100 protein-coding genes and 2 pseudogenes (1 of these 102 running past the window's edge) are annotated in these 115,343 nt (G+C 64.8%); 41 read left to right on the top strand and 61 right to left on the bottom strand.

What is annotated here, in order from left to right:
* The 3 genes in view from GA566_RS00505 to GA566_RS00495 are tightly spaced (at most 45 nt apart) and all read right to left on the bottom strand, a layout consistent with a single transcriptional unit that may run on beyond the window.
* On the bottom strand, positions 1–533 hold the 5' portion of the coding sequence (locus GA566_RS00505; RefSeq protein WP_160471159.1) for an SPOR domain-containing protein. It extends 244 nt beyond the left edge of the window; the window shows 533 of its 777 coding nt (coding positions 1–533); it begins with the start codon at positions 531–533; its stop codon lies beyond the left edge, outside the window.
* Between the two features lie 45 nt (positions 534–578).
* Complete coding sequence (locus GA566_RS00500) at positions 579–1,427, bottom strand: type III pantothenate kinase (RefSeq protein WP_160471157.1); 849 nt, start codon at positions 1,425–1,427, stop codon at positions 579–581.
* Entirely contained in the window at positions 1,424–2,302 is an 879-nt protein-coding gene (locus tag GA566_RS00495; RefSeq protein ID WP_160471155.1) for a biotin--[acetyl-CoA-carboxylase] ligase, read from the bottom strand. The genes GA566_RS00500 and GA566_RS00495 overlap by 4 nt, the downstream gene beginning before the upstream one ends.
* A gap of 138 nt (positions 2,303–2,440) precedes the next feature.
* Between GA566_RS00495 and GA566_RS00490 the strand changes: the two genes are divergently transcribed.
* From GA566_RS00490 to GA566_RS00470, 5 genes are read left to right on the top strand one after another with little or no spacing between them, the layout of a single operon-like run.
* A complete protein-coding gene (locus tag GA566_RS00490; RefSeq protein ID WP_160471153.1) occupies positions 2,441–3,571 on the top strand; it encodes an ABC transporter permease in 1,131 nt (376 codons plus the stop codon).
* Positions 3,572–3,579: 8 nt separating this feature from the next.
* Positions 3,580–4,419 (top strand): ABC transporter ATP-binding protein, encoded by an 840-nt coding sequence (locus GA566_RS00485; protein ID WP_137923670.1) that lies wholly within the window; start codon positions 3,580–3,582, stop codon positions 4,417–4,419.
* A complete protein-coding gene (locus GA566_RS00480; protein ID WP_171020316.1) occupies positions 4,419–5,360 on the top strand; it encodes an MlaD family protein in 942 nt (313 codons plus the stop codon). The genes GA566_RS00485 and GA566_RS00480 overlap by 1 nt, the downstream gene beginning before the upstream one ends.
* 44 nt (positions 5,361–5,404) lie before the next feature.
* Positions 5,405–6,118 (top strand): ABC-type transport auxiliary lipoprotein family protein, encoded by a 714-nt coding sequence (locus GA566_RS00475; RefSeq protein WP_237379994.1) that lies wholly within the window; start codon positions 5,405–5,407, stop codon positions 6,116–6,118.
* A gap of 41 nt (positions 6,119–6,159) precedes the next feature.
* On the top strand, positions 6,160–7,446 hold the full coding sequence (locus GA566_RS00470) for a VanZ family protein (protein WP_137923632.1): 1,287 nt from the start codon (positions 6,160–6,162) through the stop codon (positions 7,444–7,446).
* A 21-nt stretch (positions 7,447–7,467) separates the two neighbouring features.
* Here the strand turns inward: GA566_RS00470 and pcp are convergent, their stop codons facing one another.
* The 9 genes from pcp to GA566_RS00425 form a co-directional block, all read right to left on the bottom strand.
* Positions 7,468–8,118, bottom strand: coding sequence for a pyroglutamyl-peptidase I (pcp, locus tag GA566_RS00465; RefSeq protein WP_137923633.1), 651 nt, complete (start codon positions 8,116–8,118; stop codon positions 7,468–7,470).
* Positions 8,119–8,128: 10 nt separating this feature from the next.
* The gene (locus GA566_RS00460; RefSeq protein WP_160471149.1) at positions 8,129–9,079 is read right to left on the bottom strand and encodes a DUF979 domain-containing protein; all 951 of its coding nucleotides are present in this window, start codon (positions 9,077–9,079) and stop codon (positions 8,129–8,131) included.
* A 3-nt stretch (positions 9,080–9,082) separates the two neighbouring features.
* Positions 9,083–9,817, bottom strand: coding sequence for a DUF969 domain-containing protein (locus GA566_RS00455; RefSeq protein ID WP_137923635.1), 735 nt, complete (start codon positions 9,815–9,817; stop codon positions 9,083–9,085).
* Between the two features lie 77 nt (positions 9,818–9,894).
* Positions 9,895–10,635, bottom strand: a complete 741-nt coding sequence (gene pxpA / locus GA566_RS00450) for a 5-oxoprolinase subunit PxpA (RefSeq protein ID WP_160471147.1) — start codon at positions 10,633–10,635, stop codon at positions 9,895–9,897.
* A 57-nt stretch (positions 10,636–10,692) separates the two neighbouring features.
* Positions 10,693–11,712 (bottom strand): biotin-dependent carboxyltransferase family protein, encoded by a 1,020-nt coding sequence (locus GA566_RS00445; protein WP_137923637.1) that lies wholly within the window; start codon positions 11,710–11,712, stop codon positions 10,693–10,695.
* Positions 11,709–12,359 (bottom strand): 5-oxoprolinase subunit PxpB, encoded by a 651-nt coding sequence (pxpB, locus tag GA566_RS00440; protein ID WP_137923638.1) that lies wholly within the window; start codon positions 12,357–12,359, stop codon positions 11,709–11,711. The genes GA566_RS00445 and pxpB overlap by 4 nt, the downstream gene beginning before the upstream one ends.
* Before the next feature lie 354 nt (positions 12,360–12,713).
* Positions 12,714–13,706 carry a lipoyl synthase gene (lipA, locus tag GA566_RS00435; RefSeq protein ID WP_160471145.1) on the bottom strand — a complete coding sequence of 331 codons (993 nt, stop codon included), beginning with the start codon at positions 13,704–13,706 and terminating at the stop codon, positions 12,714–12,716.
* Between the two features lie 63 nt (positions 13,707–13,769).
* The gene (gene lipB / locus GA566_RS00430) at positions 13,770–14,495 is read right to left on the bottom strand and encodes a lipoyl(octanoyl) transferase LipB (RefSeq protein ID WP_160471143.1); all 726 of its coding nucleotides are present in this window, start codon (positions 14,493–14,495) and stop codon (positions 13,770–13,772) included.
* A gap of 63 nt (positions 14,496–14,558) precedes the next feature.
* Complete coding sequence (locus GA566_RS00425) at positions 14,559–14,924, bottom strand: DUF2917 domain-containing protein (RefSeq protein ID WP_137923641.1); 366 nt, start codon at positions 14,922–14,924, stop codon at positions 14,559–14,561.
* 198 nt (positions 14,925–15,122) lie between these two features.
* Between GA566_RS00425 and GA566_RS00420 the strand changes: the two genes are divergently transcribed.
* Positions 15,123–16,049 (top strand): transcriptional regulator GcvA, encoded by a 927-nt coding sequence (locus tag GA566_RS00420; protein WP_160471141.1) that lies wholly within the window; start codon positions 15,123–15,125, stop codon positions 16,047–16,049.
* Between the two features lie 7 nt (positions 16,050–16,056).
* Here the strand turns inward: GA566_RS00420 and xerC are convergent, their stop codons facing one another.
* The 7 genes from xerC to GA566_RS00385 form a co-directional block, all read right to left on the bottom strand.
* Entirely contained in the window at positions 16,057–17,130 is a 1,074-nt protein-coding gene (gene xerC, locus GA566_RS00415) for a tyrosine recombinase XerC (RefSeq protein WP_160471140.1), read from the bottom strand.
* 10 nt (positions 17,131–17,140) lie between these two features.
* Complete coding sequence (locus GA566_RS00410) at positions 17,141–17,812, bottom strand: DUF484 family protein (protein WP_137923644.1); 672 nt, start codon at positions 17,810–17,812, stop codon at positions 17,141–17,143.
* A 62-nt stretch (positions 17,813–17,874) separates the two neighbouring features.
* Positions 17,875–19,017 carry a rod shape-determining protein RodA gene (rodA, locus tag GA566_RS00405; protein WP_137923645.1) on the bottom strand — a complete coding sequence of 381 codons (1,143 nt, stop codon included), beginning with the start codon at positions 19,015–19,017 and terminating at the stop codon, positions 17,875–17,877.
* Positions 19,018–19,029: 12 nt separating this feature from the next.
* Positions 19,030–21,393, bottom strand: a complete 2,364-nt coding sequence (mrdA, locus tag GA566_RS00400; protein ID WP_160471138.1) for a penicillin-binding protein 2 — start codon at positions 21,391–21,393, stop codon at positions 19,030–19,032.
* A gap of 44 nt (positions 21,394–21,437) precedes the next feature.
* Positions 21,438–21,950 (bottom strand): rod shape-determining protein MreD, encoded by a 513-nt coding sequence (gene mreD / locus GA566_RS00395; RefSeq protein ID WP_137923647.1) that lies wholly within the window; start codon positions 21,948–21,950, stop codon positions 21,438–21,440.
* Positions 21,947–22,927 (bottom strand): rod shape-determining protein MreC, encoded by a 981-nt coding sequence (gene mreC / locus GA566_RS00390; protein ID WP_137923648.1) that lies wholly within the window; start codon positions 22,925–22,927, stop codon positions 21,947–21,949. The genes mreD and mreC overlap by 4 nt, the downstream gene beginning before the upstream one ends.
* Before the next feature lie 143 nt (positions 22,928–23,070).
* Positions 23,071–24,114, bottom strand: a complete 1,044-nt coding sequence (locus GA566_RS00385; RefSeq protein ID WP_019450345.1) for a rod shape-determining protein — start codon at positions 24,112–24,114, stop codon at positions 23,071–23,073.
* Between the two features lie 868 nt (positions 24,115–24,982).
* On the opposite strand from GA566_RS00385, the gene gatC reads away from it, so the two are divergent.
* The 6 genes from gatC (at position 24,983) to GA566_RS33530 (ending at position 31,482) form a co-directional block, all read left to right on the top strand.
* The gene (gene gatC / locus GA566_RS00380; protein WP_137923649.1) at positions 24,983–25,282 is read left to right on the top strand and encodes an Asp-tRNA(Asn)/Glu-tRNA(Gln) amidotransferase subunit GatC; all 300 of its coding nucleotides are present in this window, start codon (positions 24,983–24,985) and stop codon (positions 25,280–25,282) included.
* A 50-nt stretch (positions 25,283–25,332) separates the two neighbouring features.
* Positions 25,333–26,832: an Asp-tRNA(Asn)/Glu-tRNA(Gln) amidotransferase subunit GatA gene (gatA, locus tag GA566_RS00375; protein WP_160471136.1), complete on the top strand. Its 1,500-nt coding sequence runs from the start codon at positions 25,333–25,335 to the stop codon at positions 26,830–26,832.
* A gap of 19 nt (positions 26,833–26,851) precedes the next feature.
* Positions 26,852–27,334: a hypothetical protein gene (locus GA566_RS00370; RefSeq protein WP_160471134.1), complete on the top strand. Its 483-nt coding sequence runs from the start codon at positions 26,852–26,854 to the stop codon at positions 27,332–27,334.
* 27 nt (positions 27,335–27,361) lie between these two features.
* Entirely contained in the window at positions 27,362–28,435 is a 1,074-nt protein-coding gene (locus GA566_RS00365; protein ID WP_160471132.1) for a dienelactone hydrolase family protein, read from the top strand.
* Positions 28,436–28,506: 71 nt separating this feature from the next.
* On the top strand, positions 28,507–29,961 hold the full coding sequence (gene gatB, locus GA566_RS00360) for an Asp-tRNA(Asn)/Glu-tRNA(Gln) amidotransferase subunit GatB (protein WP_160471131.1): 1,455 nt from the start codon (positions 28,507–28,509) through the stop codon (positions 29,959–29,961).
* 309 nt (positions 29,962–30,270) lie between these two features.
* On the top strand, positions 30,271–31,482 hold the full coding sequence (locus tag GA566_RS33530; RefSeq protein ID WP_304523572.1) for a hypothetical protein: 1,212 nt from the start codon (positions 30,271–30,273) through the stop codon (positions 31,480–31,482).
* Positions 31,483–31,602: 120 nt separating this feature from the next.
* Here GA566_RS33530 and GA566_RS00350 read toward each other — a convergent pair whose 3' ends face one another.
* The 13 genes from GA566_RS00350 to GA566_RS00295 all read right to left on the bottom strand — a co-directional run bounded on the left by GA566_RS00350 (position 31,603) and on the right by GA566_RS00295 (position 50,300).
* Positions 31,603–32,163: a hypothetical protein gene (locus GA566_RS00350; RefSeq protein WP_160471128.1), complete on the bottom strand. Its 561-nt coding sequence runs from the start codon at positions 32,161–32,163 to the stop codon at positions 31,603–31,605.
* A 141-nt stretch (positions 32,164–32,304) separates the two neighbouring features.
* Entirely contained in the window at positions 32,305–33,297 is a 993-nt protein-coding gene (locus tag GA566_RS00345; RefSeq protein WP_160471126.1) for a transglutaminase family protein, read from the bottom strand.
* Positions 33,294–35,936 carry a circularly permuted type 2 ATP-grasp protein gene (locus tag GA566_RS00340; RefSeq protein ID WP_160471124.1) on the bottom strand — a complete coding sequence of 881 codons (2,643 nt, stop codon included), beginning with the start codon at positions 35,934–35,936 and terminating at the stop codon, positions 33,294–33,296. The genes GA566_RS00345 and GA566_RS00340 overlap by 4 nt, the downstream gene beginning before the upstream one ends.
* Before the next feature lie 53 nt (positions 35,937–35,989).
* Positions 35,990–39,424 (bottom strand): transglutaminase family protein, encoded by a 3,435-nt coding sequence (locus GA566_RS00335; RefSeq protein WP_160471122.1) that lies wholly within the window; start codon positions 39,422–39,424, stop codon positions 35,990–35,992.
* A 103-nt stretch (positions 39,425–39,527) separates the two neighbouring features.
* Positions 39,528–40,217 carry a tetratricopeptide repeat protein gene (locus GA566_RS00330; protein ID WP_160471120.1) on the bottom strand — a complete coding sequence of 230 codons (690 nt, stop codon included), beginning with the start codon at positions 40,215–40,217 and terminating at the stop codon, positions 39,528–39,530.
* A 141-nt stretch (positions 40,218–40,358) separates the two neighbouring features.
* Positions 40,359–41,054, bottom strand: a complete 696-nt coding sequence (gene kdpE / locus GA566_RS00325) for a two-component system response regulator KdpE (RefSeq protein WP_137923660.1) — start codon at positions 41,052–41,054, stop codon at positions 40,359–40,361.
* 1 nt (position 41,055) lies between these two features.
* Positions 41,056–43,920: a sensor histidine kinase KdpD gene (locus tag GA566_RS00320; protein WP_137923661.1), complete on the bottom strand. Its 2,865-nt coding sequence runs from the start codon at positions 43,918–43,920 to the stop codon at positions 41,056–41,058.
* A gap of 249 nt (positions 43,921–44,169) precedes the next feature.
* On the bottom strand, positions 44,170–44,784 hold the full coding sequence (kdpC, locus tag GA566_RS00315) for a potassium-transporting ATPase subunit KdpC (RefSeq protein WP_202126638.1): 615 nt from the start codon (positions 44,782–44,784) through the stop codon (positions 44,170–44,172).
* A 16-nt stretch (positions 44,785–44,800) separates the two neighbouring features.
* Positions 44,801–47,029 (bottom strand): potassium-transporting ATPase subunit KdpB, encoded by a 2,229-nt coding sequence (gene kdpB, locus GA566_RS00310; protein ID WP_137923662.1) that lies wholly within the window; start codon positions 47,027–47,029, stop codon positions 44,801–44,803.
* Positions 47,030–47,045: 16 nt separating this feature from the next.
* Positions 47,046–48,878, bottom strand: coding sequence for a potassium-transporting ATPase subunit KdpA (kdpA, locus tag GA566_RS00305; protein WP_137923663.1), 1,833 nt, complete (start codon positions 48,876–48,878; stop codon positions 47,046–47,048).
* Positions 48,878–48,967 carry a K(+)-transporting ATPase subunit F gene (gene kdpF / locus GA566_RS00300; protein ID WP_109582419.1) on the bottom strand — a complete coding sequence of 30 codons (90 nt, stop codon included), beginning with the start codon at positions 48,965–48,967 and terminating at the stop codon, positions 48,878–48,880. Before kdpF ends, kdpA begins: the two co-directional genes overlap by 1 nt.
* A complete protein-coding gene (locus tag GA566_RS32835; RefSeq protein ID WP_171020317.1) occupies positions 48,967–49,125 on the bottom strand; it encodes a hypothetical protein in 159 nt (52 codons plus the stop codon). The genes kdpF and GA566_RS32835 overlap by 1 nt, the downstream gene beginning before the upstream one ends.
* Before the next feature lie 203 nt (positions 49,126–49,328).
* Complete coding sequence (locus tag GA566_RS00295) at positions 49,329–50,300, bottom strand: magnesium and cobalt transport protein CorA (protein ID WP_137925867.1); 972 nt, start codon at positions 50,298–50,300, stop codon at positions 49,329–49,331.
* Between the two features lie 186 nt (positions 50,301–50,486).
* Between GA566_RS00295 and minC the strand changes: the two genes are divergently transcribed.
* The 4 genes from minC (at position 50,487) to GA566_RS00275 (ending at position 53,981) form a co-directional block, all read left to right on the top strand.
* Positions 50,487–51,329 (top strand): septum site-determining protein MinC, encoded by an 843-nt coding sequence (minC, locus tag GA566_RS00290; RefSeq protein ID WP_137925819.1) that lies wholly within the window; start codon positions 50,487–50,489, stop codon positions 51,327–51,329.
* A gap of 48 nt (positions 51,330–51,377) precedes the next feature.
* Positions 51,378–52,190, top strand: a complete 813-nt coding sequence (gene minD / locus GA566_RS00285) for a septum site-determining protein MinD (RefSeq protein WP_137925820.1) — start codon at positions 51,378–51,380, stop codon at positions 52,188–52,190.
* Positions 52,191–52,205: 15 nt separating this feature from the next.
* Positions 52,206–52,460 (top strand): cell division topological specificity factor MinE, encoded by a 255-nt coding sequence (gene minE / locus GA566_RS00280; RefSeq protein WP_061959726.1) that lies wholly within the window; start codon positions 52,206–52,208, stop codon positions 52,458–52,460.
* Between the two features lie 432 nt (positions 52,461–52,892).
* Entirely contained in the window at positions 52,893–53,981 is a 1,089-nt protein-coding gene (locus GA566_RS00275; RefSeq protein ID WP_137925821.1) for a porin, read from the top strand.
* Between the two features lie 72 nt (positions 53,982–54,053).
* Here the strand turns inward: GA566_RS00275 and GA566_RS00270 are convergent, their stop codons facing one another.
* Positions 54,054–54,818 (bottom strand): response regulator transcription factor, encoded by a 765-nt coding sequence (locus GA566_RS00270; protein ID WP_137925822.1) that lies wholly within the window; start codon positions 54,816–54,818, stop codon positions 54,054–54,056.
* 200 nt (positions 54,819–55,018) lie between these two features.
* Here GA566_RS00270 and GA566_RS00265 point away from each other — a divergent pair, with 200 nt between their 5' ends.
* On the top strand, positions 55,019–55,741 hold the full coding sequence (locus tag GA566_RS00265) for a response regulator transcription factor (RefSeq protein ID WP_137925823.1): 723 nt from the start codon (positions 55,019–55,021) through the stop codon (positions 55,739–55,741).
* 37 nt (positions 55,742–55,778) lie between these two features.
* On the opposite strand, the gene GA566_RS00260 is transcribed toward GA566_RS00265, so the two are convergent.
* The 3 genes from GA566_RS00260 to GA566_RS00250 all read right to left on the bottom strand — a co-directional run bounded on the left by GA566_RS00260 (position 55,779) and on the right by GA566_RS00250 (position 58,420).
* Positions 55,779–56,762 carry a tripartite tricarboxylate transporter substrate binding protein gene (locus tag GA566_RS00260; RefSeq protein WP_160471118.1) on the bottom strand — a complete coding sequence of 328 codons (984 nt, stop codon included), beginning with the start codon at positions 56,760–56,762 and terminating at the stop codon, positions 55,779–55,781.
* Between the two features lie 71 nt (positions 56,763–56,833).
* Positions 56,834–57,118 (bottom strand): hypothetical protein, encoded by a 285-nt coding sequence (locus tag GA566_RS00255; protein ID WP_137925825.1) that lies wholly within the window; start codon positions 57,116–57,118, stop codon positions 56,834–56,836.
* Positions 57,119–57,190: 72 nt separating this feature from the next.
* Entirely contained in the window at positions 57,191–58,420 is a 1,230-nt protein-coding gene (locus GA566_RS00250; protein WP_137925826.1) for an MFS transporter, read from the bottom strand.
* A gap of 127 nt (positions 58,421–58,547) precedes the next feature.
* On the opposite strand from GA566_RS00250, the gene GA566_RS00245 reads away from it, so the two are divergent.
* The gene (locus GA566_RS00245; RefSeq protein ID WP_137925827.1) at positions 58,548–59,447 is read left to right on the top strand and encodes a helix-turn-helix domain-containing protein; all 900 of its coding nucleotides are present in this window, start codon (positions 58,548–58,550) and stop codon (positions 59,445–59,447) included.
* 22 nt (positions 59,448–59,469) lie between these two features.
* Here GA566_RS00245 and GA566_RS00240 read toward each other — a convergent pair whose 3' ends face one another.
* The 13 genes and pseudogenes from GA566_RS00240 to dnaA all read right to left on the bottom strand — a co-directional run bounded on the left by GA566_RS00240 (position 59,470) and on the right by dnaA (position 75,812).
* The gene (locus GA566_RS00240; protein WP_160471116.1) at positions 59,470–60,717 is read right to left on the bottom strand and encodes a M20 aminoacylase family protein; all 1,248 of its coding nucleotides are present in this window, start codon (positions 60,715–60,717) and stop codon (positions 59,470–59,472) included.
* 251 nt (positions 60,718–60,968) lie between these two features.
* Positions 60,969–61,817: a fumarylacetoacetate hydrolase family protein gene (locus GA566_RS00235; RefSeq protein ID WP_160471114.1), complete on the bottom strand. Its 849-nt coding sequence runs from the start codon at positions 61,815–61,817 to the stop codon at positions 60,969–60,971.
* A gap of 48 nt (positions 61,818–61,865) precedes the next feature.
* On the bottom strand, positions 61,866–62,528 hold the full coding sequence (locus GA566_RS00230; RefSeq protein ID WP_370459250.1) for a glutathione peroxidase: 663 nt from the start codon (positions 62,526–62,528) through the stop codon (positions 61,866–61,868).
* 103 nt (positions 62,529–62,631) lie between these two features.
* Positions 62,632–63,414, bottom strand: a complete 783-nt coding sequence (locus GA566_RS00225) for an MBL fold metallo-hydrolase (protein WP_137925830.1) — start codon at positions 63,412–63,414, stop codon at positions 62,632–62,634.
* 108 nt (positions 63,415–63,522) lie between these two features.
* On the bottom strand, positions 63,523–65,013 hold the full coding sequence (locus GA566_RS00220; protein WP_137925869.1) for an MDR family MFS transporter: 1,491 nt from the start codon (positions 65,011–65,013) through the stop codon (positions 63,523–63,525).
* A gap of 283 nt (positions 65,014–65,296) precedes the next feature.
* Positions 65,297–65,737, bottom strand: coding sequence for a CBS domain-containing protein (locus tag GA566_RS00215; RefSeq protein ID WP_137925831.1), 441 nt, complete (start codon positions 65,735–65,737; stop codon positions 65,297–65,299).
* Between the two features lie 179 nt (positions 65,738–65,916).
* Positions 65,917–66,633, bottom strand: a complete 717-nt coding sequence (locus GA566_RS00210) for a DEAD/DEAH box helicase (RefSeq protein WP_160471113.1) — start codon at positions 66,631–66,633, stop codon at positions 65,917–65,919.
* Between the two features lie 225 nt (positions 66,634–66,858).
* Positions 66,859–67,689 (bottom strand): annotated as a pseudogene (locus tag GA566_RS00205) (DUF72 domain-containing protein); the annotation flags it as partial.
* 123 nt (positions 67,690–67,812) lie between these two features.
* Positions 67,813–68,157: a nucleotide pyrophosphohydrolase gene (locus tag GA566_RS00200; protein WP_160471110.1), complete on the bottom strand. Its 345-nt coding sequence runs from the start codon at positions 68,155–68,157 to the stop codon at positions 67,813–67,815.
* Between the two features lie 73 nt (positions 68,158–68,230).
* On the bottom strand, positions 68,231–69,493 hold the full coding sequence (locus tag GA566_RS00195; RefSeq protein WP_370459249.1) for a hypothetical protein: 1,263 nt from the start codon (positions 69,491–69,493) through the stop codon (positions 68,231–68,233).
* A gap of 444 nt (positions 69,494–69,937) precedes the next feature.
* Positions 69,938–72,463: a DNA topoisomerase (ATP-hydrolyzing) subunit B gene (gene gyrB / locus GA566_RS00190; RefSeq protein WP_160471108.1), complete on the bottom strand. Its 2,526-nt coding sequence runs from the start codon at positions 72,461–72,463 to the stop codon at positions 69,938–69,940.
* A 185-nt stretch (positions 72,464–72,648) separates the two neighbouring features.
* Entirely contained in the window at positions 72,649–73,764 is a 1,116-nt protein-coding gene (gene dnaN / locus GA566_RS00185; protein ID WP_137925865.1) for a DNA polymerase III subunit beta, read from the bottom strand.
* A 371-nt stretch (positions 73,765–74,135) separates the two neighbouring features.
* Positions 74,136–75,812, bottom strand: a complete 1,677-nt coding sequence (gene dnaA, locus GA566_RS00180) for a chromosomal replication initiator protein DnaA (protein ID WP_137925866.1) — start codon at positions 75,810–75,812, stop codon at positions 74,136–74,138.
* A gap of 864 nt (positions 75,813–76,676) precedes the next feature.
* Between dnaA and rpmH the strand changes: the two genes are divergently transcribed.
* The 12 genes from rpmH (at position 76,677) to GA566_RS00120 (ending at position 86,407) form a co-directional block, all read left to right on the top strand.
* The gene (gene rpmH / locus GA566_RS00175; RefSeq protein WP_008650850.1) at positions 76,677–76,811 is read left to right on the top strand and encodes a 50S ribosomal protein L34; all 135 of its coding nucleotides are present in this window, start codon (positions 76,677–76,679) and stop codon (positions 76,809–76,811) included.
* Between the two features lie 136 nt (positions 76,812–76,947).
* Entirely contained in the window at positions 76,948–77,385 is a 438-nt protein-coding gene (rnpA, locus tag GA566_RS00170) for a ribonuclease P protein component (RefSeq protein ID WP_160473184.1), read from the top strand.
* Between the two features lie 8 nt (positions 77,386–77,393).
* Positions 77,394–77,693, top strand: coding sequence for a membrane protein insertion efficiency factor YidD (gene yidD, locus GA566_RS00165; RefSeq protein ID WP_160471106.1), 300 nt, complete (start codon positions 77,394–77,396; stop codon positions 77,691–77,693).
* A gap of 22 nt (positions 77,694–77,715) precedes the next feature.
* Positions 77,716–79,392 carry a membrane protein insertase YidC gene (yidC, locus tag GA566_RS00160; protein ID WP_160471104.1) on the top strand — a complete coding sequence of 559 codons (1,677 nt, stop codon included), beginning with the start codon at positions 77,716–77,718 and terminating at the stop codon, positions 79,390–79,392.
* A gap of 157 nt (positions 79,393–79,549) precedes the next feature.
* Positions 79,550–80,320: a trans-aconitate 2-methyltransferase gene (tam, locus tag GA566_RS00155; RefSeq protein WP_160471102.1), complete on the top strand. Its 771-nt coding sequence runs from the start codon at positions 79,550–79,552 to the stop codon at positions 80,318–80,320.
* A gap of 111 nt (positions 80,321–80,431) precedes the next feature.
* A complete protein-coding gene (locus tag GA566_RS00150) occupies positions 80,432–81,235 on the top strand; it encodes a CHAD domain-containing protein (RefSeq protein ID WP_160471100.1) in 804 nt (267 codons plus the stop codon).
* 5 nt (positions 81,236–81,240) lie between these two features.
* Positions 81,241–82,674, top strand: a complete 1,434-nt coding sequence (gene mnmE / locus GA566_RS00145; RefSeq protein WP_137928269.1) for a tRNA uridine-5-carboxymethylaminomethyl(34) synthesis GTPase MnmE — start codon at positions 81,241–81,243, stop codon at positions 82,672–82,674.
* A gap of 26 nt (positions 82,675–82,700) precedes the next feature.
* On the top strand, positions 82,701–83,672 hold the full coding sequence (dinD, locus tag GA566_RS00140; RefSeq protein WP_370459248.1) for a DNA damage-inducible protein D: 972 nt from the start codon (positions 82,701–82,703) through the stop codon (positions 83,670–83,672).
* 62 nt (positions 83,673–83,734) lie between these two features.
* A complete protein-coding gene (locus GA566_RS00135; protein WP_237379991.1) occupies positions 83,735–84,214 on the top strand; it encodes a hypothetical protein in 480 nt (159 codons plus the stop codon).
* 163 nt (positions 84,215–84,377) lie between these two features.
* Positions 84,378–84,974 (top strand): TetR/AcrR family transcriptional regulator, encoded by a 597-nt coding sequence (locus GA566_RS00130; protein WP_160471097.1) that lies wholly within the window; start codon positions 84,378–84,380, stop codon positions 84,972–84,974.
* A 66-nt stretch (positions 84,975–85,040) separates the two neighbouring features.
* Positions 85,041–85,622, top strand: a complete 582-nt coding sequence (locus tag GA566_RS00125; RefSeq protein WP_160471095.1) for a hypothetical protein — start codon at positions 85,041–85,043, stop codon at positions 85,620–85,622.
* 194 nt (positions 85,623–85,816) lie between these two features.
* Complete coding sequence (locus GA566_RS00120) at positions 85,817–86,407, top strand: Sbal_3080 family lipoprotein (RefSeq protein ID WP_370459247.1); 591 nt, start codon at positions 85,817–85,819, stop codon at positions 86,405–86,407.
* Positions 86,408–86,436: 29 nt separating this feature from the next.
* Here GA566_RS00120 and GA566_RS00115 read toward each other — a convergent pair whose 3' ends face one another.
* The 4 genes from GA566_RS00115 to GA566_RS00100 form a co-directional block, all read right to left on the bottom strand.
* On the bottom strand, positions 86,437–88,449 hold the full coding sequence (locus tag GA566_RS00115; protein WP_237379988.1) for a Cache 3/Cache 2 fusion domain-containing protein: 2,013 nt from the start codon (positions 88,447–88,449) through the stop codon (positions 86,437–86,439).
* A 171-nt stretch (positions 88,450–88,620) separates the two neighbouring features.
* Positions 88,621–89,595, bottom strand: coding sequence for a M14 family metallopeptidase (locus GA566_RS00110; RefSeq protein ID WP_137928265.1), 975 nt, complete (start codon positions 89,593–89,595; stop codon positions 88,621–88,623).
* A gap of 33 nt (positions 89,596–89,628) precedes the next feature.
* A complete protein-coding gene (locus GA566_RS00105) occupies positions 89,629–90,600 on the bottom strand; it encodes a tripartite tricarboxylate transporter substrate binding protein (protein WP_160471093.1) in 972 nt (323 codons plus the stop codon).
* A gap of 308 nt (positions 90,601–90,908) precedes the next feature.
* Positions 90,909–91,826 carry a LysR family transcriptional regulator gene (locus tag GA566_RS00100; RefSeq protein WP_160471092.1) on the bottom strand — a complete coding sequence of 306 codons (918 nt, stop codon included), beginning with the start codon at positions 91,824–91,826 and terminating at the stop codon, positions 90,909–90,911.
* 112 nt (positions 91,827–91,938) lie between these two features.
* On the opposite strand from GA566_RS00100, the gene GA566_RS00095 reads away from it, so the two are divergent.
* Positions 91,939–92,724: a MerR family transcriptional regulator gene (locus GA566_RS00095; protein ID WP_237380217.1), complete on the top strand. Its 786-nt coding sequence runs from the start codon at positions 91,939–91,941 to the stop codon at positions 92,722–92,724.
* A 78-nt stretch (positions 92,725–92,802) separates the two neighbouring features.
* Here GA566_RS00095 and GA566_RS00090 read toward each other — a convergent pair whose 3' ends face one another.
* Genes GA566_RS00090 through GA566_RS00075 form a run of 4 tightly spaced genes read right to left on the bottom strand, consistent with a single transcriptional unit; the run spans position 92,803 to position 97,194 of the window.
* Entirely contained in the window at positions 92,803–93,675 is an 873-nt protein-coding gene (locus GA566_RS00090) for a metal-dependent hydrolase (RefSeq protein WP_160471088.1), read from the bottom strand.
* The gene (locus GA566_RS00085; protein ID WP_160471087.1) at positions 93,672–94,673 is read right to left on the bottom strand and encodes an alpha/beta fold hydrolase; all 1,002 of its coding nucleotides are present in this window, start codon (positions 94,671–94,673) and stop codon (positions 93,672–93,674) included. The genes GA566_RS00090 and GA566_RS00085 overlap by 4 nt, the downstream gene beginning before the upstream one ends.
* Positions 94,670–95,563 carry an SDR family oxidoreductase gene (locus GA566_RS00080; protein ID WP_160471086.1) on the bottom strand — a complete coding sequence of 298 codons (894 nt, stop codon included), beginning with the start codon at positions 95,561–95,563 and terminating at the stop codon, positions 94,670–94,672. Before GA566_RS00080 ends, GA566_RS00085 begins: the two co-directional genes overlap by 4 nt.
* Before the next feature lie 50 nt (positions 95,564–95,613).
* Entirely contained in the window at positions 95,614–97,194 is a 1,581-nt protein-coding gene (locus GA566_RS00075; protein WP_160471085.1) for an NAD(P)/FAD-dependent oxidoreductase, read from the bottom strand.
* Positions 97,195–97,524: 330 nt separating this feature from the next.
* On the opposite strand from GA566_RS00075, the gene GA566_RS00070 reads away from it, so the two are divergent.
* The 7 genes and pseudogenes from GA566_RS00070 (at position 97,525) to GA566_RS00040 (ending at position 105,837) form a co-directional block, all read left to right on the top strand.
* Positions 97,525–98,121 (top strand): hypothetical protein, encoded by a 597-nt coding sequence (locus tag GA566_RS00070; RefSeq protein ID WP_160471084.1) that lies wholly within the window; start codon positions 97,525–97,527, stop codon positions 98,119–98,121.
* Between the two features lie 14 nt (positions 98,122–98,135).
* Positions 98,136–99,731, top strand: a complete 1,596-nt coding sequence (locus GA566_RS00065; RefSeq protein ID WP_160471083.1) for a GMC family oxidoreductase — start codon at positions 98,136–98,138, stop codon at positions 99,729–99,731.
* 208 nt (positions 99,732–99,939) lie between these two features.
* A complete protein-coding gene (locus GA566_RS00060) occupies positions 99,940–100,878 on the top strand; it encodes a TetR/AcrR family transcriptional regulator (protein WP_137927947.1) in 939 nt (312 codons plus the stop codon).
* A gap of 211 nt (positions 100,879–101,089) precedes the next feature.
* Complete coding sequence (locus GA566_RS00055; protein ID WP_137927946.1) at positions 101,090–101,983, top strand: DUF1571 domain-containing protein; 894 nt, start codon at positions 101,090–101,092, stop codon at positions 101,981–101,983.
* A gap of 245 nt (positions 101,984–102,228) precedes the next feature.
* Positions 102,229–103,596, top strand: coding sequence for a DUF2957 domain-containing protein (locus tag GA566_RS00050; protein WP_160471082.1), 1,368 nt, complete (start codon positions 102,229–102,231; stop codon positions 103,594–103,596).
* 71 nt (positions 103,597–103,667) lie between these two features.
* A pseudogene (locus tag GA566_RS00045) lies at positions 103,668–104,961 on the top strand (DUF2957 domain-containing protein).
* Positions 104,962–104,982: 21 nt separating this feature from the next.
* Entirely contained in the window at positions 104,983–105,837 is an 855-nt protein-coding gene (locus GA566_RS00040) for an OmpW family protein (protein WP_137927944.1), read from the top strand.
* 151 nt (positions 105,838–105,988) lie between these two features.
* Here GA566_RS00040 and GA566_RS00035 read toward each other — a convergent pair whose 3' ends face one another.
* Genes GA566_RS00035 through GA566_RS00025 form a run of 3 tightly spaced genes read right to left on the bottom strand, consistent with a single transcriptional unit; the run spans position 105,989 to position 111,914 of the window.
* On the bottom strand, positions 105,989–107,458 hold the full coding sequence (locus tag GA566_RS00035; RefSeq protein ID WP_160473181.1) for an efflux transporter outer membrane subunit: 1,470 nt from the start codon (positions 107,456–107,458) through the stop codon (positions 105,989–105,991).
* Positions 107,459–107,472: 14 nt separating this feature from the next.
* On the bottom strand, positions 107,473–110,622 hold the full coding sequence (locus tag GA566_RS00030) for an efflux RND transporter permease subunit (protein WP_160471081.1): 3,150 nt from the start codon (positions 110,620–110,622) through the stop codon (positions 107,473–107,475).
* Positions 110,623–110,672: 50 nt separating this feature from the next.
* Positions 110,673–111,914 carry an efflux RND transporter periplasmic adaptor subunit gene (locus GA566_RS00025; RefSeq protein ID WP_137927942.1) on the bottom strand — a complete coding sequence of 414 codons (1,242 nt, stop codon included), beginning with the start codon at positions 111,912–111,914 and terminating at the stop codon, positions 110,673–110,675.
* Positions 111,915–112,353: 439 nt separating this feature from the next.
* Here GA566_RS00025 and GA566_RS00020 point away from each other — a divergent pair, with 439 nt between their 5' ends.
* Positions 112,354–113,082, top strand: coding sequence for a TetR family transcriptional regulator (locus tag GA566_RS00020; protein WP_137927941.1), 729 nt, complete (start codon positions 112,354–112,356; stop codon positions 113,080–113,082).
* Positions 113,083–113,094: 12 nt separating this feature from the next.
* On the opposite strand, the gene GA566_RS00015 is transcribed toward GA566_RS00020, so the two are convergent.
* Positions 113,095–114,234, bottom strand: coding sequence for an ABC transporter substrate-binding protein (locus GA566_RS00015; protein WP_171020509.1), 1,140 nt, complete (start codon positions 114,232–114,234; stop codon positions 113,095–113,097).
* 134 nt (positions 114,235–114,368) lie between these two features.
* Between GA566_RS00015 and GA566_RS00010 the strand changes: the two genes are divergently transcribed.
* Both GA566_RS00010 and GA566_RS00005 read left to right on the top strand, forming a co-directional pair.
* The gene (locus GA566_RS00010; protein ID WP_160471080.1) at positions 114,369–115,067 is read left to right on the top strand and encodes a response regulator; all 699 of its coding nucleotides are present in this window, start codon (positions 114,369–114,371) and stop codon (positions 115,065–115,067) included.
* The coding region (locus tag GA566_RS00005; protein WP_202126636.1) for a sensor histidine kinase N-terminal domain-containing protein at positions 115,060–115,343 on the top strand (284 nt) is incomplete at its 3' end. The genes GA566_RS00010 and GA566_RS00005, both read left to right, overlap by 8 nt.

Raw genomic sequence — 115,343 nt, 5'->3', positions numbered from 1 at the left:
AGCGATACCGTGAAGGACTCCGCTTCCTCATTGCTGACCACCGAGACATCCGTCACCTTGCGGCGGCGTAGTTCGGCCAGCTTGCGGTCGGCGTTTTCGCGCGTGGCCTGCGCGGGCAGATGCACCCACCAGCGCACCTGTTCGCTGCGTTCGAACTGATCTACCGGCAACGTGCTGCCCGCTGCAATCGCCACCAGATCCTCGCGTGCGTGAGCGACGGACTGCGCCGTGAAGCCGCCCATTTCCATGCAGCTATCCTCGGCCCGCACGGGCGCCGATGTCGATGCCAGCGTGACCTTGCCGGGCGTGGCGCTGCGCGGTGCGGGCGTGGCGGCGGGCGCAGACGCGTCGTCGCGCGGTTGCAGTTCCATCCGTTCGCCGCGCACCTGCTGATCCACACGCTGTGGCTCGCGCGGGCTTTCGAACAACCCTGAGAAGGGCTGCGGACCGAACGCGCCCAGCAAGGCCGCCAGCAGCAAGGCGTTGGCCACCAACAGGGCGATCAGCAGGACGTTCAGACCTTTCCGGGACATGGGGAAGCGCGCAGGTGTTTGTCAGTAGGAGCCAGGGTCGGCCGATCAGGCAGGTTGCGCCATCGCATGCAACCCAAGCAGCACAAGATTATCGTGCATCTCGAACGGCATCGCGAGCGCGCCGGCCACCGCGTGGCGCGCTCCACCCGACAGCAGGCAGCGCACCGGCCCGCGTTCGCCCAACGCGCGCCAGCTGCGCTCGATGGCACCGGCCTGTGCAGCCAGGCAGCCTGCAGCGATGGCATCGTGAGTGTTGTCTGCGCCCAACGCTCGCACCGCGCGCGCGGCGCCCGCACCGGTGTCCAGCACATCGAGTTCGGGCAGTTGCGCCGTGTTGCGCGCCAGCGTGCCCAGCATCAATTCCAGCCCCGGCAGGATCAGCCCACCCTCGAAGCGCGCCCCTTCCGGCGTGGCCGTGACGATATCGAGCGTCGTCGCCGTGCCGGCCGTGACGATCAGCAGCGTCTCCCCGGGCAGCCAGCGATGCGCGCCGATGCTGCCGACCCACCGATCCACGCCAAGCTGCGTGGGCTCGCGATACCCATTGACGAGGTTGCCGTACGCGCTGACCGTGCGTACCCATTGCAGCGGTACATCGCCCGGCACGTCACCGAATGCTTCGGCCAGCAGCGCCTCGACCTCTCCGGCCAGCGTGGCACCGGCCACGTTGGCGATCCAGACAGCCGGTGCCACCCCGGCACCTCGCAGATGACGCCATGTACCCACCAGCGCGGCCCGCTCGGCCGGCACCGCGTGCGATGCCGCACCGGCGTGCTGCCACGGCGTGGGCAGCGCACCCGACGGGGTAGTCTGTGCAAGGGGTGGCGGCTGGCTATCGTCGCACCATGCCCACTTCAACCGTGTGTTGCCGATGTCGATCAGCAGTGCGCTCATGCCGGGGCTCCACGCAGCGAGACTTCGCCGCTGGTGATCGGCTCCAGCCCGTTGGCCGTTTCCAGCAGCAGATGACCTTCGCCATCGACGCCACGCGCCAGCCCCTCGGCCACCACCGTGCCGTCGTGCAGCAGCCGCACCGGCTCGTTGCGGAAAGCGTCGCGCGCAGACCATGCCGGGGCCAGCGCCGCAAAACCTTCGGCCAGAAATACTTCGCGCATCGCCGCCAGCCGGTTCAGCACGGCACCGAGGATGCGCGTGGGATCGCGATGCGGATCGAAAGTCGGCAGCACCTCGGCCACGCCCGACAGGTCGCGACCCAGCGCCGCTTCCATGCGTGCATCGCGTACGAGATTCAGGCCGATGCCGATCACGGCCCACAGGCGCTGCGGCCCCGCAGGCACCGACTCGATCAGGATGCCGGCCAGCTTGCGGCCATCCACCTGCAGGTCGTTCGGCCACTTGAGCCCCACCGCCGTCGCCGCCCCGCAATCCTCCAGCGCCTGCGCCACGGCCAGCCCTACAGCCAGGCTCAGTCCGCTGAGGCGCGCCGGCGCCAGTGCCAGCGGCATCGCTACCGAAAATGTCAATCCAGCCTGCCCTTGCCACGGACGCCCTTGCCGACCGCGACCGGCTGTCTGCCGATACGCCACGCGCACCTGGGCCCGCGCGTCGTCCCAGGTTGCCGAGCGGCATGCCTGCGTCAGGTCGGCATTGGTCGAACCCGTCTCGGCCACGACATCGACCTGCCAGTCTCGCGCCGCGCCACCATCGAGAGTGCGCCGCAAGACGCTTTCATCGATGTGCCACGCCGGCAGCGCGGCAGCATCGTCGGTGAGGGCAGAGATCGGCGTGGAGGTTGAGCGGTCGGGCATGTAGGAAAAATCCGGGTAACGAAACGCGGGCGCGGGGCTGCCGAGATTGTAGCTGTGGCCGTGTCAGAGGATGTCTGGCGGCAACTCGGCGATGGGTAGCATAGAATCGGGACTCAGCCATCACATCATCACCCTCTTTTGGACAGCCCCCCGACGCCCGCCATCGACATCTCGCGCCAGGACGGCGCCTGCAGCGTCAGCCTGCAGGGCGACTGGACCGCGCTCGCGCTTGCCGGCTGCCATGAGGCCAAGGGCCTGCGCGGACAACTGCAGAAGCTTGCCGGCGCACCCGACAACACGCGCTGGTCTCTTGCCGCCGTGACACGGCTCGACCACATCGGTGCGCAACTGATCTGGCAAGCGTGGAACGGCCGCATGCCCGAGCGCGTGGAACTGAACGAGGGCCAGCGCCGCGTGTTCGACCGCATCGCCGGGCTGCGCACCGATGGCTGGAAGAAGACGATGGTCGACCGGTTCAATCCGATCACGCTCTTCGGCGCCGCGCTGATATCGTTCTTCGCGCAACTCGGGGTGGGCATCACGATGCTCGGCCAGCTGACCTTCGACCTGTTCCGCTTCCTGCGTGCGCCGCAGCGTGGTCCGTGGCGCGAGATCTCGGCCAATATCTACAACGTGGGCTACAAGGCGCTGGGCATCACGGCGTTGGTGGGGTTCCTGATCGGCATCGTGCTGTCCTATCTGTCCGCCAACCAGCTGCGGATTTTTGGCGCCAGCACCTTCATCGTCAACATCCTGGGCATGGCCGTGATCCGCGAGCTCGGCCCGGTGCTGGCGGCCATCCTGATCGCGGGGCGCTCGGGCTCGGCCATCACCGCGCAGATCGGCGTGATGCGCGTGACCGAGGAGCTCGATGCGATGCGCGTGATGGGCATCTCGCACGGCTTCCGGCTGATCATGCCGCGCGTGATCGCGCTGGCCATCGCCATGCCGCTGCTGGTAGCGTGGACGGATCTCATGGCCCTGCTCGGTGGCATGACCGCCGCGCGCTTCCAGCTCGGCATCAGCTTTGCCTTCTTCCTGCGCCAGTTGCCCGATGCGGTGCCCGTGGCCAACCTGTGGCTCGGGCTCGGCAAGGGCGTGGCGTTCGGCATGCTGATCGCGCTGACGGCCTGCCACTATGGCCTGCGCATCCGGCCCAACACGCAGAGCCTGGGCGAGGGCACGACGGCATCGGTGGTGACGTCGATCACCGTGGTGATCATCGCCGACGCGATCTTCGCCATCCTCTTCAAGGACGTGGGGCTATGACCGATTCCATGCCACCCGACGTCCAGCGCGGTACGCCACGCGAGAAAATCATCGAGGTGCGCGACCTCGTGAAGCGCTATGGCGACAACGTGGTGCATGACGGCCTGAACCTCGACGTCTATCGTGGCGAAGTCCTGTCGATCGTCGGTGGCTCCGGCACCGGCAAGACCGTGTTGCTGCGGCAGATTGTCGGGCTCGACCGGCCCACCTCCGGCACCATCCGCGTGTTTGGCGAGAACCCGGCCGCGCTGACCGCCGCGCAACTGCAGGCCCTGCGCAACCGCTGGGGATTGCAGTTCCAGCGCGGCGCGCTGTTCTCGGCACTGTCCGTGATCGACAACATCGCGCTGCCGCTGCGTGAATTGCGCGCGTTGCCGGACAACCTGATCTGCCAGGCCTCGCTGCTGAAACTGCAACTCGTGGGACTCTCGGCCAAGGATGCCGACAAGATGCCATCCGATCTTTCGGGCGGCATGATCAAGCGCGTGGCGCTGGCCCGCGCACTGGCACTGGAACCGGAACTCGTTTTCCTGGACGAACCCACTGCCGGCCTGGACCCGATGGCGTCCGACGACTACGTGGACCTGATCCGCGAACTGCGCCGCGAGCTAGGCCTGACCGTGGTCATGATCACGCACGACCTGGACACCCTTGTGGCGCTGTCCGACCGCGTGGCCGTGCTGGCCGACCACAAGGTGCTGGCCGCCGCGCCCATCCCCGAAGTCATCCGGGTCGATCATCCTTTCATTCGTGAATATTTTCTGGGCGACCGCGCCCAGCGCGCGCTGCAGGCGCTGCCCGCCCCGCACGGGTCCGGCAACTCCGCAGCGCCCAGTGGAGACACCTGATGGAAAACAAATCGAACGCCTTTCTTGCCGGCGTGTTCACCATCGGCCTGGCCATCCTGGTGCTGTTCGCGCTGTTCTGGTTCAGTAGTGACCACGCCGTGCGCGTGCCGTACGACCTGATCACGCGTTCCACGGTGAACGGGCTCGGGCCGCAGGCCGATGTGAAGTATCGCGGGCTCGACGTGGGCAAGGTGGTATCCATCAAGTTCGATCCGCAGGTGCCGGGCCAGATCATCGTGCGCATCACCGTCAACCAGGACACGCCGATCACGCGCACCACCTATGCCACGCTCGGCTTTCAGGGTGTCACCGGCATCGCGTACGTGCAACTGGACGATACCGCGCGCGAAGAGGGCGCCAGCACCAACTCGCCGCGCCTGCCCACTTCGGCGCGCGAACCGGCGCGGATCGTGATGCGGCCCGGCTTCTTCGAGGAACTGGAGAAGCGTGGCGACTCGCTGCTGACGCAGACCGAAACGCTGATGGCATCGCTCAACGAGATGTTCCAGACCACCAATCGCGACGAGCTCATGTCGGCGATCAACTCGGTGCACCAGACCGCCGAGGATTACTCGAAACTCGCCAAGTCCCTGCAACCGGCCGTGAACCAGTTGCCCAAAGCCGTGGAAAACCTCAACGCCACGCTGGCCTCCACGCGCCGGCTGGCCGACGACCTGGCCAATCCGAATGGCACGGTGATGTCCACGGTGAATCGCGTAGGCGAGAACATGCAGGGTGCCGCGGATTCCGTGCAGAAGGCCGCCGGCATCTTCACGCAGGAAACGCTGCCGCAACTCAACGGCCTGGCACGCGACGCACGGCAGACCGCGCGCAGCATCGACCGCGCAGCCGGCCAGTTCAACGACCAGCCCAGCAGCGTGCTGTTCGGCGGCCCGTCGCCCACGGCAGGTCCGGGCGAGCCGGGCTTCCAGGCGCCTTGAACCCGAACATGACGCGCACCGAGCGCCCCAGCCGAGATTCCGCCATGAATGCTTCCGCCCTCATCCCTTTCGCGCGCATCGCCACGCTGGCCACGTTGCTGGTGCTCACCGGCTGCGGCGTGCTGCCTCAGTCGCGCAGCACCACCACCTATGACCTCGGCCCGCTGGCCGCCGCGCCATCGCAACCGCCTGCCCGCCTGCCCAAGCTGCGCGTGGCCGAGACCGATGGTCCCACGTGGATGGATGGCCGTGGCATCTACTACCGTCTGCAGTACACGCAGGCGCAGCGATTGCAGTCGTACGCGACGCAGCGCTGGGTCGACGCCCCGACGCGGCTGTTCGACGACCGGCTGCGCGATGCGGTGTCGGGCCGGGGCGAACTGACCTGGTATGGCGACACCAGCGTGCCGGCCATCAAGGTGGACCTGCTGGGTTTCGAACAGGTCTTCGATACGGCCACCAGCAGCCGTGGCGTGGTGCGTGCGCGCGCCACGGTATTCCACAAGAACCTGATCGGGCAGAAGACATTCGTTGCCGAGCAGCAAGCGACGAGCGCCGATGGCGCAGGCGGTGTGAAGGCGCTGGCCGCGAGCAGTGACGCAGTGATCGCCGCCATCCTCGACTGGGCAGCCGCGTTGCCGCTGGAAGCCGCGACGGCCACCGGCCCCGCCGCGTTGCCGCGCGCCAATCCGCCATCGCGCGACAGCGTGCCGATACCGCCCGTGGACACGCCAAAAGCCACGGCGCCGCGCCAATGAGGCGTACAGTGCTTAACCCGTTGTAACGGTTGCGAGCCGTCATGCTTTCGGACAGCGCCCCGCCTCCCACACCGCCGCAGGACTTGCGCCAGCCCGAACTTGAAGGATGGCTGCCCCGCCATTCGCCGCTGGCGCGCGTGGGGCTGGTCTGCTTCACACTGCTGGTGGCCTACGCCAGCCTGTATCCGTTCACCGGCTGGACCAACAACGGTATCTCGCCGTTCGCATTCCTGAGCGCACCCAAGCCGCGCTACATCACCGAGTTCGACCTGCTGACGAACGTCATCGGCTACTGCCCGTTCGGCGCACTCGTGGTGTTGTCCCTGCACCCGCGTGTCTCCGGGGCGCGGGCCACGCTGATCGCCTTCGTGGCCGGCGCGCTGCTATCCGCCGTGATGGAAGCGCTACAGACCTGGCTGCCCACGCGGATCTCGTCGAACATTGACCTGATCACCAATGCGCTCGGGGCACTGCTCGGGGCCGCCGTGGTGGCACCGTTCACCGGCGCATTGATCGATCGGGGCACGCTGACGCGCCTGCGGCTCGCATGGTTCGAACCGCATGCGAGCTTTGCCATCGTCCTCGTGATGTTGTGGCCCTTCGCGCAGATCTTCCCGCAGGAACATTTGTTCGGCATGGGCGGCATCGTGCGCGAGTGGCTCACCGATCCCGATTCATGGCCAATGGCGTGGGTGCAGGCGTACTTCCCCGCGCTGATTGCGTGGCAGGACAACATCGGCATCCGCACCGACGACATGCAAACGCAGTTGCTGCTGGAGACAGCCGTGACCGCATCGAGCTGGATCGGCACGGGGTTGTTTGCGTCGATCGCCATGCGGCGAACCGCGCCGATGCTGCGCATTCTGGCTGCACTGCTCACCGCCGCGCTGATCATCAAGGCCGCAGTGTCCGAGTTGCAGTTTCCGGATGACAACGCGTTCAACTGGCTCTCCGAAGGCGGCCGTTTTGCGTTGCTGACGAGTTCGCTGGTGCTGGTGTTACTGCTGCGGCTACCACGTTGGCTCCGTGCCGTGCTGGCAGTGGTGGCATTGACGGGGCTGGTCGCCTTGACCAATGTGCTGCCGTCGAATCCTTATGCGTGGGTGTCCGAGCAAGGATGGCGCATGGGCCGCTTCATCCATTTCAACAGCCTGGCGCAGTGGCTTGGGTGGCTGTGGCCGTTCATGGCGTTCACGTATGTGATCTGGCGCTTCGAGCAGGTCAGCCTGCGGCGCCGGTTGCAGCGCATTGCACGCCGCCGCGCCACCGCACGCGCAGTGGCCGCCGCTACGGACAGCCAAAGTCATCGCGAGACGAAGCAGCCTTAGCGCTCCGCCGCGCGAGGTGAATCAGTGCAGTTGCCCGCCCTGTTCGCGGATATCGTCTTTCGTCGATAGCGTGGTGGCCACCGCCACGCGCAGCCCCGCGATCAGCGTCTCCAGCGCGAGGCTCGGCGCACCAGGGTGTCGCGCGGCCTGCTCCGGCAGATAGGGGATGTGGATGAATCCACCACGTGCGACGCTCGATGCCTTCGCCAGCGCGTGCATCAGGCCATAGAAGACGTGATTGCAAACGAAGGTGCCCGCCGTCTGCGACACCATCGCCGGCACGCCCGCTGCACGCAGATCTCTTACGATGGCCTTGATCGGCAGCGACGCGAAGTACGCGGCCGGACCATCGGCGGCAATCGTGACGTCGATGGGCTGGGCACCAACGTTGTCGGCCACGCGCGCATCATCCACATTGATCGCCACGCGCTCGATCGACAGCTCCGTGCGGCCGCCCGCCTGCCCCACCGCAATCACCACATCGGGACGCAGCGACGTGACGAGTGCATCCATGGCGTCGATGGCCTTGCCGAACACGCAAGGCAGTTGCCGCGCAACGACCACGGCATCGCCGATATGCGCGCCATCGAGCGCCCGCACCGCCTCCCATGACGGATTGATCGGTTCCTGTTCGAACGGCTCGAAGCCGGTCAGCAAGACGGTACGGGTCATGGCGATGTCCTTACATCAGGAAATACAGCAGGAAGATATTGGCAACGAGGATGCCCAGCGCCGAAGGCACCTGCGCCCGGATCACCGCGTTGCGGTCCTTCAGTTCGAGCAGTGCAGCCGGCACGATATTGAAGTTGGCTGCCATCGGCGTCATCAGCGTGCCGCAGTAGCCCGAGAACATGCCAATGGCCGCCATCACTGCCGGGTTCGCATGGAACACGCCCACCAGGATAGGCACGCCCACGCCGCCCGTCATTACCGGGAACGCGGCAAAGCCGTTACCCATGATGATCGTGAACAGCGCCATGCCGATGCAGTACACCGCCACAGCCACGAACTTGTAGTCCATGTTGATGTACGAGGTGGTCAGGTGCGCCACGGCCTTGTCCACGCCGCCATCGAAGAACACCAGGCCGAGCATCGCCAGCATCTGCGGCAGCACCAGCGCCCAGCCCAGCGATTCGATCAGGCGGCGCGATTCGCGCAGACCCTGCACCGGCGTTTCACGCGTGAGCCAGCACGCCACCGCCAGCGAGACCAGGCAGCCGACCCCGAGCGAGACGAACGTGACGTTCTTCGGATCGAGCAGCGGCAGGCCCGCCACCTTCACATCCTTGAACACCACCGTGCCGATCACCGTAATCAGCGGAATCAACAGCGCCGGCACAAACAGCTTGTTGCCGAGGCGCTTCGCGCTGGCGCGACGTTTTTCCTCGGGCAACGTGCCATGCTTGCCGATGCCCACGCCACCGAACCCGGCGATCAGCGCCATCACCACCGCAGCCACGCCGACGATGGCCGGCGGAATCTTGTCGCCGATCAGGAAGATCACTGCATAGAGCAGCCAGAACAGGCCCGTGGACAACCGGCGCGGATGCGCCTTGTCCGACAACGTCATCAGCGACGTGATCAGCAGGACAAAGCCGGCCAGCCAGTACAGGTATTGGATCGAGATGATCATCGCTTACTCTCCCTTCGCACCAGCGGTGGCCGGCATGCCCACCGGCTTCTGCGCGCCAAGCTCGCGCTCCAGCCACATGTCCAGGCGCTTCAGGCGCACCGCATGGATCAGGAAGGCGCAAATGGCGGTCGGGATACCCCAGACGGCGATATGCAGCGGTTCCACGTCGATGTGCGAGGCCAGCAGGAACGTGTGCATCAGCGCGATGGCACCGAACGCCACGAAGATGTCCTCACCGAAGAACAGTCCCACGTTGTCCGTGGCGGCGCAGAACGCCAGCACGCGCTGGCGCACCGGCTCGGGCAAATGGCCGAAGCGGTTCTCGGCCGCGCCTTCGGCCATCGGGGCCAGCAGCGGACGCACCATCTGCGGATGGCCACCCAGGCTGGTCAAGCCCATCGCGGCGGTCAGTTCGCGCACAGCGAGGTAGACGATCAGCAGGCGGCCCACCGTGGCCGACTTGATGCGCGATATCCACGCCTGCGCATGCTCGCGCAAACCGTGGCGTTCCAGCAGGCCGATCACGGCCAGCGGCAGCAGAATGATCAGCGGCAGACTGCGCGCCTTGACGAAGGCGGTGCCGATCGCGGTAAAGATCTGCGTAAGCGGCATCGACGCAGCAATCCCCGTGACGATGGCGGCAGCCGCCACCACCATCATGGGATTGAACCGCAAGACGAAGCCGATGATGATGACGCCGACCCCGAGCAGGGGCCAAAGATTGACAGCCGGTTCCATGGGAAACACCTGATAACGCGTGAAGCGATACGTGAAGGACTGCGTGAAATCAACCGATGCCTGCGGGGCGAATCCCCTCAGACATCGGCACGGATGGCGATGCCTTCCGCGCCGAGCCGATCCCGGATGCGGCGCGCGAAGGCAAGCGCGTGGGCGCCGTCGCCGTGCAGACACACGGTTTCGGCACGAATCGGTACCCAGGTGCCGTCGATGGCCTGCACGCGCTGGTCGCGCACCATCGACAACGTCTGGTTCAAAGCCACTTCCTCGTCGTCGTGCAACGCGCCCGGCGTGCCGCGCTTCACCAGCGTGCCGTCGGGGTTGTAGCCACGATCCGCGAAGACTTCTTCCTTGACCGCCAGGCCCGCCTCGCGCGCCATCGTGATCATCTGGCTGTTGGCCAGTCCGAAGAAGGCGAGCTTGGGGTTGTAGTCCTTCACGGCGCGCACGATGGCCGCACACAGTTTCGGATCGCGCACGGCCATGTTGTAGAGCGCGCCATGCGGCTTCACATGCGCCAGTTGGCCGCCCTGTGCGCGCACCATCGCGTCGAGCGCGCCGATCTGGTACAGCACGTCGGCGTAGACCGCCTCGGGATCGCGCTGCATCTCGGTGCGGCCAAAGTTCTCGCGATCCGGAAAGCTCGGATGCGCGCCGATGGCCACGTTCTTCTCCAGCGCCCATTTCACGGTCTGGAGCATGGTGGCCGCGTCACCCGCGTGCCAGCCGCACGCGACGTTCGCGGAGCTGATCAACGCGATCAGCGCCTCGTCATTGCCGCAGCCTTCGCCAAGGTCTGCATTGAGGTCGATTTGCATGGGCGTTCTCCGTAGGGGACGGTAGTTGTGGGGGCTTGGAAGACTCAGGCGAAGCGTTCAGGCAACGAAGCGAGTCGTCGTTCGTCGTCGTGCGGCAATCTGCATGCCGGCGCCCTGCCAGCGCAGTGCCTGGTCGATCTGCCGCAGATAGCGGTCGACTTCCGCCTGTGCGGCGGCAGCCTGTTCGAGCGACACCTCGGCAAAGCGCACCGTTGCACCGAGTGGCACCTGCGCCAGGCGCCAGAGGTCGGCGCCAATCACGGTGCCGATCTTCGGATAGCCGCCCGTGGTCTGCGCATCGCTCATCAGCGCGATGGGCTGGCCGTTCGGCGGCACCTGCATCACGCCCGGCATCACCCCATGCGACAGCAGATCTGCCGAGCGCTCGGCCCGACGCGCCAGCGCAGGACCCTCAAGACGCAGGCCCATCCGGTTGCTCTGCGGCGTGATGGTCCAGTCTGCCGACCACAGCGCTTGCTGCGACGCCGGCTCGAAATCGGGATACTCGGGACCCGGCAGCAAGCGGATGGTCAGCGCACTGCCCTCGCGATTGGCGGGCAACGCCCAGCCCGGCGCAGCCACGCCGAGCCAGTCGCGGTCTTCCTCGATACCAGGCCGGCCCGCAGGCAGACGATCGCCATCGCGCAGCACGCGGCCTTCGAAGCCGCCGAAGTTCGATTTGAGATCCGTGCTACGCGAGTTCATCACCAGCGGCACGTCGATGCCACCGGCCACGCAGAGGTAGGTGCGCGTGCCGCCGCGCGCTGCGGGCAGCGTCAACGTCTCGCCACGGCGCACGTCGAAGGCATGCCACGACCACACGGGCACGCCGTCGAGGTTGGCGCTGCATTCGGCGCCGGTCAGTGCCACGCGCATATCGGCCTCGAACCGCAACGCGGCACGGCCCAGCGTGAACTCGATGGCTGCCGCGCCCGGCTCGTTGCCGAGGAGTCGATTGCCCACCTGCAGCGCCAGCCCATCGGCGGCACCGGAACGGCCCACACCGAAGCGCCGGAATCCCACACGGCCCAGATCCTGCACCGACGCCTGCGCGCCAGGTCGAATGATCTCGATCACAGCAGCACCTCCTCGGCGATAAAGCGCACGGTATCGCCCGGCGCGAACAGCGACGGCGGATCACGGTCGGCCACGAACAACTGCGCCTCCGTATGGCCGATCAACTGCCAGCCGCCCGGCAGCACGGCCGGATAGATACCCGTCTGCTCGCCGCCGATGCCCACCGCACCCGCCGGCACCGCCAGACGCGGCTCGCGACGACGCGGCGTGGCCAGCTCCGGCGCCAGTCCGCCCATATAGGCGAATCCCGGCTGGAATCCGAGGAAATACACCACGTACTCACCCGCCGCATGACGGCGCACCACTTCCTGCGGCGACAGTCCCGTATGCGCGGCCACATCGGCAATATCGGGCCCGAACTCGCCGCCGTAGCGGACGGGAATCTCCACGAGCTTGCCCGTGGCATTGCGCGTCTCGCCCGACGCCCACGCCACCTTCAGGTTGCGCTCCAGCGCGGCCACATCGGCCGTCTCGTCAAACGACAGCGTGAGATTGTTCATGCCCGGCACCACATCCACCACACCCCGCCAGTCTGCAGCACGCTCGGCCATGGCCCAGATACGGCGCTGGACGTCGAGCGACGCCGGCGGTGCCACGCTGTAAAGGAGAGCCTGCTCGGCCAGACGGTGAACGGTGCATTGAGGCATGAGGGGGCCATGAAAAATCGCGTTGAGGGTCCAGGTAGTGTAGGCACCACAGACACCCCGCGCGACGTCGCCAACAAACCCGAAGTGACTCAATCGAATTTCATTGACGATTTATCGATAAATTCATGTTATCGAAACATGACCATGCCCGGCACCTCGGGGGAACCCTTAGTGTTTGTGCACTGTTAGGGGGAAGTTCGCGTACGTTTTGGGCGAAAGATATTTATAGATAACTTTTATTGAAAGGACGCTGAAAGGCCCCTCAAGACATTCAGGACGAAAAAAAACCGGCCAGCTTGGCTGACCGGTTTCTCTGCAGACAACACACCGGGCTAGGGCGTCATGTGCGCTGACTCAGGCAAACCCTGCCAGATGCGCTTGCTCGTCAGCGTGGTACGAGCTGCGGACCATGGCGCCGACGGCGGCGTGGGTGAAGCCCATCTTGTACGCTTCTTCCTCGAACATCTTGAAGGTGTCCGGGTGGACGTAGCGCATCACCGGGAGGTGATGGTTCGACGGTGCCAGGTACTGGCCGATCGTCAGCATGTCGATGTCGTGGGCGCGCATGTCGCGCATGACTTCGAGGATTTCCTCGTCGGTCTCGCCCAGGCCCACCATCAGGCCCGACTTCGTTGCCACGTCCGGGTTGCGGCGCTTGAACTCCTGCAGCAGCTTCAGCGAGTGCGCGTAGTCGGCGCCGGGGCGAGCCTGCTTGTACAGGCGCGGCACCGTTTCCATGTTGTGGTTCATCACATCGGGCGGCGCGTTCTGCAGGATGTCCAGGGCCTTGTCCAGACGGCCACGGAAATCGGGCACCAGTACCTCGATGCGGGTGTTCGGCGACAGTTCCCGGGTCTGCGAAATGCAATCGACGTAGTGCTGGGCACCGCCGTCACGCAGGTCGTCGCGGTCCACGCTGGTGATCACCACGTAGTTCAGGCGCAGCTGAGCGATGGTACGTGCCAGGTTGCCCGGCTCGTTCACGTCGAGCGGATCGGGGCGGCCGTGGCCCACGTCGCAGAACGGGCAGCGACGCGTGCATTTGTCGCCCATGATCATGAACGTGGCCGTGCCCTTGCCGAAGCACTCGCCGATGTTCGGGCAGCTCGCTTCCTCGCACACGGTGACGAGATTGTTCGCGCGCAGGATGTCCTTGATCTCGTAGAAGCGCGAGTTGCCGGTGGCGGCCTTCACGCGAATCCACTCCGGCTTCTTGAGCCGCTCGGCCGGCACGATCTTGATGGGGATGCGCGCGGTCTTCTCGGCCGACTTCTGCTTCTTGGTAGCGTCGTACTCTGCGGGGGCTTGCGGGACTTCGCTGGACGTGGCGATCAGTGCGTCGCTCATACTGTTCTCCGCACGCGCGTCAGCGTGCATGTGTGGCGTTGATTCGGGGCCGGGCGTGCCATCTCAGGCGGCCTCGGCGGCGGCGTTCCCGCTGACCTGCGCATGCGATTCGCGCACCATCAGGACTTCGCACAGGGCCGCCGCCAGGCGATGCGCGATTGCGGGTTGTTGTGCCGCAGTCACCGGCGATGGCTCCGCGCCGGCATCGTCGCCCACCGCGAAGGTGGCGCCCGCTGTTGCCATGTCGACTGTTTCCAGTCCGGCATAGCCACAGGGATTGATGCGCAGGAACGGGTTCAGGTCCATCTGCACGTTGAGGCTGACGCCGTGATAGCTGCAGCCGTTGCGGATCTTGAGGCCGAGCGCGGCAATCTTGGCGCCCTGGTGCGGCCCGTCGGACAGGTAGATCCCAGGTGCGCCGGGCTTGCGTTCGGCTGCGAGATTATACGCCGCGAGCGTGTCCAGTACGGCCTGCTCGATATCGGTCACCAGTTCACGCACCATGAGGTGGCGACGCCGCAAATCGAGCAAGAGATAGGCCACGACCTGGCCTGGACCGTGATAAGTGATCTGGCCGCCACGATCGATTTTGACGACCGGAATCGCGTCATCGGGAGCCAGCAGGTGCGACGGGTCGCCGGCCTGACCGAGCGTGTAGACCGGTGGATGTTCAACCAGCCAGATCTGGTCGGGGGTCTCGGCGGTACGTGCGGCGGTGAAGTCCCGCATCGCGTCGAAACAGGGCTGGTAAGGCTGGCGGCCCTGATCGATGACTTGGATCGGATGCATGCCCGAGAGTGTAACGAAAAGGGCCGGCCTACGCTGGGCAGGCCGGCCCTTCGGAGACGGCTTTCAGGCCCGGACCTTCTCCTCGGCCGGGGTCCATTCGGTGCCTCGCACCAGCCGCTTGCCAGCGCGCAGCAGCAGGTGCGGCAGATCGGCCAGCGTCAGCGCCGGGCGGCGTGCTTCGGCAATCAGTGCCAGCCGAACCGGCCCCGAGGCGCGCGGATCAATGCTGAGCACGATCTCGTCACCGCGCCGCAACAGCAGGCTGCTGCCGCAGCGGAGCCAGTAATCCTCCGAATCGTTCTCGCGGGTCACCCAGATATCCACACCTTTGGCATCTTCCACAAACAGACGTTGGGCGGCGTGCATCGACAGCGCGGTGACTTCGCCTGGGTTCAGCGTAAAGACGGTCGTTGTGAGCAAGGCTTTCATGGTGGTTCTCCAGGTTCCCGGGGGCGCCGCCGTATTGTCGGAATGGCCGGAACTGGCTTGGTGACTGGACCAGAACAGTTCCGGGTGTTGTTGGCGGGATCCGGTGCATTGGATTCTAGTGACTCCCAACAGCGCGGCAAAACGATATATATTGCGGTGTCTTGTTAGCACGACTCACATAGGAAAAGGGGTGCCGCCATGGCCTGGAGCGGGAGTTGGAATCCGGATGACGCGCGCAGCTGGAAGCGGGAGTTTCCGCGCCTGCCGGCGCTGGCCGCCCTGCGCACCTTCGAGGCGGCAGCGCGCCACGAGAGCTTTTCTCGCGCGGCCTCGGAGTTGTTCGTCACGCACGGTGCGGTCAGCCATCAGATCCGCGCGCTCGAAGAAGAACTGGGGCAGCCGCTGTTCGAGCGGCGCGGCAAGCGCGTGGTGCTGACCACCAGTGGCCGGCTCTATGCCGAGCGTGTCCGCGACGCGCTGCAATCCGGCAATCGCGACAAACGCCTGACCATCAGCACCATGCCGTCTTTTGCCGCGCGCTGGCTGACGCCACGCATCGGCAGCTTTATCGAGCAGCACCCGGAACTGGAAGTGGAACTGCTGTCGTCGAACGCGCTGGTGGACTTTGCCAATGAAGAAGTCGACGCGGCCCTGCGCATGGGTAGCGGCCAGTATCCGGGCCTCTATACGGAGCGGCTGGTCGAGGACGTGTTCTTCCCGGTCTGCAGCCCGAACTTCAACGGCGGGCGCCTGCCCGAGCAGCCCGCGCACATGGCCGGCATGCCGCTGCTGCGCGGCGAGGGCGATCCGTGGAAACCGTGGTTCGAAGCTGCGGGGCTCGACTGGGCGGAGCCGACCAAGGGCCTGATGCTGCAGGATTCGTCACTGTTGTTGCAGGCCGCCGCCGAAGGCCAGGGCATTGCGCTGATCCGCTCGACGCTGGCCTACAACGATCTGCTGGCCGGGCGCGTGGTCAGGCTGTTCAACGTCAGCATCCCGTGTCCGTGGCTGCTCTACTTCGTCTCTACCCACGCCAGCCTGGAAACGCCCAAGGTGCAAGCCTTCCGACAGTGGCTGCTGCCCGAGATGGAACGCTTCAAGAACATCCTTTCTCAGTGGAAGTGAGCCGCCGCTAGTCTTTCGAGCCTTCTTCGTCCGACGACGTATCGGCCTTGGGCGCGGAGGTGGACTTCTTCCTGCCGCCCCGTCCCGCCCTCGGATGGGCCTGATCGTAGACCTTGGCCAGATGCTGGAAATCCAGCGAGGTGTAGACCTGGGTCGTGGACACGCTCGCATGGCCGAGCATTTCCTGCACCGCGCGCAGGTCGCCCGAGGATTGCAGCACATGGGTGGCAAACGAGTGCCGCAGCATGTGTGGATGGACGTGGCTGGGCACGCCGGCTGCCAGCGCCTGCTGGCGGATACGCTGCTGCATGGTGCTCGATGCGATCCGTCGGCCCCGCGTACCGAGGAACAGCGCGTGCGTATCGTCGGGCGTGGCGTCGGGACGCAGCAGCGTCTGCCGCACGCCGAGCCAGGCGCGCAGCGCCTCCACGGCCTTGCTGCCCACCGGCACGGTGCGCCGGCGCGAGCCCTTGCCGATCACGGTTACCTCGGCACTGCGGAGATCGAGCCAGCTTTCCGAGCGGTAGTCGCCCTCTTCCGCATAGTGCACGTCGAGCTGGATCAGCTCGGAAAGCCGCAGCCCGCTGGAGTAGAACAGTTCGAACATCGCCTGGTCGCGGACCGCCTCCGCGGTATCGCCAGTGCGGTGCGACACCAGTGCGACGGCGTGCTCCACCGACAGCGCCTTCGGCAGCGGCTGACCGCGACGGGGCGCGCGCACGCCATCCACAGGATTGGCCGTCACGCCGTGCCCATACCGGGCCGCCCACAGATAGAAGCCGCGCCACGCCGACAACGAGCGGGCGATGGTGCGCGCGGAGAGACCGCCGCCGTGCATGCGGGCGGCGAACGATCGGATATGTCGGGTTTCGAGCGAGAGCAGCGGCACGCCCGCTGTCAGGCGCTGCGCGTTCTCTTGCAGCACGGCCAGGTCGTGGGCGTAGCTCGTCAGCGTGTGTTCGGCCAGCTTGCGGTTGGTGGCCAGCCAGTCGAGGTACTGCAGCACCAGCGGATCGGGTGTCGGCTTTTGCGACGAATTGCCTGCCGCCGCATCATCCTTGCCCTGCTGGTGGCTGCGCATGGCGAAAGGGTCAGTCGCGCAGGCGATTCAGCGCGGCACCGGCCACTTCACCGATCTGCGCCAGATAGGCGGTGCCCATGCCTTCGTGGAAGCGTCGCGTCTCGGGCGAGCCCAACACCAGCAGGCCGAATGCCGGCCCCGCAACCTCCTCGCCCGCCTTGGCCGGCGGACGCAGCGTCACCATCGCCAGCGAGGCGATATCGTCCCGCTCCAGCAGCGCAGCCGCCTCGAAGCCGCTGTTCGGGCCGCAGAACGGCGCGCGCAGGCCTTCGGCAAAGAGACGCAGATCGTCGCTGGCAGCCTGCGCCACTTCCATATGGGAAAACGCCTCGCCCACGTTCCAGAGGCGCAGTGCCACGGCGGGCACGTCGAAGACCTGCTGCAGCCCATCCTGCACCGCATACGGCAGCGCGTGGGAATCCACCTCGGCCAGCAGGCGCAGTTGCCAGTCGTGCAGGCGCTGCTGCGTGCGGTCGTTCTCGTGACCATGGCGCACCAGATCGGCCAGCTTCAGCTCCAGCCCCTTGTTCTTCTCGCGCAGGATTTCCATCTGGCGCTCCTGCAGCGACACCGCGCGATGGCTGTGCGGGCTGGTCAGTTGCACGGTGGCGAGCAGTTCGGCGTGGTCCTCGAAGAACTGCGGGTTGCTTTGCAGATAGGCGGCGACGTCTTGGGCGTTCATAGGCTTCTACTGTGTTCAGTCCGTACTTTTACGAGGCGCAGTGTAGCCGACTCGGGTCCGGCTCAGGTCTGGATCAATCGCTTCTGGCGGGAGATGCTCATCAGGATGCCGATGCCCATGCCCAGCGTCACCAGCGCCGTGCCCCCGTAACTCAGCAGCGGCAGCGGCACACCCACCACGGGCAGGATCCCGCTCACCATGCCCATGTTCACGAATGCGTAGGTGAAGAAGATCAGCGTGATGGAGCCTGCCAGCAGCCGTGAGAACAATGTCGGCGCGTTGGCGGCAATATAAAGCCCCCGGAAGATCAGCAGCAGGTACAGCACCAGCAGCACGGCATTGCCGATCAGCCCGAACTCCTCCGAATACACCGCGAAGATGAAGTCGGTGTGCTTTTCCGGGATGAACTCCAGGTGGGTCTGCGTGCCCTTGAGCCAGCCCTTGCCGGCCACGCCGCCCGACCCGATCGCGATGATCGACTGGATCGTGTGGAAGCCCTTGCCGAGCGGATCGGTGGTCGGGTCCAGCAGCGTGCAGACACGGTGTTGCTGGTAGTCATGCAGTACCGGCCAGTTCACGCCCGGCTTGCACATATCGGTCTGGAAGGTCAGCAGCAGCGAGATCGCCACCACGCAGATGCCAAGCAGCGGCAGGATGATCTTCCACGACAGTCCGGCGAAGTAGATCACGTAGAGTCCGGCGGCCAGCACCAGCAGTCCCGTGCCAAGGTCGGGCTGCTTGGCGATCAGGCCCACCGGAATGCCGAGGATGACCAGCGCCACGATGAAGTCGAACCATCGGATCACCCCCTCGCGCTTCTGGAAGTACCACGCCAGCATCAGCGGCATCGAGATCTTCATGATCTCCGATGGCTGGATCACCATCCCGACATTGAGCCAGCGCCGCGCCCCCTTGCGGATCAGGCCGAACATCGCCACGGCGATCAGCAGCGCCACCCCTACCGTGTAGAGCGGCACCGCAATCCGCATCAGCAACTGCGTGGGCATGAAGGCAATCACGATCATCACCACGTACGACAGCAGGATGTTGCGAAGCTGGTCTTCCACGCGCCCCGGCATGTCGATGGCGGCGGAATACAGCGCCACGATGCCGGTGGCGAAAAGCAGGAAGACGATCAGGGCCAGCGGCTTGTCGAAGCCGGTCAGGGCCGTGCGGATCATCGAGATGACGCGGCGTTTGTCCATGGCGCGTCTCCTTTACTGTGAGGCGTTGTTGCGTGGCGCGCCGGCGTCCGCCACTTCGGCGGGCTTGACCGGCCGCGCACGCGGCTTGGGCGCCGGCGCGGAGGCTGCGGCCGGGGTGGCGCGCGCTGGCGTGGGAGGTGCCGGCGGGGCGGAGGCGGCCGGCTTGCTGTGGCCCAGCGCCCGGAGCATGCGGGCATCGAGCGTCGCCACCGCCGAGGCCGGCGCAATCGCGGCCGGGTCCAGTTGCGTGGCGATGGAGTCGGACGCCGACCGGGCCGATGGCACCGACGCCGCGGCCACCGCGCCCGGCGCGCTGGCGCTGGCCGAGGCTTCGGTCATGGCGCCCGGTGCCGTCTGCATCACCGTGGCGGAGGCCGCATTGGCGGTCAGGCCCGTGGTGAACACGCTGGGCGTATCCACTGGCGGCCGGCCACCGGCGCGCTCGCGCTCCTCGGGCGGCGGCGCGCTGGCCTGCAGTTCCTCGGGCCACTTGCGCAGCAGGTAGTAGTCCATCACCTTGCGCGCGATAGGCGCCGCCACCGCTGCGCCGAAACCGGCGTTCTCGACGATCAGCGCCAGTGCGATCTTCGGCTTGTCGGCAGGCGCGAAAGCGGTGTACAGCGAGTGGTCGCGCTTGCGCTCCTCCAGCGCATGGTGGTTGTACTTCTCGCCCTTGGCCAGCGTGTACGTCTGCGCCGTGCCGGTCTTGCCCGCCGATTCGTACGCCGCGCCCGCGAATACGCGTGCCGCCGTACCGTTGTGCGTCACGGCGACCATCGCCTTCTTGATCACGTCGATATCGGACTGCTTGAACGGCAGCCGGTAGCTTTCCTTGGGCACGGTCAGCGTGCGCTCGCGCGTGACAGAGTTCTCCACCGCCTTCACCAGGTGAGGCTTCATCGCCGCGCCGTTGTTGACGATGATCGACACGGCATTGGCCAGTTGCAGGATCGTGAAGCTGTTGTAGCCCTGTCCGATTCCCAGCGAAATCGTTTCGCCGTCATACCACTTCTGCTGCTCCGGCTTGCGGTACGCCTTGCGCTTCCATTCGGTGGACGGCAGGATGCCTTTGCTCTCGCCCTCGATGTCGATGCCCGTGATCTGGCCAAAGCCCAGCGGCTTCATGAAATCGTGGATCGCATTGACACCCATGTCGCGTGCCAGTGCGTAGTAGTAGGTATCGCACGACTGGACGATCGATGACTGCATGTCCACCCAGCCGTGGCCGCCCGGCTTGTCGTCGCGGAACGTGTGGTTGCCCAGCGTGAAGAAGCCGGGATCGTGCATGCCCCACGCGGCCGTGCGCTTGCCCGTGGTCAGCGCGGCCAGCGCCATGAACGGCTTGTACGTGGAGCCCGGCGGATACGTGCCGCGCAGCGGCCGGTTCAGCAGCGGCTTGTCCGGCGAGTTGTTCAGTTCGTCCCAGGTCTTGGAATCGATCCCTTCCACGAACAGGTTGGGGTCGTAGGTCGGCTTGGAGACGAACGCCAGGATGTCGCCGGTTTCCGGTTCGATGGCCACCAGCGCGCCACGGCGATCCCCGAAGAGCTGTTCGGCCAGTTGCTGCAGCCGGATGTCCAGCGAGAGGATCAGGTTGTTGCCGGGCGTGGCCGGCGACGTGGACAGCGTGCGGATGGGACGCCCGCCCGCGCTGACTTCCACTTCCTCGAAACCCGTCAGGCCGTGCAGCTCGGTCTCGTAGCTTTGTTCCAGTCCGATCTTGCCGATGTAATTGGTGCCCTTGTAGTTGTCAGCGTCCTTGCGCGGATCGTACTTGGCGCCCTCGGCGTCGTTGGCCTCGTCCATGGCCTCGATCCGCTCCTGGTCGCGCTGCGAGATCCGGCCGAGGTAGCCCACCACGTGGCTGGCCGATTCGCCCAGCGGATACTGGCGGAACAGGCGAGCGCGCACATCGACGCCCGGAAAGCGGAAGCGCTGGGCGGAAAACTTGGCCACTTCCTCGTCGGTCAGCTGGCTGCGCAGCGGCAGGCTCTCGAAGCTGCGCGATTCTTCCATCACCCGCTTGAAGCGGCGGCGGTCGCGCGGCTGGATATCGATCAGCCCCGACAACGCCTCGATGGTGTTGTCGAGCGTATCGGTCAGCTTGGACGGTGTGATTTCGAGCGTGTACGCCGAGTAGTTGCGCGCCAGTATCACGCCGTTGCGGTCCATGATGATGCCGCGATTCGGCTCGATCGGCGCCACGGAGATGCGGTTGTCCTCGGCCTTGGCCGAGTACTGGTCGTGCTTGTACCACTGCAGCCACACGAAGCGGGTCATCAGCAGGCCAAAGCAGATGACCGTGAACAGGGCGGCAGCCGCCACGCGGATGCGGAAGCGGCCGATTTCCAGTTCGACGTTGCGGATTTCGGTCATGGCGGTACTGCGGGCGGCGGTGTCAGGGTGTGTGGGAGCTGGCGCTAGATCGGACGCGTCTCGTCGACGTCGCTCGATCGGCGTTGCGGCGCCAGCAGCAGCGCGGTGGCCATCGGCCACAACACGGCCTCGATAACCGGGGCCAGCAGCAGGGGCCAGTCCGGCAACGGCGCACCCATGGCCAGGCGGATCAGCACCGGCACCGCGTGCGCGATGAACAGCAGCGGCATCACGTGCAGGGCCTGGGTGTAGACCGAGAACCAGAGCACGCGGCGGTGAATCGTGATCGCAAAGTACGCCAGCAGGGTATAGGCCAGCGCGTGCTCGCCCAGCAGGCGGGCGTCATGCACATCCATCAGCAGGCCGAGCAGGAACGCCACGCCCATGCCCACCTTGCGGGGCTGGTGGATGTTCCAGAACACCAGCACCAGCGCCACCATGTCCGGGATCCACAGCGTGGTGCCCCACGGCATCAGGTTGAACAGGAACGCCAGCACGAAGGTCAGTGCGATAAAAACGGGATTGACCGGGCGCAGCAGGTATTGGGACGTCGTCACTGGGCGGACTCCGGAGATTTCTGCTTGTCGGCTTTCTCGGACTTGTCGGCGGCCTTTTGCTCGGCACCGGCGCGCGCCGCAGCCGAACGGGCACCCTTCTCGGCCTTGGTCGGTGCAGCCTCCTGCGCCGGACGCGGCGCCAGCCCCGACTCGTAGCGCACCACCAGCAACTGGCGGTGCGACCGCACGCCGGCCACGGGCTCGCAGTACACGCGCGAGAATGCGGTGTCGGCCTTGCGCTCGATCTGGACGATCTTTGCCACGGGCAATCCCGGCGGATAGGTGCCGTCAAGGCCCGACGTCACGAGCAGGTCGCCCTGCTGCAGGTCGGCAGAAGCGGCCATGAAGCGCAGATCCAGCAGGCCGGCACGCGCGCCGCCAAAGGCCACGCTGCGCAGGCCGTTGCGCACCACCTGCACGGGAATCGCCTGGTCCTTGTCGGTCAGCAGCGTCACTTCGGACTGGAACGGCGATACGCGCGTGACCTGTCCGATCACGCCACGCTCGTCGATCACCGGATATCCGGCACGCAGGCCCTGCGAACTGCCACGGTCGATGACGATGCGCTGGCTGTACGGGTCGCGTGCGTCGTACAGGATTTCGGCTGCCGTCACCGGCGTGGCCGATTGCTGTTCCAGATTCAGCAGCTTGCGCAACTGGCCGTTCTCGGCCTCCAGCTGCGCCTGGCGCACGGCCGCATTGGCCTGCTCCACGGCGCTGCGGCGCAGCTCGCGATTCTCGGTGGCCAGTGTGACCGAAGATTGGGCGTAGTCGAAGACGCCGCGCATCGCATCGCGCGGCACCAGGACGAGGCGCTCCACCGGCATCAGCACGGTAGCGGCCACCTGGCGGGCAATGCGCATGGCGTCAAAGCGCGCGTCGACGATCAGCAGCGCCAGCGCGATCGCCACGAAGACGACCAGACGCGCGACTGCCGATGTACCTTGCTTGAAGAGCGGCGGTGGAGAGTAATCCATTTACCGGTGCGCGGGCGAAACCATTCCGCCAGCGCGTCCGGGCGGCCCTTGCAGGGCGCGCCGGAACGGGCTGGCGGGGGAAGACATCAGGGGATGGAGGGGAGCGGCGACGCCAGGCTTCACGTCGCGCCCCCGGCCTCGTGTTACTCGTACGAGAAAATGCTGCCGAGCTTGTCCATGCGTTCCAGCGCCATGCCGGAGCCGCGCACCACGCAGGTCAGCGGATCCTCGGCCACCAGCACCGGCAGGCCCGTTTCCTCGGCCAGCAGACGGTCCAGGTCGCGCAGCAGCGCACCGCCACCGGTCAGCATCATGCCGCGTTCGGCGATGTCGGCACCCAGTTCCGGCGGGGTCTGTTCCAGCGCGATCTTCACGGCCGAGACGATCTGGTTCAGCGGATCGGTCAGGGCTTCGAGGATTTCGTTCGACGACACCGTGAACGCGCGCGGAATGCCTTCGGACAGGTTGCGGCCCTTGACTTCCATTTCGCGCACTTCCGAACCCGGGAACGCCGAGCCGATTTCCTTCTTGATGGCTTCGGCGGTCTGTTCGCCGATCAGCATGCCGTAGTTGCGGCGGATGTAGTTGACGATGGCCTCGTCAAACTTGTCGCCGCCCACGCGGACCGAACCCTTGTAGACCATGCCGCCCAGCGAGATGATGCCCACCTCGGTGGTGCCGCCGCCGATATCCACGACCATCGAACCCGACGGCTCCGACACGGGCAGGCCCGCGCCGATGGCAGCCGACATCGGCTCCTCGATCAGGTACACCTGGCTGGCACCGGCGCCCAGCGCCGATTCGCGGATGGCGCGGCGCTCCACCTGGGTGGAGCCGCACGGCACGCAGATGATGATGCGCGGGCTCGGACGCAGCAGCTTGGTGTCGTGCACCATCTTGATGAACTGCTTGAGCATCTGCTCGGTCACGGTGAAGTCGGCAATCACGCCGTCCTTCATCGGGCGGATGGCCTCGATGTTGCCCGGCACCTTGCCCAGCATCTGCTTGGCTTCCTTGCCCACGGCGGTGATCGTCTTCTTGGCGTTGGGACCGCCTTCCTGGCGAATGGCCACGACCGACGGCTCGTCCAGGACGATGCCCTTGTCGCGCATGTAGATCAGGGTGTTGGCGGTGCCCAGGTCGATGGCCAGGTCGTTGGAGAAATAGCTACGGAGAAATCCGAACATCAGGAATCCTGTCTTCTGTTGGTTCGCGAGTATGCGAAGCGGCCGGCGCCGCATGCGGCCCGGCCACGAATACGTTTGCAAGGGTGATGGTTCACGGTCCCCCAGGTGCGGGCGGCAATTGCCAGCCCGGCCCCGGCACGCCCGTTGCCACCGGTGCGTCGAGCCCCGGGCACCTGCGGCGTTTCCGCGCGCCGGCGCGTGCAGCACGCCGGACCTACGGGAACCTTTGATTAAACTCTGCGCGAAAGTTCGCCGCCAGTGGGCCTGCCAGGACAAAAAACCTGACAATGCAGAAGCCTAATCGGAGGAACCAGTTTGTTACGACTGAAAATGCGATGAAAACCGGCCGTTAATCCTCGGTCCGGCCATGGAGCAGGCACACTACTGTTGCACCCTGCCATTGCACTCTGTTGCAAGTCTGCGACGCCCAACCGCTGAAAGCCGGGTTCCGCATCGAAAACTGCACCTGGGATGCCGCTTCGACATTTGCCCGATTCCTTTTCGGAACCTGCAGCTGTGCCGATGGCATCACCGTCAGGCCACCTTGCCGCAGCCCAAGTGGAGTGCGCGTTGCGGGAAGCCTGCAGCGCGTAATGATACCTTATAATTCACGCTGTTTCGGGGCGTTTGGACCCCGAAAAACTTGTAACTTCGACGATCCTGGGGTGTCCCCGGGTGCATCCGTCCGGTACGCCCTGGCTCGCGCCATGATGACCGGCGCATGACGCCCATCCGGCACCCCGACGGCCGCCCGGACGTGGCGAGGTGACCGCCGGCCCCGTGCCCGCGCCCCCGCAGCGCGTGCGGCCGCAACACCTCCGGTCCCCTGGGACTGAACCGTGCGCTCTTCGCAGCGCCGCACCAAGCCATGGCTCTCGAACTCTCCGACGTCAAGCGCATCGCGCACCTGGCCCGCATCGAAACCACCGATGCCGAGGCCGAACAGACGCTTGTCCAGCTGAACAATTTCTTCACCCTCGTGGAACAGATGCAGGCGGTGGATACCACCGGCATCGAGCCGCTGGCCCACCCGCTGTCCGCCGTGCGCGATATCGCCCAGCGCCTGCGCGAGGACGCCGTGACCGAGAGCGACCGCCGCGCCGACTACCAGCGCCCGGCACCGGCCACAGAGAACGGCCTGTATCTCGTACCGAAGGTCATCGAGTGACGCGCGGCCCCGCCCGTCCGTCCTCCCATCCAGACGCCATCTGACCCGACATGACCTTTTCCGCTGATTCCGTGACTTCCCTGCGCCAGATCGCCGACGCACTGGCCGCGCGCACCGTCTCCGCCGAGGAACTCGCGCGCGACTACCTGGCGCGCATCGACGCCGCCAAACACCTCAACGCCTTTGTCGACGTCAATCCCGACCTGACGCTGGCGCAGGCCCGCGCCGCCGACGAGCGCCGCGCCAACGGCCAGGCCGCGCCGCTGACCGGCGTGCCGATTGCCCACAAGGACGTCTTTGTGACGCGCGGCTGGAAGTCCACCGCCGGCTCGAAGATGCTTGCCGGCTACGAAAGCCCGTTCGACGCCACCGTGGTGGAGCGCCTGGGCGCCGCCGGCATGGTGACGCTGGGCAAGACCAATATGGACGAGTTCGCGATGGGCTCCTCCAACGAGAACTCGTACCAGGGCGTGGTGCGCAACCCGTGGAACACCGAGTACGTGCCCGGCGGTTCGTCGGGTGGCTCCGCTGCCGCCGTGGCCGCTGGCCTGGCGCCTGCCGCCACCGGCACCGACACGGGGGGCTCGATCCGCCAGCCGGCTTCGTTCTCGGGCATCACGGGGATCAAGCCTACGTATGGCCGCGTGTCGCGCTACGGCATGATCGCGTTCGCGTCGTCGCTGGACCAGGGCGGCCCGATGGCCCATTCGGCCGAAGACTGCGCGCTGCTGCTCAATACGATGGCTGGCTTCGATCCCAAGGATTCCACGAGCCTCGCGCCCGCGCAGGGCGGTGTGGACGAAGACTTCACGCGCCTGCTGGGTCAGCCGCGTGCTGGCGCATCGGCCTCGCAGCCGCTGGCCGGCCTGCGCATCGGCCTGCCGCGCGAGTACTTCGGCAAGGGTCTCTCCGCCGATGTGGAGAAGACCGTGCGCGCCGCGCTGGCCGAGTACGAGAAGCTGGGCGCCACCCTCGTCGATGTCTCGCTGCCCAAGACCGAACTGTCGATCCCGGTGTACTACGTCATCGCGCCGGCCGAGGCCTCGTCGAACCTGTCGCGCTTCGATGGCGTGCGCTACGGCCATCGCGCAGCCGAGTACCGCGATCTGCTCGACATGTACAAGAAGAGCCGCGCCGAAGGCTTCGGCGCCGAGGTCAAGCGCCGCATCATGGTGGGTACGTACGTGCTGTCGCACGGTTATTACGACGCCTATTACCTGCAGGCACAGAAGATCCGCCGCATCATCGCCGACGATTTCCAGCGCGCGTTTGCCGAGTGCGACGTGATCATGGGCCCGGTGGCGCCCAGCGTGGCGTGGAAGCTGGGCGAGAAGACGGCCGATCCGGTACAGATGTACCTGGCCGATATCTTCACGCTGTCCACCAGCCTGGCTGGCCTGCCCGGCATGAGCGTGCCGGCTGGCTTCGGCGACGGCAACATGCCCGTAGGTCTGCAACTGATCGGCAACTACTTCGACGAAGCACGCCTGCTGCAGGTGGCCCATGCGTTCCAGCAGGCCACCGACTGGCACCTGCGCCGTCCGGCCTGAACGCCGGAGTGACGAAGCAATGACGCGCCTGTCTGCCCTCTCTCACAAGCTGCCGGTCTCTGCCCGGCTGCTTGCCGCGCTGCTGCTGGCCGCCACGCTGGCCGGCTGCCAGATTCCGTTCATGGGCCGCTCCACGCCCATCGCGGCACGCGACATCGACCTCGTCGGCAATTGCCAGCGCACCGAGGAAGATGGTTTCCGCGAGGACGCACAACTGCGTGTGGCGGACAACACCGTGCAGCAATTGCAATGGAAGCTGTGGGTAGGCAAGCGCGGTTCGTGCAGCTTTAACCTGGCCGATTTCCGTCAGGTCCGCAAGACGCCGCATATCGAGTTGCGCGCCAACGACGGCAGCGCGTGCAAGCTGATGGTCTGGCAGGACCCGCGCCGCGTGACGCTGGCGCATGCGGGCTGCCAGGCGCGCTGCACGCCGGGCATCTACGAGGAAGCCTGGCCCGTGATGTTCGAGCCGGGCACCGGCGCCTGCGCGTCCACGCGCTGACGCAGATCGTCGATCACCCTCATCTCCATGCCGCGTCCGCCGCTTCCCGCCTCCACTGCCTCGCACCTGGTTCCGACCCGGGCGGGGCGCTGGCTGCGTGGCGCGCTGGCGGCCTTGGCGATGGGCGTGGCGCTGATGCCCACGGCGCCGGCCCAGCCGGCGGTGTCGATGGCCCCGACAACGCCGGTGGTGCCGCTGACGGCGCCGGTCAATGGATCGACAGCATCTGTCACCACATCGGCGAACGAACCATCGGCCACGCTCATCCGGCTTCCAGCCGAGCCGGGCACGCCGGCCCTGACTGCATACTGGTTCACGCCGCGTGAAGGCTCGCTCGCGCGCAGCCAGCCGTTGCCGGTGGTGGTGGCCTTGCACGGCTGCGGCGGTCTCGTGGACATGCGCGTGGCAGCCAGGCGCGCTGGCACGATCGAGGAAGTGATCGACCCTGCCGCTGCGTTGCAGGGCCGCTATCGCGAGTATGCGCAGTGGCTCACCGAGCGCGGCTATGCGGTGTTGATGCCCGACAGCTTCAGCCCGCGCGGCAAGGCGCAGGGCATCTGCACCGAAGCCCTCGATGCCCGCTCGATCGACGACCGCACGCGGCGCGCCGATGCGCTGGCGGCACTGCGCTGGGTATCGAAGCAACCGACCATCGACGCGCGGCGCATCGTGCTGCTGGGCTGGTCCAACGGTGCGCAGGCCGTGCTGGCGACGATCGACGCCAGCCGCCCGTGGCCAGCCGCCACGCCCAACGTAGAGCGCGCGGTGGCGTTCTATCCCGGCTGCCGGCGCGCGGTGCAACAACATGATTTCCGGTTGCGTACGCCGTTGCTGCTGATGATTGGCGGCGCCGACGACTGGACGCCCGCCACGCGCTGCGCGATGCTGCAGAACGCGGTGCAGTCCCGCCAGCCCGGCGCGCGATTTCGGCTGGAGATCTATCCCGGCGCGTACCATGGCTTCGACGGCACCAGTGAACTTCATGTGCGGCGCGATATCGCCGCACGGCACGGCAGCGGCGTGACCGTGGGCGGCGATGCCGTGGCCCGCGTGGCCGCGCTGGCCCAACTCGACTCCTGGCTCGCGAGTCCCGACCCCTGACACCGGGGTATTGGATTCGACGAACCCATCTTCAGATACAGATACAGATTCAGAAAGACAAGGAATACGCCATGCAATGGGAAGTGGTGATCGGCCTGGAGACGCACACGCAGCTCTCCACGGCTTCCAAGATTTTCTCCGGTACCTCCACCGCGTTCGGCGCCGAGCCCAACACGCAGGCTTCGCCCGTGGATCTGGCGCTGCCCGGCGTGCTGCCCGTGCTGAACCGTGGTGCCGTCGAGCGCGCCATCCAGTTCGGCCTGTCGATCGATGCGAAGATCGCGCCGCGCAGCATCTTCGCGCGCAAGAACTACTTCTATCCTGATCTGCCGAAGGGTTACCAGATCAGCCAGTACGAGATCCCCGTGGTACAGGGCGGCCAGATCACGATCCAGGTGGAAGGCAAGCAGGGTGTCTACGAGAAGACCGTCAACCTGACGCGCGCTCACCTCGAAGAAGACGCGGGCAAATCCCTGCACGAAGACTTCGCGGGCATGACCGGCATCGACCTGAACCGCGCGGGCACGCCGCTGCTGGAGATCGTGACCGAACCCGAGATGCGCAGTTCCGCCGAGGCCGTGGCCTATGCCAAGGCGCTGCACTCGCTGGTGGTCTGGCTCGGCATTTGCGACGGCAACATGCAGGAAGGCAGCTTCCGTTGCGACGCCAACGTGTCCGTGCGCCCCGTGGGCCAGAAGGAATTCGGCACGCGCCGCGAGATCAAGAACCTGAACTCGTTCCGCTTCCTGCAGCAAGCCATCGACTACGAAGTGCAGTGGCAGATCGCCGAGATCGAAGATGGCCGCGATATCGTGCAGGCCACGGTGCTGTTCAATCCGGACACCGGCGAGACGCGTGCGATGCGCACCAAGGAAGACGCGCACGACTACCGCTACTTCCCCGATCCTGACCTGATGCCGCTGGAAATCGACGCCGCGTGGATCGAGCGTGTGCGCAGCGAACTGCCGGAGTTGCCGGCTGCGATGCAGGCGCGCTTTGTGTCGCAATACGGACTGTCGGCCTATGACGCCAGCACGCTGACCGCGACCAAATCGCTCGCCGCGTATTTCGAGGCCGTGGTGACGGAAGTGGGCGCTGCCAGCGCCAAGCCCGCCGCCAACTGGCTGATGGGTGATGTGGCATCGCAACTGAACCGCGACGGCATCGGCATCGACGAAGCGCCGGTGCGCCCCGCCCAACTGGCGAAGCTTCTTGCGCGCATCACCGACGGCACCGTATCGAACAACACGGCCAAGAAGGATGTGTTCCCGGCGATGTGGGCGGGTGAGTCGGGCGGCGACGCCGACGCGATCATCGCCGCGAAGGGCCTGAAGCAGATGTCCGACACCGGCGAGCTGGAAAAGATCATCGACGACGTGCTGGCCGCCAACGCCAAGTCGGTCGAGGAATTCCGCGCCGGCAAGGAAAAGGCGTTCAACGCACTGGTGGGCCAGGCCATGAAGGCCACCAAGGGCAAGGCCAATCCGGCCCAGGTCAACGACTTGTTGAAGAAGAAACTGGGCTGATTTTTTCGGCTTTGGTAGTGCAAACGGCCACGCGCGAGCGTGGCCGTTTTTGTTTCTCCCCTCTCCCGCACGCGGGAGAGGGGAGAAAAGAAAGGCTAGCGGATAAGGCGCCTCATCGAGCAGTTTCCAGTGCCACGATCCGCACAGGGAATGGATTGGCGCATGGGGTTTCCCCACCCCATCGTCACCCCCTCAATCCATGGTTTGCCGCTTCGTTGTCTGGAAGGATGACCTGGCCGTCGGTGATGCCGTGCCAGGTACCGCATGCCGATGGCTTCTCTTGAACTCGACGACTTTAGGAGCATTGCCATGGCAGACCAGCAGGGTATTCGTTTCTTTCGAGTGAACACTGGGTGGAGCGAGGACGCCTCCGCGACAGGCGGCGACACGGTGGCGGTGGGTCCGGCTGCCGTGGCCACCGGCACGGAGAACATGGCGTTCGGCATCCTGTCGCGCGCCACCGGCGAGCACAACTCGCTGGCCATTGGCGGCGTGGTGCAGGCCACCGGCACACGAGCACTGGCCATCGGCGGGCACTCGGCGGCGTCGGCGCACGCGGCACAGGCGTTCGGCGCGGACAGCAAGGCCAGCGCCGAGAGTGCGCTGGCACTGGGTTACCTGAGTGCAGCGATTGGGGCGCGCAGTGTGGCACTGGGCGCCGAAAGCTCAGCCGACCGTGACGATGTGGTGTCCGTGGGCAACAGCGCGCGCAAACGGCCCATCGTGAACCTGGGTGACGGCGAAATTGCCGAGGCCAGCACCGATGCAGTCAACGGCCGACAGCTCTACGCGACCAACCAACGTGTGATTGCGCTGGAGAACAGCACGGCCGGCATCCGCTACTTCCGCGTGAAGAGCACCAAGTCCGATGGCGTAGCGAGCGGTGATGATGCCGTGGCCATTGGCCCTGCGTCTGGCGCTGCCGGCCCGGGCAGCCTCGGCATCGGCTATGCAGCCCGCGCCCTCGGCGGACTGGGCTCGATTGCAGTGGGCAGCAGTTCGGTCAGTACCGCCGACTATGCCCAGGCGTTCGGCGTGCGGGCGTATGCCGCAAGCTCTGGCGATGTGGCGATCGGGTTTAACACGCAGACCAATGGCGGAGGTCAGGCCGCATTGGCGGCTGGCTTCAATGCCAGTGCATCGGCCGCAGAAACGGTGGCGCTAGGCCTGCAGGCCCGCGCTACCGCGCAAGGCGGTGTCGCGATTGGCGCTCGCACGCAAGCCGGAAACGCGGGCTCCGCCGTGTTCGGCCACGAGTCCAGTGCCACTGCCGACAACGGCACGGCGGTGGGTCGCGCTGCCGCGGTGACCGCGGCGAATGGCGTTGCCCTTGGCGCCGGATCCACATGCGACCGCACTAACTCGGTATCGGTGGGCAGTCCCGACGCGCGTCGGCAATTGGTCAATGTCGCGGACGCCACCGCACTGAACGACGCCGTCAATCTGGCCCAGCTGCGTGCCGTGACTGGGGAACTGGAAGGCCTGCGGGCAAGGATCGCCGCGCTGGAGGCGGGTCGATAACATCGGCGCGGATGGCGATTTGGAAACGCCCGGCTGGCTCCCCTCTCCCGCAAGCGTGAGAGGGGAGCAACCGCTCCGATTACTCTCGCTAATCCTCCGGCGGCAACTGGCGCGGATGGATCAGCGCTTTTCCAGAGCCGCCACCCTGGCCTGCAGCTTGGCCAGTTCCGCGCGCATGGCGAGGTACATCGCAAAGTTGACCGCGTCACCCGGTGCGCTGGCATCTGCCACGTTGATGAGTTGGCGAGGCTGCTCTGCCGTGCCGATGGACACCGAAGCGTCGCGGTCGCATACGGAACCTGCGCCGAGCGCCACACCGTTTGTCACCGTCACCACGGCGGCGCAACCCAGCGCCGTACTCTTCTCGGCAGCGCTCGCAGCATTGCTGCCCAGCGCGGTACTGTCGAGGCCGCCGCATTCGGCCGCCCAGCCGATGGCGATGCCGTTCTGGCCCGGCGCCTTGGCGCTGGAACCGATCGCCACCGTTCCCGAACTGAGGCTGCTGGCGAGGTAGCCGACGGACACGGCATCGCCGGGTCCGAATGCGCTGGCATCCAGGCCAATGGCCACGCTGTTGTTGCCCTCCACCACGGCGCGCGGTCCAACACCCACGCTGTTGGTACCAGTGACCGACGCATCGGCCTCATCGCTATTTACACGAAAGTACTCGATCCCCGTCATGTTTCGCTCCAGAAGGTTGACCCGAACGGAAGCCGCGGCTTCCAACGAACCCCCGAACGCAGTGCGCCGGGGCTGAGGCCATCATTCCAAAGGGCGCGTTGCCGGGGAATGGATGCGCGCGGAACTAGATGGATGAGACTGTCACGACGGAGTCTGCGCCACCGGCACCATCGGCACCATCGGCACCATCGGCACCATCGGCACCATCGGCACCACACTGACCTCCACCTCCACCGTATGCTCGCCGCCACCGACGATCACGCCGTGCAGCAGCGGCACGTCGCTGTAGTCGCGTGCGATGGCAAGCGTGACGTGGCGCGTATCGGCCAGCATGTCGTTGGTGGGGTCGAGATCGATCCAGCCCGTGACCGGGCACCAGACGCCGGCCCATGCGTGCGAGGCATCGGCACCGAGCAGGCGCGGCTCGCCCGGTGGTGGATCGGTGCAGAGATAACCGCTGACATATCTTGCGGCGAGTCCGATCGAACGCAGGCAGCCGATCATCACCTGGGCAAAGTCCTGGCACACGCCGCTGCGTTGCGCGAAGGCTTCCAGCGCAGGGGTATGCACTTCGGTGGTTTCGGCGTGATAGTCGAAATCCGCGTGGATGCGATGCATCAGGTCAATGGCGCCCGCCGCCACCGGGACGCCGGGCCGGAAGCTGCGCAGCGCGTAGGCGCGCAAGTCCGCGTGCAGCGACACGTTTGGCGACGCGTAGACGAATTCGGATTCCGCATGGAAAGGCTGCCCCGCGCGGTAGCGCAGTTGCTGCGCCGCGTCTTCCCACTTGCGTCCGGCCTCGGGATCGAAATCCCGCCAGCGCGGTACAAGCGTCACCGTACTGCGCGAAGTCAGTTGCATCGATTCGTGCGGCGCGTCGAGCATGAAGTGCAGCACATTGTTGCCGAACGCATCGGTGCGCACGTGCTGGTGCAGAGGCGCCGGTTCGATAACCGTGGCGTGATCGCCCACCTGCTGCCACGCGTACGGCGGCGGCGTGACCACGGCACGTTGCTGGGCGTGTTCCACGGGCCACGCGTACTGATACCGCGTGACGTGGTGCACATCGAGCGTGGTCGGCGCATCCGGCGGCACGGTCTGCGGCGCCCCCGCAGTGTTCTGGGCTTCGCTCATGGCAGGTCCGTCTCCGGTGCCACGCCCGCGTGACTGAAATAGCGCCCGCCGATTTCATCGGACAGCTTTGCCATGCGTGCGCCAAGTTGATCGCACAGTGCGGCGAGCTTGGGATATCGGCCTGCTTCGCTCTGGCAGAGCAGCGAGCGCGATGGCAATGCGTCGAGTGGCGGCAGCAATTCGGCCAGCGGCACGCGGCTCTGCCCCGTGGCACCGGTCGGCAGTTGCGCGAGCTTCTCGCGCAGGCGGTCCAGCACGCCATAGAGGCCGCGCGGGTTGGTCGGCTCCAGCACCACCAGATCGACAAGTGCCGCCACGTCGGTGCGTCCCGGAAACAACGCGCGATAGGTCAGCGTGCTGTCGAACAAATGCAGCAGCAGATCGAACCCGCTGCGCGACTCCAGCGCACCGCTGCCTTCCGCCACTTCCAGAAACAGCGCGAGCGTGCCGAGCCGTTCTATGTGTCGGCCGACGAAGACGAGTCGCCACGCCTCGTCGCGCGTCATGCGATCGCCCTGCGCGCCGCTGATGGCGCCCAACTGCATCGACAGGTGTTCCAGCGCGCCCAGCACGCGCAGGCGGTCGTACGCGCCATCGGCGTGACCGGCTGTGCCTGCGGCACACCGCGCACCGGCCATCGCATCCTGGAAGTCGTTACGTGCCGCGAGGATCGTGCGCCAGTGGTCGTTGGAGAGCCGGTTGCGGATCTCGTTGGCGGCACGTGCGTGCGCGGCCAACGTGTTCATGAGTCCCGATATCGCACTCACATCGGCCAGCGCCGACACCAGGCTGCGTTCGAACACCCGCAACGATGCCTGCGGCGATGGTGTCTGCGGCGGCACCAGTCCGAACCACTGTGCAAGCTGGCCGATCATGTTCAGCGTGCCGTCATCGGTCTCGTCATTCGATTCGATCGAGCCGAGGATCTGGCGACACACGCGCACCACGTTCTCCGCACGCTCGGCGTAGCGGCCGGCCCAGAACAAATTCTCCGCCGCACGGCTCGACACCGCGAGCGGACGCGTGGCCGCTTGCAGTGCGGGCAGCGGTGGTGTCCCCGCGCGCGCGGCGCGTGCAGATTGCGGCAGTGGCATCAAGCCTTGCGCGGGTTGGCTCGACAGCACCCAGGTGTCGGCACTGGTGCCGCCCAGTTGCATCGACACCGCTTCCATGCCCGGCTTCGCCAATCGCATGAAGCCGCCCGGCATCACCTGCCATCCGCCCTTGCCATCGGCCACCGCGAATACGCGCAGCATGGCCGCACGCGAGGCGATCCGGCCGCCGCCATCTGCACTCGGCACCCAGCAGGGTGTGTGCGAGAGCGGCAACGGCGCCTGCAATGTGTAGCGATCAGGCGTGGCTGCGATGCGCGCACGCCATGCGCCGAGTTTCTGCAGGCCCTGCTCCAGCCCGAGCGGCGCATCGCCAGGCACGCGCGGATAGGTGGGCATCACGAATGCCTCGCCCAGCAGCCGCATGGCTTCTTCCTGCGCGGCGGCCTCGCCGCACCACCAGCTCATGACCGATGGCAGCACCAACTGCTCCCCCAGCAATGCCTGCGCGATGCCGGGCATGAAGCCGTGAATCGCCGGAGACTCCAGAAAGCCCGAGCCCGGTACGTTCGACACCACCACGTTTCCTGCACGCATCGCTTCGAGCAAACCCGGCACGCCGATGGTGGAATCGACGCGCAATTCCAGCGGATCGCAGAACACATCGTCGAGGCGGCGCAGGATCACGTCCACGCGCTCCAGCCCGCCGAACGTCTTCAGGTAGACCACATCGTTGCGCACGGTCAGGTCCTTGCCCTCGACCAGCGTAATGCCGAGGTAGCGCGCCAGGAACGTGTGTTCGAAGTACGTCTCGTTGAATGGTCCCGGCGAGAGCAGCACGATCTGCCGCCCCGTGCCCGGGGCCATACCGCCGTCCGCAGTGCCGGCCGGCGCGGCCTGTGCCAATGTCGAGATCAATTGCGCGAATGCTGGCGGCAGGCGCCGCACGCGCATCTCGCGGAACGCATCGGCGAACTGGCCCGAGATGATCAGCCGGTTCTCCAGCGCGTAGCCCATGCCCGATGGTGTTTCCGTGCGATGCGCGATCACCGTCCAGCCATCGTCCGTGTGCACGAGATCGACAGCAATGGTCTGCAGGAAGCTCTCGTTCGGTGGCCGATAGCCCTTGAGGGGACGCATATAGCCCGGATGCCCGTACACCAGCCCCGGTGGCAGCAGCCCCTGCTTGAGCAGCGTCTGCTCGCCATAGATATCGGCCATGATCGCGTTGGCCAGCGTGGCGCGCTGCGTCACGCCCGCTTCGATGGCCGCCCAATCCGACTCCGACACCAGAAACGGAAAGAGTTCGAGTTGCCACGCGCGCGTGCCACCACCCTGATCGGCATAGACGTTGTACGTCACGCCGTTGTCGCGGATCTGGCGCGCCACCGCCGCCGCGTGCGCGTTCAGCGCATCGGGACGCAGGTCGTCGAGTTCAGAGAAGAAGCGGACCCAGGGTTCGCGCAACGTGCCGTCTGGCAGGCGCAATTCGTCGCGATGGCCGTCGGGCACGGGCGGCGCCGACTGGCCCGCCAGTGCGGCAGGTCCGTCAGGTCCATCGGAGAGTAGCGACGGCTGCGAGGGCACGGCTGGGGGTTCTCCTGCAAAGCGATGAAGGGATCAATGGCGAGTGGCGGTCATCACGGCACCACATCGCGCAGGTCGAGCGTGAACGGAAACTCCAGGCTGCGCCGCGCCGGCGGCGCCACGGAACGTCCCGGCGTGTGCCCGATCGAAAAGAACCGCGCCAGGCGCCGGCTTTCCGCCTCGTATGCGTTGACCGGGAACGTCTCGTAATTACGGCCGCCGGGGTGCGAAACATGATACTGGCACCCGCCGAGGCTGCGATCCATCCACGTATCCACTACGTCGAACGTCAGCGGCGCATGCGACGGGATGGTGGGATGCAGCGCCGACGGCGGTGCCCACGCGCGGTAGCGCACCCCGGCCACGAACTCGCCGGCACGTCCCGTGGGCTGCAGTGGCACGGTCTGCCCGTTCACGGTGACGACGTGGCGGTTGTCGTTCATGCCCAGCACGCGCACCTCGATCCGCTCGACGGATGAATCCACGTAGCGCACCGTGCCGCCTGCGCCGCCCTCCTCGCCCATGACGTGCCACGGTTCCAGCGCGTTGCGCAGGGACAGCGACAGGCCCGCCACATCCACCTCCCCCACGCGCGGGAAGCGGAATTCGAAGTGCGGCGCGAACCAGGCCGACTCGAAGACAAACCCGGCGGCGCGCATCTCGGCCAGCACGTCGTCGAAATCGATCTGCACGAACGTGCTCAGCATGAAGCGATCATGCAGCGCCGTGCCCCAGCGCGTGAGCTTGGCTGTGTAAGGCGTGCGCCAGAAACGCACCATCAGCGCGCGCAACAGCAGTTGCTGCACCAGGCTCATGCGGGCGTGCGGCGGCATTTCGAACGCGCGCAGTTCCAGCAGGCCGAGCCGGCCCGTGGGTCCATCGGGCGAATACAGTTTGTCGATGCAGAACTCCGCGCGGTGCGTGTTGCCTGTCACGTCGATCAACAGGTTGCGCAGGATGCGGTCGATCAGCCAGGGCGGTACGTGTCCGCCGCCAGTGACTTCGCAGAGATCGAGTTGTCGACGCAGTTCATCGAACGCAATGCCGAGTTCGTAGACCTGGTCGTTGCGCGCCTCGTCCACGCGTGGTGCCTGGCTGGTAGGTCCGATGAACAGGCCCGAGAACAGGTACGACAGCGACGGATGGTTGTGCCAGTACGCGATCAGGCTGGCGAGCACATCGGGACGGCGCAGGAACGGGCTGTCCGCTGGCGTGGCGCCACCCATCACGAAGTGGTTGCCGCCGCCCGTGCCTGTGTGCCGGCCATCGAGCATGAACTTCTCGGTGGAGAGATGCGTCTCGTGCGCGGCCTGATACAGGTACTCGGTGTGATCCACCAGTTCGCCCCAGTTGGCGGCCGGGTGGATGTTGACTTCGATGACGCCGGGGTCGGGTGTCACCTGCAACAGCTTCAGGCGCGGATCGCGCGGCGGTGGATAGCCTTCGAGCACGACCTTCATGCCGGTCTCGGCCGCCGTGGCTTCCACCTCGGCCACGAGCGCAAGGTAATCGTCGAGCGCGGTCAGCGGCGGCATGAAGACGTAGAGGATGCCGCGTTTGTCGTTGGGGGATTTCAGTTCGGCGGCGGGCCCTGCGGCACGGCCCGGATGCCGTACCTCCACGCAGAGCGCGGTGCGCACCACATCGCTGGCCGATTGACCGCGCGCTGGCATCGACGTGGATGCCTTGCCATAGCCGTCACCCGACTCACCGCGTGCTTGGGCCCGGCGCGTAGCCAACGCGGGCTGACTGTTGGCCCTTGCCGCAGCGCCTTGCAACTGGCGCCGCAACGGCGGTGCTGCCGGCAACGGTGCGCGCGGCGCGAACGGGTCCTGGTCGAACTGGTGCGGATAGTCGGCCTTGCTGACCCACGGCAGCGAATCCAGCGGCAGGCGGTAGCCCATCGGCGAATCGCCGGGCAGCAGGTACATGTGTTCGTCGCGCAGGAACCAGCGGCTAGTGAGCCAGCCATCGCCCTCTTCTTCACGCGCCAGCGGCAGCACGTAGCCGGTGACGGCCGACAGCCCCGCATCGAACACGCGCCGCAGCCGCGCGCGCTCCATCTCGTCGTCGAGGCGCGCTTCGAGCGGATCGACATTGACCGGCAGCTTGCGCTCGCGCCAGAGGTAGTACCAGACATCCTCGTAGGCGGGCGCGATGGTATCGGTGTCGAGACCAAGCCGGCGCGTCAGCGTCTGCAGGAAGCGTTCGGCGTCTGCCGAGGTATGCGCCTCGGGCGCGCGTTCATCGGCGAACAAGGACGAGTCTTGCCAGCACGGCAGCCCATCGGCGCGCCAGCAGATCGACAGCGCCCAGCGCGGCAACTGCTCGCCCGGATACCACTTGCCCTGCCCGAAGTGCAGGAAGCCGCCTTCCCCATATCTGGCACGCAGCTTGTGGACCAGTTCCGTCGCCAGCCCGCGTTTGGTAGGCCCTAGCGCGTCGGTATTCCATTCGGCCCCATCGCGGTCGCGGGCCGATACGAACGTCGGTTCGCCGCCCATCGTCAACCGCACGTCGAGATCCTGCAGTTGGCGATCCACGGACAGGCCTGCCGCGTCGATGGCGGTCCACTGCGCCTCGGTATAGGGCCGGGTCACGCGCGGCGATTCATAGATGCGCGTGATCGACATCAGGTGCTCGAACTCTACCTCGCACTCATCTACCGCACCGCTGACCGGCGCCGCACTGCCCGGCTCCGGCGTGCAGGCCAGCGGGATGTGACCTTCGCCAGCCAGCAGGCCCGAAGTCGGGTCGAGTCCGATCCATCCCGCGCCCGGCAGGTAGACCTCGCACCACGCGTGCAGGTCGGTGAAATCTTTCTCGGTACCGCTCGGCCCATCCACGGCTTTTACATCGGGCGCCAGTTGCAGCAGATAGCCCGAGACGAAGCGCGCCGCCAGCCCCAGATGCCGCAGGGTCTGCACCAGCAGCCAGCCGCTATCGCGGCAAGAACCCGAGCCATTCTCCAGCGTGGTCTCGGGCGATTGCACGCCCGGCTCCATGCGGATCAGGTAGCGGATGTCCTGCTGCAACCGCTGGTTCAGCGCCACCAGAAAATCCAGCGTGGCCAGCGGCGTGCGGTCGATGCTATCGACGAACGCCTTGAAGCGCGGCGTCAGCGCATCCTTGACCAGATAGGGCGCGAGGTCGTGCGCCATATCGGGGGCGTAGTCGAACGGGAATTTTTCGGCAGACGGTTCCAGGAAGAAATCGAACGGGTTGAAGACCGACATCTCGGCGACGAGATCCACCGTGACGCGGAACTCCGTGGTCTTCTCGGGAAAGACCAGCCGCGCGAGGTAGTTCGAGAAGGGGTCCTGCTGCCAGTTGACGAAATGCTGCACCGGTTCGATGCGCAGCGAGTACGACAGGATCGGCGTCCGGCAATGCGGTGCGGGACGCAGGCGCACGACCTGCGGCGAAAGCTGCACCGGCCGGTCATAGCGATAGTGTGTGACATGGTTCAGCGCGACATGCGTGGCCACTTGCGACCTCCCCCGGGGTTGCCTGCTCAAGCATCGATCAATCGAAACTGCATCCGTGTCAGGCAAGCAAGAGTTGTACCCTGCATGCCTCGCCTACTCCGACTTACATCTGGGATTTCGCGCGCAGGCTTTCCTCCAGCAGCGAGCGCAGCTTGGCCAGCGCGCCCGGATCGCCATGGGCCGCCGCACGGGCGTACCAGATCTTGGCCTGCTCCACGTCGCGCTCGACGATGCCCGGATAGCCGCGCTCGTAGTAGCTGGCCACGATGTACTGCGCGCTGCCGTCACCGCCCTTGGCCGCTTTCGTGTACCAGGCAAACGCCTGGCCGTAGTCGAGCGGCACGCCACGTCCGGTGAAGTAGTTCGTCGCCAGCGCCATCTGGGCCTGCGTATGCCCGCCCTTGGCGGCACGTTCATACCAGCGGTTGGCCTCTTCCAGCGATTTCGGCACCAGCCCGCCGCGCTCGTGGAGATCGCCCAGTGTGAACTGGGCATGTGTCATCTGGTTGTCGGCGGCGCGGCGCAGCCAGACCAGCGCCTCCTGCGGCTTGGCCGGGGTGCCCTCGCCGCGCAGCAGCATCATCGCGTAGTTGAACTGCGCCAGCCGGTTGCCCTTCTGCGCGGCCTCGGCAAAACCCTTCAACGCCATGTCGAAATGGCCGGCCTCATAGGCGGCCACGGCATCGCGGGTCTGGGCTTGTGCGGGAGCGGGGGTTTCGGTGGCGGCAAGGGCGGGCAGCCCAAGCGCCGTGGCGAGGATCAAGCCGGCCAGGCGGATCGATGGGAAGGGCATGACAGTGGCTCCGGAATCCTGCGGCTGGCGAGAAAAAGCGTCAGGCTCGTTCCAGTGTAGGATGCCGGCGAAAGGGCTGCTTTATGCAGATAAAGAATATTGCTTTGCTTGTGTCAGCCAACAACATTCTTTCGTCGAATATCAACCCGCGAACCGATATCCCACGCCAACTTCGGTCAGCAAGTGCACGGGCTGGGCCGGATCAGCTTCCAGCTTGTGGCGCAGGTGGCCCATGTACACGCGCAGGTAGTGGCTGCTTTCCGAGTGCGACGGTCCCCAGACTTCGCGCAGCAGTTCGCGGTGCGTCATGACCTTGCCGCGATGGGCGATCAGCACGGCCAACAGCCGGTATTCGATCGGCGTCAGGTGCACCGCCGCCTCGCCGCGCATCACCAGCCGATTGGCCAGATCCACGCGCACATCGCCAAACGATATCTGCGGCGTGCCTTGCGGGTTCGCCTTGGCATGGCGGCGCAGCAGCACGCGCACCCGCGCCACGAGTTCGCCCACGCCGAAGGGCTTGGTCAGGTAGTCATCGGCGCCGGCATCGAGCGCGGCGATCTTGTCCTCTTCTCCGGTGCGTGCGGAGAGCACCAGCACGGGCACTTCCGTCCACGTACGCATCTCGCGGATCAGCGTCATGCCATCGCCATCGGGCAGGCCCAGGTCCAGCACCACGATATCGGGCTGACGCGTGCCGGCGTCGATCAGGCCGCGCTTGAGCGTATCGGCCTCATGCACGGTGCAGCCCTCGGCCTGCAGGGATTCGCGCACAAAGCGGCGGATGTGGGGTTCGTCCTCGACCAGCAGAACGGTCGGCGAGAAATCAAAGGGCATCTCAGTGCGGAAAGTGAATGGACTCGTCGAGCAGTTCGGGCTCGATCACGGGAGGATTGCCGCGCGGCAGTGCCACGATGAATCGCGCGCCGGGCCGGGCAGGCTCGACCCAGATGCGGCCACCATGCGCCTGCACGATGGCCTCGCAAACAGCCAGGCCCAGCCCGACACCTGCCGTGGCGGACTCGCGCTCTCCACGCGTGAATTTCTCGAAGATGCGGCGCTCCTGTCCTACCGGCACGCCAGGACCATCGTCCTCGACGATCAGGCGGACTTCGTCGCTACCGGTGTCGCCAGTCGGGCTCGCGACGATATCGCCATAGACGCGAATCACCGTACCCGGCGGCGTGTACTTGGCCGCATTCTCGAACAGGTTGCTCAGCACGCGCTCCATCAGCACGCCATCGCACTCGACCAGCGGCAGCACGGACAGATCCGATACTTCCACGCGATGATCGCGCAGCGTCTCGCGCATCGACACGAGCGACGCGCCCACCAGTTCTTCGAGCGATTGCCAGCCCCGTTGCAGCGCCACGTCATGCTGCTGCAAGCGCGCCATGTCGAGCAGGTTCACCACCATCGTGCGCATGCGCTGCGCCTGCGCGTGGATGGCATCGACGGTTTCGGCCACGTCATGCGCCAGCGGCGGGTCGGCGCGCTGCAGCGTCTCCGCCATGCCGAGCAGGCCCGTGAGCGGCGTACGCAGATCGTGCGAGACCGCCGCCAGCAGCGAACTGCGCAGCCGTTCCGATTCGATCGAGAGCAACGCACGCTGCGCCACATCCACATAGTGCAGCCGCTCGATGGCAATCGCGATCAGCGTGGCAAAGACATCCGCCTGCCTGCGCAGTGCAGGCTCCGCCAGCGCATGCCATGCGCGGGGCTCCACGGCCAGCACACCGCGCGTCTGCATCGGCGCTTTCAGCGGCAGGTACAGCACGGTGCTGCCGGGCAGCGTATGCGTGCCAGTGCCAGCAGGCTCGCCGTGATCGAACACCCATTGCGCGAGCACGGTGTCGATGGCTTCGCCCTTAGGCGAGCGCGCGCCGCCATGGTCTTCCGACGAAGGCGACAGGGGCGACGAGATCGGTTCGAGCCGGGCTTTCTCGTTCACAAGGAAGAACGTCGCATGCGCATCGAACGCGGCACGCAGGAAGCGGCCACCAATCTCGACGATCTGCTCGGGCGTCAATGCCGCAGACAATTCGCGCGCCAGCTCGTACAGCGTGCGCGCATCGGTCTCGCGACGCACGGCTACGTACGCCTGTTCGCGCAGGCCCGCAGTCAACTGGCCGATGACCAGACCCACCGCCAGCAGCACGAAAAACGTCAGCAGGTATTGCACATCGCTGACCGCGAACGACATGCGCGGGGCAACGAAGAAGAAATCGAACGATGCCACGGACAGCACCGACGCCAGCGCCGCCGGTCCGCGTCCGTGGCGCAGTGCCACCACGACCACGGCCACCAGGAACAGCATCGCGATGTTGACCTGGTCGAACCACGGCCGCGCGAGCATCGAGACGCCGGTGGCCGCCGCACACCACACCACCGCCCAGCCATAGTCGCGGCTGCGCAGGCGCGAGGGCTCGGCGTCTTCCTCATGGCGCGTGTCAGGCCGCGTTTCCGTGCGCACGGTTTCGCGCGTGGTGTCTGCGGCTACGCGCACCACATCGATTTCGGGGCAGCCTGCCGCCAGCGCATCGGCAAACGACTGCTTGCCGATCAATCGATTGCCGGCGCCAAGCAGCGGCGACAAGGCACGCGCCAGCCAGATGCGCGCACGATCGAGCACGCCGCCTTCGGCACGCCATTCGGTGCGTGCGCGGCCAACCAGTACCTTGGTCAGATTGTGGCGCCGGATATAGCCCACCACGGCCTCGACCATGTCATGGCCCGCGAGCGTTTCCGTGCGGGCGCCGAGCGATTCGGCCAGTTGCATCGCCACGCGCAGACGCAGGCGCAGCGTGTCCACGGGCGGCAGCAGGTGCGATGCGGCGATGGTCACCACATGCCAGTCGCAATCGAGCTGACTCGCGAGGCGATGCGCGCTGCGCACAACCTGTTCGGCATCATCGCCCAGCCCGATGCAGGCGAGCACGGCTTCGCGCGTGCGCCACACCGGGGAAATTTGTTTGGCATCGCGATACGCGCGGACATCATCGTCCACACGATCCGCCGTGCGGCGCAACGCCAGTTCGCGCAACGCGATCAGGTTGCCCTTGCGGAAGAAGTTACGCGCCGCGTGGCGCGCCTGCTCGGGCAGATAGACCTTGCCTTCGCGCAGACGACGCAGCAGTTCGTCGGCAGGCAGATCGACGAGCACCACTTCATCGGCGCCATCGAACACGGTATCGGGTACGGTCTCCCAGACACGCACGCCCGTGATGCCGCCCACGGCCTGGTTCAGGCTGTCGAGGTGCTGCACGTTGACCGTGGTCCACACATCGATGCCTGCGGCCTGCAATTCCTCGATGTCCTGCCAGCGCTTGGGATGTCGGCTGCCGGCCGCGTTGGAATGCGCGAGTTCGTCCACTAGCACCAGCGCGGGACGACGCGCCAGCGCGCCATCGAGATCGAACTCGTGCAGCACACGGTCGCGGTAGGGGACATCGCGCAGCGGCAGATGTTCGAGACCTTCGACCAGCGCCTCGGTCTCGGCACGGCCATGCGTTTCCACCACGCCGATCACCACATCCACACCCTGCTCGCGCAATGCCCGCGCCGCAGCGAGCATCGCAAACGTCTTGCCGACGCCAGCGGACGCACCGAAATACACACGCAACTTGCCACGCGCAGCACGCACGTCCTCCGCCTGCATGCGTTGCAGCAGCGCGTCGGGATCAGGACGTTGAGGGGTGGTCATCGTGCGGGGGATTGTGCCATGGGGTGAGTTTTGATGTCGCGATGGTTTGCTCCCCTCTCCCGCATCCTTCTTTTTTCTCCCCTCTCCCGCAAAGCGGGAGAGGGGTTGGGGGAGAGGGCAAGAGGCTCTGCTTGCCGACGTGCCGCAATTTGAACTGCTGGCCCTCTCCCCCGCCCCTCTCCCGCAAGCGGGAGAGGGGAGAAAGAATAAAGGCGGGAGAGCAGCGCAACAAGCAGGGAGAAAACGCGCTTACTTCACCGCATCCAGCGCCAGATTCAACTTCAGCACATTCACCCCCGGCTCGCCCAGCACGCCCAGCCCCGGCCCTTCCGTATTCGCCGCGATCAGCGCTTCCACCTTCAGCGTCGGCAAGCCACGCAAACGTGCGACACGCGCGGCCTGATACTGAGCCGCCGCCACGCTGATATGCGGATCGAGGCCGCTGCCGGAGGCGGTGGCCAGATCCACCGGAACCGGGGCGTTGTTGCCCGGATCGGCTTCACGCAGTGCGTCGATGCGTGCCTTTGCCGCATCGGTCAGTGCCGGATTGGTCGGGCCCAGGTTGGACCCCACCGATGCCGCACCGTTGTAGGGCATCGGCGCCGTGGCCGACAGGCGGCCCCAGAAGTACTTCGGGTCGGAGAACGGCTGGCCGATCAGTTCGGAACCGACCGTCTTGCCATCCTTGACGATCAGCGAGCCGGCGGCCTCGTGCGGGAACACGGTGCGTGCGATGCCAGCGACCAGCCCCGGATACAGCAGCCCGGTGATGATCGACAGCGCGACGAACACCGTCAGCGCGGGCCGCAGCATGCCCTGCTGGCGGGCGGGTTCTTGCATGGCGAGTGTGGATTTTGCAGACATTGTGATGCTCCGAATTTCAGATCCAGCCAACCGCAGTCAGCAGCATGTCGATCACCTTGATCCCGGCAAACGGCACCAGGATGCCGCCCAGCCCGTAGATCAGCAGGTTGCGACGCAGCAGCACCGCCGCGCCAAGCGGGCGATACGTGACACCGCGCAGTGCCAGCGGAATCAGCGCGACGATGATCAGCGCATTGAAGATCACGGCCGACATGATGGCCGACGCCGGCGTGGACAGATGCATCACGTTCAGCAGATTCAATTGCGGATACGTGGTGGCAAATGCGGCCGGAATGATCGCGAAGTACTTGGCGATATCGTTGGCCACGCTGAACGTGGTCAGCGAGCCGCGCGTCATCAGCATCTGCTTGCCGATCTCCACGATCTCGATCAGCTTGGTCGGATTGCTGTCGAGGTCGACCATGTTGCCGGCCTCGCGCGCGGCCTGCGTGCCGCTGTTCATCGCCACGGCCACGTCGGCTTGCGCCAGTGCCGGTGCATCGTTGGTGCCGTCGCCGGTCATCGCCACCAGACGACCCTGCCCCTGGTATTCGCGAATCAGCGCGAGCTTGGCTTCGGGCGTGGCTTCCGCGAGGAAGTCATCGACACCAGCCTCGGCCGCGATCGACGCAGCCGTCAGGCGGTTGTCGCCAGTAATCATCACTGTGCGGATGCCCATCTTGCGCAGTTCGCCAAAGCGCTCGCGGATACCGGTCTTGACGATGTCCTTGAGTTCCACCACGCCCAGCACGCGCACGGTATCTTCGGTGCCTTCCGATACCGACTCGCACACCACGAGCGGCGTGCTGCCAGCGCGGGCCACGTCGTCCACGGCCTGCATCACGGCATCCGGGAACTTGCCGGCGCGCTCCGTCACGTAGCGGCGCAGCGCATCGGCCGACCCCTTGCGCACACTGCGCACGATGTTGCCGCTCGTCACATCCACACCACTCATGCGCGTCTGCGCGGTGAACGGTACGAACACGGGCGCACCCATGCCGCGCGTGGTCAGTTCCGGCGATGCGGTGCCCGGACGCTGACGGGCGAGCGTGACGATGCTGCGACCTTCCGGCGTTTCATCGGCCAGCGACGACAGCCAGGCGGCTTCCGCCAGTTGGCGCTCGGTCACGCCGGGCGCGGCGATGAAGCGCGAAGCCTGGCGATTGCCGTACGTGATCGTGCCCGTCTTGTCGAGCAGCAGCACATCCACGTCGCCTGCGGCTTCCACAGCGCGGCCCGACGTGGCGATCACGTTGGCTTCCATCATGCGGCTCATGCCCGCCACGCCGATGGCCGACAGCAAGCCACCAATCGTCGTCGGGATCAGGCACACCAGCAGCGCCACGAGCACCGTGACCGAGACCGGCACGCCGGCCTGCGTCACGAGTACTGCATAGAGCGAGTACGGTTGCAGCGTGACCGTAGCCAGCAGCAGCACCAGCGTCAGGCCCACCAGCAGGATGGTCAACGCAAGTTCGTTCGGCGTCTTCTGGCGCTTGGCGCCTTCCACCATGCTGATCATGCGGTCGATGAAGCTCTCGCCGGGGTTCGTGGTGATGCGCACCACGATCCAGTCAGACAGCACGCGCGTGCCGCCCGTGACCGACGAGAAGTCACCGCCCGACTCGCGGATCACCGGCGCGGATTCGCCGGTGATCGCGCTTTCATCGACCGATGCCACGCCTTCGATCACCTCGCCGTCACCAGGGATCATCTCGCCCGCTTCCACGAGCACGATGTCCCCGCGGCGCAGCTCGGTAGCCGCACGCGGTTCGGTGGCACCCGCGGCACGCGCATCGCTGCGGCCCGTGCGCACCACGCGCGCCATGGTGGTGGTCTTCAGGCCACGCAGCGCAGCGGCCTGCTGCTTGCTGCGGCCTTCCGCCAGGGCTTCGGCAAAGTTGGCAAACAGCACCGTGAACCAGAGCCAGACAGACACGGCCAGAATGAAGCCAGCCGATTCGCCACCCGCCGCGCCCTGCTCCGGCGCCAGCCAGGCGCGCAGGAACAGGATCGTCGTCAGGATGCTGCCGGCGTAGACCACGAACATCACCGGGTTGCGCAGTTGCGCACGCGGCGACAGCTTGCGCAGCGCATCGACGATGGCCGGCTTCACCAGCTCCGGCGAGAACATGCCACGCGGGGGGCGCGGATGTTGCGGGGCGGGTGTCTGCGTGGCGGCTGCGCCGGGGTTGCGCGACGGTGCGGTATTGGCGGCACGCGTCGCGGAGGATTGTTGTTGCATGCGAATTCTCCGCGGATTACTTGGCAGCCGCCGTCACGGCGGCAGGCTGCAATTGCTCTGCGACGGGGCCAAGGGCCAGCGCAGGCACATAGGTCAGCGCGCCAACAAGCAGCACCGAACCCACCAGCAGCGTCACGAACAGCGGGCCGTGCGTGGGCATCGTGCCAGCCGATACCGGCGTACGACGCTTGGCAGCCAGCGAACCAGCCATCGCCAGCACAGGCACGATGATCCAGAAGCGGCCGAACCACATCGCCGCAGCCAGCAACACGTTGTAGAACGGCGTGTTGACCGAGACACCGGCGAACGCACTACCGTTGTTGTTGGCCGCCGACGACAGCGCGTAGAGCAGTTCCGAGAAGCCGTGCGTGCCGGGGTTGAACACCGCAGCGCGTCCCGGCTCGACCATCACCGCGATGGCGGTGCCCACAAGCACCAGCAGCGGCGTGACCAGAATCGCCACGGCGGTCATCTTCATCTCGTACGCCTCGATCTTCTTGCCCAGATACTCGGGCGTGCGACCGATCATCAGGCCAGCGATAAACACCGCAAGCACGGCGTAGACCAGCATGCCGTAGAGACCCGAACCCACGCCGCCGAACACCACTTCACCGAGTTGCATCAACAGCATCGGCACGAGACCGCCGATGGCCGTGAACGAGTCATGCATCGCATTGACCGCGCCGCACGAAGCCGCCGTGGTGATCGCGGCAAACAACGCGCTGGCCGAGATGCCGAAGCGCACTTCCTTGCCTTCCATGTTGCCGCCGGCCTGCAGCGCCGAAGCGGCGTGGTCGATCGGCAGGCCAGACAGCGCCGCGGTGATCTGCTGCTCGGAGAACATTGCCGCCGCAGCCATCACCACGAAGATCACCGTCATCGACGCGATGACCGCCACGCCCTGGCGCCGGTCCTTGACCATTTCACCGAACGTGAAGCACAGCGCGGCGGGGATCAGGAAGATCGCGAGCATTTCCAACAGGTTCGCGAACGGCGTGGGGTTCTCGTACGGATGCGCCGAGTTGGCATTGAAGAAGCCGCCACCATTGGTGCCGAGCATCTTGATGGCTTCCTGCGAAGCAACCGGCCCCATGGCCAGCGTCTGCTTGTCGGTCCTGGCTGCCTCGGTCACGGGCTTGCCTTCGGCATCGAGCACCGGCTGGCCTGCGGCATCCACCTTGGGCTGTGTGTATTCCACAGCCGTGACGAGATTCACTTCCTTGTAGCTGTCGAAGTTCTGGATCACGCCTTGTCCCACCAGCGCGACGGCCAGCACCACGGACAGCGGCAGCAGCACGTACAGCGTGGTGCGCGTGATATCGGTCCAGAAGTTGCCGATGGTCTTGGCGCCGTGGCGCGCAAAGCCGCGAATCAGCGCGAACACCACGGCGATACCCGTGGCTGCCGAGACAAAGTTTTGCACGGTCAGCGCGAGCATCTGCGTGAGATAGCTCATCGTCGACTCACCGGCATAGCCCTGCCAGTTGGTGTTGGCAACGAAGCTGATCGCCGTGTTGAACGAGGAATCCGGCGACACGGCGCCAAACCCCTGCGGGTTCAACGGCAGCATGCCTTGCAGGCGCTGGATCGCATAGACAGCCACCACACCGATCACGTTGAACACGATCACGGCGATGGCGTACTGCTTCCAGTTCATTTCGGCATCGGCGCGCACGCCGGCCACACGATACAGGCCGCGCTCCAGCGGGCGGCCCCAGGATGTCAGGGCGTAGTTACCTTCCTCGATGGCGCGCCGCATGTAGCGGCCCAGGAAGGGGCCGACCACGAACAGGATCAGAAGGAACAGGGCGAGGAGTCCGAAGAACTCTGCGTAGGGAGAGGTAGCCATCAGAATTTCTCCGGCCGGAACAGCGCAACAAGCAGGTAGATGAAGATGGCGACGGCCAGGCCGCCGCTAAGCAGGTCGGTCCAGTTCATCAGAGCCCCCTGTCGCTAGCGGAATGCTTCGCCGCCGGGGTGTCGTCGACTTGACCGCGCCCCGCAGGAAGGTTGGCGCCGAGCGCGGCGCACAGGGCCAGCAGCGCGCCCGTCAGCGCACCAAAAGCCAGCAATACGAGGAAATAGATCCCGTCCATGACATGTGTGCAGGCATCGCGCCTGCCGAGTGATTCACGGATGGAAGGTTAGGGATCGGGGGGTAAAAACGGGGTAGAGAGGGGAAAGGGGGGTGTAAACGAGATATAAAAATGGGGTTTTCCGACTTCCCGCGCTGGTTTGCTCCCCTCTCCCGCATGCGGGAGAGGGGAGCAAACCGGGCGGGATTGCCTATGCCTTGGCCCTACAACCAACCCGCCCGATGCAACTTGCTCCAGAGGAATCCACACGCCGTCGCCGTGACCCCGATCACCACCGGATACGCGTAATGCCATTTCAACTCCGGCATGAACGTGAAGTTCATCCCGTATAGAGAGAACACCACGGTCGGCACGGCCAGGATGGCGCCCCACCCTGCCAGGCGCTTGACCACCTCGTTCTGGGTCACGGTCACCAGCGCCAGGTTGACCTGCACAGCGGTGGTCAGCATTTCGCGGACCACGTCGAGCGAGCGGACGATGCGGCTGCAGTGGTCCTCGATATCGCGGAAGTAGGCACGCAGTTCCTTGGGCACCAGGGCCTCGTGCAGGCGGATCAGTTGCCCGCAGATATCCTCCACCGGATACACCGCGTTGCGCAGCCGCAGTACCTGGTGCTTGACGTGATAGAGGCGCGCGATGGCGGCGCGGTCGAATTCGTCGCGGAAGATGCCCTGTTCCAGCGCCTCGAACGTGTCTTCGAGCTTGGTGACGATGGGCAGGTAGTGATCGACCACGAAGTCCATCAGCGCGTACAGCACATAGCCCGGACCGTTGGCCAGGCCGTGCGGATCCTGCTCGCAGCGCTCCCGCACCGGAGCATAGGTGGAACTGGCGCCGTGCCGCACCGAGACCACGTAGTTGGGGCCGACGAACAGGTGCGTCTCGCCCACCACCACTTCCTCGCCCGCGAGCTGCGCCGTATTGAGCACCACGAACACGGAATCTCCATAGCTCTCCAGCTTGGGCCGCTGGTGGGCGTCCAGCGCATCCTCCACGGCCAGGTCGTGCAGGCCGAACGCCTGCTGCACGCGCCGCAACAGGGTCAGGTCGGGTTCGTGCAGGCCGAGCCAAACGAAGGTCCCCGGCTCCGCGAGCACGGTTTCGATGGCATCGAACTCCACCGGGCCGACCTTCTTGCCGTTCCGATAGGCTGCGCAGTTGACGATGGCGCCCATATGCACTCCGCTGTGAGGGTGCGACATGCTAGCAATTCCACGCGCGCGGTGCAGCGCGTACCACGTCGCGCCGCCATATGGTCCGCATCGTCCACCCCTGAGCATTCACGGGTCGATACACCAAGATTTGTTACAGTTCGCCGGAATTCCGACGTTAGAATGACCCATTTCCACGGTCCACCGACTATGTCTCAGAAGAAATCGCCACGCTTCGAGCTGCGCAGTGGCAATGTCGACGCCCTCCTTCTCGCACTGCATAGCGCCGATACGGACGCGCTGCGGGACGACCTCCTCTCCCGCTTCGAATCGACCCCCGATTTCTTCTCCGATGACGTCGTGGCGCTGGATTTGCGCCGCCTGGAAGGCGATGACGCCGTGGCGCTGGACCGCGTGATCGAGACCCTTTCCACCCTCAACGCTCGCGCCATCGGCGTGGTGGCACGCGCCGCCCAGCGTGACTGGGCCGGTGGTTTCGGCCTGCCGCTGCTGGACAGCCAGAGCCGGCGCGGTGGCCGCGACGAGGCGGCGAAGGCCGACGTCGAAGCCGCATCCCACGCTGCGGATCACTCAGGGCAAACCCTTGGCAACGCGCCGGATGCTGACGCCGGCGTCTCTGCAGACACCGCAAATGGCACCCAGGCGGCCATTGCCGAGATCATGGCAGCGGCCACCGCTGCAGCCGGCCCGCGCAACATTCCCACCCTGATGATCGACAAGCCGCTGCGCTCGGGCCAGCAGGTCTATTCACAGGGCGATGTGGTGATCCTGGACCTGGTCAGCTACGGCGCCGAGGTAATCGCGGAAGGCAACATCCATATTTACGCCCCGTTGCGCGGCCGTGCGCTGGCGGGGGTCAAGGGCAATCCGGATGCGCGCATCTTCTGCACGTGCCTGGAACCCGAACTGATTTCCATCGCCGGCATTTACCGGACCGCGGAGCAGGCGCTCCCGGCCGACGTGCTCGGTAAATCGGCCCAGGTTCGCCTGGCAAACGAAAAACTGATCCTCGAACCGCTGCGGATGAAATAAGCAGCGCGTATCGGGGAACGAATTCCACTCAAACCGGACCATAGAGCCATGGCAAAAATCATCGTAGTGACCTCCGGCAAGGGGGGCGTTGGCAAGACCACCACCAGCGCAAGCTTCGCCGCCGGCCTGGCCCTGCGCGGCCACAAGACTGCCGTGATCGATTTCGATGTGGGCCTGCGCAACCTCGACCTCATCATGGGTTGCGAGCGCCGCGTGGTTTATGACCTGATCAACGTCGTGCAGGGAGAAGCCAACCTGCACCAGGCGCTGATCAAGGACAAGAAGTGCGAGAACCTGTTTATCCTGCCGGCCTCGCAGACGCGCGACAAGGAAGCGCTGTCGCGCGAGGGCGTGGAAAAGGTCATCAACGACCTGAAGGCAATGGATTTCGAATATATCGTCTGCGATTCGCCGGCCGGTATCGAGACCGGCGCGCTGATGGCCATGTATTTTGCCGACGAAGCGCTGATCGTGACGAATCCCGAGGTGTCGTCCGTGCGCGATTCGGACCGTATCCTGGGTATCCTGGCGTCCAAGACCAAGCGCGCCAGCGAAGGCGAACCGATCCGCGAACACCTGCTGATCACGCGTTACAACCCGAAGCGCGTGCACGGCGGCGAGATGCTGTCGCTGACCGATATCCAGGAAATCCTGCGTATCAAACTGATCGGCGTGGTTCCGGAATCGGAAGCCGTGCTGCACGCATCGAACCAGGGCACGCCGGCCATCCATCTGGAAGGCACCGACGTGGCGGACGCCTACGGCGACGTGGTGGACCGCTTCCTGGGCAAGGACAAGCCGCTGCGTTTCACTGACTATCAAAAACCGGGGCTGCTCTCGCGCATCTTCGGCAACAAGTAAGGAGGACTCATCCACATGTCGATCCTGTCCTTCCTGTTAGGGGAAAAGAAGAAGTCCGCTTCGGTTGCCAAGGAGCGGCTGCAGATCATTCTCGCCCATGAACGCACCGGCCATTCCGCGCCGGCCGACTACCTGCCGGCACTCCAGCGCGAGCTGGTGGCCGTGATCTCCAAATACGTGAAGATCAGCGATCAGGACCTGCGCGTCAGTCTCGAACGCCAGGACAACCTGGAAGTGCTCGAAGTAAAGATCGAGATTCCCCAGGCCTGATTCAAGCGGTTACCCTGAACCGCTGAATCGCTGAATCGCTGAGCCCTTAAAATCCCGGCCCATTATCACGGGCCATTTAACGGGATTTAAGGGATAACCCTCCCCTCTCTCGCGGGGGATATTGCACCGCACGCAGCCGTCCCATGAGACGGCTGCATGACTTTGTGCAATCGCTATTCCCTCGCCGCTTTCCAACCGCGCTGCACCAGCGTGGCGCGTGCTGCCGTGCACCAACTCCAGAGGTTTATGACAATTTGTAGCGGCAAACCAACGGATTTGCACCAAATGTCTCCTGTAGATCAAGCTTGAGTTCGGATTTATGTCGGAATCAGCCGTGTTTTGATAAATTTTCGCGGCGTTAAGAGCAAACGTCATTCAAATGGGCGCGCCGTGATCCGGTGTAGTCCAACCACAAGACAGAAAAGGAGCACCATGAAGAAATCGCTATTGGCCCTCGCACTGGGTTCGCTGTTTGCCGGCAGCGCCTTCGCACAATCGTCCGTCACGCTGTACGGTATTGTCGACCAGAGCGTCCGCTACACCACGAACTCGGATGCTGCCAATCACAGCCAGGTTCAACTGACCAACGGCGCCGTGACCAACAGCCGCTGGGGCCTGAAGGGCAGCGAAGCCCTCGGCAACAACCTGAAGGCCATCTTCCAACTGGAAAACGGCTTCGATCCGGATACCGGCCGCGCCAACCAGAGCAACCGTCTGTTCGGCCGTCAGGCTTACGTCGGTCTGTCGGGCGACTTTGGCGCCATCAAGCTGGGCCGCCAGTACACGGAAGGGTTTAACTTCTTCGGTGACTACGATCCGCTGACGATCGGCAACTACACCGCCAACGCATGGCCGTTCTTCCTGACCAAGTTCCGTAACGACAACGTCATCAGCTACTCGGGCTCCTTCCAGGGTCTGAGCGTTGGCGCCAGCTACGGCTTTGGCGAAGCACCGGGCAGCTTCACTAAGGGCACGGCCACGACCAATTCGTACTGGGGCGCGCGCGCTTCCTACGAAACCGGTCCGTTCGGCTTCGGTGGCGTGTACCAGGAAGTGCGTGACCAGGCTGGCAACAAGCAGCAAATGTGGGGCGCAGCAGGTAAGGTCGGCTTCGGCGCGGCCAAGCTGTTCGCTGGCTACATTGGCGGCAAGGACCGCACCGGCTCGCTGGACACGACCGACTGGCTGAACGCACGTGCGTACACCGGCGGCGGCACGCAGAACGCCCAGGCCAACCCGCGCAAGGACACCATCGGCTACATCGGCCTGACGTACCAGGCCACCCCGGCCCTGGCACTGACCGGCGTGTTCTACGGCGACCACATCAAGAACAAGAACGGCGTGGCCGACAATGGCGGCAACCGTTACACCGGCGTCCTGCTGGCCGAGTACTCGCTGTCGAAGCGTACCCAGGTCTATGGCACGGTGGACTTCAACAAGGTCACCGGCGGCGTGCAGACCGAACTGCCGGGCAAGAACAACCAGACCGGCGTTGCCGCTGGCATCCGCCACATTTTCTGATCGGCATTTCAGATCAGCTGATTTTGGGAAAGGCACCTTCGGGTGCCTTTTTTTTTTATTCCTGCGCCTCCCCTATCCCGTCTTGCGCCGCGCTCTTCCGTCCGATGCCATCGGCTGGCCATGTGCGTCGACGCGCTCCAGCCGGTAGCCGTACGTATAAATGGGTTGTACCCGCACGCCGTGGCATTCCCATAATTCCAGCTTGTTGCGTACGCGCGAGATATGCGTGTCGATCGTGCGCGACATCGGCGGGATATCGCGGCCCCAGATCGCCAGCACCATGTGTTCGCGCGGCACGACGCGGTCCAGGTTACGGAACATCAGTAGCGCCAGTTCGAACTCCTTGGGCGTCAGTGTCACCAGCGCACCATGGCGCGAGACCTGGCGAGCCATGACATCGAAGGTATAGGCCCCGCATGTGAGCGGCGCCTCCTCGTTCACGCGGGCATCGGGATACGCGCGACGCAACAGCGCGGCCATGCGCGCAACAAGCTCCGTGCGCCGGATCGGCTTGACCATGTAGTCGTCGGCGCCAGCCGCCAGCGCCGCCGCCATGTCGTCTTCCTCGCCATGCCTGGCCAGGAACAGGATGGGCAGGCGCGGATCGAGATGCCGCCTGGCCCAGCGCAGTACCTCCATGCCGTCGAGGTCCGCCACCTCCCACTCCAGCAGCAGCAGGTCGAACTCGACCTTGCGCAAGGCCAGCAGCATGCGACGCCCTTCGGCGAACGTGGTGCATTCGTATCCCGCGCTGGCGCAGACATCGCGAATGCGCGCGGCATCCGCGCGATCGCCTTCGAAGGAAGCAATCCTGAAACCGAAACCTGAGGTTGTCATGCGTGGTCGTGCCCCGCCTCCGGGCACCATGAATGGGCATGACGTCCATTAGATGCAATCCCGCCCCTAAACCATATAAGACGATGCTCATTTTTGCGTCGGGCACAAATGTTTACTTTCTTCCGCAAGGTGGCCGGCCCTACCATGGCCCGCATTACCTGGCCTCTCCGGCAGGACCAACCCAAGCGAGGAAACCGATCTTGAAGATTGCAGCGCTCGAAGACAATCCGGCGCGGGCCATGGTGCTGGAGCGCGCCCTGCATCCGGGCGGGCACAGCGTGGCGCGCTTTCGCTGCGGACAGAGCATGGTCGAGGCGATGCATCGCGAGCCCTACGACATGCTGCTGCTGGACCGCGACGTGGTGGGCACCGACGCCGACAAGCTGCTGGACTGGATTCGCCGCACGCTGGGCCACGGCGTGCCGGTGATGATGCTGGGCGAGAGCGATGCGGAGCATGTGGTGGCGCGCTGCCTCATTGCTGGCGCCGATGCCTATGTGCCGCAGCCCGCGCGGCATGCCGAGCTGCTCGCTCGCATCGAGGCGCTGGGTCGGCGCGCCGCGGTGGCCGGCCTGGGCGCGGCGCCGGTGTTCCGCGATGCCTTCACCGACGTTCCCGATCCGCTGGTCTGCGGCAAGTTCCGGTTTCGGGTAGGTCAGCGCGAGGTCTGGGTGAGGGATGTGCGCGTCACCGTATCGCCCAAGGAGTATGCGCTGGCATTACTGCTGTTCCGCCACCTCGGCGCGATTGTCTCGCGGCAGATGATGGCCGAGGCGGTCTGGCACAACCCCGGCATGGACGAGCAGGCGCGCACCATCGACAGCCACTTGTCCCGCGTGCGGACCAAGCTCGGCCTGTGGCCGTTCAACGGCGTGATGCTGCGCAACGTCTACCGGATGGGCAGCCGGCTGGACTACGTCTGAGGGCTGAGGGCTGAGTTCGCGCCGGAAAGATCCGGTCTCAGTCGGCCTTGATGCCCGCTTCCTTGACGATGCGCGCGTTCTCGGCGGATTCGGTGCGGATGGCCGCGGAGAATTGCGCCGCCGTGCCGCCCGTGGGCACTTCGCCGCCGCGCAGCAGGCGTTCGCGCACCTCGGGTTCGGCCAGTGCCTTGTTCAGTTCGGCATTGAGCCGGTTGACAATGGCGGCCGGCGTCTTGCCCGGTGCGAAGATGCCGAAGGTCGAGGTGAGGTTGGCCTTCGGATAGCCCAGTTCGTCGAAGGTCGGCACGTTCGGCAGTGCTTCCAGGCGCTTGGGCGCGCCCACGGCGACGGCACGCAGGCGGCCGGCCTGCATGTGCTGCGTCAGCATCGGGCTGGCGTTCGTGCTCATGACCTCGAACTGTCCACCGAGCGCGTCGTTCATCTGCTGGCCGGCACCCTTGTAAGGAATCAGCGTGATGTCGGCCGTCGACTTCGCCTTGATCTGCTCCAGCATCACGTGACCCACGGTGCCGAGGCCCGAAGTCGCCCAGCGCACCGAACCCGGCTTGGCCTTGGATTGGGCAATGACATCCTGGAACGTCTTGCCCGTGAAGCTCGGCGTGGCAACGACCAGCACCGGCGAGTACATCACGCTCATCACGGGGGCCACATCGTGCTGCGGATCGTAGTTGACGCGGCCCACGTGCGGATTGAGCGTCAGCGGGCTGGTCGAGGCAAAGCCCAGCGTGTAGCCGTCAGGCGCGGCCTTGGCGACGGCATCGATGCCGATCGAGCCGCCAGCGCCAGCCTTGTTTTCCACCACCACCGACGTGCCCATCTGCAGCGAGAGTTTCTCGCCCAGCGCACGCGCCACGGCGTCGCTGATGCCGCCAGTCGGATAGGCCACGATCATGCGGATCGGCTTGCTCGGGTAGTTGTCGGCGGCCACGGCGGGCGCGCAGACGGTGAAGGTGGCGGAAATTGCAGTGGCAACCAGCGGCAGGAATCGGAGCGCGGCCATGGGCGGTGGGGCGTGGAGAGGTATAGGACGGGCGCCATTCTAGCCGATCGGCTATTGCACCCGAGGCCGGACTATCGCACCAGCGGATGCTCGGGCACCCACGACACGAACAATTCGTTGGCGCGATCGTAGAGACGCCAGGAGGTGCCGCACTCGCGGCAGATGAACGACATCATGCTGAAGGGCACGCCAGCGGCGCTCTGGCTCACCAGCGGGGCGGTATTGCGCAGGGCCAGGCAGGGATGCGGCTCGCGCCGGCGCGAGTCATCGGCCAGGGCAAGGCAGTGGGTGCATGCGGGACGGGAGGACATGGCGGGCGTGGGGAGCGGGGGCACGGCGGACTTCATGCCCGCCATGATGCCGCAAAACCGGGACGGAGGTCGACGCCCTGACAGGCGTGCTCCCCATCCCGTCCCGGCCGGGGCCCGTCAGGCCGCGCGGGCGCGCTCGCGCAGATCCGGCAGGAAGACGGCCAGCAGTCCCAGCAGCGGCAGGTAGGCGCACAGCGCGTAGACGGTCTGGATGCCATGCGCATCGGCCAGGCCGCCCAGCACTGCGGCGCCGATGCCGCCCATGCCGAACGCAAACCCGAAGAACAGGCCCGACACCATGCCGACCTTGCCAGGGATCAGTTCCTGCGCGAACACCAGGATGGCCGAGAACGCAGACGCCAGGATGAAGCCGATGATCACCGTCAGCACCGCCGTCCAGAACAGGTTGGCGTGCGGCAGCATCAGCGTGAACGGCGCCACGCCCAGGATCGACGCCCAGATCACGCGCTTGCGGCCAATGCGGTCACCGATCGGGCCACCCAGGATAGTGCCCAGCGCCACGGCGAACAGGAACAGGAACAGGTAGATCTGCGAGGTCTGGCGCGGCAGCCCGAACTTCTCCATGAGATAGAACGTGTAGTACGTGTTCAGGCTCGCCATGTAGAAGTACTTCGAGAAAATCAGCATCAGCAGCACGGCGATGGCGCGCACCACGGTGGATGTCGGCAGCTTGGCCACCGGCGCCGCCGCCTTCTTCTTTGCGGCACGCTCGGCCAGATGGCGTCCGTACCAGCCGCCAATCTGCCACAGCACGGCGATAGCCAGGATCGCGGCCAGCGAGAACCACGCCACGCTGCCCTGCGTATGCACGATCCACGCAGCCAGCAGCGGCCCCATGGCGCTGCCGCCATTGCCGCCCACCTGGAAAATCGACTGCGCCAGCCCATGCTGGCCGCCCGACGCCATGCGCGCCACGCGCGACGACTCCGGATGGAAGATCGACGATCCCGTACCCACCAGCGCTGCCGCCACCAAGAGCACGCCGTAGGTCGGCGCCACGGACAGCAGCAGCAGACCGCCCAGCGTGAAGCCCATGCCAATCGCCAGCGAATGCGGCTTCGGATGCTTGTCCGTGTACAGGCCGACGATGGGTTGCAGCAGCGACGCGGTGATCTGGTAAGTCAGTGTCAGCAGGCCGATCTGCGTGAAGCTCAGGTTGAAGCCGCCCTTGAGCATCGGATAGATGGCAAGGATCAGCGACTGAATCATGTCGTTGAGAAAGTGCGCGAAACTGATCGCGTACAGCACGCGAAAACGCGTGCCTTCCTCGCGCTGGGCAGCGGCGGCGCTAGGCGCCTGGGGGGCCTGGTTGACGGTTGTGCTCATGGTGCAGGGGGCGCATTGGCCAGTTGTCTCTTCTGGAAAGTGTGATGCTAATTGGCAAACAAGCGCCTGTCCTGCGAGAATGGGGCCGCAACTTTCGCAAAACGGACAGTCAGGGACAGCACGCAACATGCCACGTGATCGTCGCGCATCGCCGCGCGTCCAGCCCCCGGTGCCATGGATCGACCACGGCACACCGGGCAGCCTGCCGCTTCCTGCCGATGCCCCGCGCGATCCCCTTGCCGAAGATCGCGCCGACACCTATTCGGCCAAACCCGCCTACCTCAAGTACGACCGCAGCGAGATGCCGGTCACGGCCATGGCCGCCGACTATGTGCCAGGCCACATCACCCGTCCGCACCAGCATCCACACGCGCAACTGATCCACGCGATGCACGGCGTGATGGTGGTGTCCACGGCAGAAGGTCAGTGGATCGTGCCGCCCACACGCGGCATGTGGATGCCCGGCGGCACGGTGCACTGGATCCGCATGGTGGGCCGCGTGCAGATGCGTACGGCCTATATCCGCCCCGATGCCGCGCCTGACCTGCCGGCGCGCTGCACGGTGCTTGGTATCTCCCCGCTATTGCGTGAGCTGATTCTCGCGGCCATCGACGTCCCCCCGGAATACGAATCCGATTCGCGCGACGGCCGGCTGATGCGGCTGCTGCTCGATGAGGTCAAGCTCGTGCCCACCCTGCCGCTGCATCTGCCCCGCCCCGGCGACGGCAGCCTGCGCGAAATCTGCGACGAGATTCTGGCCAACCCCGACACGGACCTGACACTGGCGGACTGGGGCACGCGGATCGGCGTGGACCCGAAAACCATCCAGCGGCGCTTTGCCCGCGAGACCGGCATGACGTTCGGCCAGTGGCGGCAGCAAGCCCGTCTGCTGGCCGCGCTGCAGCGGCTGGCCGCGGGAGACAAGGTGGTGGACGTGGCGCTCGACATGGGCTACGAAAGCCCCAGCGCCTTTGCGACGATGTTCCGGCGGCAATTCGGCGTGCCGCCCAGCGCGTTCTTCAAGTAGACAACTACCTGCCCGATCCCGATTACTCCGACAGGTAGCGCTCCACGAGCCGCGTCCAGTAGGCCGCGCCTACTGTCAGGTTCTCGTCGTTGAAGTCGTAGCCCGCGTTGTGCAGCAGCGGCTGGTTTGCGCCATTGCCCATCCGCACGAAGCAGCCGGGACGCTGCTGCAGGAAGTACGCAAAGTCTTCGCTACCCGCGATGCGATGGAAATTGCCGATGGCGCGCTCAGGGCCCACCAGTTCTTCGGCCACCTGCTGCGCGAATGCGGTCTCGGCTTCGCTGTTGACCAGCACCGGATAACCGCGCACGTAGTCGATATCGGCCGTGGCGCCGTACCCCTCGGCATGCGCGGTCACCAATTGGCGAATCCGCGACTCCATCGACGCGCGCACCTCGGCGCTGAACGATCGCACGCTGATTTCCATGCGCGCGCTATCGGGGATGACGTTCGGGGCATGGCCCGCATGCAGCGTGCCGATGGTCACCACGGCGGTTTCATTCGGATCGACATTACGCGCGACGATGGATTGCAGCGCCATCACCAGGCTGCCTGCCACCAGGATCGGATCGATCGATTGATGCGGACGCGCCGCGTGGCCGCCCTTCCCGCGAATCGTGACATTGACCGTGTCGCACGCCGCCATGAATGGCCCCGCGCGGAACATGAAGGTACCGACTTCGACACCTGGATGGTTATGCAGCCCGAAGATGGCGTCACACGGAAAACGCTCGAACAGGCCATCGGCCAGCATGCGCTCCGCGCCGCCACCCGCGCCAATTTCCTCGGCGGGCTGGAAGATCAGGTGGACCGTGCCGTTGAAGTGGCGAGTACGCGCCAACTGTCGCGCCGCGCCAAGCAGGATGGTCGTGTGGCCATCATGGCCGCACGCGTGCATCTTGCCTTCGTGCACGCTGGCGTACGGCAGCCCGGAGCGCTCGTGGATGGGCAGCGCATCCATATCGGCGCGAATGCCGACGCTGCGCCTGCCGCTGCCCGAGCGCAGCGTGGCGACCACACCGGTGCCCCCCACGCCGCGCGTCACGTCGTAGCCCCACCCTTCGAGCTTGCTGGCCACAAGCTCTGCAGTGCGGACTTCGTTGAACGCGAGTTCGGGATGCTGGTGAATGCTGCGACGGATGTCCTGCAACTCATCGCGCGAATCGAGCGTGTCGTGCAGGGAGCAGAACGAACGCGTGGGTGCGTCCTTGGCGATGCGGATCGAGACGGTCTTTAATATCGACTCGATTTCGGGGGCGTGTTCAGACATGGCTTGCTCTTTTTGGCTGACATGTAGAAACAGTATTTCACGCGACCCCGAAGGGTAAAACCCCGATTGCCGATTTCGTGCGAAAGCGCCCCAAATGGCCCCAAAACTGTTGCCCTTAACGGACGCTTTGTTTGCAAACGCGACGCTTTGAAAGACGATGTTTCAGCGGGGAACCCTCAGCACGCCGATTTTCCCCGTTATTTTTCATATGACGATATCTCGCGCAGTCCGCGCAATGGATCACGCGTCAATCAGCGCTGCGCGTAAGCCACCACTGCCTGCCGCTGCTCGCCGAGTCCTTCGATGCCGAGCGTCATCACATCGCCGGCCTTCAGATAACGCGGCGGCTTGAAGCCCATGCCCACCCCAGGCGGCGTGCCGGTGGCGATCAGGTCGCCGGGCTCCAGCGTCATGAAACGGCTCACATAGCTGACCACCGTCGCCACGTCGAAGACCATGGTCGCGGTGCTGCCTTTCTGCATGCGCTCGCCGTTGACGTCCAGCCACATGCCCAGCTTCTGCGGATCGGGCACTTCATCGCGCGTGACCAGCCACGGGCCAGTCGGGCAGAACGTGTCGCAGCCCTTGCCCTTGTCCCAGGTGCCGCCGCGCTCCAACTGGAACTCGCGTTCCGAGACATCGTTGACCACGCAGTAGCCGGCCACATGCTCCAGCGCCTGCGCCTTCGAGACATTGCGCGCCGTGGTGCCGATGACCACGCCAAGCTCCACTTCCCAATCCGTCTTCACCGATTCAAACGGCAGCATCACCGCATCGTCCGGCGCGTTCAGCGAGGTCGTGGCCTTCAGGAACACGATGGGCTCGGCGGGCAACGGCATGCCGGCCTCGGCGGCGTGGTCGGCATAGTTCAGGCCGATGGCGATGATCTTGCCGACGCCGGTCCAGGGCACGCCGTGGCGCTGGCCTTCCAGCACGGGCAGCGTGGTCGGATCGAGCGCCGCCAGCCTGGCCAGCGCGGCCGGCGCCAGCTGATCCGGGCCGATACCCTCCACCACGCCCGACAGGTCGCGCACGCGGCCGTCTCGGTCGATCAGGCCAGGGCGCTCGGCACCGGGATTTCCTACGCGGACCAGTTTCATCGTTCTGCTCTCTCGTTTATTGCGGGGGAAATAGGGAGATCAATCGAATCAGCGTGCGCCGAGCAGTTCCTCGATCTTGGCCACGAACTGCTTGTCGTCGGGCTTGACCATGCTGTTGAAGCTGCCCACCACGTTGCCCTTGCGATCGATCAGGTACTTGTAGAAATTCCACTTCGGCGCCGTGCCGGACTCCTTGGCCAGCAGCGCGTACATCGGATTGGCTTCGTTGCCGCGCACGTGGGACTTGCCCAGCATCGGGAACTTGACGCCGTAGGTGTTGTAGCAGAAGTCCGAGATTTCCTTCGAGGAGCCCGGCTCCTGCGAGAAATCGTTCGACGGGAAGCCGAGCACCACCAGGCCACGGTCGCGGTACTTGGCGTACAACTGCTCCAGGCCCTCGTACTGCGGCGTGAATCCGCAGTAGCTCGCCGTGTTCACCACCAATACGACCTTGCCGGCGTACTGGCAAAGGTTCTGCGGCGATTCGTCCTGCAGGCGCGGAAACCGGAAATCCAGCGTAGCCGGACAGTTGCCGCCCTGCGTGGCCGAGACGGTGATCTTTTCCACGCCCTTGCCAGCGGCACGAGCCGGGCTGGGCAGCAGGCTGGCGATGGCGGCCGCCCCCAACGCGCCCATCAGCGCCAGGCGCTGGAGCCGCTTGATGTTTACGGCTTGGGCCGAGGTTCGCGGACGGGACAGGTGGCGAGGCATCGTTTTCAGGCTCCATCGAAGGGGAATGGAGGCAAGTCTACGCGCTCGGCAAAAAGGCGTCATGGCGCGGAGCGGCAAAGACGCCACATGGAGCGTCGTCGGCTCAGGTTGGCATCGGCGGCACCTGATAGTGGCCGGGTTGGAGCAGGTCCAGTCCGCACTGCAACTGGTCCACCCAGTCAATGAAGCGATTGACCATCTCGCGGCCTCGGAACGATGGGCCGTGCTGGGGCACGATCCATTCGATATCCATGGTCCGCGCCATCGCGGCCCACAGCCGGCAGGCGCGGTTGCCGCTCATGTAGCGGCGGTGGAACCCCAGCATCTTCGGGGCATGAGCGTCGAAATCGGTCACCACCATGGCGGCTTCCTCCCCGGATGTCATGGAAGCCCCGAGGTCGCCCGAGAACAGGATCTTGCTGCGCGGATCGTAGAACTGGAAATTGCCTTCGGAATGCAGGAAGTGCGCGGGTACGCAGACCAGATGGCTGTCGCCGATCGGCAGCACCATGCCGGCGTCCGGAATCGCCTGGATACGGCCCGCCGTCTTGCCCTGCTGGCAGAAATGCGGAAGAAAGCGCGCCCAGATCTGCGAGATCAGCACGCGGCTGTCGGACGCCGTCAGCCAGCGCCCCACCGACGCCACGATGTCCGGGTCCGCATGCGATGCCAGCACATAGTCGAGCCGCTTGGGCGGGAAGTACCGGGCGATGGTCAGGAAGAGCTCGTTATAGGTCATCTGCCCGCCCGGGTCGATCAACGCGGCATGACCGTTATTGACCACCAGGAACTGATTGCTCTGGACGGCCTCGCCCTCACCCTCGTCCACCAGATCCGTGAATGCCAGGCACACGTGGCCGTCCGCTTCGTACAACACATTGCTCATGATCCCACTCCCGCCGTTATCGGTTTGCCGTGATAGGCCAATGGGCGAAAGTAATGAGGCGTGAGCGTTTCCCTCTTGACGGCGATCAAACGAGGCGCGAAGCGGCAATTACTCCATCTGAATCTTTGCGGCGTGTTCGGTCACGCTGCTGCGCAGTTCCAGATCCGGCATGCGCCGTACAATCAGCAGCGCGATGATGGCCGCCACCGCGCCCGCCGCAAAAATCAGGTGGAAGCCGGACTCTACGCCGCCCGCGAGCACCTGCCGCACGGCGGGCGACAACTGCGCCATCGCCTCGCTGCCATGGCGCAGCGCGCCCAAATCCAGCGCCTGCGTGACGCCCGCCGTGGCAAGGGCGCCACGGAACTCCATGGCCAGCAGCGTGCCGGCCAGCGCGCCGCCCACGGCGCTGCCCAAGGAGCGCAGCACCAGCAGGGCGCCTGTGCCAGCGCCCATGTCGCGGCGCTCCAGCGCGTTCTGCACGCTGATCAGCGTACCGACCATCGCCATACCCAGGCCGATCCCTGCCACCGTCATCGCCACCAGCACCAGCGCCGTGGGCACGGCTGCCGTCACCGTCGCCAGCGAGACCAGCCCCACGGCCGCCGCCACGTAGCCACCGGTCAGGATGCCGCGCATGCGTCCCAGCCGGGGCGCCAGCCACGCCACCACGAAGTTGCCGGCCACGGTGGACAGCAGGAACGGCACCACCAGCAGGCCCGACATCGACGCGTCGGCATCGCGCACCAACTGGAAATGCAGTGGCAGGGCGAAGATGCACAAGAAGATATTGAGCGCGGCCAGTGCCGAGGCGCCCACGCCCATCACATAGGCCCGATTGCGGAACAGCCGGGGCGGCAGCATGGCATCGGGCGCGCGGCGCTCCTGCCAGGCCAGCAATGCCACGGCAGCCAGCGTGAGCAGCAGCAGGCCAGCCATCTCCATTGAGATCCAGTCGAAGGCCTCGCCTGCCCAGCTCATTGCCAGCAGGAAGGCGACGATGGCCACGGCCAGCAGGAAGGCGCCGAGCCAGTCCACACGCGGCTTGCCGCCGCGCGGGCGCAGTTGCGACAACCCGCGATAGCAAAGGCCCATGGCCAGCAGCCCCAGCGGCACGTTGATCCAGAACAGCCAGCGCCACGACATGTGGTCCGACACCCAGCCGCCCACCAGCGGCCCCGCGATCGACGACACCGCCCAGACCGTGGCCAGGTAGCCCTGGTAGCGGCCGCGCTGGCGCGGTGCCACCACATCGGCAATAGCAGCCTGCGCCAGTGACATCAGGCCACCGCCACCCACGCCCTGCAACGCCCGGAACAAGATCAGCTGCGTCAGCGACTGCGCCATGGCACAGGCCACGGACGCGGCGATGAACAGCGTGATGGCGACCATCAACAGGCGCCGCCGCCCAAAGCTGTCGGAAAGCTTGCCGTACAGCGGCGTGGTCACCGTGGAGACGATCAGGTAGGCCGTGACGATCCAGGACAGGTGGCCGAAGCCGTTCAGGTCAGTGGCGATGGCCGGCACGGCCGGGATCACCACGGTCTGGTCCAGCGCGGCCAGCAGGATGCAAAGCACGATGCCGCCGATCACGCGCATGATCGCGGCGTGGTCGTGGATGGCTGGTGGGGCGTCAGGGGCGGCTTGGGAGGCTGGGGCGGTTTGCGTGGAGGCGGACGGCGACATGCAGATGGGCGGCGGCAGGGCAGCGGGAGCTAAGGCAAAGGACAAGCCGCACGTCAAACCCTGCGGCCTTATTCAGTAACCGCATAATTATATGCATGCTTAGCATTTGGCGCAGCCTCGCTGACCAGACATGCGCCAGCACCGTTCCACACGCGCCTGCCCCAGGCGCGTGCTTCGTCACAAGGTGGGAGGTGGCCTAGCGGGTGCCGCCGGTAATGTACTGTTCGAGTTGCTCGATCACAAAGCGCTGCTCGCTGATGATGTTGTTCACCAGGTCGCCAATGGACAACATGCCGAGCAGTTCCTCGCCCTCCATGACCGGCAGGTGACGCATCCGGTGCCGCGTCATCAACGCCATGCAGTCGTCGGTGGTCTGATCCCCCCGCACGTAGATCACTGCCGAGGTCATGATTTCGCGCACCAGCGTTTCACGCGATGTCCGTTGCATCAGGATCACCTTGCGCGCGTAATCCCGCTCGCTCAGGATGCCGACGATTTTTTGATGTTCCATCACCAGCAGTGCGCCGATTCCCTTGTCGGCCATGAGCTGTAGCGCGGAATAGACCGTGGCCGTGGGTGGGATGCTGTAGATGGCCCGAGATGCCTTGTGTTCCAGAACCTGCCGTGCGGTTTTCATTGTCACCGACTCCTTGTTGCCGTCTTGGAAACAGTCTTTGCCGTGGCCCAATGGTCTCGCTGCGCCGCGCAACGCTGCTGCGCCCCCGGGTGTCAGGCCACGTTTGTTCAGATTAGCAAAGGAACGGCGATGCTTACAGGGTGACTTTCACGAATCTTTGTAAGCATTCCCGACGCGGGCTAGACCGGCTGACTGATCAAGTGCGGACGCCGCATCCAAAGCCGGCCCAGGCGAGCGAGGTCGGGCGGCAGGTCGGCATCGGCAGACCCATGCATCAACAGTGTCTGACGCAGCCGGGGGCAGCGGCTGGCAACGAAGGCGATATCGTCGACATAGCCCAGCTCCAGCAGCGTGTCCGCCTGGTCGAACACCACGGTATTGATGGCGCGCAGGTCGAGCGTCGCGGCGTCGACGTGGTCGAGCAGGCGTCCTGGCGTTCCCACAACGATATGCGCGCCGTGGATCAGGCTGTCGATCTGCATCCGCATCGGCGCGCCATGGCAGAGCATCGCCACCTTGATATGCCCCACGGACTGGGCAAGACCGCGCATGCATCGCGCCACGCGATCTGCGGCATCTGGCGTAGGACAGAGCCATAGTGCCTGGACATCGAAACGCCGGGCATCGAGCCGGTGGAGCACGGCAAGGGCCAGTGCGAGTTCGCTATCGGCGTCGCTGTCATTCGTCTGGCGATCCCGCCTGACCTGCACGATCACGTCGCGCCCGGACAGCGCCGCAGGCAGCATCGAAGCCTGCAGCGGCGTCATGGCGTCGTGGCCCAGACGGGCGAGCGCGTCGAGCCAGTCCGGCGCCAGGGGCAGCGTGGCGTAGGGCGCGCCCGCCTGTGCCGGGGAAATACTGCGGCGCGAGGCCTGGTGAATCGACGCTACCGGCATCGCGGTGCACCTCGCCTACGTGGCAGCGCGGCCAGTGGCCTTCGCAGCAGGTTTCTTTTTCGCAGGCACCTTGGCTGGCGTCCTGGCCGCAGTCTTGGTGGAAGGCTTGGTGGATGGCTTGGCCGACTTCGCAGGCGCCTTCGCCGCAGCACTCGTTGGCGCGGCCTTCGACACTGCAGCCTTTACCGGCATCTTCACCGCCACCTTCACCGGCACAGTCTCCGTCGGCGTCCAGCCGAGCCGCCCCAGCAACCCGCCTGCCGCCGCTGGCGCGTGGACCTTGGCGCCGTTGATGAAGAACAGGTACACGGGCTGCGCCTTGCGCGCCTTGGCCGCCGATGTCTCTACGCGCGGCAGGTCATCCGGTGCCTTGCCGCTCGCCCACGCCGCGGCGCGCGCCGCCCATCGATCGAGATCCTTGGCCGCGTAGCCGGTGGCGATGTCTTCCTGCGCATTCATCAACCGCGCATAGACAAAGTCGGCGGTCTGGTCGGCAAAGGACGGGAATTTTGGTGAATCGGTGAAGACGGTGGCGGCCTTGTACTTGCGCGCGAGCTTCAGGTAGTCGTCGCACATGAAGCTGTCGTGGCGCACCTCCAGCACGTGGCGCAGCGTCACGCCCTCGACCGAATCCGGCAACAGCGCCAGGAAGGCTTCGAAATCGTCAGCAACAAACTGCTTGGTCGGCGCGAACTGCCACACCACCGGACCCAGTTTGTCTCCGAGTTCAGCAATGCCGCTGTCAATGAAACGATGGATCGAGTCAGCCCCTTCGGCCAGGATGCGGCGATTGGTAGCAAAGCGCGACGCCTTGACCGAGAACACGAAGCCGTCCGGCGTGGCATCGCGCCAGTTGGCGAACGACGACCGCTTCTGCGTGCCGTGGTACGTGCTGTTGATCTCGATGGCGGTCAGGTGGCGGCTCGCATATTCGAGTTCGCGCGCCTGCGCCAGTCCCGCCGGATAGAACTTGTCGCGCCACGGCGCAAAATTCCAGCCACCGATACCGATGTGAATCTGTGTCGCCGCCTTTGCTCCGCCCTTGCTAACCGCCATGGCCGATTCTCCACGAGAGGCAATCCGGGGAAGTCTAGCTGCAATTGCGTGATGCGGCTGCCCGCATTCGGACATGTGACTGGCAGGTGATTTGCGCAAGACGCAAGTCCAAGCCAGCGGCGCCTACGGCTGCTCGGCACCCGGCGCCGGGTATTTCCGCGCGTTCATCTCCATCTTTGCCCGCACCGCCGCATCAAGGTCCACGCCGAGCGCCGTCACCAGTTGCGTCAGGTAGATCGTGATATCGGCCAGTTCCTGCTCCACATGGGCACGCTCGTCGGTGGCCATGATGCCGCGCGATTCTTCCTCGGTTTGCCACTGGAAGATCTCCACCAGTTCGGCCACCTCCACGCTCAGCGCCATGGCCAGGTTCTTGGGGCTGTGATACTTGCCCCAGTTGCGTGCCTCGCCAAACGCGAGGGCGGCTTGCTGGAGGTTTTTTATGTCGATGAGGGGCGTAGCAGACATGTCTGGATCAGGATCGCGCAAGAATTGGCACGATATCATCCTGGCGACCTGCAACGGTCGTGTGGCACGCTCGTTACGTGCTCGCCACAGCAAGGAGTTCTGCTTCCAAAGAAGCAACTACGCTGGCGAAATTGGCTCTTACGTTGTCACGAACCGCTTCTCTAGCCGCTATCGCGTCGCCGGAAAAGTATTTCTTTACGGCTGACGTGCCGTCCTCGTCGTCTGTGGCAATTAGCCTGAATGGGTCACCGTCGAAAAACGGCATCGGTTGGGAACTACCAATCTTGAAGGCACACGCTTTAAGCGGATAGAGATCCATGATCTCAACAAACTTGCGGTCAAACGTCAACAATGCAGGGAAGAAGTACCTTGCCTGTTTGCTCGGCTCGAATGTGATCGACTGCTCCAGTTGCCGAACATGCCACATGTCCCAAGCCATGTTTCGCAGCAATTTCAAGATATCGCTTTTTGAATTTTTTTGAATCTTTCCGAAGAACTTGAGATCGTTCCCGCGGATGAAATATGCCCGAGCAACAGCTGCCTCCCGGATGCTCATAGTGGCTAGTGTCGAATGACAGAATTCTAGGAAAGCCGCCATTTTCTTGCCAATCCCTGCGCTCGGTGACTTCAGTTGAATTGACGCGATCTTGACCAGGCAGGCATAAAGGTACTGGTGCCTAGAGATCAGACCTTCCATCAGCGTACTGTCCTCAATGTCCAAGTACATCCTGGACACTTGCTGTTGCGCAGTGGCGGCCAACTCCTGATCGGACAAGATTGAGCGTACTTCTCCACTCGACTTTAACCAGTCAACATCAATGGTACGCAAAATCTCATAAGCTTTGAGGTTATCAAAGATCTTATCAGCCGACTCGCCACCTGCGATCCGTGGCAAATTTTCCGTGAGGTAGGGGATTGGATCAACATGGACATCAGGCCGCGCAATGAACTCAAAGACTTCCTGGAAGTCTGCGGGGATGCCACCGCCCCGCTTACCTGCCATATGTGGCACAAGGTAGCTCATGGCATTTGTATCGAGCGAAATGGAGTAGTCAATCGGATAGGTCGCTTGTCCAGATTCCATCTCCAAGGCGGTTTCCGCATCTAGCACGATAACCCGCTCGGTTTTGAACAAGCTACGAATGGCCGCGCCAGCTGAAAATGTTCGGTTTAGTGCAAAGCCAGGTGATCCTCCCCTATCGGAAGCGAAAACAAATTTGTAGTCCTTTAGAAGCGGAGCCGCCAATCGATATAACGTAAATGCCTCGGCAGTGTTGGCGGAGTTGCAGATACGTGCAACCATTTCCTCGACATGAAATCCTTGAAAATCATTCACGATTCGTCCTGAACCTGTCAAATGGAAGGGCGGGACATCAAGCCTTGTGGCCGAATGATGTAGCGCCAGATTTGAAGCTGACAGCGCTCTTGCAAGAGCACCTGCAACAGACGATGGAAGATCAGATCTTCTATAGAAATACTGGTGACTCGTTCGATAAATGATCTGCCGCAGACGGGCATTTGGCTTTTCAGACAGGAGAATCTGAAGGGCTGGCAGCGTCTCGAAACCACGTCGCTCGTACGACGAACCAGTGTGAGCAAGAAAGCCGCCCACGGAATTGAAAAAGGGGCTGCGTCATGCGCAGCCCCTTTTTCCGCGAGCCTCGTGCCGCGAGCCTTCGAGGCACGCAATGCACTCTAATCCAACAAACTCTGAAAACTCAGTTCAGCGAACAGCCCCTTCCTTGTACGGCTGATTCCGATTTCCTACAGTTCACATCCCTCAAACATCAATATTCCGAGCCACCAACGCATTCGACTCAATAAAGTTCCGGCGCGGCTCAACCTCATCTCCCATCAGTGTCGTGAAGATCTGGTCCGCTGCAATCGCGTCTTCGATCTGTACGCGCAGCAGGCGGCGTTGGGTCACGTCGAGCGTTGTTTCGAAGAGCTGGTCGGGGTTCATTTCGCCCAGGCCCTTGTAGCGCTGGCGCGTGACGCCGCGTTCGGCTTCGCTCAGCAGCCATTGCATGGCCTGGTGGAAATCCGCCACGGTCTGTTCGCGCATGCGATCGCCTTCGCCGCGCTTGACCTTGGTGCCGTCCGGGATCAGGCCCTGGAACGTCTTGGCGGCGCCGGACAGTGCGGCGTAGTCGGCGCCGTGGACGAAGTCTGCGTCCAGGTGCGACAGTCGCACATTGCCGTGGTGGCGGCGCGCAATCATCAGGCGGTGCTTGTCGGTCTTCTCGTCGAACTGCGCGTAGACGTCTGCGGTGCCATCGTCGTTGACGGCGGCGCCGAGCAGAGTCTTGGCGTGCATCTCGGCCAGCTTGGCCTTCAGCGCAACAGCCGATGCCTCGGCAGCAGCGGCGTTGTCCAGGTCGAGCGTCACGCCGTCGGCGATGGCGCGCAGCGCATCGGTATCGACGATACGCGACAGACGGCCGATCACGCCTTCGGTCAGCTGGTACTGGCGAGCCAGTTCGCTCAGTGCGTCACCGGCGATCTCGCTGCCGTCCGGACGGATCAGCGCGGCTTTCTCCATCGCCAGCTTCAGCAGGTACGCGTTCAGCTCGGTGTCGTCCTTGATATAGCGCTCGTCCTTGCCGTGCTTGATCTTGTACAGCGGCGGCTGCGCGATATAGACGTAGCCGCGTTCGATGATGTCAGGCATCTGGCGGTAGAAGAACGTCAGCAGCAGCGTGCGGATGTGCGAACCGTCCACGTCAGCATCGGTCATGATGATGATGCGGTGGTAGCGCAGCTTCTCGAGGTTGTAGTCTTCCTTGCCGATGCCGGTGCCCAGCGCCGTGATCAGCGTCAGCACTTCCTGGCTCGACAGCATCTTGTCGAAGCGCGCGCGCTCCACGTTCAGGATCTTGCCCTTGAGCGGCAGGATTGCCTGGAACTTGCGGTCGCGGCCCTGCTTGGCCGAGCCGCCTGCGGAGTCACCCTCCACCAGGAACAGTTCGGATTGCGCGGGGTCCTTCTCCTGGCAATCGGCCAGCTTGCCCGGCAGGCCCATGCCGTCCATCACGCCCTTGCGGCGCGTCATTTCACGCGCCTTGCGTGCGGCTTCGCGCGCGCGGGCCGCGTCGACGATCTTGCTGCAGATGATCTTGGCGTCGTTCGGCGTTTCCAGCAGGAAATCGGTCAGCGCCTTGCTGACGAGTTCTTCCACCGGCAGGCGCACTTCGGACGAGACCAGCTTGTCCTTGGTCTGCGAGCTGAACTTCGGCTCGGGCACCTTCACGGACAACACGCAGGCCAGGCCCTCGCGCATGTCGTCGCCGCTGGTTTCCACCTTGGCCTTCTTGGCGATCTCGTTTTCTTCGATGTACTTGTTGATCACGCGCGTCATCGCCGCGCGCAGGCCCGTCAGGTGGGTGCCGCCGTCACGCTGCGGAATGTTGTTCGTGAAGCAGAGCACCTGCTCGTTGTAGCCATCATTCCACTGCATCGCCACTTCCACCGAGATGCCATCCTTCTCGGCGTTGCCGTAGAAGATGTTCGGGTGCAGCGTGGTCTTGGCGCGATTGATGTACTCGACGAAACCCTTCACGCCGCCGGCAAACGCGAAATCCTCTTCCTTGCCCGTGCGCTGGTCCACCAGCTTGATGTGCACGCCATTGTTCAGGAACGAGAGTTCGCGGATACGCTTCGAGAGCACTTCATAGTGGAACTCGACGTTCGTGAAGATCTCTTCATCGGCCAGGAAGTGCACTTCGGTGCCACGCTTGTCGGTGGCGCCGATGATCTTCATCGGCGAGACTTCCACGGGCTGGCCATCCGGACCGTTCACGGTCTCGACGATGCGGTTCTGCACCTCGCCCTTGGCGAATTCGATCAGGTTGACCTGGCCGTCGCGCCGCACCGTCAGGCGCAGCCACTTGGACAGCGCGTTCACGCACGACACGCCCACGCCGTGCAGGCCGCCGGACACCTTGTAGCTGTTCTGGTTGAACTTGCCGCCCGCGTGCAGCTCGGTCATGGCGATTTCCGCCGCGCTGCGCTTCGGTTCGTGCTTGTCGTCGAACTTCACGGCCGGCGGGATGCCGCGGCCGTTGTCGACGATCGAGATCGAGTTGTCGCTGTGGATCGTGACGAGGATCTCGGTGCAATAACCCGCCAGGGCCTCGTCGATCGAGTTGTCGAGCACCTCGAATACCAGGTGGTGCAGGCCGGTGCCGTCGGACGTATCGCCGATATACATGCCGGGACGCTTGCGCACCGCTTCCAGGCCTTCCAGGATCTGGATCGAAGAGGCGCCGTAAGTGTTTTCCTGCTGCGGATTCTGCTGGTCGGTCATGTTTTCCTACTCACGATACTAACGACAAAAGCGGATAAAGCCGGACCTGCGCCATTCGGCAGCGGGTGCGGCGAGTCCGCGTTTTGCGGGTTACTTGAAAACGGCAAAAGGGGCGGATCCCGAGGATCCGGCCCCTGATGCGGTGTGTGCCCGATTGTGTATGGATGGCGACTGGGTCTTGGCCATCAAATGCGCATCGGCATCACGACGTACTTGAAGTTGTCGTCTTCCGGCACGGTAATCAGCGCGCTCGAATTGGAGTCGCCGAGGCTGACCTGCACCTGCTCGCTCTTCAGGTTCGCGAGCACATCGAGCAGGTAGGTCACGTTGAAGCCGATATCGAGCGCATCGCCCGAATAATCGAGTTCCAGTTCTTCCTGCGCTTCTTCCTGGTCCGCGTTGGTCGAACTGATCTTGAGCACATGCGTATCGAGGATACAGCGCACGCCCTTGAACTTGTCCGTGGTCAGGATCGCCGTGCGCTGCAGCGCCTGCTGCAACTGCACGCGGTCGATCGCGAATGCATTCTTGTAGCCCTTCGGGATCACGCGCTGGAAGTCCGGGAACTTGCCTTCCACGAGCTTGCTGATCAGTTCCACGTTGGCAAACGTGAACTTCACCTGATTCGCGGCCAGTTGTACCTGCACGGGATCGTCGTTGTCTTCGAGCAGGCGCTGCAGTTCGAGAATCGTCTTGCGCGGAATGATGACTTCCTGGCGCGAGCCCACGCCCGCCGCCTCGTTCTCCAGCTCAACGCCGCAGTACGCCAGACGGTGACCGTCAGTGGCCACGGCCATCACCTTCTTGCCATCGACCACGAGCAGCATGCCGTTCAGGTAATAGCGGATGTCCTGCTGCGCCATCGCAAAGTGGACCATCGCCAGCAGATGCTTGAACGTCTTCTGCGGCAGGCTCACGCTCGCGTTGAACTCGGCGGCTTCGGCAACGGTCGGGAATTCCTCGGCGGCCAGCGTCTGCAGTGCGAAGCGGCTCTTGCCCGATTGCACGGACATGCGCTTGTCGTTCAGCGACAGCGCCACGTCGCCATCGGGCATCGCGCGCAGGATGTCGAGCAGCTTGCGCGCGGCAACGGTAGTGGCCACGTCGTCGCTCCCCACGCCGCACTCGGCATGCGTGGTGATCTGGATCTCGATATCGGTGGAGAGGAAGGAAACGTTCGAGCCGGACTTGCGGATCAGCAGGTTGGCCAGGATCGGGAGGGTGTGGCGGCGCTCCACGATGCCGCTCACGATTTGCAGCGGACGCAGCAGGTTGTCTCGCGAGGTTTTGACCAATTGCATTGAAATTATCCTTCGTCGTTTGTCGTCGGCGACCGCGGAATCAGGCGCAGCTCCAGGATCCAAATTCATAAAGGAATCAAGGAGTTAATGCCGCATTGTACCAAGGATAAGCCGCTGCGGTGAAGCGGGCCGAGTCCGGCGGGGCGCCTGGCTGTGCACAAAATGCCACGGTCAGGCGGCTCAATCCGCCAACGCGTCCCGACTCACCGCAAAGCCTTATCTGAGGCCAGTTACCGCAATCCAAGGTTATTCTGGCGCCCGTTTGCCGCCGGACGCGCACCCAGTAGTATGCCAGCCCGGCAAGGCTGGCCCGGAATTCCGGTTCCGGGACGCCGCCGCGCCCGAATACGGCGCGCGACATTGGCCCCCGGTCAGCCCTTGAGCGTCTGCTCCAGCACGTGCAGCTCGTGATTGAGCTGCGCGTCCTTGCTACGCTCGTCGGCAATCTTGCGCACGGCGTGCAGCACCGTGGTGTGATCGCGTCCGCCGAACAGCTCGCCGATCTCGGGCAGGCTCTTCTGCGTCAGTTCCTTGGCCAGGTACATGGCGATCTGGCGCGGCCGTGCGATGTTCGCGGGGCGCTTCTTCGAATACATGTCCGCGACCTTGATGTTGTAGAAATCCGCGCAGGTCTTCTGGATGTTCTCCACGGAGATCTGGCGGTTCTGCACGGTCAGCAGGTCCTTGAGCGCCTCGCGCGTGACATCGATCGTGATGTCCTTGCCGTGGAAGTTCGAGAACGCCAGGATCTTGCGCAGCGCCCCTTCCAGCTCGCGCACGTTCGAGCGCAAGTGCTTGGCAACAAAGAACGCCACTTCTTCCGGCACGCTCACGTTCTCGGCGGCGGCCTTCTTCATCAGGATGGCCACGCGCATCTCGAGCTCGGGCGGCTCGATCGCCACCGTCAGGCCCGAATCGAATCGCGAGATCAGGCGATCGTCGATGCCCGTGATTTCTTTCGGATACGTATCGCTGGTGATGATCACCTGTGCGCGATTCGCAATCAGCGCCTCGAACGCATAGAAGAACTCTTCCTGCGTGCGGTTCTTGCCCGAGAAAAACTGGATGTCGTCGATCAGCAGCAGATCCAGCGAGTGGTAATAGCGCTTGAACTCGTCGAACGCTTTTCGCTGATAAGCCTTCACCACGTCGGACACGTACTGTTCCGCATGGATATAGCGGATGCGCGCGCGCGGGTTCTCCATCAGCATGAAATTGCCGATGGCGTGGATCAAGTGGGTCTTGCCCAGGCCGACGCCGCCATAGAGATAGAGCGGGTTGTACGACTTGCCCGGGTTGTTGGCCACCTGGATTGCCGCCGCGCGGGCCAGCTGGTTGGCCTTGCCGGTGACGAAGTTGTCGAACGTCAGGATCGGGTTCAGGCGCGAACGCTCATGGACGGTGTCGTTCGGCTGCGCAGGCACCGTGCCCGGCTGCTGCTGCCCGCGGTACGGACGGCCACTGGCTTCGGCCGGGTCCATCTGGGCCACGTCGATATCGGCGAGGTCATGCGCTGGAGCACCGGCTCCTCCCTGCAGGGGGTTACCGGTTGGCGCGGCCGCCCGGTTCTGCATGCCTGCGGGGTAAGGAGCCTGCCCGCCCTGGGCCGGACCTGGCTGCGGCGCATACTCGTGATAGCCGCCCATCTGCGACGGAGCCTGGCCATAGGGCTGGGTGGGCATGCCACCCGGAGCACCCGTGGGCATGCCGGGATAAGGCGCGGCATTCGCACCCATTCCTGCGTGGCCCGCGGCACTGGCGTCCATGGCTTGCTGCGTATAAGTCGCAGCACGGCCCGACGCAGCGGGATCCAGAACAAAGTGAACGCTAACCTGCGTTTCCCAGTATTCGCACGCAAGCGCGGTGATACGACCCGAAAACTGGCTCTTGACCCAGTCGAGCTTGAAGCGGTTGGGCGCGGCAATCCGCAGCGCATGCGCTTCCTCGTCGAAGGCGACCGGCGCCAACGGCTTGATCCAGGTTTTGAACTGTTGCGGCGTCAGTTCGCGCTCGAGCTGCGCGGCTGCCGCCTGCCAGAAATCTTGCATGTGTTCTTCTAAGTGATCGCGCCACGACTTTCATTGGCACGTCACGGACAAGGCGGCATTCGCGCCACGGGGCTTCCCTCTTTTTTGTGCGCCCTTCGGAGTGTGTACCCACGAAAAGCAAAATGCCGCCCATCGTGCCCGAGGCACGGCAACGGCATTCAAAAAACGGTATACGGCAGGTATACCAAGGCAGGAAGACCCGGGTTGTGCGTGCGCCACGCAGCCCGTGTAGTGTTTGGACCGGGATTGTACCCCCCTGTCCAAGTTATCCACAAAGGATAACCCTGTGGACAACTTGTGAAAAATCAGTGGATTTGTGTGCACAACCTGCGCCGCCACGCCTCGCCCAAGCGGCGCCAACGGCAGATAATCCATGGGAAACAAGGACTTGGATAACATTTGAAGCGCCCCGCAGGAATACGGGAGCCGTCCGTTGTTACCCACCAGGCATTGTGGACAATGGCGCACCGGCGTTTACCCACAGGCCGGGAGGCATTGTGGCGGCTTTTTCGGCACCGCCGGTCCGGCGCCTTGACACGCTTTGCGAAAATCGGTTAAATGGCGGGTTCTGCGATGCCGCAGGGGATCACGTATGCGCATCGCCGGGTCTGGCCAGTACCGTCGCATGCAAGCATGTGCGGCCTCAGGCAAGCCGCCCGATCGCGTCAACGCCTTGTCCCATGCGATGAGGTCCAACGGCGGCCGGCAGCAAGACAGAACCAGAATCGTCGGCAAAGCCGCGGCCACCTTACCCCATGGGCGGGCGTCGGCTGTGCGGCAGCCCCATGCGAACCATACGCGGCGGCCAAGGCGAACCGGCATAGGCCGGCGCCCGGAAAGCCCGGATCAACCAGAGAGTGCAACATGAAACGTACCTACCAACCTTCCGTTACCCGCCGCAAGCGTACCCATGGTTTCCGCGTGCGCATGAAGACCCGCGGCGGCCGTGCCGTGATCAACGCACGTCGCGCCAAGGGCCGCAAGCGCCTGGCAATCTGAGGGCCGGGCGACCGGTGGGGGCGATGAGCATTGCGGCGGGCAACTGTCGCGGATGATCTTGCTGCCCCAGCCCGACGCCTCGCTCTCAGGATGGCCAGGAGTGCCGCAGTCCGGTGACTCCGCAGTTTTGACCAGCGTGTCGGACCATGCCTTCCCCAAAGCCGCGAGGCTCACAAAGACGGATGAGTTTTCATCCGTTTTTGCTTTGCGGCCCCGGCGTCGCAGCCCGCACTTCGTGCTGTATGTGCGCGCCAACGGCCTGGAGCAGGGCCGGCTCGGCATCGTCGTCGGCAAGAAGTTCGCGCCGCGCGCCGCCGAGCGCAACCTTGTAAAGCGCATGGTGCGGGAACTGTTTCGCTGCCGGCAGGACCAATTCGCTGGCCGTGACATTTTGTTACGGTTGCAGGCCAAGTTTCCGCGTGCGGACTTTGCCAGCCGAACGGCGATCCGGCGGGTCTGCCTGACCGAACTCAGCGGCTTGCTCGATGTTGCGGCCAGGCCGCTGCCGGTAGCAGCGGCTGCAGCCCCGCCCGACCCGGCCACGCCGGCCAGCCAGCCGGCCACCCCCGCCTGACCATCACCATGAAGCGAATCCTGCTTGCCCTGCTGCGCGTCTACAAGATCGCCCTGAGTCCGTACCTGGGCTCGCAGTGCCGCTTCCTGCCCACGTGTTCCGACTATGCCCGCGACGCCATCGCCAGCCATGGCCCGGCGCGCGGCACGTGGATGGCTGCGTGCAGGCTTTGCCGCTGCCATCCTTTCGCAAAGGGCGGGTATGATCCCGTGCCCGAGCCCGCAGTAAACGGGAAGGCCGACGCGGCGCCCCGCGCATCCGCCGCGCCAGGCCGTCCGCCTGTCACGGTCCGGCTCCCCAGACCCTGATTCCCCCAGACCATAGCGAGATATGGATATCAAACGCACTATCCTGTGGGTCATCTTCTCGATGGCCCTCGTGCTGCTCTACGACAACTGGCAGCGCGCCAACGGCCACGCGTCGATGTTCTTCCCGAGCGCCAATACGCAACAGCAGGCCGCTCCGGCCGGTGGTGCGAGCGGCGCCGCGGCCCAGGGTGACGTGCCCAAGGCCAGCGGGACGAACGCTTCCGCGCCAGGCGCCGTGCCGGCTGCCCCGCAGGGCGCCGCACAGCCTTCGGCCGAGAAGGTCGTGGTGACCACCGACGAGGTACGCGCGGAGATCGATACCGCTGGCGGCATCGTGTCGCGCCTCGAGCTGCTGCACGAGAAAGAGAAGGACGGCAAGCCCGTGGTGCTGTTCGAACGCGATGCCACGCGTACGTACCTGGCACGTTCGGGCCTGATCGGCGGCGACCTGCCGAACCACACCACCGTGTTCGCGGCTGCTCCCGGCGCACGCACGCTGGCGCCCGGCCAGGACAAGCTCGACGTCGTGCTGACGGCCGAGAAGAACGGTGTGAAGTTCACGAAGACGTACACCTTCAACAAGGGCAGCTACGTCATCGATACGCGCTTCGACGTGGCCAACTCGGGCACGGCGCCGATCTCGCCCACGCTGTACATGGAACTCGCGCGCGACGGCAGCAAGGTCGAGCAGTCGCAGTTCTACAGCACGTTCACGGGCCCGGCCATCTACACGAACGCCGACAAGTACCACAAGATCAGCTTCGAGGACATCGCCAAGGGCAAGGCCACCGTGCCGCCCGCCACGAACAATGGCTGGGTAGCGATGGTGCAGCATTACTTCGCCTCGGCCTGGATTCCGCAGAACGGCAAGGAGCACAGCTTCTACGCCGAGCAGATCGATCCGAACCTGTACCGCGTGGGTGTCCAGCAGCCGCTGGGCCAGATCGCGCCGGGCGCGGCGGTCAGCACCCAGGCACGCCTGTTCGCGGGTCCGCAGGAAGAGCACATGCTCGAGCAGATCACGCCGGGCCTGGAACTGGTGAAGGACTATGGCTGGCTGACCATCCTGGCCAAGCCGCTGTTCTGGCTGCTGGAGAAGCTGCACGGCTTCCTGGGCAACTGGGGCTGGTCGATCATCGCGCTGACCGTGCTGATCAAGCTGGTGTTCTTCCCGCTGTCCGCCGCGAGCTACCGCTCGATGGGCAAGATGAAGGACCTGCAACCGCGCATGACGTCGATCCGCGAACGCTACAAGGGCGATCCGCAGAAGATGAACGCGGAGATGATGGCCCTGTACCGTACCGAGAAGGTGAACCCGCTCGGCGGCTGCCTGCCGATCGTGATCCAGATCCCGGTGTTCATCGCGCTGTACTGGGTGCTGCTGTCGTCGGTGGAAATGCGCGGCGCGCCGTGGCTGGGCTGGATCCATGACCTCTCGGTGCCGGATCCGTTCTACATCCTGCCGATCGTGATGGCCGTGTCGATGTTCGTGCAGACCAAGCTGAACCCGACTCCGCCGGATCCCGTGCAGGCCAAGGTCATGATGATCATGCCGCTGGTGTTCTCGTTCATGTTCTTCTTCTTCCCGGCCGGCCTCGTGCTGTACTGGGTGGTGAACAACATCCTGTCGATTGCCCAGCAATGGCAGATCAACCGCATGCTCGGCAAGGGCAAGGCGGCGGCGATCGCCAAGAGCTGATCGCAGGGGTTCTGCCCCGCATTTCGAAGAACCCGGCCTCGCGCCGGGTTTTTTGTTGTCTGTTTTTATCGCCGCCGCCACGCGGCTGGCCTCAAGGCGTATGCTTCAAGTCTTATATAAGACTTAGCAACCCCGCTGCAGCGGAAAGGGACATGCCATGACGTGGTCGGCCAGCCAATACGTACAGTTCGAGGACGAGCGCACCCGCCCGGTGCGCGATCTGGTGGCGGCCATTCCGCCGGTGGATGCACGGCGCGTGGTCGATATCGGCTGCGGCCCAGGCAACTCCACCGAGGTGCTGGCCGCGCGATTTGTCGATGCCGAAGTCACGGGCGTGGACAGCGACACCGACATGATCGCCGCCGCCCGCAAGCGGCTGCCCGACCTGCATTTCGATATTGCCGATGCCACGCAATGGAACGACGCCGGCCCGTGGGATGTGATGCTGGCCAACGCCGTGTTCCAGTGGGTGCCCGACCACGCCACGCTGTTTCCCTCGCTCGTCAGCCGCCTGACGCCGGGCGGCAGCCTCGCCGTGCAGATGCCGGACAATCTCAACGAGCCGCCGCACCTGCTGATGCGCGAAACCGCCATGAACGGCCCGTGGTCTGCCAAGCTGACCGAGGCGGCTGGCACGCGCACCGCCCTGCCCTCCGAACGCTGGTACTACGAATTGCTGAAGCCGCACTGCAGCCGCGTGGATATCTGGCGCACGATCTACCAGCATCCACTCAAGGGCGGCGCGGCGGCGGTGGTCGAGTGGTTCAAGGGTAGCGGCCTGCGGCCGTTCCTGGCACCGCTCGACGAGACCGAGAAAGCCGCCTATCTCAGACAATACGAAACGGCCCTGGCCAAAGTCTTTCCGGCGCTGCCAGACGGCACGGTACTGCTGCCCTTCCCTCGGGTCTTCATTGTCGCCACCCGATAGCTCAGTGTTGGCGCCGGGCGATGCATGCGCCACCCACGTGCGCCATCGCCTACACTAGACGGACCCCTGCGCAGTCAATCTCTTTGCCGGTCACGATCAAGAGACACCGCCATGAGCCGTCAACCAGCATTGCATCGCAAGATGCGTCCCACCCGGGCGTTCGTTATCCTGGGCGATCACGGGCTGCGCGCTGTCGACAAGCGGCTCGAAGCGCTGCTGCATCGGGACGAGATCGAAGATGTACATCAACTACGCGTCGCCATTCGCCACCTGCGTGCCGTGACGTGGGCCTTCGGGCCGGTCCTTGGCGCGCACGTCAAGGCGCGCTGGAAGCGTACGCTGCACGATATGGCCGGCGCTGCCGGACCTGTACGCGACTGGGATGTCTTCATCGCGGAGACCCTTGCGCCGGCGCTGGAGATGCAGCCCAACGATCCGGTGTTGACCACGCTGGTGCAGACCGCGCAAGCGCGACGCGTGGCCGATCACGCCGAAATGATGGAGAAGCTCGCGCACTATCGGCAATCGCCGCTGCCTATCCTGTATCGCGATCTGATTCATATCGCCTCGGAGACATCCGACGAGCGCTTGAAGGGCTTCGCGCCCCGCCGCATTCGCAAGGCCCGGCGCCATGTTCGCGATCTGGCGCGCATCGCCCGCGACGGCCAGACTGATCACGTTCACAAACTCCGCATCGGCAACAAGCGTCTGCGCTATGCCATCGAGGCACTATCCGACGTGCTCCCCGGCCGCTATCGCAAACGCCTGCGCAAGAAACTGGTCGCCCGGCAATCCGCGCTGGGTGACCTGATCGACGAGAGCGTGGCGCGCCGCCTGATGGCCGAATGCCTGGGCTGCGCCGACGCGCTTCACGACGCCCTCCCCTCCGATCCGCAAAACGTTCTGCGACAATAGCGCCCATGACTGCCACCCTCACCGAGCTACCGATTGCCGCCATCGCCACCGCACCGGGACGCGGCGGCATCGGCGTGGTACGCGTGTCCGGCCCCGATGTCGGCACGATCATGCGCGCCGTATGCGGCCGCAACCTGCAACCGCGCCACGCCACCTACCTGCCCTTCCTCGACGCACGCGGCAAGGTCATCGACCATGGCCTGGCGTTGTACTTCCCCGCGCCGAATTCCTACACCGGAGAGGAAGTGCTTGAACTGCAGGGCCACGGCGGCCCGGTGGTCATGCAGATGCTGCTGTCGCGCTGCCTCGAAGCAGGCAAACCCGTGGGCCTGCGCGTGGCCGAACCCGGCGAATTCACGCGCCGCGCATTTCTGAACGACAAGCTCGACCTGGCGCAAGCGGAAGCCGTGGCCGACCTGATCGAAGCCAGCACCGAAGCCGCCGCCCGCTCGGCCGCGCGTTCGATGGAAGGCGAGTTCTCCAGCGCCATCCACGCGCTTGTGGAAAAGGTCATCCACCTGCGCATGTTGGTGGAAGCCACGCTCGATTTTCCTGAAGAGGAAATCGACTTCCTCGAAGCCTCCGATGCACGCGGCCAACTCACGCGCATTCGTGAAGCCCTGGCGGGCGTGTTGAAGCAGGCGCGCCAGGGTTCGTTGCTGCGCGAAGGGTTGTCGGTGGTGCTGGCGGGTCAACCGAACGTCGGCAAGTCGTCGCTGCTGAACGCACTGGCCGGCGCGGAGCTTGCCATCGTCACACCCATCGCCGGCACCACGCGCGACCGTGTGCGCGAGACCATCCAGATCGACGGCATCCCGCTGCACATCATCGACACTGCCGGTCTGCGCGATGACGCTGCCGACGAAGTGGAGCGCATCGGTATCGAACGCACGTGGGAGGCCATTCGTCGCGCGGATATCGTGCTGCACCTCGTGGATGCTGCCGACTACCTCGAACACGGCATCTCGGAAACCGACGACCACATCGACGATCGCCTGAGCGGCCAACTTCCACCGGGCTCGCCCATCGTGCGCGTGGTCAACAAGATCGACCTCGCCCCATCGGCTGGCGAAATGGGCTTCGGCGGCAACCGGCCGCACGTTGTGGCCGCCAACGGCCCCAATCCCACCGAGATCTGGATCTCCGCACGCACCGGTGCCGGCATCGATCTGATGCGTCGCGAACTGCTGCGCCTGATCGGCTGGCAATCCGGCAACGAAGGCACCTTCCTGGCCCGTGAACGCCACCTCATCGCCCTGCGCAGCGCGCAGTCCCACCTCGACTGCGCCGTGGAACGCGCCGAGCAAAGCGCCCAGGCGCTCGACCTGTTCGCCGAGGAACTACGGCTCGCGCAGGATCACCTGAACAGCATCACGGGCGAGTTCACGAGCGACGATCTGCTGGGGACGATCTTTACGCGGTTTTGTATTGGGAAGTGAGGTATCGACCTGCGCGGCGCAATGCCGTGCAGATCGGTAACCACGGCGGGGTCTTCGTCCAGGTCAACATCCTTCGGGCCATCATGGATGACACTGTGTTTTTGTACAGTGCCATCCATGAAGCCATGACTACCCAGCAAACTACCGCGAAGACCGCCAGTACTTTCGAGAGTACCCGGCAAACGAACGAGGAAGATTCCGAGTTCTGGTACGCCAGAGATCTCCAGCCCATCCTGGAGTATGCAAACTGGGAGAGCTTCCGCCGGGTGGTCGACAAGGCCGTCGAAGCGTGCAAGAAATCCGGTCAAACGCCAGCAGACCATTTTCGTCACATCACGAAAATGGTTTCCATCGGTTCTAAAGCCCGTCGCGCCATTGAAGACTGCGAGTTGTCGAGATATGCCTGCTATCTGGTCGTACAGAATGGTGATCCGTCCAAACTTGCAATTGCTCAGGGGCAGACGTACTTTGCGATCCAGACCAGGCGGCAGGAACTAGCGGATGACTCGCCAAGGTTTGGAAATTTCTCTGAGGATGAACGACGTTTGATGCTGCGTGGGGAATTGGTCCATCACAACAAGGCGTTGACAGCTGCTGCAAAGAGCGCTGGTGTCAAAACCGGTCTCGACTACGCAATCTTTCAAGACCACGGCTACCGCGGACTTTATGGTGGCTTTGGCGCAAAGGATATCCACGGATCCAAGCGTCTGAAGAAGACGCAACGAATCCTCGACCATATGGGCAGCACCGAGCTTGCGGCAAATTTGTTTCGCGCAACGCAGACCGAAGAGAAGCTGAGGCGAGACAACGTTCGCGGTAAGTCACAGGCGAACGCCACCCACTTTGAGGTTGGAGCCAAAGTCCGTCAAACGATTGTGGAGCTTGGAGGCACGATGCCTGAAAGCTTGCCAACGCCGGAGAAGAGCATTCAGCAGCTCGAGCGAGAGCAGCAGCAACTACAACTCGACTCGAACGGCTTGAATGGCGACGACCACTAGCGTCATCCTGTTGTCGCAACCCCATTGATGCTGCATCTTGCACTCACGCCGTTCCAATGGTCATGAACCGCCCCCTCACCCCCGGCGAAATCGCCCTCGCCCATCAGATCTTTGCTGACGCGGTCGATTACGCGTCTGTCCGCATCCTTCATCGCAATTTCGTCTTCTGGCAGGGTGGTCGCTACATCATCACGCCGAACGGCAACATCTACCTTGGGCGCAAGCTGCGTGGGATCGATGACTTCAGCCGGGCCGGGTTGGGGCTGCAGGCGCTGTTCATCCATGAGATGGCGCATGTCTGGCAGCATCAGCGCGGGGTCAATGTGTTGTGGCGCGGTGGGTGCGAACAGGTGCTGCACTTCCTGGGGTTCAACCAGTATCGCTATCGACTGACTGCGGGCAAGGCGCTGCATGACTACAAGCTGGAGCAGCAGGGCGATATCCTGCGTGACTTCTTTCTGGCGGGGCAAGGGCACGCGGCGCCGTATGGGGTGGAGGAATACCTTGTGGCGCTGGGGAGTCAGGGGGCGACTATCGTTTGATGTTGCGCTGCGCCTCGGTAGCTCCCCTCTCCCATGAAATGGGAGAGGGGAGCAAACCGGGAGCGGGATCGTTTGCCGAGGGTCTATTCCATTTGAAGTCCGCTGCGTTGACTTGTCATGCGATGTGGCGGACCATCGCCCACACAGCTTTCTGGAGCACATCATGCCGCGTGTATCGAAAGCGGAAGCGGAGAAGAACCGCGTAGTCATCGAGCAGGTATCGTCGCGGCTGTTCCGCGAGCAGGGATTCAACGGTGTCAGCGTGGCGGACCTCATGGGTGCCGCCGGCCTCACGCACGGCGGCTTCTACGGCCATTTCGAATCGAAGGATGCGCTGGCTGCCATCGCCTGCACCCGTGCCTTCGAGGAAGCCGAAGGGCGCTGGCGCAAGCGCGTGGCCGACGCCGCCGACAATGATGCCGCGCTTGCCGCCCTGATCGACGGCTATCTCTCGACGCGTAACCGCAATAGCTCCGGCACGGGGTGCCCCGTGGCGGCACTGGCCAACGACGTGGCGCGTGAAGCCGTGGACAAGCCCGTGCGTGCGGCCTTCCATGATGGCGTGGAAGACCTCTTGCAGATCCTGACCGCCATCCAGCCGGGCGATGACACCTCGGCGGCCCGCAGCAAAGCCGTCGCACAGATGGCCACGCTGGCCGGAGCGCTGATGCTGTCGCGCGCCACGATGGGCACGCCGCTGTCGAACGAGATCCTCGCCGCCGCGCGGACGTTCCTGCTGGCGGGCGCGGAACCGGGCTAGGACGCGCTACACTGGCGACCTACTTACCTGCCTATCCCGGCCAGTTGCGTCCGGCCCGCCCCCAAGATGTTGAGCAATTCCCGCCAGATCCTCGTTGCCGCCGTCGCTGTCGTTGTCCTTGTCCTGCTGTGGTTCGTAGGGAACGACACCGGTGAAATCGTCCCCACCAACACCACCACCGATACCGCTGCAGCCTCCACCCCGGCCGAACCGCCGGCCAGCTTGCCGCGCGGCATTCCGCGCAACGGCGTGCTGGACCCGATCAGTATCGATCCGAACCGCCCTGCCGACCTGCTGCCGCAATATCCGGCCGATGCGCTGGCTACCGACTACGCCGCCGACGCCGCCACAGCCGATGATCGCTACAAGGGGAAGTACCTCATCGTCGATGGTGTGGCGAGTGGTATCCGGCGCGATCACGCGCACGTGTACCTCGAAATCCGCACCGACAATCCCGGCGTGGTAGTGCGAGCCGATCTGCTGAAGGACCAGATCTGCGGTCCGGGCACCCGCGCCTGCGAGGTGGAAGCGCGCGCAACGATGGTCCGCCGAGGACAGAAGGTTGCCGTGGAATGCAACGGCGCAGGGGTTGGCGAGGGCGGTACGCCGCTGCTGTCGGACTGCCTGCTGCGCGGCGGCGCCAACTAGGCATCACATCGAGGCATCGCTTCGGGATCCGGGGGTTGCGCGGCGATTTGCGGCATCAGTCCCTCGCTGTTCTGCGCTTTGATCCATGGCCGGCACGCCTACATTACGGAGGCATGCTGCCGGCAATGCGCCCCTGAACCGCCATGGATGCAGGTCCGGGCGGCCGGCGCCCTCGCCGACGCGATCCAGGACCCATGATGAAGAGAGTAACGATTGCCGCCACGCTGGCCCTGCTGGCCACGGGCTGTTCCACCTACCAGAGCGTGTTGCCGGTAGATCGCGCGGATCAGGTCGATCCGATTGCCGGTTTCCAGCCCGGTGCCTATGGCGGCCCGGCGCAGTTCCGTGTCGATGGCAACCGCGTGGTCGGTGCCGATGGCTCGCTGTTCTGCGTGGTCACCAACCAGGTGAGCAACAATGCCTACGTGGAAAGCTTCATCAAGGCACTGCGCGTGCGCAACTTCGAGGTGAAGCTGCTGCCGCCGAACTCGTCCATGGCATCCTGCCCGATGACGGCGATGTACGTGGCACAGCGCCAGAACTACATCACGCCCTTCCTGGCCGCCGCCGACATCACCGTGTACCGCAACGGCGAGCGCGTGGGCAAGGCCATCTTCAACGCCAACCGCAGCGCGGGTGGCGTGAACCTGAGCAACTTCATTCCGCCCGACATGAAGATCGAGGAACTGGTGGACGAACTCTTCCCCGGACTGAAGCCGCAACCCCAGCCCGAAGCAGCACCAGCGCCGGCACCCGCCCAGCCCGCCCCGGCCCCGGTGGCCTGAGCGGGCTACGTCCAAGCTGGCCGGGACGATCAGGCCAGCCTGAACACCTCCACCGCCTGGCGCAACTCCTGCGCCTGGTGATGCAGGCTTTCGGCGGCGGCAGCGGCTTCTTCCACGAGCGCGGCGTTCTGCTGCGTCACTGTATCCATCTCCGCCACGGCGCTGCTCACCTGCCCCAGCCCCAGCGATTGCTCGCGCGAGGCTGTGCTGATATCGCCCATCAGCGCGGCAATGCCTTCCACGCGACGCACCATATCGTCGATGGCCGTACCCGCCTGCTGCACGGCCTCGTTGCCCGACTTCAGATCGGTCACCGTACGCTCGATCAACTGCTTGATCTCGCCCGCAGCGTTTGCGCTGCGTTGCGCCAGGCTACGCACCTCGCCCGCCACCACGGCAAACCCACGGCCATGCTCGCCCGCGCGCGCGGCTTCCACGGCGGCGTTGAGCGCCAGGATGTTGGTCTGGAACGCGATGCCGTCGATCATGCCGATGATGTCCACCACCTGCTGCGCATTGCGATGGATGTCGGCCATGGTCGTGACCACGCGGCCCACCGTGGTGCCGCCGGCGCGTGCCGCATCGGCGGCGCTCGCCACGGCGGCATTCGCGTCGTGCGCGTTGTCGGCATTCTGCTTCACCGTGACCGAGAGTTCCTCGATGCTCGCCACGGTCCGCTCCAGGCTGCCCGCCTGCGATGCGGTGCGCGCCGAGAGATCGGCATTGCCGCTGGCAATCTGGCTCGTGCTGCCCGCAATGGCGCCCACGCTGCCGCGCACCTTGTCGACGATGCCACTGAGGCCCTGCCCCACGCCATCGATCGCACGCATCAACTGGCCGATCTCGTCATTGCGCGTGGTCTCCAGCCGCGCGGTGAGATCACCGGAAGCCAGGCGCCCTGCTGCATCGGCGGCATGCGCCAGCGGCTGGCTGACCATACGGCGCAGCAGCCACCAGAACGCGGCCGACACCATCAGCGCAGCCAGCAGTCCACCGGCCAGGAAAAGGTTGCGGCTGGCTTCGAGTTCGTTGCGCAGCGAGGCCGTCGGCACGCTGCCGGCAATCAGCCACTTCCATTCGGGATAGGTCGCGAACGCGGTCAGGCGCTCCACTGCGGCGTTGTTGCCGATGGCCACGGTGTTGATGACGTCGCCATCCTTCGCCTCGATCATGTCACGCACCCAGGACTTCCCCTCGGCATCCTTGGCATCGATCTGCACAGTCCCTTCGCTGCCGGAGCGGTCCACCATCACCTTGCCCTGATCCGCGCCCGGCTTGGCGTCGATCACGATGAACTGGCCATCGGCACCGATCGTCTTGCGACGGATGCGGTTTTTCAGCGCCGCGAGTTCCGCCTCGACGTTCACGCCCACGTACAGCGCGCCGACGATCTTCCCGCTGGCATCGCGCACGGGCTCGTACTTGCTCATGTAGGGCTTGCCGAACAGCCAGGCCAGCGAGCGGTACGACTTGCCTGCAGCCACCGCCGCGTAGGCCGGGCTGGCGCGATCGAGCACGGTGGCGATGGCGCGCTGGCCATCCTGCTTTTTCAGCGAGGTGGTGACACGGATGTAGTCATCGCCCGTACGCGCGAAAACCGTGGCCACCACGCCGCCCGTGTTGGCGAAGAACTTGTCCGGGATCTCGAAGCTGTTGTTGAGCACAAGGTCGCCGCTGCGGAACTCGGGCGTGGCCTTGCCAGCCACCTCGATGGTCTGCGCGGGGTCCACGGCATACGGTCCGGGGAGTACGGCGGCAAAGCTCAGCAGGAAGCGGTCGGCCTCCTGCAACATGGTGTCGTCGAGCTGGGCCACCAGCTCGCGCAGGGTCTGGCTTTCGGCGGTGATGGCCTCGCGCGCCTGCGTTTCGAGCTGGCGCATGCTGCTCAGCGAGAGCGCCAGCGAAAAGGCGCAGAACGCGACAATCTGGACGGCAAGGACTACCAGCGCTAGGCGCGTGCCGATACTCCAGCTGCCGGCCCGCGCGCGCAAGCCGCCAGCCGACGCCTGCCGCGGCAGGGTAAGAGAAGAGTTTGAATACAAGGGGCGCTCCGTGATTAACGCCGTGCACCATCGTGACGCACGGGTAACGCCCGCTCTGATGGCAGGTCGTCACGTCACGGTTATCGGATGTCCGAAGTGCCGCCTTGAATGTAGAGAATGCTTAATCTAGGGAATCGGCAAAATATCACGTTGTGATATATGCAACCGGTTTCATAGTTCAAGCTGACCGAGCCGCACTACGGTCACGCCGGGCCGGAGCTGGCGCAGAGAAGGCATGACGAGCACGCAGTTGGCGTAGGGCGTGACCACGGGTTCGCCATCGCGCCAGGCGATCACGGTGCCCGCGTCGGCAAACGTTTCGAGGCCGGTATAAGGGCCAGCAAAACGGAAGTCCATGCTGCTGGCCACCACTGGCTCGGTCACGCGGATCACGCGTTGCGTGGCGGGCAGCGGACGCAGCCATCCGGCGGGCAGGTCGGCTTCCTCGACGATGCCAGCGTTCAGCAGAAAGCGCGCGGTGCTGTCGCGGGCCACGTCCACGGCGGAGACTTCCCAGTGCTGGCCGCATTCGATCAGCAGCGCGTTGCGTGCGCTCGCGGCATCGCCAAAATCGGCGTAGTCGCGCATGCGGCGGCCTTCCGGATGGCCTTCGTCCACGATCACGTCGGCAGGCGTGCCGAGCGCCCGCGATAGCGCGATGCCCTTGTCGAGCGGACCCGACACGATCAGCGGACGGCTCTTCTCATGCATCGAATGCAGATCGAGCAGCAGGTCGACGGTATCGACAATGGGACGCATCGCACGGGCACGGCGCAGTTCCGAGGAATCGCGCGACATGTCGTCGAGCACAGCAGCGGTCCAGACGCGGTTGAAGTCCTGATCGACAAAGCGTGACGCATCGGGCGTGGACGCATCGAAGCGCGCGTAGGCATCCACATTGGCAAACGACAGCGTCAGCTTGCCCGTGCGCGGACGCAGGCCATGGTCAAGCAGGCCGCCCACCGTAATCGCCCCACACACCTCGTTGCCGTGCGTCAGTGCGTTGATCATCACGTGCGGGCCTGCAATGCCGCTGTCGAACGTGTGGACGTACGCCACGCCGCTGTTGCCTTCGGCGTAGGGGCGGATATCGGGAAACTCGACCTCGACCGCATAGGCGTCGAAGGTAGGGGCACGCTGCGTCATCTGGTACATCCTCGGCTGTGGCTTATTGGCGGCTCATTGGCGAATATCGGCGGTCTGCACGATGGTGCGGTACTTGGCCGTCTCGCGCTTCACGAAGCTGGCGAACTGCGCCGGATTGGCCGGTGAAACCTCCACGCCGGCCTCGGCCAGCTTCTTCTTCACATCGGGCATGGTCAGCACGGCCTGCATCTCAGTATTCAGGCGATCGATAATAGCCCGGTCAGTTTTGCCAGGCGCCATCAATCCGAACCATACCCCCATGTCCACGCCCTTGAGCGCGGGGGTCTCGGCCAGCGCAGGAACATTCGGCGCCACGCTGGCGCGCTTGCCTTCGGTCACGCCATAGGCCCGCACGCGGTTGGCCTGGATATGCGGAAGTGCGGAGGACAGCACCATCACGGCGAGATCGATCTGGCCGCCGAGCAGGTCAGTGGCCATGGCGGAAGCGCCCTTGTAAGGCACATGCGTGATGTTGACCTGGCCCTGCTGCTTGATGAGTTCACCAGCCAGGTTCAGCGGCGTACCCACGCCCGACGAGGCATACGACAGCGAACCCGGCTTGGCCTTGGCCAGCGCAATCAGTTCGGCGGCATTCTTCGCGGGCAGGTCCAGCTTGCCAACCAGCACCATCGGCTGCGTGCCGACGAACGTGATGGCCGCCAGGTCCTTCTCGCCGTCGTAGCGCACAGCCGGATTGGTCAGGCGCGCGATCGACACTTCGCTGCCCGAACCCAGCAGCAGTGTGTAGCCATCGGCCTCGGCCTTGACCACTTTCTGCGCACCAATCGTGCCGCCAGCGCCGCCAAGGTTCTCGATCACCACGCTCTGGCCCAGGCGCTTGCCCAGCTCCGGCGCCACGGTGCGCGCCACGAGGTCCACGCTGCCGCCTGCGGTATAGCCCACGACGAGCGTGACCGGCTTGGTGGGATAGGCGGGAGCGGCCAACGCCGCGAACGCGGCACTGGCAAGGGTAGCGGCAACGGCCACGCGCATCAGGGTCTTCATGATTTCTCCGGCAGGGCTTTGAATGTTTGCGCCGATGTTAGAGAGCGCGCGGCACGCACATCGTGCAGCTTTGGCAATGGGGGTTGCTGTTTTGGCAATGGGCGGAAGTGGTGCATGGCCGCTCTTCCGGCTTGGTTTTTGGTTCCCCTCTCCCGCGAGCGGGAGAGGGGTTAGGGGAGAGGGCGGGAGGCTCTGCTTGCCGACCACATCGCAATTTGGACCGCTGGCCCTCTCCCCCAGCCCCTCTCCCGCAAAGCGGGAGAGGGGAGCAAAACAAACGGGGAGAGGGGAGAAAAACAACAGGGGAGCTACTTGATCGCCGCCGCCCAAAACACCTCCGCCAATGCCCGCATCTGCGTTCTCGGCCGATACAGCCGGATATCCAGCGCAAGGTCCACAGCATCGCCCTGCACATCCGCACGCACCAGCCTCCCTGCATGCAGATCATCCGCAATCAGCTTCGCGGGCAGCCACGCCAGGCCCATTTTCTGGCGCACCATTTCATGCACCGACTCCGCGAAATCGCTCACCGCAATCACGTCGAGCTTGCCGGCCAGTTTGCGGCGCGCGATTTCCTGATTGACCATGCGGCCCATGGTCAGGGTCTCGGCATACGCGATCATCGGCACCATCGCCGTACGCTGTCCGAGTCGGAACGTTGGACCGCCGCGCGCATCGGCCGCTGCCACGCACACCAATCGCTCCACGCCCACCGGATGGAACATGTAGCGGGTGTCGTCGAGCATCACGGGAAGATCATGCGGGCTGTAGCAGAGCAGGAAGTCGGCATCGCCCTCGGTGAACATCTCCAGCGCGTCGTGCGTGGCGTGGGTGGAGAGCCGCGTACGGAATCCCGCGCCCACGGCGTCGTCGCGCAAGGCATGGCGCAGGCTGGCCAGCCATGCGGGCACCATCGAGCGCGCCAGTGTCTTTCCGGTGGCAATCGTGATGGTGCTGGCGTCCGCACGATGCGCTGCGCGCAGCGACATGCGCGCCTCGTCGAGCGTGCGCAGCGCCGCCTGGGCGGCTTCGAGAAACTGGCGGCCTTCGGCGGTGAGCCGCACCGGAAACGCGCTGCGGTCGATCAGCGGCGCGCCGGCCCAGACCTCCAGCGCTTGCATGCGGCGACCGAATGCAGGCGGCGTGACATTGCGCAGTTCGGCGGCACGCGCGAGGCTGCCAGCCTGTGCCAGACAGACGAAATCTTCGAGCCAACGGATATGCATGGGGGCGCCGGAATGTGTTGGCGCATTGTAGCGTCGCCCGACTCGTTTAGAATTTTCCCCCATGACCTCGATCCCGCGCGACGGCCAGTCCGTCGCCTCCCCAGATTCCGCCATGTCCGCCGATCTATCCACGACACCGCCCGAGTACACGATCGACGAACTCGCGCGCGTGGCGGGCACCACGGTGCGCAATATCCGCTCGTACCAGGACAAGGGGCTGATCGATCCGCCCGAGCGGCGCGGGCGCGTGGGCATCTATACGCAGACGCATCTGGGCCGGTTGCGCCTGATCAACCATCTGCTGGCGCGCGGCTACACGCTCGCCAACATCATGGAGTTGCTCAAGGCCATCGTGGAAGGGCACGACCTGCGCTCGATCCTGGGTCTGGAAACCGCGATCAGCAGTCCGTGGAATACCGAGGCACCGCGCCACTATTCCTATCTCGCACTCGCGCGCATGTTTGGCCGCGCGATTTCACGGCCGGTGCTGAAGCGCGCGATTGCGTTGGGGTTGCTGGAGCCCGATGGTCTCGGCTATCTGGCACGCAGTCCGCGTGCGCTGGCGGCAGGCGTGGAAATGGCGCGTGCGGGTTTTCCGCTCAATGATCTGCTCGACATCATCGAGCATGCACGCGGGCATTTCCAGGCCGTGTCCGATCGCATCGTCGGCATGGTGGTGCGCGAACTGGACCGCTTCGGCGAAGGGCAACTGCCGCCGCCTGCGGAAGTGCCACGCATTGTGGATGTGCTGTGGCGGATTCGTCCGCTGGCGATGGTCACGCTGGAGACGGAGATGATGCGTGCGCTGGAGGTTTCGGCGAACAAGTATCTGGGAGATCGGGTGGCGGGGATTTTGGCGAATCTAGGCGAGAAGCGCGAAGAGACGCGTGGTGAGTGATTGATCGGCTGGCCCTCACCCCCGGCCCCTCTCCCGCGAGCGGGAGAGGGGAGCAAACCAAAACGGGAGAGGGTGCGCTTAGGCGGCGTTGCGCAACGATGGCGCACGCGTACTTGCCCCAGCCTTGATCGCCGTCTGCTCGATCTCTTCGATCAGCGGCATGATGCGGCTCAGTTCCGCGCGGTTGTCTTCGTCCCACGGATGGAAGCCCGGCCGGAAGTAATCGAACCATTCCGGAATCATCTTGCGCAGCACGCCCGGTGAACCCCACAGAAACTTGATCACGCTGCCGAAGCCCGTCAGCTTGTTGCGGCACGTCTTGTCCGCCATCACCAGCCGCACGTGGAATACGAACACCAGCGCCCAGAACGTAACCGTGGTGGTCAGCATCGTGAACGCGCGCAGCAGGTAGCGATACGGCCCCGGCTTCATCACCGTGTTCCACACGTCGTACGCCACCGCCTTGTGCTCGGTTTCTTCCAGCGCGTGCCACGTCCACACCTGTCGATATCCCGGCTCGGACACACCCATGTGGCGCGGATCGGACAGCATGCCGCCGGCCAGCATCGCCGTGTAGTGTTCCAGCGCGATGGTGTGCGCGAGCTGCCACGATTTCGGCAGGATCTTGCGCAGCAGGTTAAGCAGCTTGGCCACCGCGTTGTCGAGCTTCGACGCTGGCAGTCCTGCATCGTCCAACAACCGGTTGTAAAGGATGTGCTCGCGCGTGTGCATCGCCTCCTGCCCGATGAAGCCAGTCACAGCCTGCTTGAGTTCAGGATCGGTGACGCGGTCGCGGTAGTTGCGCACGCTGTCCATGAAGAAGCGTTCGCCGGCCGGGAAGAAGATCGACAGCGCGTTGATGAAGTGGGTGACGTGCTGCCCGCGCTCGTGCCAATCGCAGATGCGTTCGGGCGGCAGATGGGGATGAACGTCGCGGCGTACGGGCATCATGACGAGGACTCCTGTGTCGAAGGGACCGACGCCTCACGGGCGCCGTCGAGGAAGGGCAGCAGGTCAGCCGCCACGCGCTGCGGGTCTTCTTCCATCGGGACATGGCCGAGACCCGCATAGCGGTGCAGCGACACGACGGGGAGACGTGCCGCGAACGCCGCGGCATGCGCGGGCGGTATCCAGCGGTCGCGCTCGCCCCACAACACCAGCGTGGGGGCTTGCACGCCGCGCAGCCGCTCGGTATCCAACGCATCGAAATCGAGCCTCGGCACCATGCGGCCCACCGCGTCGCGGCTGCCTGCTGCATAAAAGAAATCGACGTAGCGCCGGAACGTGGATTCCGGCACGCGCCTGGCATCGCCGTACACATCGCGTGTGGCCGCGCGGATGATCGCTTCGGGCAACATCCACGGGGCCGACCAGCGCACCACGGCGTGCCGGAACAGACCGATATAGATCGGCAGCTTCATCGGAAAGCCCGCCGCATCGATCAGCACGAGCCTATCCACCAGCGCGGGCCGGCGTGCGGCGAGATCCCACGCAATCAGCCCGCCCAGCGAGTTGCCGATCAGCGTGGCGCGCGAGATACCCACGGCCAGCAGGAAGCTGTCGATAAAGCTGCGATACACATCGACATCCATCGTGACCACGCGACCGCGTGCATCGCGCAGCGGGCCGGTCAGACCGAACGGTGGAATATCGAGGCGGATCACGCGATACCGCTGGCGCAGCATCGGCATCAGTCCTTCCCACGTGTGCAGCGACGCGCCGAACCCGTGGATCAGCACCAGTGGCTCGCCCTCGGGCACACCTTCTTCGGTGTAGTGAACAAGTGCGCCCATGACCTGTACCCAGCGCGAGGTTGGCAGCGCATAGCGGCGCGCGAGCGTGTCGCGCGACAGGCTCGTGAAACCCACGCGGCCCTGGCCGAACCAGCGCGTGAATCGACCGGGCGGTGCCTGCAGCACCGCTTCGCGAGGCAGGGCGGCGCGCGTCATGCGCGTTCTCCGCCGGGCGCCGATGCGGGAGCGTCGCCTTGCACGAACTGCCGACGCTTGCGGCGCGTCTCGCGCACCACGAGCGACTGGTACGCAGCGGGCAGCAAGCGCGCCATCGCATCGGCGGCGTATGCATCGGGGCCCACCAGCACGCGCCGCTTGTTGGCACGCACGGCATCGAGGATCACGCGCGCAGCCTTGTCCGCCGAGGTGATGAAAAATTTCTCGAACTCCTCGCGGCCCTGTTGTTCATCGCGCACCAGCAGGCCGTTGACGCTGGACGAGACCCGGCTGTCGCGCGCGATATTGGTCTTGATGCCACCCGGATGCACGGTCGTGGCCGACACGCCGCAATCCATCAGATCCAGCTCCTGCCGCAGCGATTCGGTGAAGCCGCGCACGGCGTACTTGCTCGCGTTGTACGCACCCATGCCGGGTTGCGCGAACAGGCCGAATACGCTCGACGTGTTGACGATATGCCCTTCGCCGCTGGCTTTCAGGTGCGGCAGGAAAGCCTTGGTGCCATACACCACGCCCCAGAAGTTGATGCCGATGATCCATTCGAGATCGTCGTAGCGCATGCCTTCCACGGTGCTGGAGAGCGCCACGCCCGCGTTGTTGAAGATCAGGTTGACACGGCCATGATCGCGCGCCACGGTATCGGCCCACGCATACACTGCAGCGCGATCCGCTACATCCACAACATGCGTGGTTGCGTGAATCTCGGGCGCTGCGCGCTGCACCTCGGCAAGCGTTTGCGCCAGCCCCGCCTCATTGCGATCCGATAGCGCCACGTGGCAGCCGGCCTGCGCCAGTTGTATCGCCAGGCAGCGGCCCATGCCGGAACCGGCGCCCGTGATTGCGGCCACCCTGTTGCGGAAATCCTTCATCGATCTCTCCTCGGTCAATCCAGGTTCGCTTCTATTTTTTTGGGGACGGCTCAGGCGCGCACCGTAGCGGTGGGCACGTTGTGGTGGGCGCCTTGATGCGCCGTGTCTGCATCGTGATCTCGCACGGGCCATCGCTCGTAGTCGGCCATGCGGAACGTGCGCGTGGCCTGCCGGAACTGCCAGGTGAAGCCGGGCCAGAGCGTGGTGTTCTTGCCGTTGTTCGGGTCGATGTACCAGCTTGCGCAACCACCTTCAGACCAGATCGCGTGGCCAAGCTTCTGCTGGATGCCGTGGTTGAACTGTTGCTGGACGGGCGGGCGCACATCCACGGCCCGCACGCGCTCGCGGTGCATTTGCGCGAGAGCATCGAGCACGTAGTTCACCTGCGACTCGATCATGAAGACCATCGAGCTATGGCCGAGCCCGGTGTTAGGACCGACGATCAGGAACAGGTTCGGGAAGCCCGTTACCGTGGTGCCCAGGTACGCCTCGGCGCCATCGCGCCAGGCATCGAGCAGATCGCGTCCTTCACGGCCCACGATCACGCCGCGCGGCAACGGATCGGTAGCGTGAAAACCCGTGCCGAGGATGATCGCGTCGACAGGGCGGCGTGTGCCGTCGCGCAGCACCACCGCGTCGGCTTCCACATGGTCGATGCCCGTGGTGACCACATCGACATTGCTGCGCGACAGCGCCGGGTAGTAGTCGTTGGAGATCAGCACGCGCTTGCAGCCGATGGTGTAGTCCGGCGTGAGCGTCTGACGCAGCACGGGGTCCGGCACCTGGCGACGCAGATGGCGGCGCGCGATGCGCTCCACGGCCTTCATCAGTTTCGGATGAATCACGAAGCCCAGCACGCGCGACTCCAGCATCCAGTACAGCCCCGTGCGCGCCAGCCGTTGCGTGAACGGCAGGCGGCGGAACATCGCACGTTCGAACGCCGACACGCGCCGGTCCGGCTTGGGCATGATCCACGGTGGCGTACGCTGGTAGAGATCGAGATGCGCCACGGCCGGCGCGATCTGCGGCACGAACTGGATGGCGCTGGCGCCGGTGCCGATCACCGCCACGTGCTTGTCCGTCAGCGGATAGTCATGGCGCCACTGCTGCGAGTGGAACATCGTCCCGGCGAAGGTATCGAGGCCAGGGATGTTCGGAATCGACGGGCGGCTCAGCCCGCCCATGCCCGAGATCAGCACGCGGGCGCGCACGCGGCGCCCATCGGCCATGTGCAAGCGCCAGACCGCTGCGGCATCGTCCCACTTCGCGCTGCGCAATTCGTGGTTCAGGCGCAGGTGTTCGCGCAGTCCGAAGCTGTCGGTGCAGTGTTCAAGGTAGCGGCGGATTTCCGGCTGCGGCGAGAACATGCGCGACCAGTCCGGATTCGGCGCGAACGAGAACGAGTAGAGGTGCGATTGCACATCGCAGGCGCAGCCCGGGTAGTGGTTGTCGCGCCAGGTGCCGCCAATGGAACCAGCGCGCTCGAAGATCAGGAAATCGTCGACGCCCGACTGCTTCAGGCGGATACCCATGCCGAGTCCGGCAAAGCCACTACCGATGATCGCGATATCGCACGCAACCTCCGGGCTGTCTGCCGACAGGTAATCGGGGAGATCCGCTGGAGCATTCATATGGCGCCTTTCCATGGGGTGGGCTGATGCCGTCCGTGACTGTCGGACGCGATCAGCGCCATCGTTGATTGTGACATTGGTCGATGTCATCATAGGAACCGGTTTCGCGCCCCGTCAAACTGCTCGTTGGAAGAATTGCTCTATTTGCGGCGCGTTTCCAGTGGCGGAGCGTGCACATCAAACGCAGCCCGGCCATGCGGAATTGGCGTTGGCGGCGGATGTCGGTCGTGCGTTTGAAACCTGACAGTCGCCGCAAATAAATTTCGCCGGGTTCGGCAGAATCACAACGCCTCGGGATACCTGAGCCACATAAGAAAAAATGGAGACACGATGCCCCTACCGGACCTTCCCCCGGACCTTCCAGCGGACCATCCCTCGGCACCTTCGCGCCGGCATTTCCTGAAGGTCGGCGGCGGGTTCTGCGCGGCCATTGCCTGCTCGGCGCTGCTGCCCGCGCTGACGGGCTGCTCGCCCGCCGCGCCACCGCAGGCCGGCATGGCCTTCCTGCGACCCGATGACGTGGCGCTGTTCCGCGCGGTGCTGCCCGCCGTGATCAGCGAACTCGAAACGATGCCCACGGCGCAGCGCGAGACAAGGAGCACGGCGGCCGTGAAGAACATCGACGTGACCATCGCCGCCATGGGTCAGAACGGCCGCGACGAATTGCGCAAGCTGCTCGACCTGCTGGCCAGCACTCCGCTGCGCTGGGCCGTGGCCGGCGTGCGCAGTCCGTGGAGCGAGGCCACGCCGGAACAGGTACGCGGCTTCCTCGGCCGCTGGCGTAGCAGCCGGTTCGCCACGCTCAATGCGGGCGGCGTGGTGCTGGTGAAGCTGATCGGCGTGGGCTACTACGTGGTGCCCGATACCTGGAGCGCCAGCGGCTACCCCGGTCCCAACGCCGCGATCTATCGCGCCATTCACAGCTAACAGCAAGGGCCGACATGCCGATTCCCGATATCTACAGCGCCGGCATCGCGTCCGGCTGGAAGGTGCTCGACGCCGCCACGTTCACCGCCCCGCGCACATTGGAGGCCGACGTGGTCATCATCGGCACGGGCGCTGGTGGCGGCATCGCGGCGGAGATCCTGAGCCAGGCCGGCCTCACTGTGCTGATGATCGAAGAAGGGGGCCTGCACACGTCCGACAGCTTCAAGGACATGGACGAAGCGCGCGCCTATCGCGAGCTCTACCAGGAGGCTGCAGCCCGCGCCACCTCGGACGGTGCGATCTCGATCCTGCAAGGCCGGTCGGTGGGCGGCAGTACCACCGTGAACTGGTCATCGAGCTTTCGTACGCCGCCGCAGACGCTGGCGCACTGGGCATCCGAACACGCGGTGACGGGGCATAGCGTGGAGGACATGGCGCCATGGTTCGCGCAGATCGAGGCACGCTTGAACATGGCGCCGTGGGCAATGGACCCGAACCCCAACAACGCGGTGCTTCAGCGCGGCTGCCAGGCGCTGGGCTGGGAGTGGCACGCGATTCCCCGCAACGTGAAGGGCTGCTGGAACTCGGGCTATTGCGGCCTGGGCTGTCCGGTCAACGCCAAGCAGTCGATGCTCGTCTCGACGATCCCCGCCGCGCTGGCCCATGGCGCCACGCTGGTGCACCGGCTGCGCGTGCGCACCCTCGACCATGACGGAAAGTCTGTACGCGGCCTGACCGCCGACGCGATCGGCGCCGATGGCTACACACCCAGCGGCATCGCGGTCACCGTGCGCGCCCGGCATGTAGTGGTAGCGGGCGGGGCGATCAACTCGCCGGCCCTGCTGCAACGTTCACGCGTACCCGATCCCCACAAACAGGTCGGCGTGCGCACGTTTATTCATCCGGTGAATTTGAGTATCGCAGAAATGCCGGAGAAAATTGATCCTTATTATGGCGCGCCGCAGTCGGTGGCATCGGATCATTTCCAGTGGCGCGACGGCGCAGCAGGGCCGATGGGCTACAAGCTCGAAGTCCCGCCCATGTTCCCCGGCATCAGCGCGGGCGTGTTCAACGCGATCGGCAACGACCTGCGCCAGGAGATGGCGGCGTTGCCGCATACCAACGCCATGCTGGCGCTGTTGCGCGATGGCTTCGTGCCCGAGAGTCCGGGCGGTCGTGTCAGGATTACCGATGACGGCAGTCCGGTGCTGGATTACGACGTGAGCGATTACCTCTGGGATGGGGTGCGCCGCGCGTACCTGAGCATGGCCGAAGCCCAGTTCGCGGCCGGCGCACGCCGTGTCCGCCCGGCCCATCTGGATTCCACCCATTATTCGAGCTGGGCCGAGGCACGCGAATCCATCGGCCAATTGCCATTGAAAAAATTTCGCGCGCTGTTATTCACGGCGCATTTGATGGGTGGCTGCGCCATGAGCGATGACCCTGCCCGTGGCGTGGTAAATAGCGCGGGCCGCCATCACCATTTAAATAACCTATCCGTATTAGATGGCTCGGTATTTCCCACCAGCATAGGTGCGAACCCCCAATTGTCAGTGTTCGCACTGACGGCGCAGAATGCATCCACACTGAAAAAGACCATCACGGCGTGATAAAAATTTTTGTCATGCAGAATCGGGGCTTGCATTTTAGAGGCAGACCTCGAAAAATGGACTTGTGAAACGGTGCAATCGGTAGAGTAGGCTGCTTACAACCGTTTCAAGCATCCGTATGCCGACAGAGCATGGAGCTTGGGCAGCGAGTGGATTGATTTACTTTTTTTGCAGGGGTCCACAGCGGTATTTGAGCGAGAGACGCCCCATGAAGACCGGGAAAACCACGGCAGGAGATACAAAGGCCCGCATCCTGGATGCGACCGAGAAACTGTTCATCGAGGTAGGTTACGAAGCCACTTCTCTCAGACAGGTGACGTCGCGGGCAATCGTCAATCTGGCCGCAGTCAATTATCACTTTCGCAGCAAGGAAATCATGATGCAGTCGGTGCTCGGACGCCGGCTGGATCCGCTCAATACCCGGCGGCTGGCCTTGCTGGATGCCTGCGAGGCGCGTTGGCCGGGTAACGAGATCCGCTGCGAACACGTGATGGGTGCGCTGTTCGTGCCCGCGCTCCAGATGGCGCGCGAGCCCGAGATCGGCGGGCCATCGTTCCTCAGGCTGCTGGGGCGCGTGTATTCCGATACCTCGCCCTTCATCCAGTCCTGGCTGATGGGACACTATGCACCCGTGTTCGGACGCTTCTTCGAAGCGTTTGCACGCGCGCTGCCCGATGTGCCACGGCAAGACCTGGGCTGGCGGCTGCATTTCGCGCTGAAGGCACTGGCGGGTGTGCTGGCGGGCGATGAACTGGGCAACCTGATGCCGGCCTTCACCCAAGGCAAGCGCATGAGCGACACCGAGGTGCTCGCCCAACTGACGTCGATGGTGGTGGCTGCCCTCAAGGCACCGTCGCCAGAGACCCAGGAGCTTGGCGCATTGCACGATGTCTTTGAAATCGGCGAGTCGCAGCATGCCGATGAACAGGCTCACATGGCTGCGCTGGCAGCCACGGTGGAAAGCGAAACCCAGCAAGCCGCTGCCGCCACGGCAGCCGCAGTGAATCGCGCGCGCCGCAGTGCGCGCACGGTACGCAACGAGGGCACGACGCGCTCGGCCACCGCCAGCATGGCGGTACGCCGCGAGCACTGTGCCTTCCCCAGCAATCCGCTCGATGACTGGATGCGTACCCGTCCCCGAACGTAGCCGAGTCACCAGGCGAGTATCACGGCGGCCCTGACCGGGGCCGCCGCTCCCCAAAGCCACACGTGCGATATCGCCACGCCTCAAGCGCGGCGTGACCCGTTACGTCCCTGTCGCGCCCATGAGCCCGCTGTCTGCCGACATGCGCGGGAGGGACCCGTCTTGCCTGTCGTATGAAAAAAGTCGAAATACACCGGAGTACTGGAGACACGCGATGAAGCAAATGATCACGATTGCCGCGATTGGCGGCGCCCTCGGCATGATGACCGCGCCAACGCTGAGCCTGTTCGATGTGCATGCGCAAGGCGCACCGGCACCGCAGAGCCGCGCCGCCACGCCTTACGACGGTCTGCCCACGTCGCAGCAGACCACGCTGTTCGCCAAGCAGATCGCCAGTGGTGAGCTGGCCGCGCAACCCGATGCGCAGGTGCTGGCCGTGTTCGATGCGCTGCAACCCGAGGCATTGCTGACGTGGGCGCGACAGGAAATCAATCGCTATCCCGAATACGAATACGCGATGACGCGACAGGAGCGTCTGAACGGCCAATGGCAGGACAAGCCCGCGCGCATGCTCATCCGTTATCGCCATATGCCGCGTCAGCTTTATGCGAAGTGGTTGCCTAACGGCGCGCAGTCGGGACAGGAAATCATCTACGACGAAACCAAGCGTAAAGAGGAAATGTACGGCCACCTGGGCGGCGTGCTCGGCTTCACGTCGATCTGGACATCGATCGATGGATCGCTCGCGAAATCCCAATCGAATCACACCGTGCGCGATCTCGGTTTCCAGTTCGTGCTGTCGATGCTGGAGCGCGATGCCAGGACGCTGCGCGCCGCAGGTCTCTCCGAGAAATACAGCCGCGTCGATATCGTGCAGGAGCAGGGCGTGCGCATGGTGGCGCTGACGTGGGAACTGCCCGAGGGGCCGCCCAAGTACTACGCGAAGAAGGTGCAGTTGATGTTCGATCTCAAGCATCCATGGCCGCGTCAGGAAACCGCGTGGGATGCGGACGGCAACATGGTGGAGAAGATCGTCTTTGAAAAGGCCGTGAAGAAAACGTTCGATGCCTCGGCATTCGATCCCGCCAACAGCGAGTACAAGTTCTGATTCCGCTGATCCATATGGAATACCCACTGCGGCCTGGCGCTCCCCCCGTTTGAATTCGCTCGCAACACCGTGTGCGAGCGGTTTGAACGATCTGCGGATCGCTTTGGCCGACAAGGCACTGCGGCGCGGCCACCGTGTTTGGAACGTGCGCTCTATTGCGCGTCATCGCTTGAAACGCGAGATTCCGACCACTGTGCGACATCAAAAAAAATCCGTCGCGCCGACGATAAAAACAGGAGACAACCATGGATCAGTCGAACTTTCGACGCACCATTTTCGCCGTTGCTGGGGTAAGCCTGACGATCGCACTGGCCGCTTGCGGCGGCGGTGATGGCGAACCCGGCGGCAGCACGCCACAAGCCTCGGCACAGCAGTGCGCCACCCATGGAACGTGCACCCCATCGGGCCCCACCACCAACGCCCCGGTGGCCGATATCTGCCCAAGCGTGCTCGACTACAACACCACCTACACGGGCGGCTCCGGCGCGGGCGAATTCTTGAAGATCCAGCTCGATAGCCGGCAGGGCACGTATCGCATCCAGATTCTCGAATCAGCCGTGCCGAAAGAAACCGGCACCGTCTCGCCGACGCGCGCCGGTGTGACGCTGACCGGCACGATGACGCATCCGACCAGACCGCTGCCGACTGCAGCGCAGAACAACTGTGCCTACGAACTGAAGACGGCCACGGCATCCGACGGCATTTCGCAGGCCATCATCGATCCGGCCAATCCGCCGATCCTCTTCATCGGTCATGGCGTAGCGGGCGGCGGCATTCCCGGCGCGACGATTGCCTACAACAATCCCGGCCTGGGCGGCCTCGGGGTCATTCCTGAGCGCACCTTCCCGATGTACCCGGTGATTGCCTTCGCGGAAACCGAGACCGACTTCGCGAAGGTGGCCGGCCAGTACAACATGCTCGCCTATCACCTCGTACCGTCGAGCGGCGAACTGCTCAACGGCACCAACTATGCGCCGGCCACGATCAATGCGGTCGAGACGCTGAACGCCGACGGCACCTGCACGGTGGCATCAGGCACATGCAAGTCCACGGGGCAGCCATGGACACTGCGCACTGCGGACGGTGCGTTCGAAAGCGCCAACGATAACGAGATGCAGCCGTATCCGTATCTCTACAAGGCCGCGCTGCTGCAGGACAACTACAGCCGTGCACGCGGCGTGATGATCGTCGGCAAGCTCGAAGGAAAACTTGTACCGGTGCTGGTGCGCGTGGGCTTTGCGGAGATTGATCTGAATCCGCTCGACTTCAAGCTGCGCGTCGACGATGAATCGGGCATCGGCTTGCTGGCATCTGCATCACCGACGACCGCCGCCGTGTTGAAGGGCGGCTACATCGGCTCGGGCAGCGACTTCAAATATTCGGCCTCGGCACTGCAAGACAACGTCGCCGCATTGCTCGATCCGCAGGATCTTTCGCTCACGCCGACCGGTGCCTTCCAGATGGACTTCACGCAAACCAAGCCTGGCGTAGTCACCACCGTCGATAACAGCGGCACCAGCGGTGCACTGATCACCACCGGTCCGGTCTACGCGCATCTGTTCGGCCCGGATGCGAACCCGACATTCCGCGTCAGTGCCGTGGCAAGCCGATAAGCGCTACGAACCCTGCCTCACACCCCACAAGGCAGTCCAAATAAGAAAGCCCCAAAGGAGACATCATCATGATGCAACTGCCGCAATGGCTCGCGCCCCGCGACTATCCCAACGCTTCCGCACGGCGCTCGCGCGTGCGCCTCGTACCGGCCCTCGCCACGATTGCGCTGCTGTCCGCGTGCGGTGGCGGCGACGGGGGAGGCGGCGGGGGCGGTTCGCCGTCGCCTGCGGCAGTGGGCGTGCCGCGCCTGTGTCCGGCCACGGTGGACTACTCCACGCCGTACATCGGCGGCACGGGTTCCGGCGAACTGGTGAAGGTGCAGATCGACACCACGAAGAAGACGTGGGCCGTGACCTTCCTCGACTCGTCGGTGCCGCGCACCACGGGCACGGTGTCACCGACTCGCTCGGACCCCACCGACGGTCAGAACGTGATGACGGGTACGCTCGCGCAGGAAACCGCGCTGCCTACAGAGAAGCTGAACCAGTGCGCGTTCGAGTTGAAGGGTGCGAGCCTCGATCCGGCGCGTCCGGCCAAGCTGTTCCTCGGTGAAGGGGTGATGGGTGGCACCATTCCGGGCGCGCGCATCCAGTTCAATGGTTTCCTTGGCGCGGGTGCGGTGCCCGACACCACGTTCCCGTACTTCCAGTTCATCGGCTTCGCGCAGACCGAGACCGACCTCGGCAAGATCGCCGGCGTCTACAACGGCTCGGGCTTTCACGAGATTCCGTCGAAGGGCTTCGCCACGGTGGCGCAGGACTATCGCATGTCGCTCGCAGCCGATGGCTCGTTCACCGTCTGCGACAACAAGGCGGGCGGAACGTGCAAGCAGAAGGGCAACAAGTTCGTGCCGCAGGCTACCGGTGCATTGCTTTCCACGAACTATGAAGGCGAGCAGCCTCACGAGCCTGGGGGCCGTGATGGGCCGCGCGTACCTGATCGTCGGCAAGCTGCGCGGACAACTGGTGCCGATCATGATCCGCGTGGGCTATGCCAGTGCGAAAGATCTCCCGCTGGGTGCGGATGATGAAATCGGCATCGGCATGATGGCGCCAGCGGTGTCTTGGTCGCAGGGCAGTGTCAATGGCGAGTACATCGGCGTGGACAGCAACTTCGACTACAAGGTCACGGCACTGATCGGCGCAGAAGCCGCGCAGCTCGATCCGTTCCACGCATCCGATGCCACGCGTGCCATCGCGCTGAAGCTCGACTACTCGCAGACCACGGCCGGTGTGATCACCACCACGCGCAAGGAGGGCACGCCCGGCATCACCGGCAAGCTGATGTTCACGGGCGGCGTGTTCGGCTTCATCGAAACCAACAATGGCGCGCCGTACTTCACGGTTGGCGCCTTCGTCGAATAACAATAATCGGGGAGACCATCGATGAAGCATCAACGTTACGCAACGCTATCTCGCCTGCTGGCCGTCGTGGCGATGTTCGGCCTGTTCGCCGCAGCGCCCGCGCATGCGCAGAAGAAGGGCGACAACGTCGTCTCGGCAGGCTGGTTCCACATCCAGACCTTCGGCACCAGCGGGCCGCTGACCACCAACGTGGTGGATGTGCCGATCAACTATCCACTGGGTCTGCCGTCGAGCTTCTCGGCGCCGGGCAGCGGCCTGTCCACATCGAACTCGGATACGCTGGGACTCACGTTCAGCCACTTTGTCACCGACCATATCGCCATCACGGGCGTGGGCGGCATTCCGCCCACGTTCAAGATCTATGGCCATGGCGAACTGATTCCCCCGGGACCTGCCGGTGCGCTGGGCAAACAGAGCCTTGGTGACCCATCGCTGAACCCGATCATCTCGCGGGCGCGGCAATGGAGTCCGGCTGCGATGGTGCAGTATCACTTCCGCTCGCCCGGTGTCACGTTCCGCCCGTTCGTGGGCATTGGCGTGTCCTACAACTTCTTCACGGACATCAAGGTGAATCCGGCGTTCGCGGAATCGGTCAACAACAACCTCGGCGCGGTGCTGGCCGCAGGTGCGGGGATTCCCGGACCAACCTCGGTGCATGCCGATGCGTCGTCGTCATGGGCACCGATCTTCAACATCGGCGGCACATACAACTTCAACGAGCACTGGGGCGTGACCGGCGCGGTGACGTATATCCCGCTCAAGAGCGAATCGACCATGACGATCAAGGCATCGGACGGCACGGTGTTGTCTACGTCGAAGACGACGTTGCGACCGAATCCGATCGTGTTCTTTCTGGCAGCGACGTATAAGTTCTAACTGTTTGCTCCCCTCTCCCGCCTTTTCTGCTCCCCTCTCCCGCTTTGCGGGAGAGGGGCTGGGGGTGAGGGTCACGCATCAATCTCCACCACGCCAAACAAAAAGGGCGAAGCCTCATCAGCTTCGCCCGTTCTTTTTTCCCGCTAGACCATCACTGCGTAGTCGTCTGAGGTTTCACCTGCGCCACCGGCGCCGTCTCATCCAACCCACCACCCAGCGCGCGATACAGATCGATCGCATTGGTCAGCCGCAGTTGCCGCGCCTGCACCAATGCCTGCTCTGCAGAAAACAGTTGGCGCTGTGCATCGAGTTCGTCCAGATAGCTCGCCACGCCGCTGCGGAAGCGCAGGCGCGACAGCTCGTAACGCGCGGCTTCCGCGTTGCGCTGCTGCTCCTGCCCTGCCACCTGCTCTTCGAGCGTGCCGCGTGCCTGCAGTGCGTCGGCCACTTCGGCAAACGCGGTCTGGATAGTCTTCTCGTAGTTGGCGATCTGGATATTCTTGCGCACGTTGGCAAGATCCAGGTTCGCCAGGTTACGGCCCGTGTCGAAGATCGGCAGCACCAGCGACGGCGAGAACGACCAGATGCCCGTGCCCGAATCGAACAGCCCCGAGAAAGACGGGCTGATGGTGCCGGCACTTGCCGTCATCGTAATGCGCGGGAAGAACGCTGCGCGTGCGGCACCGATGTTCGCGTTGGCCGATAGCAGCGTCTGCTCGGCCTGGCGGATGTCGGGACGCTGCGTGAGCAGGTCAGACGGCAGCCCTTCCGGAATGTCGCTGATGATGCGTTCATCCGACAACTGCATCGGCGCGGGCAGGTTCGGAATCTGCGCGATGGGCATGCCCACCAGCACTTCCAGCGCGTTCTGTGCCTGCGCACGCTGGCGAGCCAGTTGTGCAGCCGATACGCGCGCCTGTGCGACGAGCGATTCGTTGTCGCGCAGGTCGAGCGCCGACGTGGCGCCCGCATCGAAACGCTTCTGCGCGAGTTCGAACGTGCTCTTGCGGGCTTCATACGTATTGCGTGCCAGCTCATACTGTTCGGCGGCAGCGCGTTCGGCCAGATACGCCTTGGCCACTTCCGATACCAGCGAGATATGGGCCGCGCGATGCGCTTCCTCGGTGGCGAAGTACTGCGCCAGTGCTGCGTTCGACAAGCTGCGCACGCGGCCGAAGAAGTCCAGCTCCCACTGCGTCACCGACAGACCCACCTGGTAGGTGCTGCCCGTGAACGACTGGCCCACACCCGAGGTCAGGCCCGAGAACTTGCCGCGCTGATAGCTGGCGTTGCCGTTCACCGTCGGCAGCAAGTCCGCGCGCTGGATCTGGTACTGCGCACGCGCTTCCTCGATTCGCAGGGCAGCCGTGCGCAGGTCTCGGTTGTTTTCCAGCGACGTGGCGATCAGCACCTGCAGGCGCGGATCGGTAAAGAACTCGCGCCAGCCGATGTCATTGGCCCGACGCGATTCGCCGGTCTTCACCTCGGCGGCGGCGTAGCCTTCTGGCGCGGCCGGATAGGCGCCCGCCACCGGCGGGGCCGGCTGCTCGTAGCGCGGCGCGAGCGTGCAGCCGCTCAACACACCGGCCACCAGCAGCAATGCGGTCAAATGCTTCGTCATTGTCAGCGTCATCGTCAGATTTCCTTGCCTTCCAGACGTGCCTGCTCGCGTTCTTCCTGAGCCTTGCTGCCCTTGAAGAGTCCGCGCACCACCACGAAGAACACCGGCACCAGGAAGATTGCCAGCACGGTAGCCGTGATCATGCCACCCATCACGCCCGTGCCGATAGCGCGCTGGCTACCCGAACCGGCACCCGTGGAAATCGCCAGCGGCAGCACGCCCAGGATAAACGCCATCGACGTCATCAGGATCGGGCGGAACCGCAGGTGCACCGCTTCCAGCGTGGCGTCCACCAGGCTGCGGCCCTGCGCCTGCAGATCCTTCGCGAACTCCACGATCAGAATGGCGTTCTTCGCCGACAGACCAATCGTGGCGATCAGGCCCACCTTGAAGTACACATCGTTGGGCATGCCACGCAGCGTCACGCCGAGCAGTGCGCCGATCACGCCAAGCGGCACCACCAACAGCACCGCCACCGGAATCGACCAGCTTTCGTACAGCGCAGCCAGACACAGGAACACGATCACCAGCGACAGCGTGTAGAGAATCGGCTCCTGCGAACCGGCCAGGCGTTCTTCATACGACTGGCCCGACCACTCGTAGCCGAAGCCCGGCGGCAGCTTCGCAAAATTCTCTTCCATCACGCGCATGGCAGCGCCGGTGGATTGCCCCGGTGCGGCCTGACCCGCAAGCTTCACTGCAGGCATGCCGTTGTAGCGCTCCAGGCGCGGCGAACCCATGACCCACTTCGACGAAGCGAACGCGGCAAACGCCACCATGTCGCCATTCGCATTGCGCACGCGCAGCTTGGTGAGGTCGTCCGGCAGGCGTCGGTCGGCGCCCTCGGCCTGCACGATCACGCGACGCACACGGCCTTCGTAGATGAAGTCGTTCACATACGAGGAGCCGAACGCAATCGACAGCGTCTGGTTGATTTCCGCCACCGTGACACCCAGCGCACGCGCCTTCTCGCGATCGATATCGATACGCAACTGCGGCGCGTCTTCCTGGCCTTCCGGACGCACGCCCTGCAACTGCGGCGATTGCGCCGCCATGCCGAGCATCATGTTGCGCGCTTCCATCAGCTTGGCGTGACCCTGACCCGTACGATCCTGCAGACGGAAGTCGAAGCCGGACGAATTGCCCAGTTCCGAAATAGCCGGCGGATTCAGCGGGAAGATGATCGCGTCCTTGATGAAGGACAGTGCGCCGAACGCACGACCCACCAGCGCCTGCGCGGTGTTCTCGTCGCCAGGACGTTCCTTCCAGTCCTTCAGGCGCACGAACGCGATACCACCGTTCTGGCCACGGCCAAAGAACGAGAAGCCGGCAACCGTGATCATCTGGTCCACCACCTTCGATTCCTTCTGCAGGTAGTAGTCCTCGATCTGCTTGAGCACGCCGATGGTGCGCTCCTGCGTGGCACCGGTCGGCAGCTGCACCACCGTGATCATGTAGCCCTGGTCTTCATCGGGCAGGAACGACGACGGCAGGCGCTGGAACAGCAGCACCACGCCCGCGATGATCACCGCGTAGATGATCAGGTAGCGGCCGCTGCGGCGCAGGATGCGCGCCACGATGCCCTGGTAGCCCGTGGAGGCCGTGGCGAACGTACGGTTGAACCAGCCGAAGAAGCCCTTCTTCTCGTGATGATGGCCTGCTTCCACCGGCTTGAGCATGGTGGCGCACAGGGCCGGCGTCAGCGTCAGTGCCAGGATGGCCGAGAACACCATCGACGAAATCAGCGACAGCGAGAACTGGCGATAGATGTTGCCCACCGAGCCGGAGAAGAACGCCATCGGGATGAACACGGCGGTCAGCACCAGCGTGATGCCGACGATGGCGCCCGTGATCTGGCCCATGGCCTTGCGCGTGGCTTCACGTGGCGAGAGACCTTCCTCGCTCATGATCCGCTCCACGTTCTCCACCACCACGATCGCATCGTCCACCAGGATACCGATCGCCAGCACCATGCCGAACATGGTCAGCACGTTGATCGAGAACCCGAACGCCAGCATCGCACCGAACGTGCCCAGCAGCGCCACCGGCACCACCAGCGTCGGGATCAGCGTGGCGCGGAAGTTCTGCAGGAACAGGTACATCACCAGGAACACCAGCACCACGGCTTCCAGCAGCGTCTTGACCACTTCCTCGATCGAGATCTTCACGAACGCGGAGGTGTCGTAGGGGATGCTGAATTCGTAGTCGGGCGGGAAGAAGCGTTGCAGTTCTTCCATCTTCGCGCGCACGGCGGTAGCCGTTTGCAGCGCGTTGCCCGTCGGGGCCAGCTTGATGGCGATGGCCGACGCAGGCTTGCCGTTGATGCGGGCGAGCGTCGAGTAGTCGGCACCGCCCAGTTCCACGCGGCCCACGTCCTTGATGCGCACCGACGAGCCATCCGGATTCACGCGCAGCAGGATGTTGGAGAACTGCTCCGGCGTGGTCAGACGGCTTTCGGTGTTGACCGTCGCATTGAGTTCCGTGCCCTTGGGCGACGGCGTGCCGCCCAGTTCGCCCACTGCCACCTGGATGTTCTGCTCGGCCACGGCTGCCGTGACATCGGTCGGCGTCAGGTTGTACCCGGTCAGCTTGGCCGGATCCAGCCAGATCCGCATCGCATACTCGGTGCCGAACAGGTCGGCCGCGCCCACGCCCGGCACGCGGCGGATCGAGTCCACCACCTGTGCCGACACGAAGTTACCGAGCTCGATCGCATCCGAATTGCCGGACTTGGACGAGACCGTGATGAACATCATGTAGTTGTTGCCGGCCTTGTCGACCCGCACGCCCTGCTGGCGCACCTCCGCCGGCAGGCGCGCTTCCACGCGCTTCAGGCGGTTCTGCACTTCCACCGAGTTCAGGTCCGAGTTGGAACCCGGCGCGAACGCGATGTTGATGGTGGCCAGCCCCGACGATTCGCTTTGCGACTCGTAGTAGAGCAGGTTGGGGGCGCCGTTGAGCTCCTGCTCGATCGGCGTGACCACCGAATCCTCGATGGTCTTGGCCGAGGCACCCGGATACGTGGTGCTGACCGTGATGATCGGCGGCGCGATATTCGGATACTGGGCGATCGGCAGCTGCAGGATCGCCAATATGCCGCCCAGCGCGATGATCAGCGCGAGCACCCACGCGAACACCGGCCGGTCGATGAAAAACTTCGCCATGAATCTGGCTCCCTAAAAAGGCTTGTCTACGCTTGGTCTGAGACGGGGGGTCAGCTCTGCTTGGCGGCAGGCTTGGCGTCGGGCTTGGCTTCCGCCTTGCCTTCCGCTGCAGCCGGCGCCGATGCCGGGGCGGCTTGCGCCGTCTTGGGGTCCTGGAACGGCACGGCCTTGGCCGGCGCGCCCGGCTGCACCTTCTGCAACCCTTCCACGATCACCTTCTCGCCACCCTTCAGGCCCTCGGTCACCACCCAGCGGTCATCGATGGCCTGCGGTGCCTTGACCGGCACGGCGGCAACCTTGCCGTCGGCACCCACCACCATCACGCTCGCGCCCTGCGCGGTGCGGATCAGCGCGCGCTGCGGCACGGTCAGTGCGCCTTCGTCGATACCCTGCTCGATCTTCACGCGCACAAACGTGCCCGAGAGCAGCTCGCGCTTGGGATTCGGGAATTCGGCACGTAGCGTGATGGCGCCCGTGGTCGGGTCCACGGTCATGTCGGTGAACAACAGCTTGCCGGTGGCGCTGTATTCCTTGTCGCTGGCTTCCGGGAACAGGTGCACGCGGGCACCACCGTTCACGCCCTTGACCTGACCCGAGGCAATCGCGGCGCGCAGGCGCGCCACTTCCGAGGCAGGCTGGGTGAAGGTCACCCAGATCGGATCGACCTGTTCGACGGTGGTCAGCTTGGTAGCTTCGCCCTTGCCGACCAGTGCGCCCTCGGTCACCAGCGCACGGCCCACGCGGCCGGAAATCGGCGCTGTCACGGTGGTGTAGCCCAGGTTGATCTGCGCCGTGGTCACGGCAGCCTTGGCGGCGGCGATATCGGCGTTGGCCTGGCCAGCAGCGGCCACGGCATCGTCATATTCCTGCTTGCTGACCGCGTTCACGGCCACCAGCGGCTTGTAGCGCTCGGCCTTCTGCCGCGCGGACACGGCATTCGCGTCGGCGCGCTCCAGCTGGGCCTTGGCGGAAGCCAGCTGCGCCTGGTACGGGGCCGGATCGATGCGGAACAGGACCTGGCCGGCCTTGACCTCGCCACCTTCGGTGTAGTTGCGCGACAGCACGATGCCTTCCACGCGGGCGCGGACTTCGGCGGTGCGCACGCCTTCCAGACGGCCCGGCAGTTCATTGACAACGGCAACCGTGGACGGCGTGACGGTGACCACACCCACTTCCGGCGGCGGCATTGCGCCGCCCTGGGGCGCCTTGTCGCCACAGGCGGACACGAGCAGCGCGGCCACAGTGGCTGCAGCGGCAGCGGCGACGCAACGGATACGTTGGGACTTCCTCATCGATAACCCCGTGATGGCAATTTTGTAGATTCGCCGCACGCACCGGAACGGCCAGAACACAGCCTCGGTGCTACGCACCCCGGGGACGGGGCGCGGCGGGCAAGCAAGTGGAGGGGAGCCAGTTAAATAACCGGGCGATTCGTAAAACGCCGATTGCGTCACAAAAAAACGCCTTGGCTGATCCCCGAACAAACGCGTAGTATAGATACATCCGCGCATGTATGTAAGTGAAAGTTGCCGTGTGCGGCGTTTGCAACACTCTGTGATGATTGCTTGCAATGGAATGTTCGGTCTGTACAAGCACGATTGTTCCGTTCGCTGTACGATTCGGGCCGCCAGTGCTGTCGTGCGACATCGTGCAATCTGGAAGGGGCTTCATCCGAAGGGGTGAAGCGTCAGGAGACCCGGGCGGCCAACTTGGACGCGGGTGAGAGAGGAAATGGTCAGACGTACCAAGGAAGAAGCGCTGGAGACACGCAACCGGATTCTGGATGCGGCGGAAGCCGTGTTCCACGCCCGTGGCGTGGCACGCCCATCGCTGGCAGATATTGCGGAGGCAGCCGGTGTCACGCGTGGCGCGATCTACTGGCACTTCAAGAACAAGAGCGATGTCTTCGCGGCGATGTGCGACCGCGTCAACCTGCCGGTGGAGGCGCTATGCGCGCCCGAGCGGCTGGCGCTGCAGGCCGACCCGCTCGGCGGCATCCGCGATATCTGCGCCTTCGTGTTCCGCCAGACCGTGACCAATCCGCAGTGGCGCCGCGTCTTCGAGATCATCTTCCACAAGTGCGAGATGGTGGAGGACAACGGCGCGATCTTCGAGCGCCAGCGCCAGTCCCATCAGGACGGCACGGTCAAGATGCGCGAGCACCTGCGCCTGGCCATGGAACGTGGCCAGTTGCCAGCCGATCTCGAACTCGACCTGGCCGTCAACGCCTTTCATGCCGCCATTGGCGGCGTGCTGGCGCACTGGCTGTTCTCCCCGACCGATTTCGACATGAACCATGAGGCCGAGCGTCTGGCCGATACGTTCGTGGATACCCTGCGCCTTTCGCCCGCGCTGCGCGTGGGCTACGTGCCGCGTCCGATGGCGCCCCTCGACGCGGAAATGGCCGCGCTCTGCGAGCGTCAGCCCCAGGCCACTGCCCCTTCGATCACCCCCGCCTAGTTTGCCAACGCGCTAGCTTCTCAGCGCCTCGCGCCACCGCGCGAGGAATGCATTCTTGCGCAGCGTGTCCTGCGCGGCCAGCAGGCCGGGCCCCACGCTGATGGGCTTGAGCGCATAGCCCAGCCGCTCGGCCAGCGCATTGGCGGTTTGCGTGCTGTCCGTATCGGTGCGGATCGTATAGAGCTGCGATGTGGATTTGCCGAGCAGCGCCTGTCCATCGCGCGACAACAGATAGTCCAGCCACAGCCGCGCCGCGTTGGCATGCGGGGCCTTTCGCGCAATGAATGCCACGCGCGACATCACCAACGTGTAGTCTCGCGGCGCGATCACGCCAATGTCCGCGCCGCGCTCGATCAGTGACAGCGCGTACGATCCCAGCAGGTTGTAGCCGAGCACCAGCCGGCCGCTGGCAATACCTTCGATCATCTCGGCCGTGGACGCCGACAGCACCACCTTTGCGCGGCCCAGCGCCTGCGCCAGATACCAGAACTCGCTGCCCATGCGCGCGTCCTGCTGGGCGAGCAGATACCCCACGCCCGATCGCTCCACATCGTAGGTCACTACCTTGCCGCGCCACTGCGGCGCATGCTCCTGCAGCAGTCGCGCCAGGCCGCTGCGGCTGGCCGGCACCTGCGCATTGGCGAAGTGGCGACGGTTGTAGACAATCACTGCCGGTTCGAACGTGGTGCCCCATGCTTCATCGCGCCACACGGCCCAGCCGGGCAGTCCGGCGCGCTCGGGAGATTCGTAGCGTTGGGCGTGTCCATCGTTCACCAGCTTGATCTGCAGGTCCATCGCCGTGCTCCACAGCACATCGGCGCGGGTTCCGGTTCCGTTTTCGGACAGGAACCGCTCATGCAGTTCCACCGTGTTCAGATCTTCGTAACGCACCCGCACACCCGGAAAGCGCGCCTCGAATCCTGCGATCAATGGCTTTGCCACGTCCATGTCCGTGGAGGCATACACGGTCACCGTTCCCTCTTTCTGCGCGGCAGCGATGATCTCCGCATACTGTGCGGGATAGCCGGCGGGCACGCGGGGAGCGGGCTGCGCGAGCGCGGGCCAACCGGTCGCGATGGCGCCACCTGCAAGCAGCAATCGGCGTCGTGCGGCGCTGGGCGGATCGAAAGGAAAGCCGGAAGGATCGGACACGGGAGGGTTCGGAAAACCGGGAGTCAAACGGGGGGGCGAGGGCGGGGTTATTATAGGCGCCCGCAGGGCCGCCCGGCGCGGCCCGCGCGAACGGAACAGAACAAACAGAACGACAGGTGTGGAGGAGATCCGGCATGCGCATTCTGCTGGTGGAAGACGAGGTGGAACTGGCCCGCTGGGTGGGGCGCGCGCTGGAGCAGGGCGGCTTCGTCATCGAGCACGTCACGGACGGCCTGCAGGCCGAAGCCCGTCTGATGGCGGAGGAATATGACACCGTGGTGCTCGACCTGCGCCTGCCAGGCAAGGACGGGTTGGCCGTGCTCAAGTCGATGCGTGGCCGCGACGACCGCACGCCCGTGCTGATCCTCACCGCGCAGGACACGCTCGACGAACGCGTGCGCGGCCTGAACCTCGGCGCGGATGACTACCTGCCCAAACCGTTCGCGATTGCAGAACTCGAAGCGCGCATTCTCGCCCTGATCCGCCGCAGCCGGGGCCGCGCCCATCCGCGCCTGCAATGCGGCACGCTGGTGTTCGATGGCGAGACCCGCAGCTTCACACTGGGCGGTGCGCCGCTCTCGCTGACGCCGCGTGAATCGACATTGCTCGGCGCGCTGCTGGCCCGCAGTGGGCAACCGCTGACCAAGGCCCAGTTGCTCGACAAGGTGTTCTCGCTCGATGCCGATGTCAGCCCCGATGCCATCGAAGTCCTCGTCTATCGTCTGCGCAAGAAGTTGAGCGGCCACGGCGTGACCATCGTCACGCTGCGTGGCTTTGGGTATCTGCTCGAACCCGAAACTGCGCCGCCTGCCACGCCGGGCACCGATGCCTGACGTGGGGCAGCGTTCGCGCCAGCGTACGTGGCTTCCGCTGCGCGGCAGCTTGCGGCGCCAACTGCTGATCCTGCTCGTGCCTGCACTGGCGCTGATGATGGCCGTGGATACGTGGTTCACCTACGGCACCTTGCGCGATGCGGCCAACACGGCTTACGACCGTTCGCTCTACGGCTCGGTGCGTACCATCGACAACGCCATCGGCATGGCGGGGGAGAGCGTGCAGCTCACCTTGCCCGACGCGGCAATGGAGATGTTCGAGACCGCTGCGCAGAC

It is taken from the genome of Cupriavidus sp. SW-Y-13 (assembly GCF_009793345.1).
Classification (GTDB): Bacteria; Pseudomonadota; Gammaproteobacteria; order Burkholderiales; family Burkholderiaceae; genus Cupriavidus.
Note: the sequence above shows the minus strand (reverse complement) of the source record. Positions and strands in the feature narration are given on the sequence as shown.

Bases quoted from the DNA above. Each gene is read 5' to 3' on its own strand.
- GA566_RS00500 (WP_160471157.1), bottom strand. From the start codon at position 1,427: ATGAGCGCACTGCTGATCGACATCGGCAACACACGGTTGAAGTGGGCA.
- GA566_RS00495 (WP_160471155.1), bottom strand. From the start codon at position 2,302: ATGCCCGACCGCTCAACCTCCACGCCGATCTCTGCCCTCACCGACGAT.
- GA566_RS00485 (WP_137923670.1), top strand. From the start codon at position 3,580: ATGCCACCCGACGTCCAGCGCGGTACGCCACGCGAGAAAATCATCGAG.
- GA566_RS00480 (WP_171020316.1), top strand. From the start codon at position 4,419: ATGGAAAACAAATCGAACGCCTTTCTTGCCGGCGTGTTCACCATCGGC.
- GA566_RS00475 (WP_237379994.1), top strand. From the start codon at position 5,405: ATGAATGCTTCCGCCCTCATCCCTTTCGCGCGCATCGCCACGCTGGCC.
- GA566_RS00470 (WP_137923632.1), top strand. From the start codon at position 6,160: ATGCTTTCGGACAGCGCCCCGCCTCCCACACCGCCGCAGGACTTGCGC.
- pcp (WP_137923633.1), bottom strand. From the start codon at position 8,118: ATGACCCGTACCGTCTTGCTGACCGGCTTCGAGCCGTTCGAACAGGAA.
- GA566_RS00460 (WP_160471149.1), bottom strand. From the start codon at position 9,079: ATGATCATCTCGATCCAATACCTGTACTGGCTGGCCGGCTTTGTCCTG.
- GA566_RS00455 (WP_137923635.1), bottom strand. From the start codon at position 9,817: ATGGAACCGGCTGTCAATCTTTGGCCCCTGCTCGGGGTCGGCGTCATC.
- pxpA (WP_160471147.1), bottom strand. From the start codon at position 10,635: ATGCAAATCGACCTCAATGCAGACCTTGGCGAAGGCTGCGGCAATGAC.
- pxpB (WP_137923638.1), bottom strand. From the start codon at position 12,359: ATGCCTCAATGCACCGTTCACCGTCTGGCCGAGCAGGCTCTCCTTTAC.
- lipA (WP_160471145.1), bottom strand. From the start codon at position 13,706: ATGAGCGACGCACTGATCGCCACGTCCAGCGAAGTCCCGCAAGCCCCC.
- lipB (WP_160471143.1), bottom strand. From the start codon at position 14,495: ATGCATCCGATCCAAGTCATCGATCAGGGCCGCCAGCCTTACCAGCCC.
- GA566_RS00425 (WP_137923641.1), bottom strand. From the start codon at position 14,924: ATGAAAGCCTTGCTCACAACGACCGTCTTTACGCTGAACCCAGGCGAA.
- GA566_RS00420 (WP_160471141.1), top strand. From the start codon at position 15,123: ATGGCCTGGAGCGGGAGTTGGAATCCGGATGACGCGCGCAGCTGGAAG.
- xerC (WP_160471140.1), bottom strand. From the start codon at position 17,130: ATGCGCAGCCACCAGCAGGGCAAGGATGATGCGGCGGCAGGCAATTCG.
- GA566_RS00410 (WP_137923644.1), bottom strand. From the start codon at position 17,812: ATGAACGCCCAAGACGTCGCCGCCTATCTGCAAAGCAACCCGCAGTTC.
- rodA (WP_137923645.1), bottom strand. From the start codon at position 19,017: ATGGACAAACGCCGCGTCATCTCGATGATCCGCACGGCCCTGACCGGC.
- mrdA (WP_160471138.1), bottom strand. From the start codon at position 21,393: ATGACCGAAATCCGCAACGTCGAACTGGAAATCGGCCGCTTCCGCATC.
- mreC (WP_137923648.1), bottom strand. From the start codon at position 22,927: ATGGATTACTCTCCACCGCCGCTCTTCAAGCAAGGTACATCGGCAGTC.
- GA566_RS00385 (WP_019450345.1), bottom strand. From the start codon at position 24,114: ATGTTCGGATTTCTCCGTAGCTATTTCTCCAACGACCTGGCCATCGAC.
- gatC (WP_137923649.1), top strand. From the start codon at position 24,983: ATGGCTCTCGAACTCTCCGACGTCAAGCGCATCGCGCACCTGGCCCGC.
- gatA (WP_160471136.1), top strand. From the start codon at position 25,333: ATGACCTTTTCCGCTGATTCCGTGACTTCCCTGCGCCAGATCGCCGAC.
- GA566_RS00370 (WP_160471134.1), top strand. From the start codon at position 26,852: ATGACGCGCCTGTCTGCCCTCTCTCACAAGCTGCCGGTCTCTGCCCGG.
- GA566_RS00365 (WP_160471132.1), top strand. From the start codon at position 27,362: ATGCCGCGTCCGCCGCTTCCCGCCTCCACTGCCTCGCACCTGGTTCCG.
- gatB (WP_160471131.1), top strand. From the start codon at position 28,507: ATGCAATGGGAAGTGGTGATCGGCCTGGAGACGCACACGCAGCTCTCC.
- GA566_RS33530 (WP_304523572.1), top strand. From the start codon at position 30,271: ATGGCAGACCAGCAGGGTATTCGTTTCTTTCGAGTGAACACTGGGTGG.
- GA566_RS00350 (WP_160471128.1), bottom strand. From the start codon at position 32,163: ATGACGGGGATCGAGTACTTTCGTGTAAATAGCGATGAGGCCGATGCG.
- GA566_RS00345 (WP_160471126.1), bottom strand. From the start codon at position 33,297: ATGAGCGAAGCCCAGAACACTGCGGGGGCGCCGCAGACCGTGCCGCCG.
- GA566_RS00330 (WP_160471120.1), bottom strand. From the start codon at position 40,217: ATGCCCTTCCCATCGATCCGCCTGGCCGGCTTGATCCTCGCCACGGCG.
- kdpE (WP_137923660.1), bottom strand. From the start codon at position 41,054: ATGCCCTTTGATTTCTCGCCGACCGTTCTGCTGGTCGAGGACGAACCC.
- GA566_RS00320 (WP_137923661.1), bottom strand. From the start codon at position 43,920: ATGACCACCCCTCAACGTCCTGATCCCGACGCGCTGCTGCAACGCATG.
- kdpC (WP_202126638.1), bottom strand. From the start codon at position 44,784: ATGTCTGCAAAATCCACACTCGCCATGCAAGAACCCGCCCGCCAGCAG.
- kdpB (WP_137923662.1), bottom strand. From the start codon at position 47,029: ATGCAACAACAATCCTCCGCGACGCGTGCCGCCAATACCGCACCGTCG.
- kdpA (WP_137923663.1), bottom strand. From the start codon at position 48,878: ATGGCTACCTCTCCCTACGCAGAGTTCTTCGGACTCCTCGCCCTGTTC.
- kdpF (WP_109582419.1), bottom strand. From the start codon at position 48,967: ATGAACTGGACCGACCTGCTTAGCGGCGGCCTGGCCGTCGCCATCTTC.
- GA566_RS32835 (WP_171020317.1), bottom strand. From the start codon at position 49,125: ATGGACGGGATCTATTTCCTCGTATTGCTGGCTTTTGGTGCGCTGACG.
- GA566_RS00295 (WP_137925867.1), bottom strand. From the start codon at position 50,300: ATGGGCGCCATCGTCAACTGCGCAGCCTATCGGAACGGCAAGAAGGTC.
- minC (WP_137925819.1), top strand. From the start codon at position 50,487: ATGTCTCAGAAGAAATCGCCACGCTTCGAGCTGCGCAGTGGCAATGTC.
- minD (WP_137925820.1), top strand. From the start codon at position 51,378: ATGGCAAAAATCATCGTAGTGACCTCCGGCAAGGGGGGCGTTGGCAAG.
- minE (WP_061959726.1), top strand. From the start codon at position 52,206: ATGTCGATCCTGTCCTTCCTGTTAGGGGAAAAGAAGAAGTCCGCTTCG.
- GA566_RS00275 (WP_137925821.1), top strand. From the start codon at position 52,893: ATGAAGAAATCGCTATTGGCCCTCGCACTGGGTTCGCTGTTTGCCGGC.
- GA566_RS00270 (WP_137925822.1), bottom strand. From the start codon at position 54,818: ATGACAACCTCAGGTTTCGGTTTCAGGATTGCTTCCTTCGAAGGCGAT.
- GA566_RS00260 (WP_160471118.1), bottom strand. From the start codon at position 56,762: ATGGCCGCGCTCCGATTCCTGCCGCTGGTTGCCACTGCAATTTCCGCC.
- GA566_RS00255 (WP_137925825.1), bottom strand. From the start codon at position 57,118: ATGGCGGGCATGAAGTCCGCCGTGCCCCCGCTCCCCACGCCCGCCATG.
- GA566_RS00250 (WP_137925826.1), bottom strand. From the start codon at position 58,420: ATGAGCACAACCGTCAACCAGGCCCCCCAGGCGCCTAGCGCCGCCGCT.
- GA566_RS00245 (WP_137925827.1), top strand. From the start codon at position 58,548: ATGCCACGTGATCGTCGCGCATCGCCGCGCGTCCAGCCCCCGGTGCCA.
- GA566_RS00240 (WP_160471116.1), bottom strand. From the start codon at position 60,717: ATGTCTGAACACGCCCCCGAAATCGAGTCGATATTAAAGACCGTCTCG.
- GA566_RS00235 (WP_160471114.1), bottom strand. From the start codon at position 61,817: ATGAAACTGGTCCGCGTAGGAAATCCCGGTGCCGAGCGCCCTGGCCTG.
- GA566_RS00230 (WP_370459250.1), bottom strand. From the start codon at position 62,528: ATGCCTCGCCACCTGTCCCGTCCGCGAACCTCGGCCCAAGCCGTAAAC.
- GA566_RS00225 (WP_137925830.1), bottom strand. From the start codon at position 63,414: ATGAGCAATGTGTTGTACGAAGCGGACGGCCACGTGTGCCTGGCATTC.
- GA566_RS00220 (WP_137925869.1), bottom strand. From the start codon at position 65,013: ATGCGCGTGATCGGCGGCATCGTGCTTTGCATCCTGCTGGCCGCGCTG.
- GA566_RS00215 (WP_137925831.1), bottom strand. From the start codon at position 65,737: ATGAAAACCGCACGGCAGGTTCTGGAACACAAGGCATCTCGGGCCATC.
- GA566_RS00210 (WP_160471113.1), bottom strand. From the start codon at position 66,633: ATGCCGGTAGCGTCGATTCACCAGGCCTCGCGCCGCAGTATTTCCCCG.
- GA566_RS00200 (WP_160471110.1), bottom strand. From the start codon at position 68,157: ATGTCTGCTACGCCCCTCATCGACATAAAAAACCTCCAGCAAGCCGCC.
- gyrB (WP_160471108.1), bottom strand. From the start codon at position 72,463: ATGACCGACCAGCAGAATCCGCAGCAGGAAAACACTTACGGCGCCTCT.
- dnaN (WP_137925865.1), bottom strand. From the start codon at position 73,764: ATGCAATTGGTCAAAACCTCGCGAGACAACCTGCTGCGTCCGCTGCAA.
- dnaA (WP_137925866.1), bottom strand. From the start codon at position 75,812: ATGCAAGATTTCTGGCAGGCGGCAGCCGCGCAGCTCGAGCGCGAACTG.
- rpmH (WP_008650850.1), top strand. From the start codon at position 76,677: ATGAAACGTACCTACCAACCTTCCGTTACCCGCCGCAAGCGTACCCAT.
- yidD (WP_160471106.1), top strand. From the start codon at position 77,394: ATGAAGCGAATCCTGCTTGCCCTGCTGCGCGTCTACAAGATCGCCCTG.
- yidC (WP_160471104.1), top strand. From the start codon at position 77,716: ATGGATATCAAACGCACTATCCTGTGGGTCATCTTCTCGATGGCCCTC.
- tam (WP_160471102.1), top strand. From the start codon at position 79,550: ATGACGTGGTCGGCCAGCCAATACGTACAGTTCGAGGACGAGCGCACC.
- GA566_RS00150 (WP_160471100.1), top strand. From the start codon at position 80,432: ATGAGCCGTCAACCAGCATTGCATCGCAAGATGCGTCCCACCCGGGCG.
- mnmE (WP_137928269.1), top strand. From the start codon at position 81,241: ATGACTGCCACCCTCACCGAGCTACCGATTGCCGCCATCGCCACCGCA.
- GA566_RS00135 (WP_237379991.1), top strand. From the start codon at position 83,735: ATGAACCGCCCCCTCACCCCCGGCGAAATCGCCCTCGCCCATCAGATC.
- GA566_RS00130 (WP_160471097.1), top strand. From the start codon at position 84,378: ATGCCGCGTGTATCGAAAGCGGAAGCGGAGAAGAACCGCGTAGTCATC.
- GA566_RS00125 (WP_160471095.1), top strand. From the start codon at position 85,041: ATGTTGAGCAATTCCCGCCAGATCCTCGTTGCCGCCGTCGCTGTCGTT.
- GA566_RS00120 (WP_370459247.1), top strand. From the start codon at position 85,817: ATGATGAAGAGAGTAACGATTGCCGCCACGCTGGCCCTGCTGGCCACG.
- GA566_RS00110 (WP_137928265.1), bottom strand. From the start codon at position 89,595: ATGACGCAGCGTGCCCCTACCTTCGACGCCTATGCGGTCGAGGTCGAG.
- GA566_RS00105 (WP_160471093.1), bottom strand. From the start codon at position 90,600: ATGAAGACCCTGATGCGCGTGGCCGTTGCCGCTACCCTTGCCAGTGCC.
- GA566_RS00100 (WP_160471092.1), bottom strand. From the start codon at position 91,826: ATGCATATCCGTTGGCTCGAAGATTTCGTCTGTCTGGCACAGGCTGGC.
- GA566_RS00095 (WP_237380217.1), top strand. From the start codon at position 91,939: ATGTCCGCCGATCTATCCACGACACCGCCCGAGTACACGATCGACGAA.
- GA566_RS00090 (WP_160471088.1), bottom strand. From the start codon at position 93,675: ATGATGCCCGTACGCCGCGACGTTCATCCCCATCTGCCGCCCGAACGC.
- GA566_RS00085 (WP_160471087.1), bottom strand. From the start codon at position 94,673: ATGACGCGCGCCGCCCTGCCTCGCGAAGCGGTGCTGCAGGCACCGCCC.
- GA566_RS00080 (WP_160471086.1), bottom strand. From the start codon at position 95,563: ATGAAGGATTTCCGCAACAGGGTGGCCGCAATCACGGGCGCCGGTTCC.
- GA566_RS00075 (WP_160471085.1), bottom strand. From the start codon at position 97,194: ATGAATGCTCCAGCGGATCTCCCCGATTACCTGTCGGCAGACAGCCCG.
- GA566_RS00070 (WP_160471084.1), top strand. From the start codon at position 97,525: ATGCCCCTACCGGACCTTCCCCCGGACCTTCCAGCGGACCATCCCTCG.
- GA566_RS00065 (WP_160471083.1), top strand. From the start codon at position 98,136: ATGCCGATTCCCGATATCTACAGCGCCGGCATCGCGTCCGGCTGGAAG.
- GA566_RS00060 (WP_137927947.1), top strand. From the start codon at position 99,940: ATGAAGACCGGGAAAACCACGGCAGGAGATACAAAGGCCCGCATCCTG.
- GA566_RS00055 (WP_137927946.1), top strand. From the start codon at position 101,090: ATGAAGCAAATGATCACGATTGCCGCGATTGGCGGCGCCCTCGGCATG.
- GA566_RS00050 (WP_160471082.1), top strand. From the start codon at position 102,229: ATGGATCAGTCGAACTTTCGACGCACCATTTTCGCCGTTGCTGGGGTA.
- GA566_RS00040 (WP_137927944.1), top strand. From the start codon at position 104,983: ATGAAGCATCAACGTTACGCAACGCTATCTCGCCTGCTGGCCGTCGTG.
- GA566_RS00035 (WP_160473181.1), bottom strand. From the start codon at position 107,458: ATGACGAAGCATTTGACCGCATTGCTGCTGGTGGCCGGTGTGTTGAGC.
- GA566_RS00030 (WP_160471081.1), bottom strand. From the start codon at position 110,622: ATGGCGAAGTTTTTCATCGACCGGCCGGTGTTCGCGTGGGTGCTCGCG.
- GA566_RS00025 (WP_137927942.1), bottom strand. From the start codon at position 111,914: ATGAGGAAGTCCCAACGTATCCGTTGCGTCGCCGCTGCCGCTGCAGCC.
- GA566_RS00020 (WP_137927941.1), top strand. From the start codon at position 112,354: ATGGTCAGACGTACCAAGGAAGAAGCGCTGGAGACACGCAACCGGATT.
- GA566_RS00010 (WP_160471080.1), top strand. From the start codon at position 114,369: ATGCGCATTCTGCTGGTGGAAGACGAGGTGGAACTGGCCCGCTGGGTG.